97 protein-coding genes and 3 pseudogenes (2 of these 100 only partly in view) are annotated in these 114,043 nt (G+C 71.8%); 44 read left to right on the top strand and 56 right to left on the bottom strand.

Annotated elements, in window-relative coordinates; all coding sequences use genetic code 11:
- The 4 genes from ACIQOU_RS02485 to ACIQOU_RS02470 all read right to left on the bottom strand — a co-directional run.
- Nucleotides 1-560 carry the 5' portion of a phytanoyl-CoA dioxygenase family protein gene (locus tag ACIQOU_RS02485; RefSeq protein ID WP_401533183.1) on the bottom strand. It extends 343 nt beyond the left edge of the window, so the window shows 560 of its 903 coding nt (coding positions 1-560); the start codon lies at nt 558-560; its stop codon lies off the left edge, out of view.
- A 103-nt stretch (nt 561-663) separates the two neighbouring features.
- The gene (locus ACIQOU_RS02480; protein WP_401533181.1) at nt 664-2,550 is read right to left on the bottom strand and encodes a carbamoyltransferase C-terminal domain-containing protein; all 1,887 of its coding nucleotides are present in this window, start codon (nt 2,548-2,550) and stop codon (nt 664-666) included.
- 68 nt (nt 2,551-2,618) lie between these two features.
- Entirely contained in the window at nt 2,619-4,091 is a 1,473-nt protein-coding gene (locus ACIQOU_RS02475; protein WP_401533180.1) for a radical SAM protein, read from the bottom strand.
- A gap of 336 nt (nt 4,092-4,427) precedes the next feature.
- Complete coding sequence (locus tag ACIQOU_RS02470; protein WP_401533178.1) at nt 4,428-4,595, bottom strand: hypothetical protein; 168 nt, start codon at nt 4,593-4,595, stop codon at nt 4,428-4,430.
- Between the two features lie 416 nt (nt 4,596-5,011).
- Between ACIQOU_RS02470 and ACIQOU_RS02465 the strand changes: the two genes are divergently transcribed.
- On the top strand, nt 5,012-6,304 hold the full coding sequence (locus tag ACIQOU_RS02465) for a YhgE/Pip domain-containing protein (protein ID WP_401533176.1): 1,293 nt from the start codon (nt 5,012-5,014) through the stop codon (nt 6,302-6,304).
- Between the two features lie 44 nt (nt 6,305-6,348).
- On the opposite strand, the gene ACIQOU_RS02460 is transcribed toward ACIQOU_RS02465, so the two are convergent.
- Nucleotides 6,349-7,671: an MFS transporter gene (locus ACIQOU_RS02460; protein ID WP_401533175.1), complete on the bottom strand. Its 1,323-nt coding sequence runs from the start codon at nt 7,669-7,671 to the stop codon at nt 6,349-6,351.
- 99 nt (nt 7,672-7,770) lie between these two features.
- Nucleotides 7,771-9,171, bottom strand: a complete 1,401-nt coding sequence (locus ACIQOU_RS02455; RefSeq protein WP_401533174.1) for a M20 family metallopeptidase — start codon at nt 9,169-9,171, stop codon at nt 7,771-7,773.
- Nucleotides 9,172-9,309: 138 nt separating this feature from the next.
- On the opposite strand from ACIQOU_RS02455, the gene ACIQOU_RS02450 reads away from it, so the two are divergent.
- The 3 genes from ACIQOU_RS02450 to ACIQOU_RS02440 all read left to right on the top strand — a co-directional run bounded on the left by ACIQOU_RS02450 (nt 9,310) and on the right by ACIQOU_RS02440 (nt 13,111).
- Complete coding sequence (locus tag ACIQOU_RS02450; RefSeq protein ID WP_401533172.1) at nt 9,310-10,221, top strand: LysR family transcriptional regulator; 912 nt, start codon at nt 9,310-9,312, stop codon at nt 10,219-10,221.
- Nucleotides 10,222-10,380: 159 nt separating this feature from the next.
- Nucleotides 10,381-10,875: a polyketide cyclase gene (locus ACIQOU_RS02445; protein WP_401533170.1), complete on the top strand. Its 495-nt coding sequence runs from the start codon at nt 10,381-10,383 to the stop codon at nt 10,873-10,875.
- Between the two features lie 415 nt (nt 10,876-11,290).
- Nucleotides 11,291-13,111, top strand: coding sequence for an amidohydrolase (locus ACIQOU_RS02440; RefSeq protein WP_401533169.1), 1,821 nt, complete (start codon nt 11,291-11,293; stop codon nt 13,109-13,111).
- 261 nt (nt 13,112-13,372) lie between these two features.
- Here ACIQOU_RS02440 and ACIQOU_RS02435 read toward each other — a convergent pair whose 3' ends face one another.
- From ACIQOU_RS02435 to dhaK, 3 genes are read right to left on the bottom strand one after another with little or no spacing between them, the layout of a single operon-like run.
- Nucleotides 13,373-13,783 (bottom strand): PTS-dependent dihydroxyacetone kinase phosphotransferase subunit DhaM, encoded by a 411-nt coding sequence (locus ACIQOU_RS02435; RefSeq protein WP_401533168.1) that lies wholly within the window; start codon nt 13,781-13,783, stop codon nt 13,373-13,375.
- Nucleotides 13,776-14,384 (bottom strand): dihydroxyacetone kinase subunit DhaL, encoded by a 609-nt coding sequence (gene dhaL, locus ACIQOU_RS02430; RefSeq protein WP_401533167.1) that lies wholly within the window; start codon nt 14,382-14,384, stop codon nt 13,776-13,778. Before dhaL ends, ACIQOU_RS02435 begins: the two co-directional genes overlap by 8 nt.
- Before the next feature lie 49 nt (nt 14,385-14,433).
- Nucleotides 14,434-15,426: a dihydroxyacetone kinase subunit DhaK gene (gene dhaK, locus ACIQOU_RS02425; RefSeq protein WP_401533166.1), complete on the bottom strand. Its 993-nt coding sequence runs from the start codon at nt 15,424-15,426 to the stop codon at nt 14,434-14,436.
- A gap of 428 nt (nt 15,427-15,854) precedes the next feature.
- Between dhaK and ACIQOU_RS02420 the strand changes: the two genes are divergently transcribed.
- Entirely contained in the window at nt 15,855-16,952 is a 1,098-nt protein-coding gene (locus tag ACIQOU_RS02420) for a hypothetical protein (protein ID WP_401533165.1), read from the top strand.
- Nucleotides 16,953-17,078: 126 nt separating this feature from the next.
- On the opposite strand, the gene ACIQOU_RS02415 is transcribed toward ACIQOU_RS02420, so the two are convergent.
- The 4 genes from ACIQOU_RS02415 to ACIQOU_RS02400 all read right to left on the bottom strand — a co-directional run bounded on the left by ACIQOU_RS02415 (nt 17,079) and on the right by ACIQOU_RS02400 (nt 23,052).
- The gene (locus ACIQOU_RS02415; RefSeq protein ID WP_401533164.1) at nt 17,079-18,122 is read right to left on the bottom strand and encodes a hypothetical protein; all 1,044 of its coding nucleotides are present in this window, start codon (nt 18,120-18,122) and stop codon (nt 17,079-17,081) included.
- Nucleotides 18,123-18,153: 31 nt separating this feature from the next.
- On the bottom strand, nt 18,154-20,121 hold the full coding sequence (locus ACIQOU_RS02410; RefSeq protein WP_401533163.1) for a DNA/RNA non-specific endonuclease: 1,968 nt from the start codon (nt 20,119-20,121) through the stop codon (nt 18,154-18,156).
- Nucleotides 20,122-20,237: 116 nt separating this feature from the next.
- Nucleotides 20,238-22,454, bottom strand: coding sequence for a trypsin-like serine protease (locus tag ACIQOU_RS02405; RefSeq protein ID WP_401533162.1), 2,217 nt, complete (start codon nt 22,452-22,454; stop codon nt 20,238-20,240).
- A 55-nt stretch (nt 22,455-22,509) separates the two neighbouring features.
- Nucleotides 22,510-23,052: a hypothetical protein gene (locus ACIQOU_RS02400; protein WP_401533160.1), complete on the bottom strand. Its 543-nt coding sequence runs from the start codon at nt 23,050-23,052 to the stop codon at nt 22,510-22,512.
- A gap of 389 nt (nt 23,053-23,441) precedes the next feature.
- Between ACIQOU_RS02400 and ACIQOU_RS02395 the strand changes: the two genes are divergently transcribed.
- Nucleotides 23,442-26,810 (top strand): ALF repeat-containing protein, encoded by a 3,369-nt coding sequence (locus ACIQOU_RS02395; RefSeq protein WP_401533159.1) that lies wholly within the window; start codon nt 23,442-23,444, stop codon nt 26,808-26,810.
- 122 nt (nt 26,811-26,932) lie between these two features.
- Here the strand turns inward: ACIQOU_RS02395 and rph are convergent, their stop codons facing one another.
- Together rph and ACIQOU_RS02385 are read right to left on the bottom strand one after the other, a co-directional pair.
- A complete protein-coding gene (gene rph / locus ACIQOU_RS02390; protein ID WP_401533158.1) occupies nt 26,933-29,536 on the bottom strand; it encodes a rifamycin-inactivating phosphotransferase in 2,604 nt (867 codons plus the stop codon).
- 248 nt (nt 29,537-29,784) lie between these two features.
- Nucleotides 29,785-30,423, bottom strand: coding sequence for a TetR/AcrR family transcriptional regulator (locus tag ACIQOU_RS02385; protein ID WP_401533157.1), 639 nt, complete (start codon nt 30,421-30,423; stop codon nt 29,785-29,787).
- A gap of 162 nt (nt 30,424-30,585) precedes the next feature.
- On the opposite strand from ACIQOU_RS02385, the gene ACIQOU_RS02380 reads away from it, so the two are divergent.
- A complete protein-coding gene (locus tag ACIQOU_RS02380; RefSeq protein WP_401533155.1) occupies nt 30,586-31,347 on the top strand; it encodes an SDR family NAD(P)-dependent oxidoreductase in 762 nt (253 codons plus the stop codon).
- Nucleotides 31,348-31,467: 120 nt separating this feature from the next.
- Here ACIQOU_RS02380 and ACIQOU_RS02375 read toward each other — a convergent pair whose 3' ends face one another.
- Nucleotides 31,468-32,163, bottom strand: coding sequence for a glycoside hydrolase family 75 protein (locus tag ACIQOU_RS02375; RefSeq protein ID WP_401533153.1), 696 nt, complete (start codon nt 32,161-32,163; stop codon nt 31,468-31,470).
- A gap of 495 nt (nt 32,164-32,658) precedes the next feature.
- On the opposite strand from ACIQOU_RS02375, the gene ACIQOU_RS02370 reads away from it, so the two are divergent.
- Both ACIQOU_RS02370 and ACIQOU_RS02365 read left to right on the top strand, forming a co-directional pair.
- Nucleotides 32,659-33,636: a fibronectin type III domain-containing protein gene (locus ACIQOU_RS02370; RefSeq protein ID WP_401533151.1), complete on the top strand. Its 978-nt coding sequence runs from the start codon at nt 32,659-32,661 to the stop codon at nt 33,634-33,636.
- Nucleotides 33,637-33,810: 174 nt separating this feature from the next.
- Entirely contained in the window at nt 33,811-34,377 is a 567-nt protein-coding gene (locus tag ACIQOU_RS02365) for a hypothetical protein (RefSeq protein ID WP_401533150.1), read from the top strand.
- A gap of 166 nt (nt 34,378-34,543) precedes the next feature.
- On the opposite strand, the gene ACIQOU_RS02360 is transcribed toward ACIQOU_RS02365, so the two are convergent.
- The 4 genes from ACIQOU_RS02360 to ACIQOU_RS02345 all read right to left on the bottom strand — a co-directional run bounded on the left by ACIQOU_RS02360 (nt 34,544) and on the right by ACIQOU_RS02345 (nt 38,870).
- Nucleotides 34,544-35,167, bottom strand: coding sequence for a PadR family transcriptional regulator (locus ACIQOU_RS02360; RefSeq protein ID WP_401533149.1), 624 nt, complete (start codon nt 35,165-35,167; stop codon nt 34,544-34,546).
- Nucleotides 35,168-35,226: 59 nt separating this feature from the next.
- The gene (locus ACIQOU_RS02355) at nt 35,227-37,242 is read right to left on the bottom strand and encodes an FAD-dependent oxidoreductase (RefSeq protein ID WP_401533147.1); all 2,016 of its coding nucleotides are present in this window, start codon (nt 37,240-37,242) and stop codon (nt 35,227-35,229) included.
- 188 nt (nt 37,243-37,430) lie between these two features.
- A complete protein-coding gene (locus ACIQOU_RS02350; protein ID WP_401533146.1) occupies nt 37,431-37,799 on the bottom strand; it encodes a hypothetical protein in 369 nt (122 codons plus the stop codon).
- Nucleotides 37,800-37,994: 195 nt separating this feature from the next.
- Complete coding sequence (locus tag ACIQOU_RS02345) at nt 37,995-38,870, bottom strand: hypothetical protein (protein WP_401533145.1); 876 nt, start codon at nt 38,868-38,870, stop codon at nt 37,995-37,997.
- 275 nt (nt 38,871-39,145) lie between these two features.
- Here ACIQOU_RS02345 and ACIQOU_RS02340 point away from each other — a divergent pair, with 275 nt between their 5' ends.
- Nucleotides 39,146-41,356: a SpoIIE family protein phosphatase gene (locus tag ACIQOU_RS02340; protein WP_401533143.1), complete on the top strand. Its 2,211-nt coding sequence runs from the start codon at nt 39,146-39,148 to the stop codon at nt 41,354-41,356.
- Here ACIQOU_RS02340 and ACIQOU_RS02335 read toward each other — a convergent pair.
- A complete protein-coding gene (locus ACIQOU_RS02335) occupies nt 41,328-42,146 on the bottom strand; it encodes a putative protein N(5)-glutamine methyltransferase (RefSeq protein WP_401533142.1) in 819 nt (272 codons plus the stop codon). The genes ACIQOU_RS02340 and ACIQOU_RS02335 overlap by 29 nt on opposite strands.
- Nucleotides 42,147-42,387: 241 nt before the next feature.
- Between ACIQOU_RS02335 and ACIQOU_RS02330 the strand changes: the two genes are divergently transcribed.
- A complete protein-coding gene (locus tag ACIQOU_RS02330; RefSeq protein WP_401533140.1) occupies nt 42,388-42,858 on the top strand; it encodes a MarR family winged helix-turn-helix transcriptional regulator in 471 nt (156 codons plus the stop codon).
- On the opposite strand, the gene ACIQOU_RS02325 is transcribed toward ACIQOU_RS02330, so the two are convergent.
- Both ACIQOU_RS02325 and ACIQOU_RS02320 read right to left on the bottom strand, forming a co-directional pair.
- Nucleotides 42,855-43,583 (bottom strand): GNAT family N-acetyltransferase, encoded by a 729-nt coding sequence (locus ACIQOU_RS02325; protein ID WP_401533138.1) that lies wholly within the window; start codon nt 43,581-43,583, stop codon nt 42,855-42,857. The two genes, ACIQOU_RS02330 and ACIQOU_RS02325, sit on opposite strands and share 4 nt — an antisense overlap.
- Nucleotides 43,580-44,494 (bottom strand): NADP-dependent oxidoreductase, encoded by a 915-nt coding sequence (locus ACIQOU_RS02320; protein WP_401533136.1) that lies wholly within the window; start codon nt 44,492-44,494, stop codon nt 43,580-43,582. The genes ACIQOU_RS02325 and ACIQOU_RS02320 overlap by 4 nt, the downstream gene beginning before the upstream one ends.
- Before the next feature lie 233 nt (nt 44,495-44,727).
- Here ACIQOU_RS02320 and ACIQOU_RS02315 point away from each other — a divergent pair, with 233 nt between their 5' ends.
- The 3 genes from ACIQOU_RS02315 (at nt 44,728) to ACIQOU_RS02305 (ending at nt 47,748) form a co-directional block, all read left to right on the top strand.
- Nucleotides 44,728-45,381 (top strand): hypothetical protein, encoded by a 654-nt coding sequence (locus ACIQOU_RS02315; RefSeq protein ID WP_401533134.1) that lies wholly within the window; start codon nt 44,728-44,730, stop codon nt 45,379-45,381.
- 102 nt (nt 45,382-45,483) lie between these two features.
- A complete protein-coding gene (locus ACIQOU_RS02310) occupies nt 45,484-46,452 on the top strand; it encodes an acetylxylan esterase (RefSeq protein ID WP_401533132.1) in 969 nt (322 codons plus the stop codon).
- 129 nt (nt 46,453-46,581) lie between these two features.
- Nucleotides 46,582-47,748, top strand: coding sequence for a serine hydrolase domain-containing protein (locus tag ACIQOU_RS02305; protein ID WP_401533130.1), 1,167 nt, complete (start codon nt 46,582-46,584; stop codon nt 47,746-47,748).
- Between the two features lie 280 nt (nt 47,749-48,028).
- Here the strand turns inward: ACIQOU_RS02305 and ACIQOU_RS02300 are convergent, their stop codons facing one another.
- A complete protein-coding gene (locus ACIQOU_RS02300; protein ID WP_401533129.1) occupies nt 48,029-48,625 on the bottom strand; it encodes an SRPBCC family protein in 597 nt (198 codons plus the stop codon).
- 93 nt (nt 48,626-48,718) lie between these two features.
- Nucleotides 48,719-49,093 carry a winged helix-turn-helix transcriptional regulator gene (locus tag ACIQOU_RS02295; protein ID WP_401533128.1) on the bottom strand — a complete coding sequence of 125 codons (375 nt, stop codon included), beginning with the start codon at nt 49,091-49,093 and terminating at the stop codon, nt 48,719-48,721.
- Nucleotides 49,094-49,288: 195 nt separating this feature from the next.
- Here ACIQOU_RS02295 and ACIQOU_RS02290 point away from each other — a divergent pair, with 195 nt between their 5' ends.
- The 3 genes from ACIQOU_RS02290 to ACIQOU_RS02280 are packed head-to-tail and all read left to right on the top strand — an operon-like array spanning nt 49,289 to nt 52,201.
- A complete protein-coding gene (locus ACIQOU_RS02290) occupies nt 49,289-50,482 on the top strand; it encodes a glycoside hydrolase family 19 protein (protein ID WP_401533127.1) in 1,194 nt (397 codons plus the stop codon).
- A gap of 27 nt (nt 50,483-50,509) precedes the next feature.
- Nucleotides 50,510-51,277 carry an NPP1 family protein gene (locus ACIQOU_RS02285; protein WP_401533126.1) on the top strand — a complete coding sequence of 256 codons (768 nt, stop codon included), beginning with the start codon at nt 50,510-50,512 and terminating at the stop codon, nt 51,275-51,277.
- A 45-nt stretch (nt 51,278-51,322) separates the two neighbouring features.
- Nucleotides 51,323-52,201, top strand: coding sequence for a lectin (locus ACIQOU_RS02280; RefSeq protein WP_401533124.1), 879 nt, complete (start codon nt 51,323-51,325; stop codon nt 52,199-52,201).
- Nucleotides 52,202-52,279: 78 nt separating this feature from the next.
- On the opposite strand, the gene ACIQOU_RS02275 is transcribed toward ACIQOU_RS02280, so the two are convergent.
- Nucleotides 52,280-53,515 carry a cytochrome P450 gene (locus ACIQOU_RS02275; RefSeq protein ID WP_401533123.1) on the bottom strand — a complete coding sequence of 412 codons (1,236 nt, stop codon included), beginning with the start codon at nt 53,513-53,515 and terminating at the stop codon, nt 52,280-52,282.
- 246 nt (nt 53,516-53,761) lie between these two features.
- Between ACIQOU_RS02275 and ACIQOU_RS02270 the strand changes: the two genes are divergently transcribed.
- The 3 genes and pseudogenes from ACIQOU_RS02270 to ACIQOU_RS02260 all read left to right on the top strand — a co-directional run.
- Nucleotides 53,762-54,592, top strand: a complete 831-nt coding sequence (locus ACIQOU_RS02270) for a class I SAM-dependent methyltransferase (protein ID WP_401533122.1) — start codon at nt 53,762-53,764, stop codon at nt 54,590-54,592.
- Between the two features lie 288 nt (nt 54,593-54,880).
- Entirely contained in the window at nt 54,881-56,023 is a 1,143-nt protein-coding gene (gene rho, locus ACIQOU_RS02265) for a transcription termination factor Rho (protein WP_401533121.1), read from the top strand.
- A gap of 60 nt (nt 56,024-56,083) precedes the next feature.
- Nucleotides 56,084-56,944 (top strand): annotated as a pseudogene (locus ACIQOU_RS02260) (D-alanyl-D-alanine carboxypeptidase family protein); the annotation flags it as partial.
- 131 nt (nt 56,945-57,075) lie between these two features.
- On the opposite strand, the gene ACIQOU_RS02255 reads toward ACIQOU_RS02260, so the two are convergent.
- From ACIQOU_RS02255 to ACIQOU_RS02220, 8 genes are all read right to left on the bottom strand, one after another.
- Entirely contained in the window at nt 57,076-58,380 is a 1,305-nt protein-coding gene (locus ACIQOU_RS02255) for a glycosyltransferase 87 family protein (protein WP_401533120.1), read from the bottom strand.
- A complete protein-coding gene (mptB, locus tag ACIQOU_RS02250; RefSeq protein ID WP_401533617.1) occupies nt 58,377-59,771 on the bottom strand; it encodes a polyprenol phosphomannose-dependent alpha 1,6 mannosyltransferase MptB in 1,395 nt (464 codons plus the stop codon). Before mptB ends, ACIQOU_RS02255 begins: the two co-directional genes overlap by 4 nt.
- Nucleotides 59,772-59,871: 100 nt before the next feature.
- Complete coding sequence (locus tag ACIQOU_RS02245) at nt 59,872-60,804, bottom strand: glutaminase (protein ID WP_401533118.1); 933 nt, start codon at nt 60,802-60,804, stop codon at nt 59,872-59,874.
- Nucleotides 60,805-60,840: 36 nt separating this feature from the next.
- Nucleotides 60,841-62,250 (bottom strand): aspartate ammonia-lyase, encoded by a 1,410-nt coding sequence (gene aspA / locus ACIQOU_RS02240; RefSeq protein ID WP_401533117.1) that lies wholly within the window; start codon nt 62,248-62,250, stop codon nt 60,841-60,843.
- Between the two features lie 529 nt (nt 62,251-62,779).
- Nucleotides 62,780-63,799, bottom strand: coding sequence for an asparaginase (locus ACIQOU_RS02235; RefSeq protein WP_401533114.1), 1,020 nt, complete (start codon nt 63,797-63,799; stop codon nt 62,780-62,782).
- 28 nt (nt 63,800-63,827) lie between these two features.
- Complete coding sequence (locus tag ACIQOU_RS02230; protein ID WP_401533112.1) at nt 63,828-65,270, bottom strand: amino acid permease; 1,443 nt, start codon at nt 65,268-65,270, stop codon at nt 63,828-63,830.
- Nucleotides 65,267-65,944: a FadR/GntR family transcriptional regulator gene (locus tag ACIQOU_RS02225; RefSeq protein ID WP_401533615.1), complete on the bottom strand. Its 678-nt coding sequence runs from the start codon at nt 65,942-65,944 to the stop codon at nt 65,267-65,269. Before ACIQOU_RS02225 ends, ACIQOU_RS02230 begins: the two co-directional genes overlap by 4 nt.
- A gap of 240 nt (nt 65,945-66,184) precedes the next feature.
- Entirely contained in the window at nt 66,185-67,336 is a 1,152-nt protein-coding gene (locus ACIQOU_RS02220; RefSeq protein WP_401533111.1) for a serine hydrolase domain-containing protein, read from the bottom strand.
- 55 nt (nt 67,337-67,391) lie between these two features.
- Between ACIQOU_RS02220 and ACIQOU_RS02215 the strand changes: the two genes are divergently transcribed.
- On the top strand, nt 67,392-67,760 hold the full coding sequence (locus ACIQOU_RS02215) for a MerR family transcriptional regulator (protein ID WP_401533109.1): 369 nt from the start codon (nt 67,392-67,394) through the stop codon (nt 67,758-67,760).
- 96 nt (nt 67,761-67,856) lie between these two features.
- On the opposite strand, the pseudogene ACIQOU_RS02210 reads toward ACIQOU_RS02215, so the two are convergent.
- From ACIQOU_RS02210 to ACIQOU_RS02170, 9 genes and pseudogenes are all read right to left on the bottom strand, one after another.
- Nucleotides 67,857-68,425: pseudogene (locus tag ACIQOU_RS02210) on the bottom strand (site-specific integrase); the annotation flags it as partial.
- A gap of 149 nt (nt 68,426-68,574) precedes the next feature.
- Nucleotides 68,575-69,411, bottom strand: a complete 837-nt coding sequence (locus ACIQOU_RS02205; protein ID WP_401533108.1) for an undecaprenyl-diphosphate phosphatase — start codon at nt 69,409-69,411, stop codon at nt 68,575-68,577.
- Between the two features lie 82 nt (nt 69,412-69,493).
- Entirely contained in the window at nt 69,494-69,868 is a 375-nt protein-coding gene (gene crcB, locus ACIQOU_RS02200) for a fluoride efflux transporter CrcB (RefSeq protein WP_401533107.1), read from the bottom strand.
- Nucleotides 69,865-70,242 carry a DUF190 domain-containing protein gene (locus tag ACIQOU_RS02195; protein ID WP_401533106.1) on the bottom strand — a complete coding sequence of 126 codons (378 nt, stop codon included), beginning with the start codon at nt 70,240-70,242 and terminating at the stop codon, nt 69,865-69,867. The genes crcB (ACIQOU_RS02200) and ACIQOU_RS02195 overlap by 4 nt, the downstream gene beginning before the upstream one ends.
- On the bottom strand, nt 70,239-70,700 hold the full coding sequence (gene crcB / locus ACIQOU_RS02190) for a fluoride efflux transporter CrcB (protein WP_401533105.1): 462 nt from the start codon (nt 70,698-70,700) through the stop codon (nt 70,239-70,241). The genes ACIQOU_RS02195 and crcB (ACIQOU_RS02190) overlap by 4 nt, the downstream gene beginning before the upstream one ends.
- A gap of 167 nt (nt 70,701-70,867) precedes the next feature.
- Nucleotides 70,868-71,830 (bottom strand): SMP-30/gluconolactonase/LRE family protein, encoded by a 963-nt coding sequence (locus tag ACIQOU_RS02185; protein WP_401533104.1) that lies wholly within the window; start codon nt 71,828-71,830, stop codon nt 70,868-70,870.
- 50 nt (nt 71,831-71,880) lie between these two features.
- Nucleotides 71,881-72,168, bottom strand: a complete 288-nt coding sequence (locus ACIQOU_RS02180) for an ArsR family transcriptional regulator (RefSeq protein WP_401533103.1) — start codon at nt 72,166-72,168, stop codon at nt 71,881-71,883.
- A gap of 138 nt (nt 72,169-72,306) precedes the next feature.
- Entirely contained in the window at nt 72,307-73,866 is a 1,560-nt protein-coding gene (locus ACIQOU_RS02175) for a glycosyl hydrolase 53 family protein (protein WP_401533102.1), read from the bottom strand.
- A 176-nt stretch (nt 73,867-74,042) separates the two neighbouring features.
- Nucleotides 74,043-76,064 carry a beta-galactosidase gene (locus ACIQOU_RS02170; RefSeq protein WP_401533100.1) on the bottom strand — a complete coding sequence of 674 codons (2,022 nt, stop codon included), beginning with the start codon at nt 76,062-76,064 and terminating at the stop codon, nt 74,043-74,045.
- Between the two features lie 183 nt (nt 76,065-76,247).
- Between ACIQOU_RS02170 and ACIQOU_RS02165 the strand changes: the two genes are divergently transcribed.
- The 6 genes from ACIQOU_RS02165 (at nt 76,248) to ACIQOU_RS02140 (ending at nt 81,345) form a co-directional block, all read left to right on the top strand.
- Nucleotides 76,248-77,564: an ABC transporter substrate-binding protein gene (locus ACIQOU_RS02165; protein ID WP_401533098.1), complete on the top strand. Its 1,317-nt coding sequence runs from the start codon at nt 76,248-76,250 to the stop codon at nt 77,562-77,564.
- Nucleotides 77,561-78,484, top strand: a complete 924-nt coding sequence (locus ACIQOU_RS02160) for a carbohydrate ABC transporter permease (RefSeq protein ID WP_401533096.1) — start codon at nt 77,561-77,563, stop codon at nt 78,482-78,484. The genes ACIQOU_RS02165 and ACIQOU_RS02160 overlap by 4 nt, the downstream gene beginning before the upstream one ends.
- Entirely contained in the window at nt 78,481-79,386 is a 906-nt protein-coding gene (locus ACIQOU_RS02155; RefSeq protein WP_401533095.1) for a carbohydrate ABC transporter permease, read from the top strand. Before ACIQOU_RS02160 ends, ACIQOU_RS02155 begins: the two co-directional genes overlap by 4 nt.
- Nucleotides 79,383-80,414, top strand: coding sequence for a LacI family DNA-binding transcriptional regulator (locus tag ACIQOU_RS02150; RefSeq protein WP_401533094.1), 1,032 nt, complete (start codon nt 79,383-79,385; stop codon nt 80,412-80,414). Before ACIQOU_RS02155 ends, ACIQOU_RS02150 begins: the two co-directional genes overlap by 4 nt.
- Before the next feature lie 129 nt (nt 80,415-80,543).
- Nucleotides 80,544-80,894 carry a VOC family protein gene (locus ACIQOU_RS02145; RefSeq protein WP_401533093.1) on the top strand — a complete coding sequence of 117 codons (351 nt, stop codon included), beginning with the start codon at nt 80,544-80,546 and terminating at the stop codon, nt 80,892-80,894.
- A 55-nt stretch (nt 80,895-80,949) separates the two neighbouring features.
- The gene (locus ACIQOU_RS02140; RefSeq protein WP_401533092.1) at nt 80,950-81,345 is read left to right on the top strand and encodes a MarR family winged helix-turn-helix transcriptional regulator; all 396 of its coding nucleotides are present in this window, start codon (nt 80,950-80,952) and stop codon (nt 81,343-81,345) included.
- An 88-nt stretch (nt 81,346-81,433) separates the two neighbouring features.
- Here the strand turns inward: ACIQOU_RS02140 and ACIQOU_RS02135 are convergent, their stop codons facing one another.
- Nucleotides 81,434-81,823, bottom strand: coding sequence for an SseB family protein (locus ACIQOU_RS02135; protein ID WP_401533091.1), 390 nt, complete (start codon nt 81,821-81,823; stop codon nt 81,434-81,436).
- A gap of 292 nt (nt 81,824-82,115) precedes the next feature.
- Here ACIQOU_RS02135 and ACIQOU_RS02130 point away from each other — a divergent pair, with 292 nt between their 5' ends.
- From ACIQOU_RS02130 to ACIQOU_RS02120, 3 genes are all read left to right on the top strand, one after another.
- A complete protein-coding gene (locus tag ACIQOU_RS02130) occupies nt 82,116-82,313 on the top strand; it encodes a PLDc N-terminal domain-containing protein (protein ID WP_401533089.1) in 198 nt (65 codons plus the stop codon).
- A 147-nt stretch (nt 82,314-82,460) separates the two neighbouring features.
- Nucleotides 82,461-82,892 carry a hypothetical protein gene (locus tag ACIQOU_RS02125; protein WP_401533088.1) on the top strand — a complete coding sequence of 144 codons (432 nt, stop codon included), beginning with the start codon at nt 82,461-82,463 and terminating at the stop codon, nt 82,890-82,892.
- Nucleotides 82,893-83,081: 189 nt separating this feature from the next.
- Entirely contained in the window at nt 83,082-84,527 is a 1,446-nt protein-coding gene (locus ACIQOU_RS02120; RefSeq protein WP_401533087.1) for a glyceraldehyde-3-phosphate dehydrogenase, read from the top strand.
- Nucleotides 84,528-84,597: 70 nt separating this feature from the next.
- Here the strand turns inward: ACIQOU_RS02120 and ACIQOU_RS02115 are convergent, their stop codons facing one another.
- Entirely contained in the window at nt 84,598-86,430 is a 1,833-nt protein-coding gene (locus ACIQOU_RS02115) for an FAD-binding dehydrogenase (RefSeq protein ID WP_401533085.1), read from the bottom strand.
- A gap of 198 nt (nt 86,431-86,628) precedes the next feature.
- Here ACIQOU_RS02115 and ACIQOU_RS02110 point away from each other — a divergent pair, with 198 nt between their 5' ends.
- Entirely contained in the window at nt 86,629-87,810 is a 1,182-nt protein-coding gene (locus ACIQOU_RS02110; protein ID WP_401533084.1) for a helix-turn-helix domain-containing protein, read from the top strand.
- Here the strand turns inward: ACIQOU_RS02110 and ACIQOU_RS02105 are convergent.
- Both ACIQOU_RS02105 and ACIQOU_RS02100 read right to left on the bottom strand, forming a co-directional pair.
- Entirely contained in the window at nt 87,791-89,845 is a 2,055-nt protein-coding gene (locus tag ACIQOU_RS02105) for a discoidin domain-containing protein (RefSeq protein ID WP_401533082.1), read from the bottom strand. The genes ACIQOU_RS02110 and ACIQOU_RS02105 overlap by 20 nt on opposite strands.
- Before the next feature lie 809 nt (nt 89,846-90,654).
- Nucleotides 90,655-91,386 carry a hypothetical protein gene (locus ACIQOU_RS02100; RefSeq protein WP_401533080.1) on the bottom strand — a complete coding sequence of 244 codons (732 nt, stop codon included), beginning with the start codon at nt 91,384-91,386 and terminating at the stop codon, nt 90,655-90,657.
- 105 nt (nt 91,387-91,491) lie between these two features.
- On the opposite strand from ACIQOU_RS02100, the gene ACIQOU_RS02095 reads away from it, so the two are divergent.
- On the top strand, nt 91,492-92,160 hold the full coding sequence (locus ACIQOU_RS02095; RefSeq protein ID WP_401533077.1) for a hypothetical protein: 669 nt from the start codon (nt 91,492-91,494) through the stop codon (nt 92,158-92,160).
- A gap of 12 nt (nt 92,161-92,172) precedes the next feature.
- Here the strand turns inward: ACIQOU_RS02095 and ACIQOU_RS02090 are convergent, their stop codons facing one another.
- On the bottom strand, nt 92,173-92,796 hold the full coding sequence (locus ACIQOU_RS02090) for a TetR/AcrR family transcriptional regulator (RefSeq protein ID WP_401533076.1): 624 nt from the start codon (nt 92,794-92,796) through the stop codon (nt 92,173-92,175).
- A gap of 123 nt (nt 92,797-92,919) precedes the next feature.
- On the opposite strand from ACIQOU_RS02090, the gene ACIQOU_RS02085 reads away from it, so the two are divergent.
- Nucleotides 92,920-93,378, top strand: a complete 459-nt coding sequence (locus tag ACIQOU_RS02085; RefSeq protein WP_401533075.1) for a cupin domain-containing protein — start codon at nt 92,920-92,922, stop codon at nt 93,376-93,378.
- Between the two features lie 13 nt (nt 93,379-93,391).
- Here ACIQOU_RS02085 and ACIQOU_RS02080 read toward each other — a convergent pair whose 3' ends face one another.
- The 3 genes from ACIQOU_RS02080 to lnt all read right to left on the bottom strand — a co-directional run bounded on the left by ACIQOU_RS02080 (nt 93,392) and on the right by lnt (nt 96,709).
- Entirely contained in the window at nt 93,392-94,219 is an 828-nt protein-coding gene (locus tag ACIQOU_RS02080) for an alpha/beta fold hydrolase (RefSeq protein ID WP_401533073.1), read from the bottom strand.
- A 317-nt stretch (nt 94,220-94,536) separates the two neighbouring features.
- Nucleotides 94,537-95,016: an NUDIX hydrolase gene (locus tag ACIQOU_RS02075; protein ID WP_401533071.1), complete on the bottom strand. Its 480-nt coding sequence runs from the start codon at nt 95,014-95,016 to the stop codon at nt 94,537-94,539.
- Between the two features lie 85 nt (nt 95,017-95,101).
- Nucleotides 95,102-96,709, bottom strand: a complete 1,608-nt coding sequence (gene lnt / locus ACIQOU_RS02070) for an apolipoprotein N-acyltransferase (RefSeq protein ID WP_401533070.1) — start codon at nt 96,707-96,709, stop codon at nt 95,102-95,104.
- Nucleotides 96,710-97,004: 295 nt separating this feature from the next.
- Here lnt and ACIQOU_RS02065 point away from each other — a divergent pair, with 295 nt between their 5' ends.
- Entirely contained in the window at nt 97,005-98,003 is a 999-nt protein-coding gene (locus ACIQOU_RS02065; RefSeq protein WP_401533613.1) for an O-antigen ligase family protein, read from the top strand.
- A gap of 9 nt (nt 98,004-98,012) precedes the next feature.
- Here the strand turns inward: ACIQOU_RS02065 and ACIQOU_RS02060 are convergent, their stop codons facing one another.
- Entirely contained in the window at nt 98,013-98,558 is a 546-nt protein-coding gene (locus tag ACIQOU_RS02060; protein WP_401533068.1) for a hypothetical protein, read from the bottom strand.
- 125 nt (nt 98,559-98,683) lie between these two features.
- Nucleotides 98,684-99,469, bottom strand: coding sequence for a glutamate racemase (locus ACIQOU_RS02055; RefSeq protein WP_401533066.1), 786 nt, complete (start codon nt 99,467-99,469; stop codon nt 98,684-98,686).
- Between the two features lie 58 nt (nt 99,470-99,527).
- Between ACIQOU_RS02055 and ACIQOU_RS02050 the strand changes: the two genes are divergently transcribed.
- Nucleotides 99,528-100,709, top strand: coding sequence for a glycosyltransferase (locus tag ACIQOU_RS02050; protein WP_401533065.1), 1,182 nt, complete (start codon nt 99,528-99,530; stop codon nt 100,707-100,709).
- Nucleotides 100,710-100,719: 10 nt separating this feature from the next.
- Here ACIQOU_RS02050 and ACIQOU_RS02045 read toward each other — a convergent pair whose 3' ends face one another.
- Nucleotides 100,720-102,027 (bottom strand): TerD family protein, encoded by a 1,308-nt coding sequence (locus ACIQOU_RS02045; RefSeq protein ID WP_401533612.1) that lies wholly within the window; start codon nt 102,025-102,027, stop codon nt 100,720-100,722.
- Between the two features lie 296 nt (nt 102,028-102,323).
- Between ACIQOU_RS02045 and ACIQOU_RS02040 the strand changes: the two genes are divergently transcribed.
- The 4 genes from ACIQOU_RS02040 (at nt 102,324) to ACIQOU_RS02025 (ending at nt 106,985) form a co-directional block, all read left to right on the top strand.
- On the top strand, nt 102,324-102,761 hold the full coding sequence (locus tag ACIQOU_RS02040) for a DUF6643 family protein (RefSeq protein WP_401533064.1): 438 nt from the start codon (nt 102,324-102,326) through the stop codon (nt 102,759-102,761).
- 56 nt (nt 102,762-102,817) lie between these two features.
- On the top strand, nt 102,818-103,732 hold the full coding sequence (locus tag ACIQOU_RS02035) for an MOSC domain-containing protein (protein WP_401533063.1): 915 nt from the start codon (nt 102,818-102,820) through the stop codon (nt 103,730-103,732).
- Nucleotides 103,733-103,833: 101 nt separating this feature from the next.
- Nucleotides 103,834-104,439, top strand: a complete 606-nt coding sequence (locus ACIQOU_RS02030; protein ID WP_401533062.1) for a hypothetical protein — start codon at nt 103,834-103,836, stop codon at nt 104,437-104,439.
- A gap of 107 nt (nt 104,440-104,546) precedes the next feature.
- The gene (locus ACIQOU_RS02025; protein WP_401533061.1) at nt 104,547-106,985 is read left to right on the top strand and encodes a right-handed parallel beta-helix repeat-containing protein; all 2,439 of its coding nucleotides are present in this window, start codon (nt 104,547-104,549) and stop codon (nt 106,983-106,985) included.
- On the opposite strand, the gene ACIQOU_RS02020 is transcribed toward ACIQOU_RS02025, so the two are convergent.
- Entirely contained in the window at nt 106,955-109,300 is a 2,346-nt protein-coding gene (locus ACIQOU_RS02020) for a hypothetical protein (RefSeq protein WP_401533060.1), read from the bottom strand. The two genes, ACIQOU_RS02025 and ACIQOU_RS02020, sit on opposite strands and share 31 nt — an antisense overlap.
- 285 nt (nt 109,301-109,585) lie before the next feature.
- Here ACIQOU_RS02020 and ACIQOU_RS02015 point away from each other — a divergent pair, with 285 nt between their 5' ends.
- On the top strand, nt 109,586-110,404 hold the full coding sequence (locus ACIQOU_RS02015; RefSeq protein WP_401533059.1) for a DeoR/GlpR family DNA-binding transcription regulator: 819 nt from the start codon (nt 109,586-109,588) through the stop codon (nt 110,402-110,404).
- An 88-nt stretch (nt 110,405-110,492) separates the two neighbouring features.
- Nucleotides 110,493-110,950: pseudogene (locus ACIQOU_RS02010) on the top strand (SRPBCC family protein).
- Nucleotides 110,951-110,960: 10 nt separating this feature from the next.
- Here ACIQOU_RS02010 and ACIQOU_RS02005 read toward each other — a convergent pair.
- Nucleotides 110,961-112,085 carry a PLP-dependent cysteine synthase family protein gene (locus ACIQOU_RS02005; RefSeq protein ID WP_401533058.1) on the bottom strand — a complete coding sequence of 375 codons (1,125 nt, stop codon included), beginning with the start codon at nt 112,083-112,085 and terminating at the stop codon, nt 110,961-110,963.
- A gap of 320 nt (nt 112,086-112,405) precedes the next feature.
- Between ACIQOU_RS02005 and ACIQOU_RS02000 the strand changes: the two genes are divergently transcribed.
- From ACIQOU_RS02000 to ACIQOU_RS01990, 3 genes are all read left to right on the top strand, one after another.
- Nucleotides 112,406-112,729, top strand: a complete 324-nt coding sequence (locus ACIQOU_RS02000; protein ID WP_401533056.1) for a hypothetical protein — start codon at nt 112,406-112,408, stop codon at nt 112,727-112,729.
- Between the two features lie 236 nt (nt 112,730-112,965).
- Nucleotides 112,966-113,493 carry an ATP-binding protein gene (locus ACIQOU_RS01995; protein ID WP_401533055.1) on the top strand — a complete coding sequence of 176 codons (528 nt, stop codon included), beginning with the start codon at nt 112,966-112,968 and terminating at the stop codon, nt 113,491-113,493.
- 134 nt (nt 113,494-113,627) lie between these two features.
- Nucleotides 113,628-114,043, top strand: the 5' portion of a protein-coding gene (locus ACIQOU_RS01990; RefSeq protein WP_401533053.1) for a TetR/AcrR family transcriptional regulator. It continues 142 nt past the right edge of the window; only the first 416 of its 558 coding nucleotides appear in the window; the start codon lies at nt 113,628-113,630; its stop codon lies beyond the right edge, outside the window.

The raw sequence follows: 114,043 nt of genomic DNA, 5'->3' as shown, positions 1-114,043 counted from the left end.
TCCCGGTCGGCGGGCTGCCCGCTCACCCACTTCTCCCACTCGGCGAAGATCTCCGGCACGCACTGGAAGCCGCCGATCTCCTCGTCACCCTCCGTCAGCGACAGCACCGCCTGACAGCTCACGGGCAGCGGGTCGGCGGTGGTGTCGACGTCCCAGTGGATGAACCCGTCGAAGGCCCGCTCACCTCGGTTGGGCGGGTTGACGTTGGCGAAGTCGATGGTCACCCACAGCTCGTCGCGGTCCCAGATGTCGGCGAACGCCCCGTGCACGCGCGGTGTCTGGCGCACGTCCCACTGGGCCTGGTGGTTGTACATCTCGACCAGCCCGCTGTGGCCGGGCAGCCGGTCGTTGCCGGTGTGCGGCGAGGTCCAGGTCGTGGGGTCGTCGGGGCGCAGGTCGAGGAAGGAGCGCAGCCCGTCCGTGAGCGCGGCGACCGTCTCCGGCGCCACCGCCTGACGGACGATCACATGGCCTTGCTCGGTCCACCGGGCCCAGTCGGCGGGCGACAGGACGCGCAGCGGCCGGGTCTTGCGGAGGTCGCGCAGGGGGGTGGCGGGCACGTGCACTCTCCAGGGAACGACGCCGGTACGGGTCGGGGGTGACGGGTCGCGGGCGGTGGCGGGTCGCGGGCGGCAGCGCCGCGCGGGTCGGCGGTGGGCGCGGTCAGGGGACGATCAGGTGACGTCCGGGCAGTACCAGGGCGTCGAGTTCCGTCTCCGTGAGCAGGTCCAGGGCCTGGTCGAGGTGGTTGAGGAGGGGTCTGCCGCCCGCGTTGGCGCTGGTGTTGATGAGGACGGGCAGCCCGGTGCGGTCACCGACGGCGTGGCACAGCCGGTGCAGCAGGGGGTGGGTGTCCGGCCGTACCGTCTGGAGCCGGGCCGTGCCGTCGATGTGCCGGGCCTCAGCGAGCCGGTGGGCCTCCTCGGGGCGGACCCGCACCGCGAACAGCATGCTCTCGGTGTGGTCCAGGGGGCCGGTGAAGTAGCGGTCCGCGACCTCCTCGGGGCAGATCGGCGCGACCGGCCGGAACCATTCGCGGCCCTTGATGGTCTGGGAGACGTGCCGCCGGGCGCCGTCCCAGTGCGCCGACACCAGCAGCGAACGGTGTCCGAGCGCCCTCGGTCCCGTCTCCAGGCCGCCGTCCAGCCAGGCCACGCAGTGCCGCCCGGCCAGCAGGTCGGCGACCGCCCGCACCAGTTCGTCGTCGTCGGAGAGGCGGCGCGCGGACAGTCCGCGGGCGGAAAGTCGCTCGGTCAGGCCACCGCCCGGCCGTGTGCGCCCGCCGGTCGTCCGCTCCTCCAGCCCCTCCAACGGCCCTCCCGCGTACGCCAGTCGGGCCCATGGCGAGCGGCCTGCCAAGCCCGGGCGGTCGGCCGGCTCAGCGACGGCCAGGGCGGCGCCGAGCGCGATGCCCGAGTCGTCGCAGCAGGTCGGTACGGACACCCGGGTGAACTCTCCGGACTCGACGAGGGCGCTGTTCGCGGTGATGTTGAGCGCGCAGCCGCCCGCGTAACAGAGCGTGGAGTAGCTCGGGAAGCGCCGGCTGATGCCGGTCACGAGGCGGGTGAGGTCCCGCTCCACGGCGTGCTGGAGGGTGGCGGCGAGATCCCGGCAGACCCGGTCGTCGGGCGAGTTGCCCACCGGGGTGGTGCGGCCGTCGGGGCTGCGGATCTCGTCGGGGAACACGGACCCGAAGGAGTGGACCACGTCGTCGTCCGAGGAGTCGGCGAGGCCGGCGTCCAGATAGCCGCCGCTGACCGGGTCGTACTCCCACCAGGTGTCGGCGTAGCGCAGCGCCGATCCGGTCAGCCGGTCCTCGGCCACCTCCTCGTACAGGTCGGGCGAGGCGCGCCGGGTGGCCTGCGGGACCAGCATGGCGCGCAGCACCGGCAGCAGCGCGCCGTCCCGCTCGCCGGTCGCCGCGAGCCCGAGCAGTTTCCCGGTGTCGAACTGGCTGCCGTGCACCCGCCGCGCCAACGCCTCGTAGACCAGGCCGAAGCGTGGTCCGCCCCGGTTGGTGAACGACATCACCGGCGTGAGCCGGTCACCGTCCCCGAGGCAGACCATGCCGCACTCGGCGTAGTTGCCGGTTCCGTCGAGGGCCAGCACGAGGGCCTTGCGGGCGCCGGAGGTGTAGTAGGCGAGCGCGGCGTGCGCGTAGTGATGGCGAACGGCGACGAGGGTGACGTCCCCGAGCCCGTCGGCCAGCGGCCAGTCGACCGGTTTGATCACCCGGGTCACCGCGTCGGCGAGCCCGGTCCCGCCCCTCGCGGTCCAGCGGGCGTCGTCGTTGACCAGTTCGACCAGCGCCGGGGGCAGGACCTGGCAGACCGGCGTGTACCAGTCGGCGACGGCCACGCGGGTCACCGGGGTCACGGCCCGCTCCCGCAGCTCCGCCAGCCAGGCGGCCGCCGCCTGCGGGAAGTCGCCGTTGCCTCCGCAGACGTGGCGCAGCCGCAGTCGCCGTTCCGCCTCGATGATCCGGTAGCCGTCGGCGTCGGTCAGGGCGGCGCCGGCGTCGTGGCCGAAGTGCATACCGATCGTTGCCATGGAATCCGGTCACCCTTTCTCGGTCGGCTGGGGGCTCACCGCTGTGGTTCGCCGGGGTGTGCGTGGGCTCATGTCAGTGCGGTGAGGCTCTGGGTGTGGTGGCGTTCCAGGAGGCCCTGGACGACTTCGCGCATGTAGGCGCAGTAGCCGGGTGACATCTTCTGGATGGAGCCGTTCTCCTCCTCCAGGGCGCCCGCCGAGCCGCCCGAGCAGGTGCCTTGCAGCTCGCAGCCCTGGCAGCCGGGGCCGTTGGTGTAGGCGCGCATGCCGTAGTCCTGGTAGGCGGGGGAGGTGAAGATGCCGCGCCAGTCGTCGATGGTGCCGAGCGCGCGGGCGGTGGCCTTGCAGGCGAAGACGCTGCCGTTGGGTTCGATGGAGAGCTGTCGGCCGACCGCGGGGCAGGTCTTGTAGTCGGCCTGTGCGGCCCACTTGGCCTCGTCGATGATCATCTGGAAGGTCTGGTACCAGTAGCCGCTGAGCTGTACTCCGCGCTCGCGTCCGTAGTCGACCGCGGCAAGCAGCCGTTGGGCCACGGCGCGCGGGCTGTGCTGCTGGAAGAACTCGTTGGCCTGGAAGGAGACGATGACGTCGAGGGCGTCCAGGCCCGCTTCGGCGACGAAGTCGATCAGCGGGGTGCCCCACTTGTCCCAGGTGTACTGGGAGAGGACCGTGGTGATGCTGACCGGGACGCCCGCGGCCTTCATGTCGAGGATCGCCTTGCGGACCACCGGCCACGCGGTGCGCTGCTGCTGTCCGCCGCGGAACTCGTCGGTCTCCGGCACCAGGTAGTCGAGGGAGACGGTGGTGTCGACCTGGTGCTTGGCGAGCGCCGCGAGGAGTTCGTCGTCGATGCGGGAGCCGTTGCTCGTCAGGTCGTAGGAGAGGGTGACGCCGTTGTGGCGGTCGCCGAAGGTGCGCAGGACGTGCAGGATCGTGCCCCGGGCGAGGGTGGGTTCGCCGCCGAAGAAGGAGATGGTCAGGTGGCCGCCGCCGTTGGCCTTGCGCAGCGCGATGGCCTCTTCGATGGTCTTCTCGGCCACCTCGCGGGACATGTGCATGGACGGGTTGCGGCGGGTGTCCGAGCCGCGGTTCCAGTCGCCGGCGGCCAGGGTGGGGCCGGAGTCCTGCCGGGGCGCGGGGACGGAGCCCTCCTCGCGGGAGCGGCGCAGCTCCACGAGGACGGGGCCGGGTTTCACGGATTCGCCGGAGGTGTTGCGTTCCTCCACGCCGCCGTCGAAGTTGTAGGCGAAGCAGCCCTGGCAGGAGAAGTTGCAGGCGTTGGTCAGCACGAGCTGGATGGAGGAGTGGAACACCCCGGTGCTCAGGGCCTGCCCGCGGCTCTCCAGCAGCCCGTCGATCTCCTGGGCCTCGTCGTGTCCGGCCTCGACGAGGAACCGTGCCGCCACGAGGTCCCGCAGCGCGTCCTCGTCGAGCCGCTCGCGCAGCCGGTCCACGCCGATCCCGTGGGTGGCGTCCTTCAGGAGGTCGACGATCTCTTTGTCGATGAGCCGCGCATTCCCGTACAGGGAATGAAAGGCCATGGTGCGTTCGTCGCCCTCGAAGGAATGGAGGCGCCCTCCGAAAGACGTGAAATCCCGGTCGCCTGCGGTACGCAGGGTACGGACGTAACGCGAGGACTGGTACACCGAATTCTGCATGCTGAAGGCTTCTCCCTGCGTTCACGGCTTTCGGCTCGGTGCGTGGCGGCCCCGGTTCGCGGCCCGGCAGCGGAGTGCGGCGGGGCGCGGGGGCACGGCGTCGGCGGAGGGAATGGGGGGCGGGCGGCGGCTGGGGCGCGGACCGATCCCCCGGGGGTGCGGTCCGCGCGGCAGCCCGGGGTCCGGCCCGGCGGACGGCGCCCCGGTCGGCCTCGGCTCTCAGGCGGAGGCGGACTCTTTGCGCTGCTCAACGGGGGCGTCGTCGGCCTCCGTCTGCTGGCGGACGGGCGTGATGGTCGGCGCGTTGCCCTTGTCCGGCGAGACGAACGCGCAGGGCCGCGACGACGCGGTGACGGCGGGTCGGGCGACCTTCCTGACTTCGGCCATGGGGGCCTCCTGTAGGGGTGGGGATTCAACGCCTTCTACTGAACCAGAGGGGGAACAGTAGCCATAAGCCCCAATCTGGACAAGAGCGATTCAACGGGTCGCAGTATGATTAATTGGGTGGAATCGATCTTCCATTTCCGAGGGCAACCGGGCCCGTCTGCCGTTTTCCCGATATCCCCGCCCGATCGGAATTCCGGCCCTCCCGCACCTCCCGTCACAGGTGACTTTCGTATGAGTCGAAGCGGGACGAGTTCTCGCCATACTCGGGACATCGGCCGGGAACCACACCCGGGCCGACGCGCCGCTCCGACGGGACGGCCCGGCGTGCGGTGCCCCGGTCCCCGTGCTGACGTGGGGGGAGCGCGCCCGTCCGGCGTGCCGGTCAGCCCGGCCGAGCCCCGACCCGACGGAGGACCATGGCTTCCCCCAGCCCGGCCCCGGCCCCACCCGCCCAGGCCCGCGCGCTGACGCTGCTGCGGCGGCCGAGGCTGTGGCTGCTGCCGACGCTCCTCACCGCGGTGCTGGCCTTCCTGCTGTCGCTGCTCTACATGGGCGGCATCGTCAACCCGAACCGGCATCTGCACGGTCTGCCCATCGCCCTCGTCAACGGCGACCAGGGCCGACCGCCCGCCGGTCAGCAACAGAACCTCGGCACCCGGATCACCCGGGCCGTCACCTCCGGCTCCTCCGGCTCCTTCGACGACACCGCCGCATGGCGCCCGCTGACCCGCGCTCAGGCCCAGGCCCAGCTGGACAGCGGCAAGGTCTACGGCGCCCTGGTGATCCCCGCCGAATTCACCGACCGCGCCCTCGCCCTCACCACCACCCAGGCCACCGCCCGGCCGACCCTCACGGTCCTGACCAACCCCGGCAAGGGCAGCCTCGGCTCCAGCCTCGCGAGCCGGATCACCACGGCGACCGCCGAGCAGGCCTCACGGACCGTCGGCAGACAGCTCACCGCCGCCGCGGGCCCGGCCGCCGACCCCACCACGAAGCTGCTGCTCGCCGACCCGGTCCAGGTCGAGACGGCGGTCGGCCACCCGATCGGCGACAACAGCGGCATCGGCCTGACCGCCTTCTACTACGCCCTGCTGCTGGTCCTGGCCGGGTTCCTCGGCGGCAACGTCATCCACAACGGCGTCGACGGCGCCCTCGGCTACGCCGACGTCGAGATCGGCCCCCTGCACACGCGCCGCCCGACCGTCCCGGTCAACCGCACCCAGACCCTGATCCTCAAGATGGTGATGACCGCGGGGATCACCCTGCTCAGCTCGTCCCTGGTGATGCTGGCGTGCGTCGCGATCCTCCGCGTCGACGCCTCCCACCTGCCCCTGCTGTGGGTCTTCTCCTACTGCGCGACCCTCGCGGTGGGCCTCGGCGTGCAGGCCATCAACGCCGCGTTCGGCGGGATGGGCCAGCTGGTCGCGATGTTCGTGTTCATCGTCCTCGGCCTGCCCTCGTCCGGGACCACGGTCCCCCTCCAGGCGGTCCCCGGGTTCTACCGCTTCCTCTCCCACTTCGAGCCGATGCGTCAACTCGGCGACGGCGTCCGCGCCATCCTCTACTTCGACGCGCGCGGCGACGCCGGGCTCACCCGCTCCTGGATCATGGTCGCGGTCGGCTTCGCCGTCTCCCTCCTGTTCGGCTTCGCGATGACGGTCTACTACGACCGCAAGGGCCACAGACGCCTGACGCCGCAGCCGGATTGACGCCGGCCACGGCCTCGTCGCCGGCGCCCCCGCCCGGCGTGGCGTCAGCGGATGTGGTGGGTGCGCACCGCGGTGGTCAGGGCGGCGACGCTGAGGACGGCCGTGAACAGCAGGTAGTAGCCGGGGGACACCGGTGAACCGGTCGCCTGGATCAGGGCGGCGGCGATCGTCGGGGTGAAGCCGCCGAACAGCGCGACCGTCGTGTTGTAGCTCAAGGACAGACCGGTCGCCCGGGCCCGGGCCGGGAAGACGTCGGCCATCACCGACGGCAGCGTGCCGAAGTACACCGCCTTGAGCAGGGCGAGGACGGTGGTGCACAGCGCGAACGTCAGGAAGGACGGCGCGGCGTTGAGCCACAGGAAGAGCGGGACGACGCCCACGCCGATCAGCAGCACGGCCGGGATCATGAGACGCAGCCTGCCGTGCCGGTCCCCCAACAGGCCCACCAGCGGAGTGGCGAAGGTCAGGACGGCCCCGGCGATGAGCAGCGCGGTGAACGACAGCGAGGCGTCCAGGCCCAGTTGACCGATGCCGTAGGTCGGCAGGTACTGGAGCATGAAGTTCAGCGCCGTCGAGACGACCATCGCGCCACCGGCGATCAGCAGCCCGCCCCAGTGGTCACGGAAGACCGAGACGATCGGGGACGGCTTCGGCGCGGCCGACTCCAACTCCGCCGCCAGCGCGGGTGATTCGTCCATGTACCGGCGTACGAAATAGCCCACGGGACCGATCAGCAGGCCGAACGCGAACGGCACCCGCCAGCCCCACGACGTCATCTGGGCGTCGGACAGCAGGGCCGTGAGCACCGCCGCGAAGCCCGCCGCCATGAGCGTCGACAGGCCCTGGCTGGCGAACTGGAAGCTGCCGAGGAAACTCTTGCGCCGCTCGTCCTGCTCGACCAGGAAGGACGTCGCCGCCCCGAACTCGCCCCCGGCCGCGAACCCTTGGATCAGCCGCGCGATGACGATCCCCAGGGTCGAGGCGATCCCGAGGGTCGCGTAGCCGGGCATCACCGTGAGCAGCAGCGTGCCGAGCACCATCAGCCGGATCGACAACACCAGTGCTTTCTTGCGGCCGTTGCGGTCCGCGTACGCGCCGAGCAGCAGCCCGCCGAGCGGCCGGATCAGATACGTCACGCCGAACACGGCGTAGGCCTGCACCAGTTGGACACCGGGGTTGCCGCCGGGGAAGAACGTGCGGCCGATGTACGACGCCATCAGCGCGTACAGGGCCAGGTCGAAGAATTCGAGCGCGTTGCCGATCCCGGCCACCACGATGGCACGTCGTGCGGTGGGGCGGCTCGGTGCCGGGGTGGCGTCGGGATGGGTGGACTGGGGCTGAGTGGGCTGAGGGGAGGGAGCGGTCATCGTGGGTCCTTCCGGCGGGGCTGTCGGGGAGGGGATGCCGGACGGGTGCGGGTGCCAGGTACTGAACTCGGGTCTGCCGGTGGGCCGTTGAGGGTCCCGTTATCCGGAGACGGGGAGCGGGCGGCGGGCGGGCGGGTTGCCCAGCGCGTGGAACAGGCCGGCCGCCAGGACCAGGCCCTCACGGGCGATCGGCGCCAACAGGTGCTCGTCGGGGGCGTGTTGGAGGCAGCCGGGGTAGGAGTGCGGCAGCCAGAGCGTCGGCAGGCCGAGGACGTCGGTGAAGACGGCGTTGGGCAGGGAACCGCCGATGTTGGGCAGCACGGCGACCGGACCGTCAGCGATCTCCTCCAGCGCGGCCTGCGCCCAGGGCACCCACGGGTCGTCGAACGGCGTCCGGCTCGCGGCGTAGTTGCCGAGCGCCCGCACCTCCACCATCGGGTACCCGTGCTCGGCGAGGTGCCGGGTGACGGCGTCGACGACCGCGTCCGCGTCGGTGCCGACGACGTACCGCAGTTGCAGGGCCGCGCGGGCGCTGCCCGGGATCGCGTTGACCGGCCGGTCGGCGTCGGCGGCGCCGAGGGCGAGGACTTCGAGGGTGTTCCAGGCGTAGAGCCGTTCGGCGGCGGAGAGTCCCGGCTCGCCCCAGTTCGCGTCCGGCACCGGGTCGCCGGGCGAGTTCGCCACGGTGACGCCGGTGAGCGCCTCGCGGACCGCCGCCGGTATCTCGGGCGGCAGCAACTCCGGTACCCGGATGCGGCCGTGGCCGTCGACCAGGGTCGCGACGGCACCGGCGAGGGTGGTCGCGGGGTTGCGCAGCAGGCCGCCCCAGTTGCCGGAGTGGTAGGCGTCCGGCCGCAGATCGACGGCGAGTTGGAGTTGCAGGCCGCCGCGCGCCCCGAGGAACAGGGTGGGCGTGGCGGCGTCCAGGCGCGGCCCGTCGGAGCCGACGAACACATCCGCCCGCAGCACCTCCCGGTGGTTCGCGGCGAATTCGGTGAGGCCGGGCGAGCCGATCTCCTCACCGGACTCGAACAGGAAGGTCAGGTTGAAGCCCAACGAGCCCTGTTCGGCGAGGAGAAGGCGCAGCGCGGCGAGGTTGACCAGGTGCTGGCCCTTGTTGTCGGCGGCGCCGCGCCCGTACCAGCGGTCGCCGTCGGCGCTCAGCGTCCACGGGTCGCGGCCCTCGCTCCACCGGCCCGCCTGGCCCTCGACGACATCGGCGTGCCCGTAGCAGAGCACGGTCGGCAGGGCGGGTGACTCGACGCGGGTGCCGACCAGGAGGGGGCCGCCCGCCGGGTCGGGGTTGTCGTACCGGGTGACCTCGCAGCCGAGGTCGGCCAGGGCCGGGGTCAGGACCTCGTCGAGGTATGCCTCAATGGCAAGACGGCCCTCGGGGCGGGAACTCTCCGTGGCGTATCCGACCATGGTGGCCAGCTCGGTGAAGAAGGCGCCGGAGTCGACGAATTCCGCGGCTTTACGAGCGAGTTTCTCAGGGATCACAGGCAGATCTCTCCAGGCGGGACGGCGGCCGGGGCTGAGCTGACTGGCAGCGTAGGACGGTTTCCGGCGGGCGACCATTGCCGTTTGTGACGCGATGCGTTCTACTTTCGGCAACGCGACGTCTGACCATGGGGGACCATGCAACTCCTGCCGGTGAACCTCGCCTACTTCCTGGAGGTGGCCCGCACCGGATCGGTGACCGGGGCGGCCCACGCCCTGAACGTCGCGCCGTCGGCCATCAGCAGGCAGATCGCCAAGCTGGAGTCCGGGATCGGCGTCGCGCTGTTCACCCGGCATCCGCGCGGGATGACGCTGACCGGTGCCGGGTCCCGGCTGCTGGCCCACGCCCGCCGTACCGAGACCGAATCGGCCACGTTCCTGGAGGAGTTGAGGTCGGGGCGGGGGGCGGAGGCGCGGAGTGTGACGGTGGCCTGCTCGGAGGGGTTCGCGCGGCGGCTGGTGCCACGGGCGATCGCCGGTTTCCGGCGCGACCACCCCGACGTGGGGTTCCGGGTGGACGTGGTCGGACGCCAGGAGGCGACGCGTCGCGTGGTCGAGGGGCTCGCGGATGTCGCCGTCACCTACACGATGGGCCCGCAGCACGAGGTCCGCGTCGAGTGTGCGGTGGTGGTCCCGGTGGCCGCCCTGGTGCCCCTCGGTCACGAACTGGCCGGACGTGACCGCATCGGCCTCGCCGACCTGTGCGCCTATCCCCTCGCCCTGGCCTCGCCGGGCACCAGTCAACGTGAACTCTTCGACATCGGCGTCCAGTTGGAGTCGATCACCGTCCGTCCGGCGCTGGTCTGCGACGGGCTCGCCCCGCAGTACGCGTTCGTCCGCGCGGGCGGTGGCATCGCCCTCGTCGGGGACCTCGGTGACATCGGCCTCGACGCCGCGACCGAGGGCGTGACCTCGGTCCGCGTCGACCACCCGGTCTTCCGCCAGCGCGAGGCCCAGGTCCAGACCCCGGCGGGCCGCCGCCCGTCCTGGCCGGCCGAACGGTTCACCGAAATGCTGGTGACCTCGCTCCGCCGGGACCAGCCGACCTGACGCCCGGGGTGCGCGGGGGGGCACACCGGTCCGCGAGCGGACTCACCGCCCTTCACCCGTGCGAACCCCTGACCCGTCCGAGCCGTCGCCGCCTGAACCGCCAGGACAACCGGAGACTAGAATTCCGGCCTTACGCACGGCGAACCTGGAGAAGAGACCATGACAGCGCAGACGGTGGAACGACTTGAGGTGAGCCGTGAGATAGCGGCGTCACCGGCGCGGATCTTCGGTCTGCTGTGCAGCCCCGAGGGGCATGTGGCGATCGACAGTTCGGGCATGCTCCAGGCCGCCGACGGGGAGGCCGTGCGCCGGGCCGGTGACTCGTTCGTCGTGCACATGGACCGTGAGGCGCTGGGCGACCGGCCGATGGGCCGGTACGACGTCACGGTGGTCATCACCCGGTTCACGGCGGACTCGCTCATCGAATGGACCCCGGTCTCCCCGGACTTCAAGCCGGACATCGACCACCGCTACGGCTACCGCCTGGTCCCCACGGCGCACGGCACCCAGGTCACCTCGTACTACGACTGGAGCCAGATCCACGACCGCTACCGCGCCGCGAACATCTTCCCCCTCCTCCAGGAATCCTCCCTGCGCGCCACCCTCGGCATCCTCGCCAGAACGGTCGAGCGGACCGCGCCCTCTCTTCCCTGAGCGGGACTCCGCCCTGCGCGTCCACACCGTCCAGGCAGGACAGCGCGTCACCGACCGAGCCAGGCCACCGGTTCGCCGGTCCGGGGGGAACGAGCGTGAGCCGGACCGGCGCGAGCAGCGCGCGGTGAGGGGTCTCGCCGCCCGGCCGAAGGTCACGTTCGGCGTCGGCCGCTTCTCGCTCCCGCACGAGCCACCCCTCGTGCGGGCTCACTGACGCGCCTCGTGGTCCGGGAGCCTCCTCTATCACCACGGCCACCCGATCGAGGGGAGAACCCCCGAAAGGGCCCTGGTGATCGCGCTCGTTGCCTAGCGTGACCTGGTCCACGAGGCGCCGCCCGCGCACCGCGTCGGCGGACCTGCCGCGCACGTCCGACCGCGGCGCCCGGGGCGATGAAGGAACCGACGACACCGAGGAGTGATCTCGCTGAACGTTCAGCCGGAAGCACCGCACGCCGATGAGACGTCGACGACGGCCGCTCGTCCCGAGGCCGATCTGATCTTCCACGGCGGGGAGATCGTGACCGTCGCCGGGACCGAGACGGCGCCGGGGCCCGAAGCGGTGGCCGTGAAGGACGGCGTCATCGTGTACGTCGGTGATCTCGCCGGGGCCGAGGCCTGGGAGGGGCCCGGGACCCGCCGCCGGGACCTGCGGGGCCAGGCCCTGCTTCCGGGGTTCATCGACGCGCACGGGCACCTGGGCGGGATCGGGCTCCAGGCGACGATCGCGAACCTGCTGGCCGACCCCGACGGCGACGTGACCGACCTCGCGTCGCTGAAGGCGAAGCTCAGCGAGTGGGCCGAGTCGGACGTCGGCAAGCAGGCGAAGTGGATCGTCGGGTTCGGGTACGACGACGCGATGCTCGCCGAGGGACGGCATCCCACCCGCGAGGATCTGGACCAGGTGTCCACGAACCGTCCGGTCCTGGCCATCCACCAGTCCTACCACCTGGGCGCGGTGAACTCCGAGGGCCTCAGACTCCTGGGGTTCGACAGCACGTTCCAAGACCCGGAGGGCGGCGTCATCCGACGCAGGCCCAGGACGCCCGAGGAACCGTTCAAGCTGCCGTTCGGTGAGCCGGACGGGGTGCTGGAGGAGACCGCGTTCGAACCCGCCTCCAAGGCCGCCACCGAGGGGCTGCCCCTGTCCGCCTCGGCCGGTCTGTTCATGAAGGGCGTGGCCAGCGCCGCCCGGTTCGGCTTCACCACGGTCCAGGAAGGCGGCGTGACCCTGGCGAACCTGAAGCTGCTGCGGCAACTGGCGCCGCTCAAGCCGTTCAAGGTCGACGTGGTCGCCTATGTGCGTGCCGACGAGGCCACCGCGGCCGTGGCCGACGACCCCACCCGTGACCCCGTCGGGGTCGACACGCGCTACCGGTTCGGGGTGCGGGCCGCGGGCGTGAAGATGTATCTGGACGGTTCCCCGCAGGGCCGCACGGCCTGGCTCACCGAGCCCTACACCACCCCGCCGGAGGGCAAGCCCGCGGACTACCGCGGCTACCGGCGCATCAAGGACGACGAGGCCGTCCAGCAGGTCGGCACGGCCTACCGGCGTGGCTGGCAGGTGCTGGCGCACGTCAACGGCGACGCGTCGATCGACCAGTACATCCAGGCCGTCGAGACCGCCGTCGAGGCGTGCGGCCCCGGCGACCGGCGGACCGTCGCGGTCCACGCGCAGACCGCCCGCGCGGACCAGCTCGACCGTTTCAAGGACCTGGGCATCATCCCGTCGTTCTTCCCCCTGCACACCTTCTACTGGGGCGACTGGTACCGGCACACCGTGCTGGGGCCGGAGCGCGCCGCCCACATCTCCCCCGCCAAGTGGGCCCTGGACCGGGGCATGATCTACACCGCCCACCACGACGCCCCCGTGGCCCTGCCCAACTCGATCATGATCCTGTCCAGTCAGGTCACCCGCCGCACCCGCACCGACGGCATCGTCCTGGGCGCCGGTCAGTGTGTGAGCGCGCTGGACGCCGTCAGGTCGATCACCCTCAACGCGGCCCACCAGTACGGCGAGCAGGACAGCAAGGGCAGCATCGAGGTCGGCAAGCTCGCCGACCTCGTCGTCCTCACCGGCAATCCGCTGACCGTCGATCCCGACGAGATCAAGGACATCCGCGTCGCGGAGACGTTCAAGCGGGGTGAGTCCATCCACCCCGTCCACGCGACCACGCAGGAGGACGCCGAGCCCGGACCGGCCGTGCCCGCCGACTACCCCTGGCATTGCAGCTGTTGAGCGAGGACTGACGCGCTCACCCTCACCGGCGTCAGCACACAGACGCCCGGGCGGCGGGCAACTCCCGTCGGCCGACGTCGCGTTCGGGCCCGCCGGTCCGCCGACGTCGGCCAATTCCCTCCAGGTGGACGGCTCCTGGTGATGTTCACCGGCGGTCTCGTCGTCAACGCGGCGTCCGGTCAGAGCCGTTGGCCGGGTCCGGCCGGACTTCGTGCGCGTCCACCCGTGGACGGGGCTCCTGTCTGACGGACGTGGGCGCGGTCAGACCTTGCGGTAGGTGTAGGCCTCCGCTGCCGCCGCCTCGACGGCGTCCAGGTCGGCGCCGGTGCCCGCCGTGACGACGGCCGCGACCGCACCCTCGACGAACGGGGCGTCCACCAGGCGGGTGCCGTCGGGGAGTTCGTCGCCCTCGGCGAGCAGCGCCTTCACCGTGAGCACGGCGCTTCCGAGGTCGGTGAGGATCGCGACCCCGGCCCCGCGGTCGACGCCGGCCGCGGCCGCCGCGATCAGCTCCGAGCTGGTGCCGAGCCCGCCGCCCTCGGTGCCGCCCGCCGCCGCCAACGGCACCTCCGTCGCACCGCCCGCGAGCCCCCGCGCCAGGTCGGCCACGGACGCGGCGACCTCGGCGCTGTGCGACACCAGCACGATCCCGACCAGCTTCCCGTCACTCACCGGCCGCCTCCGCGACGTCGGCGAGTGCCGCGATCAGCAGCGCGGACGAGGTGGCACCGGGGTCCTGGTGCCCGATGCTGCGCGCCCCCAGATAACTGGCCCGGCCCTTGCGTGCCTGCAACGGCGTCGTCGCCACCGCCCCCTGCCCGGCCGCCGTCCGCGCCGCCGCGAACCCGGCACCGAGCGCGTCGACGGCGGGCACCAGGGCGTCGATCATCGTCTTGTCGCCGGGGGCCGCGCCGCCCAGGGTCCGCACCGCGTCCACCCCGGTGCGCAGCGCCGACGCCAACTCCGCCTCGCTCACCTCACCGGCGTCCCCGAGCGCCTTGCCGGTGCGCCGCAACAGGGTCCCGTACAACGGCCCCGACGCGCCCCCGACGGTCGAGATCAACTGGCGTCCGGCGAGCGTGAGCACCCCGCCGGGCGTGTCCGGTGCCTCCTTCTCCAGGGTCGCCGTGACGGCGGCGAAACCCCGGCGCAGATTGCTGCCGTGGTCGGCGTCCCCGATCGGGGAGTCGAGTTCGGTGAGCCGGTCCGCCTCCCGCTCCACGGACGCGGCGGTCGCCGTCATCCAACGGCGGAAGAAATCGGCGTCGAGCACTGGATCTCCTTGCGTGGTAGGTACGGTGCGCTGCCCGGCGCGGGCCGGGTCATACGCCCCAGCGCAGCCCCGCGGTCTTCACCGGCGCGTCCCACAGGCGCAGGAGTTCGCCGTCGACCTGACACAGGGTGACGGAGGCGCCCGCCATGTCGAGGGAGGTGACGTAGTTGCCGACGAGGGTGCGGGCGACGGGCACGCCGCGTGCGGTGAGGACCCGCTGCACCTCGGCGTTGAAGCCGTACAGCTCCAGGAGCGGGGTCGCGCCCATGCCGTTGACCAGCACCAGCACCGGGTTGCGCGGGGTCATGTCGTCCAGGATGGCGTCGACCGCGAACTCGGCGATCTCGCCCGACGTCATCATGGCCCGCCGTTCCCGGCCGGGCTCGCCGTGGATGCCGACACCCAACTCCAGCTCGCCGTCCGGCAGTTCGAAGGTGGGGCTGCCCTTGGCGGGCGTGGAGCAGGCGGCGAGTGCGACGCCGAAGCTGCGGGAGTTCTCGTTCACCTGCCGGCCGATCGCCTCGACCCGGTCCAGCGGCTGCCCCTCCTCGGCGGCGGCACCGGCGATCTTCTCCACGAACAGGGTCGCCCCGGTACCGCGCCGTCCTGCCGTGTACAGGCTGTCGGTGACCGCCACGTCGTCGTTGACCAGCACCTTGGCGACCTGGATGCCCTCTTCGTCGGCCAGCTCGGCGGCCATGTCGAAGTTGAGGACGTCGCCCGTGTAGTTCTTGACGATGAACAGCACACCGGCGCCGCTGTCCACGGCCGCCGCGGCCCGCACCATCTGGTCCGGCACCGGGGACGTGAACACCTCGCCTGGGCAGGCGGCGGAGAGCATGCCGGGTCCCACGAATCCCCCGTGCAACGGCTCGTGCCCCGACCCGCCGCCGGACACCAGGGCGACCTTCCCGGCCACCGGCGCGTCCCGCCGCACGATCACCCGGTTCTCGACATCGACGATCAGCTCGGGATGCGCCGCCGCCATCCCCCGCAGCGCATCCGCCACCACGGTCTCCGGAACGTTGATCAGCATTCTCACGGCTATCTCCTAGCGAGGTGTCTTTGCAGGTGCGGGCGGGTGTGTTCGGTTACGGACAGCGACGATCCAGGGCGCCGGGAAGCGGGTTCCGGCGGCTCTGATGCTGACTCACTCCTGACGTCGACGACAAGGCGTCGGACCTACGGCTCGGATGGCTACAGACTCCTCCTCGCAGTATCGGACGCGGACCGGGCCCAGGTCATCTGCGCAGACGCCAAAGGGTGGGCCCACGGACCGCGTCCGGCCCGACAGACACCCTCCTGTCCATGACCGGCGCCGCCGCGCAGCCGTCCCCGACCGGTCGACCGGCACCGTTCCCCTCTGTTCCCTCTGCCGTCTTTCGGGGAGCCTTGCTGAGCTGTGTGATGATGCACCGAAGATGACCGGCCCTGGGGAGGGACCGGGTCGGGGAGAAGGGCGGGGCCGTCGTGGGCACGAGCGAGGGGTCCATATCGGACGAGGAGTGGGAGCGCTTCCTTCGTGAAGCCGAGGCGGGCGGCACGGGGGCGCCCGAGGAACCGTCGGCGCGGTCCCGGATGGTGGCTCGGCGGCTGCGGGAGCAGACGGAACGGCCGGAGCCGTGGCGGAGTCGGCAACCGGCCCGGCGGCACAGAGGCAAGGGCTGGTACGCGATCGGTCTGCTGGCCGCGGTCGCCTTGGCGCTCGTGGCGCTGGCCCCGGGGCGGGTGGTCGGATGGTTGGGAGGCGGAGGCGGCGAGGACACGCCCCTCGCCGTGGAGTCGAACGACCCGACTCGACCGCCGCCGACGGAGGCGGCAGCCCAACGTCCCACCGTGGAGCAGCCGTTCAGGGGGTCGCCCGCGGCGCAGTGGGGTGACGGGGCGGCTGCGATCGGCCTGCCTGCGGCACGGGCGACCGGCTGGATGAGCAAGGGGCAGGTCGGGCGGGCGCTGGAGCAGACGCGGGAGTTCCTCGCCGCCTCCAGCCTGGACCCTGGTGTGCTGCGCGGGGACCGTCCGAAGAAGGCCATCGCGTTGATCAATCCTCATCAGCAGGACGTCCAGGACTACCTGGCGACCGCGTTCCGCGCGCCCAGCCGGGAGAACGATCCGCTGCTGCTGTTCAGCCGGTTCGAGAAGGCGAAGGTCCGGCTCGTCGGGGACGTGGTCAAGACACGGGGGCGGATCACGTACCGCGAAGGTGAGCGCGGTGCCGTCGAGATGACCACCGACGTCACCTACGTGTATCCGGTCGTCCGCGCTGCGGCCGGTAGCGACGAGGTCGCGCGCACGATCGTGCGCCGCGAGACCGTCATGAGCTGGGACGACCCGGCCAAGGTCGTCATCGAGCCGGGTACGTTCTCCCTCGTCTCCTACAAGGTGGACACCACCAACGGCGGCTGCGACACCTTCACCGGCTATCTCACCCCCGAGTTCAGCGCGGAGCGCGCGGCTTCGGGCTCGAGGGACGGCCCCGAAGTCGACCCGTACGACCGGAGCACGTCCATGGAGACACGCATGCGCGAGGCCGACGGTGCGGGGTGCGGGACTGCCACCCGGTCGTGAGCGGCGGTCACAGGCATCAGAACGGCATGGTCGGCGCCGTTCCACCCCACTGGGCACCGTCCGCTTCGACCGCCTCGACGACACGGCGGTCTGGCCGGCACCCCGCTGCCCCGGCGGGCCAGGCGCTCACTGGATCAGCTCGATGTGCGGATGGTCCGGCGACACCGGGCAGATGTGGAGTTGCAGGTCGTAGCCCCGGGCGATGTCGATCATGGTGAAGTTCGCCGGCGGGGTGCCGGGGAGGAGCGGCCTGGGGTCGGTCTGCTCTTCTTCGGGGGCCCAGCTGTCGCTGCCGGCGTTCCATTCTGTGGTGGCGATGGTCAGCAACGGGTCCGCCTCGGTGCCGCATTCGGGGCAGATCCGGGGTACGGGGTCGGTGAGGCCCCAGCGGGTCCAGCCGCCGACCTTCCAACCGGGGGCGTGGGACAGCTTGTTCCGGTAGAACGTCTCCGGCGCGGCCTCGTAGGAGTTGTCCACTCCTGGTCCGGCCGCCTGCCACCTGCTCCAGTCCCGCAGTTGCTGCTGGAGTTCCGTGCTCAACTCCATGAAGTGGGGGTATTCGGTGACCTGTTCCGGTGCGAGCAGGCACGGCTCCGGCAGATAGCCGCGGGACTGGATCGCGGGCGGTTCGGGTGGTGCGTCGAGTATGTCGGTGACGGAGGCGGCGGACCGCCAGAACAGCGCGGCCCTGGGGTCTGCGGGGTGGTTGAAGGGGCACCACAGGACCTGGAGCAGATCGGCCCCGGACTGCCCGGGCGGGCGCAACAGGGGGATGTCGCGGACGTACAGCTGGGCCACGGGCAGCATGGCGATCGGGCCTTCCGGCCATGGGCGACCGGCCTTGATCTGCTTCTCGGTGGCCAGTTCCTCGGGCGTGGCCGCGGGGGCGTGAGGATCGCTGCGCCGCCGGTCGGCCGCTGCCGCCCGGTTGCGGCGCAGCAGGCGCAGGTCGTCCGGTGAGACAACCGGTCGGCGGCTCGGTACGTGGGGCCCGTCGCAGTGCGGCCACGGCTGGTCGGCGGGCCACAGGAGCGGCCCGCCGACAGAGCTGTCGTGCGGCGACGGCGATCCGGGGCGTGGGTGCAGCCGGGTCGCCGGGCGTGCCAGGGGGGCCAGTTGAGGGAAGATCGCGGTGACGTCCAACGGCCGCGGTGGGGTGGTGAAACTCATTCCGGCTCCCGGTGGCACGAACAGGGTGGGATCAGTTGCCGAGGTTGAACAGCCCGGTGTTTCCACGGGTGTTGGGGATGTAGACGTCGGGGAAGAGCTGCTCCGCCGTTCCGTCCTCCCGCTCGACGGTGGCGCTCATCGTAACGCCCACGGGAATCGTGCTGGTGGCGTCCAGGTAGGTGGGCGTCACCTGATAGAGGATCGCGTCGTCCTCTCCGAACGACTGCGCTGCCACCTCGTCCCGGATCTCTTCCTCGTAGTCCCACATGCTTCCCGCGCCGGTGTTCATCCCCACCTGCCAGCAGGGGACGAGGTTCTGCGAGATCCTCCCGCCCAGGACATTGGCGATCAGGTGGCACCGGGAGAGTCCGGTGGTGTCAAGGTTGTTCGCCTGGGCGAACAGCTGCGCGTCCTGCCAGCCGGTGATGTCGCCCCCGGCGTCACTTCCCGGTCCTGGTGTCTTCCCCAGGCAGGCCTGGGCCGTGGTTGCCCTGACCCCGGCCGGAGCCGGCGGGTTGGTGGTCTTGTTGACGTGGGCGACCGGTTCGGTGGTGTTCAGAATCCATCCGTTGCCGGCCGGGCGTGCCCCCTCCGGCGAAACGCCCAGACAGGCGGCGTGCGTACCGTCGATCGACGCGGTGAGCCCCAGCTTGAACGGGTCCTCGTCGATGACCCGCTGGCTCGTGAAGCCCTCCGAGAGCTGGCCGTCGGCGAACTCCTTGTCGGCGAGCGCGACATGGGCCCGCACACAGGGCCGGGCGGGGTCCAGTTCCGAACCGCCTCCCAGCTCGAAGATGATCCACCCGCCGCTGCCCTGATGGGGGATGACCTCGGCGCACCGGGCTCCGTCCGTTCCTCCCTCCCGGGTCTGCGCGAAGGGGAACTGAGCACAGGTGTCGGTCGGAATGAGGTCTGTCGCGTCCGTGAACGGTTTCGACGACCCGCTTCCACAGGTGCTGCTCGTGCGGTCGGCCACGCCGCTCTTCGCCCGGGTCAGGAGCGTGTCACGTCCCCAGTGGTCGACGAGGTTGCGCTGGGCCCACAGATAGGCCGCCACCGCACCGCCCTGGTCCGAGCCCTGCGTGCTCATCGGCACGACGGCCGTGACCGAGGGGATGACGCAGCCCGGCGACGCCGTGGCATCGGACGCGACGTCGCGGACGGCGTCGTCGCAGCGGATCTTCTCGGGGTTGTCCCACGAGGCGTTCGGGTCGACGGCTGTGGCGCCCGGAGAGGTCACGTACAGCTTGTACGAGGTGGTGAAGTCCACGCTGGTGCCCGGGGCGGGGGCCGAGGAGTAGGCGACGGTGCCGCTGAGGGACTGGCCCAGGGTCAGGTCACCGCCGTACCAGGGCGCGGAAGTGGTCGTCGTGCAGCCGGTTCCGCAGGAGGCCCGGAACTTGGCGTTGAGGGCGGTGACATCGCCGCTCGCGCCGGTCATCGCCACCGTGACCCGCTCGCTCCACGTCCTGCCGCTCGCGGGCAGGGTCGCGCTGGTCGAGATCTCCAGCGTGCCGCGTCCGAGTTCGGTGCCGTTGGTGTTCCGCAGGATGTAGACGACGTTCACCCCGGTCACGCAGTACCCGAAGCGCTCGTAGGAGTAGCCGCCGGGGCTGGTGATGTCGCAGCTGCCGGTGTCGGCGGCGGTGACCGCGGCGAGGCTCTGCTGTGGTGTCGCGGTGCGCTGGGCCGGGGCGGGGCTCGTCCGCACACATGCCTCGGCGGCGCCCGCCCGGCGTTCCTTCGAGCCCGCCCGGGTGGGCTCGCACTGTTCCCCGGACGTCGCCAGGACAGCGCTGGTCCTGGTCGGGGGCGTGCTCGTCGGCGCATCCGCCGTATCGATTCTGCCCACCTGTCGTGGCTGCCCTTCCGCCGCCTGCGCGGGGCTCACACCGGTCGAGGTGAGCCCCAGCGTCGCCACGGTCAGCAGGGCCAGTGCGGCCGGTCCGACGCGTATGCGTCCGGGCCGTTCAGGTCGTCTCGCATGCGTGATCGTCATGCTTCTCCTCTTGGCAGGGGGACCGGCCGACTGCCGTTCTCTCAGGCGGACGTGACCGGTTACGACGGCGGCACCACCCCGGCGGGGAGCGCCGGGGTGGTGCCGGGGGGGGGCGGCTAGCGCGCCGCGTAGCCGAAGGTGTCGCCCGCGGCCGGGAGGCCGCCCGCGCCGGGCTGGTACGTCGTGACCGCGGCGACCGTGCCGCCGGCGGTGACGTTGGACAGCGGCAGGGCGTGGAGGGTGCCGTAGGCCGACGGGCCGTTGGGCATGCCGACGTACAGGCTGGTGCCGGTGTAGTGCAGGGTGGCGCCGAGCTTCTGGCCCGCGCCCGGGGTGCCGGGGATGCCGTCGCCGTCGCCGGCCTCCAGCCAGCGGTCGTTCGCGCCGGGGGCGCCGAGGAGGGAGAAGGTGGTGATGGCGCCCGCGCTCGTGGTGGTGCCGACGGCCTCGTCGGGGATGCCGACGGCGAGCTTGAGGGTGGCGGTGGTGCTGACGGCTCCCGGCGCGGTGTTGACCGCGGTCACGGTCTGGCCGAAGTGGTCACCGGGCTCGGAGGAGCCGACGACGTCGTCGTCGGCGGTGCCGGACTGGTAGGAGTTGAGCTGGCTGTAGGTGCCGGCCGCGGTGATCTGGAAGGTCAGTACGTTGCCGGTCTCGGCCTTGGAGGCGCCGTTGATGGGCAGGGCCTCGCCCGGTGAGCCGACCGCGAGGATCGACTCGGTGGCCGCGGCCGCCCCGGACGCGCGGTAGGGCACCAGCGCCACCGACGTGCCGAACCCGTCGCCCGTCTCGGCGCCGCCGGAGACGGTGTCGAGGTCCTGGTCGAGAGCGAAGCGCGGGGTGGGATGGCTCTCGGAGTTGAGGGTGTTGGGGTCGAGGACGGTGAGGTTGCCCGCGTCGGCGTGGGTGCCGACGGTCTCGTTCGGAGCGGCGATGACGAGGTGGTTGGAGTCGGCCGCGACCGCGGCGCCGAACCTGTCGTTCGCCTCGATGGAGTCCGGCACGCCGAGGCTGTCCTGGTGGATGGAGACGTTGCTGGTGCCGTGGACGTAGAGGGCCATGCCCGCGGCGGCGAACCCGCTGAGGCCCTCGCCGGGGCTGCCGATCAGCAGGAACGGCTCGCCGGAGTGGGTGACGTCGGCCGCGAGGGAGGCGCCGAAGCGGTCGCCGGTCTCGGCACTGGAGGCACCGAGCGAGCCGGTGCCCGCGCCCTGCTGGTAGTTGGTGTCCTTCACGGTGCCGGTGCCGAGGCCGCCGGTCGCGCCGTGCAGGACGTCGACCATCCCGGCGTCGGTGGCGGTGCCCAGGCTCTCGCCCGGGGTGCCGACGACCAGGTCGGTGCAGCCGTCCGCGTCGTAGTCGACCGTGGCGAGGCTCTCGCCGAACTCGTCGCCGGCCTCGGAGCTGCCGTTGACCCAGTCCAGGTCCTGGGTGATCTCCGCGGTGCCCTTGCCGCCGCCGTACACGATGCGCACCAGACCCGCGCCGGCGCCGCCGCCCACGGTGGCGCCCGGGTCGGAGATCGCGATGTCCTGGACGCCGTCGCAGTTGAAGTCGGTGGCGCGGGCGGCGTTGGTGGTGGTGCTCACCCAGGAGGCGATGTCGTCGACGCGGGTGGTGATGCCGCCGGTGCTGGTCACGGTGGTGTCGATGCCGTAGCAGCCGCCCTGGTAGGACCGGCTGGCGAGGGCGGCCAGTTGGGCGGTGCCGTTCGTCACCCGGACCAGCGGGCCGCCGGTGTCGCCCATGCAGGCGGCCGTGCCGCTGGTGCCGGTGACGGCGGCGGTGGTGGCGGCGGCGGAATCCACGGTGAAGGTGCCGGTGTGCAGGTTCAGCGGTGCCCATTCGCTCGCGGTGCGGCCGTAGCCGGCGAGGGTGAGGGTCTCGCCCGCGGTGGGCGCGGTGGTGGCCGGTGAGATCGGGGCGACGCCCGTGACCGGGCGGTCGAGGCGGGCCAGGACCGCGTCGCGGTCGGTGCGCGGGACCAGTTCGACGATCTCGCGGGCCGCGCCGGAGGTGCCGGTCAGGTCGGAGCGGCCGACGACGGCGGTGGTCTTCGTGGTCGGCTTGCCCGCGGGCACGCTCAGGCTGGTGGCCGGGTCGGCGGCGAAGCAACTGGCCGCTGTCAGCAGCCAGTCGGGGGCCACCAGGACGCCGGAGCAGCCGCGGTCGTGGTCGCCGAGGGTGATCTGCGCGGTGTAGGCGTAGGTGGTGTCGGCGGCGGCGACCGCGGGGCCGGTGACGGCGGTGGCGGGGGCGGCCGCGAGCGCGGTGGCGCCGAGGGTCAGGGCGGCGGCCAGTGCGGCGAGGCGCACGGGTCTGGCATAGGTCATGAGGTCGGTTCCCTGTGAGGTGGTGGCGGATCGGGCGGAAGGGCTCGGCAGGGCGCTACTTGGAGGTCCGAAGCTCCAGGAGCGTCCACTCACGGGCCTGCTCGTCCGTGCTCTCACCCACGGGGGTCCAGGCGTTCTTGTCGATGTCGTACGTCGTCTGCTCGGTGCCGACCGTCAGATCCGCCTCGGTGGCGTAGTCGTTGCCCCGGATGAGGTAGACCGAGGGGATCTCCAGGGTCAGCCGTCCCGAGTTGCCCTTGACGTCGAAACAGATCTTGCTCATGTCCCGTGCCTGGACCTCCAGTTGGCCCGTGCCGGTCGCGCAGTCGGCGAGCGTGATGTGACCGTCGCCCCGCTTCAGCAGGATGTGCTTCTCCGCGAGGATCTTGTCCGCCTGTGGATAGGCGAAGTCCTCGACCGCGTAGCCCGGCGCCTCGTCGGCCACGGTCGTGGCCGGGCCGGTGTCGGCGCGGGAGTCGTCGGAGAGACCGACCGTGAGGGCGGTCCACGCGAGGGCGCCGAGCGCCGCCGCTCCCAGAGTGCGGGCCAGGAATCTCTTGCGCAGCGGCTGTGCCGGACGTGTGGTGAAAGGCTTCATCACTTTCCTAAACTCGTTGCTTCCGAATCGATTTCAGTAACGCGCCTGAAGGCAGGCGTGAAGGAAATAGACAAAGCCACGAGTGCTTGCACATCACTTTCCCCCGCCTAGATGCCACCTCGCTTCCCCGGGTTTGTCCACTCCTTCAACACCCCGAAAACGGACGACAGTTGGGGCTTTCACGTGATGCTCGTCACATCCCGGGAGGGTTGTACGACTTCCATAACGAAGGGGCAAAGAAAGCTTTCGATGCCCGGTACCGGCCTTTTTCTCAATTCCCGACGGCACATTGATTGCTCTGCGAACCTGCGTTTGTATGGTCACGTCATCGCGCAGGCAACGCGTTCGCCCCGCCGGGGGCCGCACAGAAACCACGGGGGAAAATCCACATGCAGACGATCTTCTGGAGCCGCAGACGCGTGCTCGGCTCGCTCGCCGCCGTGACGGCGCTCGCCGCCGCACCCCTGACGTGGGCCCCCGTGGCCCGAGCGGCCGACGCGGCGACGACGGCCGATCCGCTCGCCCTGCCGAACACCGAGCGGGCGAAGGTGGTCAAGGCCTGGATGACGGGCGGCAGGGCCACCAAGGCGGCGGCGGCCGACGCCCTCTTCGGCACCGACACCGACGTCACCACGTTCCTCGGGCAGACGTTGGCGACGGTGACGATGGAGGACAACCGCGTCGCCATCGCCAGCTACCTCGCCCGCTCCGGCAAGGGCCTGCGCCGCGAGGCCGTCGCCGCTCTCGACAACGGCGACAGCGCCATCGCCGCCTTCCTCCAGGGCGGATACGAGTCGGCGCTCCTGGAAGACCTCCAGGTCGCCACCGCCATCCTCTCGGCCACCGGCGGAAAGGCCGTTCAGCGCGAGGCGTCCGGCGCCCTGAACACGGGCACCCGGTCGGCGCTGGAGGCCTTCCTGACGGCGGGCCAGTACACCGCCCGTCTGGAGGACTCGCAGGTCCAGGTCGCCGCCATGCTGGTCAACGCCGGTCCCGAGGTGCGGACGTACGCCAACCGTGCCCTGAACGGCACCGCGACGGACATCCAGTGGTTCCTCGACACCGGCCAGCACATCGCACGTGCCCGCGACCAGGAGTCGGCGACCATCGAGGAACTCGTCGCCGTCGTCGACCGGGAGGGCAAGCGCGCCCAGGCCGAGACCGACCTGGCCGTCGAGGCGTCCGAGCGGGCCGTGGCCGCCGCGGCCGCGGCGAAGAAGGCGGCGGAGACGGCCGCCGCCGAGGCCGAGGCGGCGAAGGACGACGTACAGAAGTCCGCCGCCGCGGCCCGCAAGGCGGCCGGCGCGGCCACGGGCGCGGCGAACGCCGCCCGTATCGCCATCAACGCCTCCAACGCGGCCGTGAACGCCTCCCGCCGGGCCTCCTGGGCGGCGACCGCCGCGTCCCAGGCCGCGTCGGTCGCCGGAGGGGCCGCGTCCCGTGCCTACAACGCGGCCATCGCCGCCTCCAAGGACGCGAGCAAGACCGGGGCCGCCAAGGACGCGGCGGTCGCGGCCCGCAACTCCGCCGCCAAGGCCCGCACCGCGGCCAAGGCCGCCGACTACGCGCGGGCCGCCTGCGCGCAGTCCGTCACCGCCAGCGCCTCGGCCGCCTCGGCGGCCCGCAACTCCGCGGCCGCCGCCACCGCCGCCGCGCAGGCCGCGGCCGCCTCCGGGGTCGCCCAGTCGCAGGCCGCCGAGGCCAAGCGCCAGGCCGCCATCGCCACCACGGCCGCCAACCGGGCCACCAACGCCGCCTCCACCGCGCAGGCTCTCTCCAACACGGCGGCCTCGGCCGCGGCAGCCGCGCGGGACGCCGCCAACTCCGCCGCCACCCACGCCGAGAAGGCTGCCGAGGCCGTCGACGAGGCGGTGGCGAACGCGGGCAAGGCCATCGACTTCGCGAACAAGTCCACCGCCCACGCCGCAGAGGCCGTCAAGGCCGCCGACGTCGCCACCCAGGCGGTCACGGACGCCATCGCCGTCGCCAAGGCGGCACGGGACGCGGAACTCGCGCGCCTGGAGCAGGAGCGGCTCCAGGGGGTGGACGAGGCCCGGCTGCTGGCCGAGATCGAGGCGGCGGAACTGGCCGAGTACGCGGACAAGCGGGATCAGCAGGCGCAGACCGATCAGGCGACCAAGGACCTGATCAGCCGGGCCGAGAAGGCCCTGTTCACGGACGGCGACCTGGCGCTCGCCGGCACCCTGGGCCGCAAGGCCGCCACCGCGCTGCTCGACGCCAAGGGCGCCTGGACGCGGGAGGCCGCCCAGTTCGCGCTGTCCGGCAGCGACGACGACGTGTACTCCTGGATCGACCTCGACCGGGGCGTCGCCCAGGGCCAGGACGACCGGGAGACCGTCCTCTACATCGCCCAGGTGTCCAACCCCGCCATCGCCAAGGCGGCACAGGCCGCGCTGGAGAGCACCAGTTCCACGGCGGTGGGCGACTTCCTCACCTCCGGGGTGATCAAGGCCTCGCAGGACGACAACCGGGTGCAGATCGGCCGGATCATCGACCAGAACCCCGGCAAGGCCGTCACCGAGGCGGCCAACGAGGCGCTGGACAAGAACACTCCGGAGGCGTTGCAGGACTTCTTCGACCGCGCCTACCCGGAGGCGGTACGGGAGGACGACGCGGTCGAGACCGCGACCTCGGTGGCGAACGGAGGCGAGTACACCCAGGCCTACGGGGACGTCGCCCTGGAGGGGCCGACGTGGATGCGCCGGAACTTCGTCCAGGTCGTGCAGTACTCCTCGGCCCAGCTCGACCACGACTCCGCCACCCATGTCGCGGCGATCCAGGGGGCGATCGCCGCCGCGGCCAAGACCGCCTACACGGCGCAGCAGACCGCGGCGCAGGCGTCGCAGGTGGCGGCGACCGCCCGCGAAGCCGCCACGGAGGCCCAGGACTGGGCGGACAAGGCCATCGCCGCGGGGACGAAGGCCGACCAGTACTCCGACCAGGCCCGGCAGAACGCCGACGCCGCCGACCAGTCGGCCGCGGACGCGCAGGTCTCGGCGAACAAGGCCTCGGCCGCCGCGACGACGGCACGCACCGCCTCCCGCTCGGCCAACTACGCGGCGAACACGGCGGTCGACTCGGCCCGTTCCGCTTTGGCCTCCTCCTACAGCGCCCAGGCGTCCGCGGCTGACGCCCGCCAGTCCGCGCTCGACGCGGGCCAGGACGCGACCGCGGCGGCCGCCGCGGCGAACCAGGCACGCGCCATCGTCGTCCAGAAGCGCCAGGTGGAGGCCCGTGAGGCCGCCCGCGAGGCCGCCGAGAAGGCGCAGGAGGACCGGAACAACGGCCACGATCCGGCCGACAACGAGTCCAACGACGACGTCAACCAGAACGGCAGCGGCGCCGGCAACGACGCGTGGTACTCGGACGCCGGCTGGTGGGCCGACGCCCTCAACTACGTCAGCATCGGCGCGGGGTTCCTCTCCGCCGGCCTCGGGCTCGCCAGCCTCGTCTTTCCCCCGTTCGCCGTGGTGGGGGTCCCGGCCGCGGCGATCTTCGGCGTCATCTCCATGGGGGCCGGCGCGCTGAGCACCCTGTTCACCGGCATCGAATACGGCTTCACCAGCAGCGAGTTCATGTGGTCCGCGGCCGGCACCGCGCTGAGCCTGGTCACCTACGGCCAGTCCAGGTGGATCACCCCGGTCGCCAAGCGGGTGGCTCCCGCGGTGAAGCAGATCGCCGAGGACGGCAAGGAGCTCGTCTCCTCGATCACCAGCGGTCTGTCGTCGATGTTCTGACCACCGTCCCGTGGTCCCGGGACAGCAGGACGGCCGTTCCGCACGCTCCGAGAGGTCGGGCAACACCGCGTGCGGGAACGGCCGTTGGTGAGGAATCTCGCCGATTCGGGGGGTCTCTCGGGTCAGGGCAGGATCTCGATGTGGCCCTCGGTTCCGTGGACGCGGATGCGCTGACCGTCGCGGATCAGCCGGGTGGCCCGGTCCACGCCCACCACGGCAGGCAGGCCGTACTCCCGGGCGATCACCGCGCCGTGCGTCATCAGACCGCCCACCTCCGTCACCAGGCCCGCGATGCCGACGAACAGCGGCGACCAACTGGGATCGGTGAACGTCGTGACCAGGATGTCGCCCGCTTCGAGGTCGGCGTCGGCCAGGTCGAGGACGACGCGGGCCCGGCCCTCGACAATCCCGGCGGACACCGGGACGCCGACCAGGGCGCCGTCCGGCACGTCGTCGCGCCGGTACGCCCCGGTGACGGCCTCACCGTCGGAGGTGAGCACCCGGGGCGGGGTGAGCGCGTGGTACGACCGGAACTCCTCCTTGCGCCGCCGGATGAGCTGGTCGTCCACCTGGTGCGAGCGCACGACGTCGTGAAGTTCCTGGAACGTGAGGTAGAAGGCGTCCTCCGGCTCGGTGAGCACGCCGGCCCGCACGAGGCGCCCGGCCTCGTCCAACAGGGCCTGTCGGTAGTGGAAGTAGCGGCTGACGATGTCGTACTTCGGGTACTCCCGGTAGCCGATGAAGGTCCTGACCCGGTCGATCATCCGCTGGGCCTCGTCGGCCTTCAGCTCCCCGTCCGGCAGGGCGCGCAGGCGGGACAGCACGTCCTGTTCCTTCTCCCGCGCCGTCTGCCGCCCTTGTTCGAAACGGCGCTGCGCGGCGCCCGGCGTGAAGTTCCTGACGTTGTCGAGGATCGCGGGCACGAGCGTGGCGGGGCGCTCGCGCCACCGTGGCCTGGTGATGTCGATCTCGCCGACGCAGCGCATGCCGTACCGGTCGAGGTACGCCTCCAGGGCGTCGCGCGCCTCCGTCCCGCCCGGGAGTTTCGCCAGCTCGTCCAGGAAATCGTCGTTCTCGACGCCCTGGAGGAACGCCACCACCTCCGGCCACGGGCGGATCACGTCGGCGACGTCGAGCAGTGCGAGGCCCATCTCCGAGGTGACGTTGCCGGGGGCGGAGAGGGTGAGCGTGTCGGCCGCGTTCTTCTCGCCCAGCCACTCCCCCAGGGTGTCGTTGAGCCACCAGGTGGCCTCCATGCCCGCCATGATCGCCTGGAGGCTCAGCGGATCGCTGAGAACGCGTCTGTGTTCCTCGAAGGCCTCGTACAGGAAGTCGAACAGCGCCGGTCCGGTCTTGGTGCGGATGTCGCGTTCCAGGGCGGCGACGGACAGCCGGCTGCGCTCGATCAGTTCGGTGACGAGGGCCGGGTCGGTCTCGATCGGGGCGGACGCGGGCGCAGCGGCGGTCGGCGGCGCGGCGGGGCTCGCGTCCGGGAGCGACGGGACGACGTCGCCGCGGTCGAGGACGGTTTCCAGGGCGTCCCTGATGAGTGGATCGCCCCGGCCCATGACGTCCAGGAGAGCGGCGCGGCCGGCGGGCGAGGCCAGGCGCCGGGTGACGTCGACGAAGAGCCTCCCGCCCGCCTGGTGCATCGGCGCCATGGCCGTCAGCCGCCACAGGGAGAGCCCCAGGGGTTTCATGGGGTCGGTCATCATCTGCCCGTGGCCGACGGACACGTAGACGTGGTTCTCCCGGTCGCCGCGCTCGGGGACGGGGAACAGCGTCGTGATCGGCCGACTCTGAACGATCTGGAAGTCGTCGTCGGCCAGGCACCATTCGATGTCCTGCGGGCTGCCGAAGTGCGCCTCGATCCGCCGCCCGAGTCGCACCAGCCGTACGACCTGCTCATCCGTCAGCGCGGGCTGCTCCTGTAGCCGTGGGTCGACGGCCACGTCCCGCGTGCCGCCGGTCGGCAGGGCGTCGACGGCACGCTGCTTCGCGGCGATCCTCCTGGCGACGACCTCGTCGTGCCGGACCTTGAAGACGTCCGGGTCGACCAGGCCGGAGACCAGAGCCTCCCCGAGGCCGAACCCGGCGTCCACGGTGGAGACCGTCCGGTTGCCCGTGACGGGGTCGGCCGTGAACAGGACACCGGCCGCGTGCGGGAAGACCATCCGCTGCACGACCACGGCCATGTGGACCGCGCGGTGGTCGACGCCGTTGCGCCGACGGTAGGTCACGGCCCGTTCGGTGAACAGCGAGGCCCAGCACCGGCTGACGTGCCGGAGGACCGCCGTCGGCCCCACGACGTTCAGGTAGGTGTCCTGCTGACCGGCGAAGGAGGCCGTCGGCAGGTCCTCCGCCGTCGCACTGGACCGGACGGCGCAGGCGGCCTCCTCACCGAGCCGGGCGAGGGCACGGGTGATCTCCGCCGCCAGATCGTCCGGAACGGCGGTCTCCTCGATGGTCCGACGCATCCGCGCGCTCAGTGTCCGGACCGCCTCCCGGTCGTCCGGGTCCACGCGCGCCAACCGATCGAGCTGATCGTCGAACGACGGCGCCCCCGCCACGATCCGCCGGAACGCGTCCGTCGTCACACAGAAGCCGCCCGGCACCCGGATGCCGTCGATCCGCGCCAGCCCGCCCAGGTGCGCGCCCTTGCCGCCGACGACCGCGACCTGGTCCTCGTCGACCTCTTGAAGATCCCTCACGTACCGCTCAGTCACCGCATCCCCCTGCATCGACACCACCACACGCTCGCCATGCCCTCGTTTTTGCAGGTCATGGCATCGGCCGATGATTCTGCCCCGCCCCCCGGGCCTTGCGGCAAGCCCCCCAGCGCGCTATACGTTGAGAGTGGCAGGGAGACTTCTCTCCTTGCCTTTGTCGTTGGCCGCTTTCTTCGGCCGCTGTCTTCGGCTGCCGCACGCATGTCCCAAGAGGTCTGGCCCGGCTGCCGTGAGGTTCGGGTGGCTCAGGTCAGGCCCTCGGTGGCGGTGGTGAGGGCCACGCGCAGGATGCGGGACAGTTCGGCCTCCGCTGCCGTGCGGTCGGGTCCCGCGTCCCCGCTGTGCCAGGCGTAGTGCTCGACCCCGGCACGCAGGGCCGCGTTGAACATCGCCGCCTGGATCGTGGAGCGGAGGTCGTCGGCGGGCAGCCCGGCGCGTTCGGCGAGGGCGCGGGCGAACGCCGGTTCGGCCTCGTCGTGGGTCTGGAGCCAGATCGCGCGCAGGCCTGGTTCGGTGCGGGTGAGCCGGACCAGCGCGCCGACGGTGGTGCGGTCGGGGCCGGAGGCGATCCGGATGTCGGTCGGCAGGTCCGCCCGCAGGATCTCGTCCAGGGACTCCCCCGGCCGCCACCGTCGCAGCCGGTCGGCGAGCAGATCGATCCCGGCCGTGAACAACGGCCGTACGCACGCCTCCTTGCTGGGGAAGTAGCGCCAGACGGTGCGGGCGGAGATGCCGACCGCGTGCCCGATCTGCTCGCCGGTGGTCGCCGTGACGCCCTGGGCGACGAACAGGTCGACCGCCGCCCGGGCGATCTCCAACCGGATCTCGGCCTTGCGCTCCTCGGTCAGGGGCGGTCGTCCGGTGCGTCCGCCGACTGCGGTCATGTGGTCCTCCGCCTCAGATGATCCCTCTCCCCCGAATTCTCCACCATCTCTTTATGTCACTCACAGACATTAAGTCGTAAGGTGGTGACACCTGGACGCTCGACCAGCCGCAGACAGGCGGCTGGTCGAGCGTTCTCACCCCCACGGAAACAGGAGCACCACATGGCCGGCGGAGTCGACGGACGCAGCGTGATCGTCACCGGAGCGGGCTCGGGCATCGGGCGGGCGAGCGCCCTCGCCTTCGCGGCCCAGGGCGACCGGGTCGTGATCGCCGACATCAACGCCGACGGGGCCGACGCCGTCGTCAAGGAGATCGAGCAGGCGGGCGGCACTGCGGTGGCCGTGACCGGCGACCTCAGCGAACAGGCCGTGGTCGACGAGGTGACGCGCACGGCCGTGGACCGCTTCGGCGGGGTCGACGTGCTGGTGAACAACGCCGGGATCATGGACGGAATGACGGCGCTCGCGGACGTCAGCGACACCGAGTGGGAGCGGGTCATCCGGGTCAACCTCACCGCGCCGTTCCTGCTCACCCGCGCGGTGCTGCCGCACATGCTGGCGGCGGGCAAGGGCGCGATCGTGAGCACCGCCTCCGAGGCCGGCCTGCGGGGCAGCGCGGCGGGCGCCGCCTACACGGCCTCGAAGCACGGGGTGGTCGGGCTGACCAAGAACCTCGCGGTGATGTACCGCAAGTCCGGCATACGCGCCAACGCCATCGCGCCGGGCGGCACGCTCACCGGCATCGTCGTGGACGCCGACAAGGAAGCGCACGGCCCGACCACGATCGCCCCGCACTTCGTCAACGTCGGCCGGCTCGCGCAGCCCGAGGACCAGGCCGCGGCCATCGTGTTCCTCGCCTCGGACGCCGCCGTCAACATCAACGGCGCGATCCTGCCCGTCGACGACGGCTGGGCGGCGGTCTAGCCCATCCCCCGGGAGCGGCGTCGGCCACTCGGCACGGCCCACCGCCGCTCCCGCCACCGGGGTCACTGAGGTCACCGAGGTCACTGAGGTCACCGGCATCCCCGATGCCGCCGGGGCCTCTCAGGTGCCGTTGGCGAACATCCGCGCGAGGCGTTGGCCGGTGGCGACGGTCGCGGCGTGGTCCTCGATGGGCTTGATCTGCGAGCCGCGGAAGACGATGTAGGTCACGCCGTCCGGGACGCCGCCGCCGTTCGGGTCGGCGGTGATGCCGAGGCTCCGGGCGGTGGCGTAGGAGGCCTCGCCGATGAGGCCGGGCGGGCCGGTGTCGCCGACCACCGCGTATCCGACCCGGTCCCGGTAGACGACGGCGGCGACGGACCCGCCGCGCACCCCGTGCTCCCGGTGGTTCCAGATCTTGCTGGCGCCGGGCACCACGATGTACGGGAGGTGTTCGGCGCTCAGATAGCGGCCGTCGGACTGCTGGTAGGCGGTGGCCTCGTCGAAGAGCGGGTCGGTGCGGGCGTTGCAGCGGGGGGTGGGCCGTCCGTCGCAGTCGATGTCCAGGTCCGCCTTCCAGAAGACGGCGTCCCGGGTGCCGCACACCGGGATGTTCGCGGGCGTCTCCTCGTCGGCGCGGTAGCGGCCCCGGGAGACCTGGACACAGTCACGTGTCCTCGCCAGCAGGTCGGCGGCCCGGACGGCGCTCTCGCGCCACACCACCGGTTCCTGGCCGACGCGGTGTCCGGCGGTGGGCGAGGTGGTGGGGGCGATGAGCACGGCACCTGCCGCGACCAGCGTCAGCGACTGGAGACGCATGATGAGGAACCTTCTCCCTGGAGGCATCTGACGGACACTCAGCCCAATCTGACCCTCCCCGGGAGGCTCGGCCACCGTGAGGGGGCCGGACGGTGCACGGCACCCTCGACACACGGGGCCCTCGGCACACGAGGCTCTCGGCGCAAGGGCCCTCGGCACACCGGGCCCTCGACGCACAGCCCCGTCGGCACGCGGGGCTCCGGTCGGCGCGAGCAGGGGCCGGGGAGCTGAGCCCGCGTCGGCTCCGGCCACCCGGCCGCCCGCGTCACGGCACGGGCTCAGCGACGACAGCCGCCCGCGCCAGCGGCATGAACTCCCTTGCCCTCAAGGAGAGTTCGGCCGCGAGAAACTCCAGCATACGTAACCCGGGCGCATGCTCACGCACGACCCCGACCGCGACCTGACCGACACCTGCCCCCTTGCCGCGACCCCGCCGAGCCGCCATATTGGTCCGGACCAACTCCGTCAGGCAGTGCGGTCCGGGGAGGCAGCGCCATGCGTCGCGGCACCGTTCTTCTGCGCCGGGCTCTCGCCCTCGGTGCCGTCATGGCCCTGGCCGCGTCCTGCGCCGGGGGCGGCGGGGACGACGGCGGACGGCTCCCCGGGGCGCCGGTGGGCGTGACCGCCGAGGCGGGCAGTTCCACCAGCGTGCACGTCATGTGGAACGCCGTCGCGGCGCGGCCCGCCGTCCGCGCGTACGAGGTGTACCGGGGTGGCCGGAAGGTGGCGGAGGTGGCCGGGACCTCGCGCATGGTGGACGTCGTCCGGCTCGCCCCGGCGACCGCGTACACCTTCACCGTGCGGGCCCGCGACGGCGCGGGTCGGCTCGGTCCGGGCAGCCGCGCGGTGCGGGCGACGACCCCGGCCGCCTTCGCCGCCGACACCACCGCGCCCTCCCGGCCGGGCACCACCCGGGCCCGTGCGGTCGGCGGCCGGGCCGTCCAGCTGTCCTGGTCCCCGGCCACGGACGACCGGGCCATCGTCTCGTACGACATCCACCAGGGCACCTCGAAGATCCACAGTGTGGGCGGGGACCAGACGGCGACCGTCGTCACCGGGCTGCGTCCCGGCACCGCCTACGCCTTCACCGTCCGGGCCCGCGACGCCGCCGACAACGTCTCGCCGCCCGGCACCCCCGTCCGCCTCACCACCCCCGGCACCGACAGCGGACGCGCCACCGCGCCCGCCGACTTCCGGGCCGCGACCCACCGCGCCGACGGGGCCTTCTACCTGGACCTCTCCTGGACCCCGCCCCGCGCGGACGGGGTGATCACGGAGTATCAGATCCGGCTCGACGACGAGACGGCCACCTCGCTGGTGTTCGGCGGTGACCCGCCGCGCGACCGGGCGAGCCACAGTTTCTCCGTGGGGAACCGGGCCGGGGTGACCCATCGGGTCCGGTTGCGGGCCAGGCTGCCCGACGGGACCTGGGGCGGCTACTCGGCCCGGCGGACGGTGGTGACCGGCGCATGAGCGGGCCGCTGGAGGCCGTTTGGCCCGGACGACGGAATCCGTCACCTGCCCGGCGGCGGTCCGGGTGCGGCGCGGCCCCGGGGAACGTTGGCTGCCCCTGAGACAGCACGGGCGATTCCCGATCCCAGGCGGCGCAAGGGGTTCCGCCGACCGTGCGGTCGGAGGATCGATCCCATGCGCTCTGTCCACACTCTGCCGCGCCCGGCCGCCCTGACGGCGGCCCTCGCGCTCGCGCTCCCGCTCGCCCTGACCGCCGGGACGGCCCGGGCCGCGGGCGCGGGGATCTCCGTGAGCACGAACGGTTCCACGGTGTCGGTGACCACGACGGTGTGCTCCGGGACCAGCAGCAACGGCAGTTGGGGCACGGCCGCGCTGCTCACCAGCAGCCAGACGAGCGCCCGGCAGGGTCGGCAGGTGGCACTGGTGGGGACCGCCGCCCTCCAGTCCGCGGCCTGGCAGAGCGTCAGCCCGGGCACGTACACGGTGCTGGTCGACTGTGCGAACGGCAGCCGCGCGGGGTCCCAGACGGTGATCGTGTCGGCCGCCACCTCCCCGTCCATCTCCGCCACCACCCGGGCCACGGCGACGACCACACCCACACGCGGTGTCCTGGGCGGTCTCGGCGGCACCGTGCAGGACTACGGGCCTCTCACGCTGGGCGCGGGCAGCGCCCTGGTCGGCACCGGGGTGATCGGCGCGGCCTGGTTCCTGCGCCGCCGCACCAAGCCGCACCGCTTCTGACCCGGGCGCCCTCCGACGCAGGTCTCTCGACGCCGGACCACCCCTGTTCCCCGCCCCTGCCCCAAGCCGCCCGTGCTCCACGCCGCCTCTGCTCCACGCCGCCCGTGCCCCGCGCCGCCCCTGCTCCACGCCGCCTCTGCTCCACGCCCCCGGCGCACTGCACGGCTCATGGCGTCCCGGAGTCGTCCAGTCCCGTCCGTTCAACCAGTTCCGTCAGTTCCGGCGGTTCCGGTGCTTCCGGTGCTTCCGGTGCTTCCGTCAGGTCCTCGAACTCGGTCAGGGCGTGGGTGAGCCATTGGGTCCAGAAGGTTTCCAGGTCGATGCCGGCGCGCAGGACGAGGTGCTGGAGGCGGTCCTGCGGGGTGTTCCTGCCGGGCGGGAAGTCGCGTCGTTCGATCTCCTCGTAGGCGGCCAACTGGCCCTGGTGCAGGTCGAGATGGCGGCGCAGGTCGGATGCGATACCGGCGCCGCCCACCACGGCCGCCGCGCGCAGCCGCAGGAAGAGGGGGTCGCGGTAGGCCTTGGGATCCTGGGGCGCGGCGGTCCAGCGGGCCAGTTCGGCGCGGCCGGCGGGGAGCACCTCATAGCTCTTCTTCTGTCCCCGGGCCGGCTGCTCGGTCGGCAGGGCGCGGATGTGTCCGGCGGACTCCAGTTTTCCCAGCTCGCGGTAGATCTGCTGGTGGGTGGCCGACCAGAAGTATCCGATCGACCGGTCGAACCTGCGGGTCAGTTCAAGACCCGACGACGGCTTCTCCAGCAAGGCGGTGAGGATGGCGTGCGGGAGTGACATGGGCTCATCCTAGGGACGGTCGATCACCTGGGGACCGTCCCTCTTGCGGGCACGGTGGGTCACAGGGCCGCCGCGACCTCGGTGCCCTGCTTGATGGCGCGCTTGGCGTCGAGTTCGGCGGCCACGTCGGCGCCGCCGATCAGATGGGCGGAGCGGCCGACGGCGATCAGGTCGTCGTAGAGGCCACGGCGTGGTTCCTGACCGGTGCACAGGACGACCGTGTCGACCGGCAGGACGGTGCTCTCCTCACCGACGGTGAGGTGGAGTCCGGCGTCGTCGACGCGGTCGTAGCGGACGCCCGGGATCATGGTGACGCCTCGGTGCCTCAGCTCGGCACGGTGTATCCAGCCGGTGGTCCTGCCGAGACCGGCGCCGACCTTGGTGGGTTTGCGCTGGAGGAGGTGGACGGTGCGCGGGGACGCGGGGCGTTCGGGGGCGGTGAGGCCACCGGGGGTGCGATGGTCCATGTCGACGCCCCAGTGCCGGAAGTAGGTCGCCGGGTCCGCGCTCGCCTGGTCGCCGCCGTCGGTGAGGAACGCGGCGACGTCGAAGCCGATGCCCCCGGCGCCGAGGACGGCGACCCGGGCTCCGACGGGAGCGCCGTCGCGCAGCACGTCGAGGTAGCCGAGGACGCTGGGGTGGTCGATGCCGGGGATGTCCGGGGTGCGCGGGGTGACGCCGGTGGCGATGACGACCTCGTCGAACTCGGCGACGTCGCAGGCCTGGACGGTGGTGTTCAGGCGTATCTCCACGCCGTGCGCGGCGAGTTGGTGACGGAAGTAGCGCAGGGTCTCGTCGAACTCCTGCTTGCCGGGAACCCGGCGGGCGACGTTGAGCTGGCCGCCGATCTCGCTCGCGGCGTCGAACAGGGTGACGTGGTGGCCGCGTTGGGCTGCGGTGGTCGCGCAGGCGAGGCCGGCCGGTCCGGCGCCGACCACGGCGACGCGGGTCCGCAGACGGGTCGGGGAGAGGACCAACTCGGTCTCGTGGCAGGCGCGCGGGTTGACCAGGCAGGAGGTGATCTTCCCGCTGAACGTGTGGTCCAGGCAGGCCTGGTTGCAGCCGATGCAGGTGTTGATGGCCTCCGGCGTCCCGGCCACCGCCTTGGCGACGAAGTCGGGGTCGGCGAGCATCGGGCGGGCCATGGACACCATGTCCGCGCAGCCGTCGGCGAGCAACTCCTCGGCGAGTTCGGGGGTGTTGATGCGGTTGGTGGTGATGAGCGGGACGGACACCTCGCCCATCAGGCGCCGGGTGACCCAGGTGTACGCGCCGCGCGGCACGGAGGTCGCGATGGTGGGGATGCGGGCCTCGTGCCAGCCGATGCCGGTGTTGATGAGGGTGGCCCCGGCGCTCTCCACGGCGCGGGCGAGGGTGATCACCTCGTCCAGGGTCGAGCCGCCCGGCACCAGGTCCAGCATGGAGAGCCGGTAGACGACGATGAAGTCCTCGCCGACCGCCTCGCGGACCCGGCGCACGATCTCGACGGGGAAGCGCATGCGGTTCTCGTAGCTGCCGCCCCAGCGGTCGGTGCGGTGGTTGGTCGGCGCCGCGATGAACTCGTTGATCAGGTAGCCCTCGGAGCCCATGATCTCGACGCCGTCGTATCCGGCCCGGCGGGCGAGGCGGGCGGTGCGGACGTAGTCGTCGATGGTCCGCTCGATCTCGGCGTCGGTGAGTGCGCGCGGCGGGTAGGGGCTGATGGGGGCCTGGAGCGGGCTCGGCGCGACCAGGTCCCGGTGGTAGGCGTACCGGCCGAAGTGCAGGATCTGGAGGGCGATCCGGCCGCCCTCGCGGTGCACGGCGTCGGTGATGACGGTGTGCCGGTCGGCCTCGGCGTCGGTGGTGAGGGTGGCGCCGCCCTCGTAGGGGCGCCCGGCGTCGTTGGGCGCGATGCCGCCGGTGACGATGAGGCCCACTCCCCCGCGCGCCCGGGCCGCGTAGAAGGCGGCCATCCGCTCGAACCCGCCCTCGGCCTCCTCCAGACCGACGTGCATGGAGCCCATGAGGACGCGGTTGGGCAGGGTGGTGAAGCCCAGGTCGAGCGGGCTCAGCAGGTGGGGGTAGTGGCTCATCGGCGGGTCTCCGTGCGGGGTCGTGCCCTCGGTGCGGAGGCTCCCGGCATGGCGGACCCCCTGGTGGACGACTCCTTTGTAGAGGACCCCGGCCTCATTGTGCAACTAGTTGCACAAGAACGAGGTGTACGCCACCGCCCGCCGAGCACGCCCCGCGCAGGGACGGCCGGCCGGACCCGGCGGCGGACCTACAGGCTCTCCAGCCTCAGATGCACGTCCCGTTCCTGGTCGCCCGAGGCGCCGGTCAGGTCCTGGACGGAGAACACGGAGTCCAGGGTTTTCCGGAACCGTTCCACGGCCCAGTAGCCGCCCTGCACATCGGCCGTGACCGGCCCGTCGAGATGCGCGACGCCGAGCACGGGGTGCGACTCGGCGACGTCGAAGGTGCCGAGCCAGATCATCGGGCGGGTCTTGTGGAGCTGCTCGGGAATGTCCTCGGCGCACCGGTCCGACGCGAAACACGCGCACAGGGCGTCGAAGACGGCCCGGGCGTCCTCCCGGGTGCAGTCGCTGAGGGAGACGGAGACGGATTCCGCGTGCGTCTGCTCGTGTTCCATGGCGGTCGCTCCTCTTCGTCGCTGGTTCGCGGGTGCGCGGACCCACCAAGCCGTGTCGCCGCGAGATCGCGGCCCACCGGCCGGGTGCCCGACGCGCCGCGTCCCACACTCAAGACAAGCACCGCGCGGCGGGCACCGCAGGAGAAGCGCCGGGCGGGGAGGCGCCGCCGGTCGCGTCGGCGCCTCCCCGGCCGGTCAGCCCTTGGTGAAGCGGTACGTCTTGCTGTCCGTGAGCACGCAGATGCCCGGCGAGACGACGATGACCCGCAGGGTGCCGGTGCGCCGGTCGTAGTCGATGCCCTCCGCCTCGAACGTGCCTGAGCAGCCGCTGCGCAACGGCAGCTGACGCAGGGCGGTGACATGGCCGGAAACGTTCGATGTGCCGTTCGGCGCGGCCGACAGGTCGACCTGGAGCAGCGGCTTGGTGATGCCGAAGAGGCTGCCCTCGGGGTCGTCGGAGGAGCACAGGAGGGTGGTCGCGCCGGAGAAGTCGCAGCCCTGGACGTCCCGGACGGGGTGATCGAGCGTGACGGTGCTGACCTGCGGAAGGTTGGCCGAGGGCGAGGTGGCGGCGTTGACGCCGGGGGTCGGGAAGACCAGGAAGCGGGTCATGGTGCCGTACTCGCCGGACAGCATCCACTGGCCGTCGGGCGAGATCGCGACCCACGAGTTGTTGAGGGCCTCGCCGGGGCTGAGCGTGTGGACGTACTCCGACCAGCCGCCGCCGGGCCCCTGCACCCGGTACATCTTCGTGGTGCCCGAGTCGCGCTGGTACGGCTCGATGTAGTGGCCGTCGGAGGAGGCGTCGGGGTCGCCGATGTGGTTCCAGCCCCGGCTGGAGAGGTCGACGGGGATGGTGCCGATGCCGGTGTAGCGGTTGGGGCTGTTCGCCGGGGTCTCGACGGAGGCCAGGCCCTGGCTCTCGGTGAGCGGGTCGGCGCGGTCGGAGCCGACCTCGTTCCAGGTGTCGGCGGCCGACGCGGGCGGGGCGGCGGACAGCACCGCGGCCGTGGTGAGGGCGAGCAGGGCGGTGAGGGTCGCGTGACAACGTTGCCGGGCGCGCGGGGCCATGGTGGCTCCTCCGTGGGGGGGGGTGGGGCGAAGGCGTACTCGGCGGACAGTCTGGCGGGCCCAGGTGGGCATGTACAGACCAATATCGAAACGGCGGCTGTCCGGACGTCGACACCGAGGGCGGCGTTGGTCGTCGCTTCACCGGACAGATCCGGCCACGGTGAGAGATGGTGGAGGTGAGCGTCGGGGCCGTCACCGGGACGGCCGCGCGCGGCGGTACTGGGGAGTCGGCACGGGGGACGTCGTGCCGGACGACGGCGAAGGCGGTGCGTGCGATGGATGCACCCGGGTTTCCGGTGGCGGAGAACACCAAGAAGACCAAGACCACCGAGACCACCAAGACCACGGCGGACACGGGGGACACCACGGACACGGCGGACACGGCGGACACGGGGAACGTCGACAACCCCGGCCGCTCCGCGGACGCTGAGGGCGTCGAGAGCCCCGCGGACGAGGCGGCGCTCCGGCCGGGCGGGCTGCTCGATGTGCTCGGCGTGGCCTCGGTGGTGCTGGACGCCCGGGGTCAGATCGTGCTGTGGAGCCCACGGGCCGAGGAGTTGTTCGGGTACTCGGCGGCGGAGGCGCTCGGCCGGTTCGCGGCCCGGCTGATGGTCCACGAACGCCATCTGGACCAGGTCGTGAAGCTGTTCACGGACGTCATGGTCGACGGCGAGAGCTGGGCCGGTGCCTTCCCGATCCGGCACAAGGACGGCGGCACCCGGCTGGTGGAGTTCCGCAACATGCGCCTCCTCGACGACCGGGGCGACGCCTACGCCCTCGGCCTGTGCGCCGACCACGGGACGGTCCGGCAGCTGGAGCGGGACGTGGCGCTGTCGACGCGGATGATCGCGCAGTCCCCGGTCGGGCTCGCCATCCTCGACACCGAGCTGCGGTACGTGTCCGTGAACCCGGCGCTTGAGCGGCTCAACGGGGTGCCCGCCGAACAGCATCTGGGCCGTACGCCGGGCGACGTGCTGCCGGGGGTGGACGTCGGCCTGGTCGAGTCGGCGGCCCGCCGGGTCCTGGAGACGGGCCGCCCGCTGATCGACCAGCAGGTCACCGGCGTCGCCCCGGCCGACGCGGACGAGGAGCGGGCCTGGTCGGTGTCCCTGTACCGCCTGGAGGACGCGACCGGGCGGGTGCTGGGGGTGGCCGGGGCGGTGGCGGACATCACCGAGCAGCACCGGGCGGGCATCGAGGCGGAGGCGGCCAGGCGGCGGCTCGCGCTGATCGCGGACGCCTCGGCCCGGATCGGCACCACCCTCGAACTGGACCGTACGGCCGACGAGTTGGCGGACGTCGCGGTGCCGGAGCTGGCGGACGTGGCGGCGGTGGACCTGCTGGAGGCGGTCGTCGAGGGCCGGCGCAGCAGCCTGGGCCCCGAGGAACCGGCGGTGTTCCGGGCGCTGGCCGTGCGGGCGCCGCACGCGCCGGAGGCGTCGCGGGCGGCCGGTCCGCCGGGGCAGGTGGCCCGGTACGGTCCCGAGCGCCTGGTCACCCGGTGTGTGCGCACCGGTGAGGCGGTCCTGGTCGCGGAGGTCACCCCGGCCGACCTGGCCCGCATCGCGCGCTCCCCCGAGGCCGCCGAGCTGCTGGCCCGCGCGGGCGTCCACTCCTACCTCTGCGTCCCCCTGATCGCGCGCGGCGAGGTGCTGGGCGCCCTCGGGCTGAAACGGACGTCGCATCCGGTGCCGTTCGACGAGGACGATCTGCTGCTGGCGCGGGAGTTGGCGGCGCGGGCGGCCGTGCAGATCGACAACGCCCGCTGGTACCAGAACGCCCGGGACACCGCCCTCACCCTCCAGCGCAGTCTGCTGCCCCGGCATCCGCCGGTGACCGGGGGTCTTGAGGTGTCGTCCCGGTACCAGCCGGCGGGCGGCACGAGCGAGGTCGGCGGGGACTGGTTCGATGTGATCCCGCTGGACGGGGGCAAGACGGCGCTGGTGGTGGGCGATGTGATGGGCAGCGGCATCAGCGCGGCCGCGACGATGGGCCGGCTGCGGACCGCGACGCACACACTGGCCGCCCTGGACCTCGATCCGGCGCGGCTCCTGGAGTACCTCGACCGGGGCACCGACGACCTGGACCAGTCGATCGCGACCTGTGTGTACGCCGTCCACGATCCGGTGGCGCGGCAGTGCCGGATCGCGAACGCCGGGCATCTGCCGCCGGTGCGGCTGCGTCCGGGACGGCCGCCCGAGCTGCTCGACCTGCCGACCGGGGTGCCGCTCGGGGTGGGCGGGGTGGCGTTCTCCACGATCACGGTCGAGCTGGCGCCGGGTGACCGGATCGTGTTCTACACCGATGGTCTGGTGGAGACCCGCCGGGACCCGCTCGACGCGCGCCTGGACGCGCTGCTGGCCCTGCTCGACGGTCCCGACGGGCCGTTGGAGGACGTCTGCGATCTGCTGCTGCGCACGCTGCACGCGCCGGACACCTCCGACGATGTGGCGCTGCTCATCGCCCGGGTGCTGCCGCCGCTGTGACGCCGAGGACGACGGTGGCGCCGCGTGCGTCGTCGGTGGCGAGGTGGGCGGTGAGTCCGGCGCGGGTGAAGGCGGCGAGGGCGGCGTCGGACTGCCGCTCGCTGGTCTCCACCAGCAGGCAGCCGCCCGGGGCGAGCCAGCGGGGTGCCTCGGCGGCGACCCGGCGCAGCACGTCGAGGCCGTCGGTGCCGCCGTCCAGGGCGACGAGCGGTTCGTGGTCGCGGGCCTCGGCGGGGAGCAGACCGACCTCGCCGGTGGGGACGTAGGGCACGTTGGCGGCGAGGATGTCGACGCGGCCGCGCACCTGGGCGGGGAGCGCCTCGAAGAGGTCGCCGGTGTGGACGTGCCCGGTGGCCGGGACGTTGCGGCGGGCGCAGCGGACGGCGGCCGGGTCGATGTCGGCGGCGTGCAGTTCGACGGCGCCCAGGGCTGCGGCGAGGGCGGCTCCGAGGGCGCCGGAGCCGCAGCACAGGTCCACGACGACCGAGGCGCCCGGCGCGTGCGCGAGGGCCTGTTCGACGAGGAACTCGGTGCGGCGGCGGGGGACGAAGACGCCGGGTTCGACGGCGATCCGCAGGCCGGCGAACTCGGCCCAGCCGACGACGAGTTCGAGGGGGTGACCGGCGACGCGGCGGGCCACGAGGTCGGCCAGCCGGTCCGGGGTGCGGGCGGCGGCGAGGATCAGACGGGCCTCGTCCTCGGCGAAGACGCAGCCGGCGGCGCGCAGCGCGGCGACGACCCGGTCGGCGGTGAGCGGGGTGGCGAGGGTGGCGGGATCGAGTGGAGGCATGGAGAGCCGAGAGCCTTTCGGGAGCCGAAGGGCGCTCTCCCGGTCACCGGCAGCGGTGTTCCACGGGGACCGGAGGTGAGAGCACCCGACCTGACTGAGCGGTAATGGGTCTCACCTCCTCGGTGGTCGACGGCCGGGACGTTCCTCGGCCGGACGCGGTCACGGTACCCCAACGGCCCACGCCTCGGCGATCGGTGACCCACGGTTGTACTCTGCAACCAGGCGAGCGAGGGAGGTCGCGGTGGACGCGGACGATGCCGTGGAGGTCATCCAGCGGGAGATGACGGCGTTCGCCCGGCGGGCCCGTGCCTCGGCGGGGCGGATGCATCCCGAGCTGTCGCTCGTGTCGTACACGCTGCTGGGGCATCTGGAGGAGAGCGGCGGCTGCCGGGCCACCGACCTGGCGGCGCACTACGCGCTGGACAAGTCCACGGTGAGCCGCCAGGTGACGGCGCTGGAGCGGGCCTCTCTGGTGGAACGGCGCCAGGACGCCGAGGATCACCGGGTGCTGCTCGTCCAGCTCACGGACGCCGGGCGGCAGATCCTGGCCCAGGTCACCGAGAGCCGTCGGGCCGCCTTCCGGGAGCGGCTCGCGCGCTGGGAGCCCGAGGACCTGGAACGGTTCGCCGGATACCTGGTGCGGTACAACGCCGTTCCCGAAGCCCTGGCCTCCCCCGACGACCGGGGCTCGGACCCTGCTGAGGTGCGCTAGCCGACCGGTACCGCTTCTCTGGCCTCGTGCAGGTGCTCGGGGGCGCGGGCCGCGAGGAACGCCGTGGTGCGGCGCAGCCGGAAGCCGAGCTTCTCGTAGAGGCGGATGGCGTTCGTGTTGTCCGCGCCGGTGTGCAGGAACGGGGTCTCGCCGCGTTCCCTGATGCCGTGCGCGACGGCCAGGATGAGCCGCCGGGCCAGGCCCTCGCCGCGGAACGCCGGGTCGGTGCAGACCGCGCTGATCTCCGTCCAGCCCGGCGGACGCAGCCGTTCCCCGGCCATGGCGGCAAGGACGCCGTCGCGGCGGATGCCCAGGTAGGTGCCGAGTTCGATGGTGCGCGGGAGGAAGGGGCCCGGCCGGGTGCGGGCGACCAGGTCGAGGATCTCCGGCACGTCGGCGGGGCCGAGCCGGACCGCCTCGGGTTCGGGTGCGGCGTCGAGCCCGTCGTCGACGAACTGGACGCCGTCCATGTGCCAGAGGATCTCCCAGTCGTCCGGCATCACCCGCCCGTGGAAGCCCAGCAACGGGACCTCGGCGCCGGGTCCGGTGAGGGCGGCGACGTCGGCCCAGTCACGCGCGTCCATGTCCTCGGGGAGCGCGATCCACGGGGTGACGTCGACCGGGTAGCGCAGGATGCGCCGGTGCCGTTCGGCGAAGTGGGCGTGCAGGCCGGTCAGGGCGGCGAGGGCGGGGTTGTCGAGGGGGTGCGGGGGCGTGTCGCTCATCCGGCGATCTCCAGCACGATCTTGCCGCGGGCGTGGCCCTCCTCGACGGTGCGCAGCGCCTCGCCCGCCTGCTCCAGCGGGAAGGTCCGGGTGACGTGCGGGTCGAGGGCACCGCGGGCGACGAGGTCGGCGACGGCGGCCAGGCCCTCGTTGGTGCGGGTGCGCAGGACGCGGGCGCCGCCCAGCTTCTCGACCTCCTCGGGCGGGGCGCCGGCCGTGATCAGCCGGGTCCGGTCGGTGAGCAGGGTCGCGGCCTCGGCGAGGACATCGCCGCCGACCAGGTCGTACACGCCGTCGACGGGGCCGGGCACGCGGGCGGTCCATTCGGGTCCGGAGGGGACGTGTGCGGCGCCGAGGGACTCCAGGAGTTCCTTCTTGGCGGGGCTCGCGACGCCCACCACGCGCAGTCCGAGGGCCCGCGCGATCTGTACGACGGCCACGCCGACGCCGCCGCCCGCGCCGGTGACCAGCAGGGTCTGCCCGGCCTTGAGGTCGAGTTGCCCGACCCCGTCGTAGGCGGTGACGGCGGCGACCGGGAGGGTCGCGGCGTCGGTGAAGGTGACGGCGTCGGGCTTGCGGGCGATCAGGTCGGTCGACAGCAGCGCGTACTGGGCGTACCCGCCCTCCAGCGGGCGGCCGAACACCGCGTCCCCCGGGACGAAGCCGTCGACGCCGGGGCCGGTCCGCTCGACGACGCCGGAGACCTCGTTGCCGAAGACGGCCGGGAAGGCGCGGTCGGCGCTCTCTCCCGGGCGCCGGTAGCCGGTGCGCTGCTTCCAGTCGACGGGGTTCACCCCGGCGGCCCGCACCGCGATCAGCACCTGACCGGGTCCGGGGACGGGCTTGTCCACGTCGATGAGCGCCTCGGTCTCCGGTCCCCCGTAGCGCGTGAACACGTATGCCTTGGGCATGGCTCCCACTCTCCTTCGCTGCCGAGCCCGGACCGGTGGTACGGGTACCGGTCCGGCCATCAGACGAAAAGGGGCAGCGGGGCGCGACTATTCCCCGGTACCGGAAGTCTTCATACATCCTTGACGATCGCGGCCGGGTACCGCCTGACGTGCGCGGACACCGGCCGGGGGGACGGCGGCGGGCGGCGCGCCGGGCGGCCTCGCGGTGGCCGGGCCACTCGCACACCGGGGTGGTGTGGAGAGACAATGAGGAGCGGACACGGTACGACCCCTCCGACATCGTTCAGGGCGAGGAGGTCGGCATGCGGACCCGGGTGCGCGGCTGGCGCTGGCGGCACAATCCGCTGCGGCGCCACTGCGACATCGTCGAGGCGTGGACGGCTCTGCTGGTCGCGATCCTGCTCTGTGTGGGCGCTCCGCTCGCGGGCGTCCTGGCGGGCTGGTGGGCGCACGACTACGCCCGTACGGTCGCGGCCGCCCAGCGTGCCCCGCTGCACGAGGTCCGCGCCCAGGTCCTCACCACGGACCCGACGCCGCTGCCGGACGGGGAGAACGGGCAGGGGCACGTCTACCGGGCCACGGTCCGCTGGACGGACCCGCACACCGGCCGGCACACGGCGGCGGCGACCCTCCCGACCGAGGCCCGCAAGGGTTCCGACGTCGACGTGTGGCTCGACGCCCGGGACCGGCCGGTGCTCCCGCCGCCGGGCTCGACGGCGATCTGGCAGCACACCCTCACCGTGGGTGTCTGCGCGGCCGGCAGCACGGCCGGCCTGGTCCTGTTCGGGAACGCCGTCGTGCGTCGGACCGCCACCCGGCACCGGATGAACGAGTGGGAGCGGGAGTGGGAGCGGACCGAGCCAAAGTGGACGCACCGGCGGGCGTGAGGGGGCCAACAAATCTCTGGCCAGTGGTCGGACCGCCGCCGTACGGTGTGATCATCCGCACTGTCCGTCCTGTCTGCGTCTCTTCACCAAGGCGGTCCTTCCATGGCCCTGTTCGACCTGCCCCTCGATGAACTCCGCGCGTACCGCAGCGAGTCCGTCGAGCCCGACGACTTCGACGCGTTCTGGTCGACGACCCTTCAGGAGACCCGCGCGCACGATCTGGACGCCCGTTTCGAGCCGGTCGACACCGGGCTGACGACGGTGGACGTGTTCGACGTGACGTTCAACGGCTTCGGCGGGCAGCCGGTGAAGGGCTGGCTGACGGTGCCCGCGCGGGCCGAGGGGCCGGTGCCGCTGGTCGTGGAGTTCATCGGGTACGGCGGTGGACGCGGGCTGCCGCACGAGCGGCTGCTGTGGGCGTCGACGGGCCGGGCGCACTTCGTGATGGACACCCGGGGTCAGGGCAGCGCGTGGGGCGGGGGCGGCGCCACCGCCGACCCGGTGGGCGCGGGGCCCGCGTACCCCGGGTTCATGACGCGGGGTCTGGACGCGCCGGAGAACTACTACTACCGCCGGGTGTTCGCGGACGCCGTGCGCGCGGTGGAGGCGGCCCGTTCGCACCCGGCGACCGACGCGTCCCGCACCGTGGTGCTCGGTGCCAGCCAGGGCGGCGGCATCACGATCGCCGTCGGCGCGCTGGTCCCGGACCTGGTGGCGGTCGCCCCGGACGTGCCGTTCCTGTGCGACTTCCCGCGCGCCGCCCGTCTGACGGACCGTCACCCGTACCGGGAGATCGGCCTGTTCCTCAAGACGCACCGGGGCCGTAGCGAGGACGCGCTGCGCACCCTCTCCTACTTCGACAGCGTCCACTTCGCCGCTCGCGGCAGCGCCCCGGCGCTCTTCTCGACGGCGCTGGAGGACCAGACCTGCCCGCCCTCGACGGTCTTCGCGGTCTTCAACTCCTGGGCGCACGAGGACAAGTCGATCGAGGTCTACGACTTCAACGACCACGAGGGCGGCGGCCCCTACCACGACGCGGCGAAGGTGACCTGGCTGCGCGCGTACGCCTGATCCCTCAACAGGCCCTGGGCCAGGGCTGGTTGACTGATCTTGCCCCCTGCCCGTCCGGGCGGTCCGTAGGGTCGTCGGGCACCCGGGCCGCGGTCGCGGTCCGGGCCCGTACGGACGATGGAGGTTGCCATGGCGGAGCGCGAGCCGGTGGTGCACGGTCACTGTGACGAGCAGTTCGCGGGTGTGCGGGCGGCGTTCGAGGAGAACGTCCGGGACCGGGACGAACTCGGCGCCGCCGTCACCGTGACCGTCGGCGGCCGGAGCGTCGTGGACCTGTGGGGCGGCTGGGCGGACGCGGCCCGCACCCGCCCCTGGGAGCGGGACACCGTGGTCAACGTGTGGTCGACGACCAAGGGCCCGGTCGCGCTCTGCGCCCACCTGCTGGCCGATCGCGGGCTGCTCGACCTCGACGCGCCGGTGGCCCGGTACTGGCCCGAGTTCGCGGCGGCGGGCAAGGAACACATCCCGGTACGGCAGTTGCTCTCGCACCGGGCGGGTCTCTCCGGGCCGCGCGCACCGCACTCCCTCGACGACCTCTACGACTGGGACGTCACCACCGAGCGGCTCGCGGCGATGGAACCCTGGTGGGAGCCCGGCACGATCTCCGGCTATCACGCGGTGACCTACGGCTTCCTGGTCGGCGAGGTGATCCGGCGGATCACGGGCCTGCGTCCGGCCGCGTTCCTCGCGCAGGAGGTGACCGGGCCGCTGGGCATCGACTTCACCATCGGCCTGGCCGAGAAGGAGGCCGGGCGGGTGGCCGAGCTGGTGAGCCCGCCGGCCCCCTCCGACAGTGAACAGGCGGCGATCTTCAGCCAGTTGACGCTGCCCGCCCTCGCGGCGGTGGCGAATCCGCCGGTGGGTGCGGCCGAGGCGAACAGCGATGCGTGGCGGGCCGCCGAGATCCCGGCGGCAAACGGTCACGGCACCGCGCGGGCGATCGCCGCGCTGTACGGCGTCTTCGCCGGGCGCGGGGTCCTCGACGGCCACCGGGTGCTGTCCGCCGAGGCCGCCGAGCGGGCCAGGGAGTCGCAGGGCAGCTGCCGCGACCTGGTCCTCGGCGCCGGGCTCGGACACGACACGGAGGCGGGGCTCGGCCTGTGGCTGAGCGGCCCGTACGGCTCCTACGGCCCCAACCCGCGGGCCTTCGGCCACGACGGCTTCGGCGGCTCCTGCGGTCTCGCGGACCCGGAGGCCGAGGTCGCCCTCGGCTACGTCATGAACCGTATGGGCCCGCACATCTGCGACGACCCGAGGAAGATGGCGTTGGTCGCGGCGGTGTACGAGGCGCTGTAAGCGCGCGCCGGGACACCCTCGCGGGAGGACCGGCGGCAGCCGGGAGAACGGCCCAACAGGCGCCGTTCCGCCGGGAGTTCACGTCCCCGGCGGCTCGCGTGCGGGGGCTGCCGTCGGCACGCCGGCCGAACCCGGCGAGCGGGCGCGGCCGGACCGTGAACCCGGCGCCCGTGCCACGGCACAGCCGACGGACGTCGGAGCGCGGACGCGCGGCGCCGCCGGGGTGGCGCGGGGCGCGGTCGGGACGGCGGGTGCCCAACGCCCTTGGTTCGTAGGCGAGTCACGGGTGTCCCAACGCCCTTGATTCGTAGGCGAGTCGGACGCGCGCCGGGGAGCCCCGCTCCGCGCGTGCGTCGGCCGCGTCCGGCCAGGCCCGCTCCGCGCGGGACTTGATGTGGTCGAGGGTGGTGGTCATGCGCCGCTCGAACTCCCGCAGCCGGACCTGGACGATCTCCTGTTCCCTCTCCGGCATCCGCTCGACGGCCTCCCTCAGCCTGGAGCGGCCGGGGCCGAGCCGCACCCACTCGGACAGTCCGGTGCCGCCGCCCTCGGGGCTGAGCCGGAAGCGCCAGCACGCGATGGGCTCGGTCACCTCACCCACCGCCCAGCCGAAGACCCGGCCGGGGTCGCACTCGACGACGCTCGACGTGGTGGTCCAGGAGCCGACGCGCTCGTGGTGGTTGTGGCCGAGGAAGCGGGCGCCGGGGGCCGGTCCGGTGGCGCCGTCGAGCCACTCGACGGACTGGAGTTCGTCGCTCGTCTCCGGCATCAGCGTGATGTCGCAGACCAACGGCCACACCCGCGCGGGCGGGGCGTCGATCCAGGTCCGCACCTCGACCGTCGGATGGTCCGCGAACCGTGCGCCCGTCCCCTCCACCGCGGTCAGCCTCCTCGCCCTCAAGCGGGTCCGACCTCAAAAGTTTCGCCATAGGACTCACCCTGTCAAGGGAGCGCGCCCGGCCCGACGCGGTCAGTCCGCGGCGAACCGGCGCCGCACCTCGGGGCGTTCGCGCAGCTCCTCGGGGAAGCCCGGCTCCATCCGCATCGAGGTGTCGTCGGCCCGCAGCGGCCGCCGGCAGGACGCGCACACCACCTCGGGGCCGGTGTCGTGGCCGCAGGGGGCGTGCCGGAAGACGATCGGGGCGCCCTCCTCCCCCGCGAGCCACCCATCGCCCCACCCGGCCAGCGCGGCGAGCACGCCGAAGAAGTCCCGGCCCTTCTCCGTCAACACGTACTCGTGGCGCGGGGGTTCGTCCTGGTAGGGCCGCCGGTGCGGGCGATCGAGCAGGGCCAGTTCGAGAAGGACGTGCGTCTCATCCGTCCACGATGGCCAGTTGCGTGACAAGACCCGGCTGGTGAAGGGCGCTAGAACCGTTCGGGCGTCAATACCGTTGTGCTCCTTGAGTGTTGACGCTCACGGCCGGTGAACGACAGGGCCCGGCCCCGTCGACCAGGGATGGATTCCCGTACCCGTACCGCTCAACCGCCTGCATCCGCACGCCTGTTGAAACCCCCCACCCCTCAAGGAGTGACGTCAGTGATGTCCACCCCTCGCTCCGGATGGTTCCGGTCCAGACGCTTCGCCGTCGCCGCCGGGCTCACCGCAGCGCTCGCCGCCCTCGTGGCGACCCTGCTCACCATGCCGCTGAACGCCTCCCTCGCGAGCGCGGACGGCAGCCAGATCACCGGGCTCGCCGGCAAGTGCGTCGACGTCGCCGAGGCGAACAACGCCAACGGCACCCCCGTACAGCTCTACGACTGCAACGGAACGCCCGCCCAGCAGTGGACGATCGGCACCGACGGCACCATCCGCGCGCTCGGCAAGTGCCTGGACGTCGTCGACTTTGGCACCGGTGACGGGTCCGCCGTTCAGCTGTGGGACTGCGCCGGCAGCGCCAACCAGCAGTGGGTGGTCAGCTCCGCGAACGACATCGTGAACCCGGCCGCCAACAAGTGTCTGGACGTGCGGGACAACAACACCGCCAACAGCACCCGGCTACAGATCTGGACGTGCGCCGGCACCGCCAACCAGAAGTGGACCGCACCGGCCGCCGGTGGCGGCGGGGACGGCGGAAACGGCGGAACGGGCGGCGGCAACGGCGGGGGCACCCCGTCCGGCTTCGTGGTGAGCGAGGACCAGTTCAACCAGATGTTCCCGGGCCGCAACCCGTTCTACACGTACAGCGGGCTGACCACCGCGCTCGCCGCCTACCCCGGTTTCGCGACCACGGGCAGTGACACGGTGAAGCGGCAGGAGGCCGCGGCCTTCCTCGCCAACGTCAGCCACGAGACCGGCGGTCTCGTCCATGTGGTCGAGCAGAACACCGCCAACTACCCGAGCTACTGCGACACGTCGCAGTCCTACGGCTGCCCCGCGGGCAACGACAAGTACTACGGTCGCGGCGTTGTCCAGCTCAGCTGGAACTTCAACTACAAGGCGGCGGGCGACGCCCTCGGCATCGACCTCCTCCACAACCCCGACCTGGTGCAGAACGACGCGTCCATCGCCTGGGCGACCGGTCTGTGGTACTGGAACTCGCAGTCGGGCCCCGGCACGATGACCCCGCACGACGCCATGGTCAACAGCGCCGGTTTCGGCCAGACGATCCGTTCGATCAACGGCGCCCTGGAGTGCGACGGGCACAACCCGGCCCAGGTCCAGAACCGTGTCGACTCCTACCAGCACTTCGCGCAGATCCTCGGCGTCGACCCGGGCGCCAACGTCGCCTGCTGACGGCGGGCACGGCAACAAGGAGCGGACATGCGGACGTTGAAGTCCCTCACCCGGGTCGCCCTCGGGGCGGCCGGCGCGCTGGCGCTCGTCGTGGCGGTGCCGACCGGCGCCCACGCCAGCGTGCTGCAAGCGCTGCCGCAGAACGCCGACAGCCTGGAGCAGACGTTCTCCCCGGCCTACGACTACGACAAGGACGGCTGCTACACCACGGCCGCGATCGGCGCCGACGGCACCCTCAACCCGGGGCTCAAGCTCGGCGGCGACGTCAACGGCAACTGCCACGACCCGGGCCAGCTCGCGGGCGCCAACACCTACTCCCGCGAGAAGTGCAACAACGGCTGGTGTGCGGTGATGTACGCCAGCTACTTCGAGAAGGACCAGGCCACCCTGGGTCCGGCCGCGATCGGGCACACCCATGACTGGGAGCACGTCGTGGTGTGGGTGCGCGACAACGACGTGCAGTACGTGTCGGTGTCGCAGCACAGCGGATACCAGGTGGCGGCGCGCTCGGCGGTGCGGTTCGACGGCACCCATCCCAAGGTCGTCTACCACAAGGACGGCGCGTCGACGCACTGCTTCCGGTTCGCCAGTGCGAATGACGAACCGCCGGAGAACGCGACCGGCGCCTGGTTCTACCCGCCGCTCGTCGGCTGGAACGGCTATCCGGACGGGCTCCGCGACCGACTCATGAACGCGGACTTCGGCAGCGCCACCCTCAAGATCAGAGACGTCGACTTCGCGAACTGGCTCGACCGCGCGATGCCGTCCGGCATCTCGTTCGACCCCCACGCCTGACCGGCCGCCGCGCCCTTCCGTCCCCGTACGGGAGGGCGCGGCGCCTTGATCAGAAGGGATGTGTTCCTCACCATGGCCCTCCCCCGCACTCTCTCCGTGGCGTTGCCCGGCGGCATCGCCCTCACCGCCGCGCTCGCCCTCACCGCGAGCCACTTCACCGCGTCGCCCCCGACGACCCCCACCGCGGCCGTCGCCGGTACGGTGACCGGCCTCGACGGCAGATGTCTGGACGTCGCCGGTGCAAACCCCGCAGACGGCACGGCCGTTCAGCTCTACGACTGCAACGGAACCGCCGCCCAGCAGTGGACCGTCGGCACCGACGGCACCCTTCGCGCGCTCGGCAAGTGCCTGGACGTGACGGACTTCTCGGTCGCCGACGGTGCCAAGGCGCAGCTGTGGACGTGCGCGGGCACCCCCAACCAGCAGTGGACGGTGACCGCCGCCCAGGACATCGTCAACCCGGCCGCCGACAAGTGCCTGGACGTGACCGACAACGCGTCGGTGAACGGCGCCCGCGTGCAGCTGTGGACCTGTGGCGGCACCGCCAACCAGAAGTGGACCGCGCCCGCGAGCGGCGACGACGACAGCGGCGAGCAGAGCGCCGACACCTGCTGGGCGACCCACTACGGGGCGCAGCCCGCCGGTGCCCTGACCGCGAGCGGCGAGCTGTACGACAACAACGCGGACACGGCGGCCACCTCGCTGAGCCGTCAGCCCCAACTCCCGTTCGGCACACGGGTGCAGGTCACCAATGTCGCCAACGGCCGTTCCCTGGTGGTGCGGATCAACGACCGGGGCACCTTCGCGCAGACCCCGCAGGAGCCCAAGTGCCTTGACCTGACGGACGGGGCGTTCGACCGGCTCGGCGGTGCCCTCGACCCGGACGCGGGGCACATCGTGGTCACGCAGCAGATCCTCAACTGACGTACCCGTGCAGGGCCTTGGCGCCGCCTCGGCCCTGCGCACCTCACGACGCCGACCCGGCGTAGGGCCGGGAAAGGGTCAGCCGCGCAGGCGTACCGGGAGTTCCCGCACGCCGTTGCTGACGAAGCTCGGCTGGCGCGGGAGTTCGGCCTCGGGCACGGCCAGGTCGAGGTCGGGGAAGCGGGTGAACAGCCGTTCCAGGGCGATCGTCGCCTCGACGCGGGCGAGCGGGGCGCCCAGGCAGTAGTGGGCGCCGTGCCCGAGGGAGAGATGCCGGACGGCGTCGGGGCGGCTGCGGCGGGTGACGTCGAAGCGGTCGGCGTCAAGACCGTGCGCGGCGGGGTCCCGCCCGGCGGCCGTGTACCCGGCCAGCACCGGGGTCCCGGCGGGGATGACGGTCCCGCCGACGGCCAGGTCCCGCGCGGGATAGCGGAACGGGAAGTAGCTGACCGGCGCGTCCCAGCGCAGTGTCTCCTCGACGACGTCGCCCCAGTCGGCGTCCCCGGCGCGCACCCGCGCGAGTTGGTCGCGGTGGCCGCACAGGGCGCGGACGGCGTTGGCGATCAGGTTCAGTGTGGTCTCATGCCCGGCGACGACCATCAGCAGGAGCGTGCCGATCAGCTCGGCGTGGCTGAGCCGGTCGCCGTCCTCGTCGCGGGCGGCGATGAGGGCGCTGGTGAGGTCGGGGCCGGGCGCCTCGGCCTTGGCGGCGGCGAACTCGGCGAGGACGGCGGCCAGTTCACCGTTGGCGTCGATGACCTGCTCGGGGCTGAGGTCGGTGGCGACGATCTGGTCGGTCAAGTGGTGCAGCCGGTCGCGGCGTTCGGGTTCCACGCCGAGCAACTCGCCGATGACGCCCATCGGCAGTGGCAGCGCGACATGCCGTCGCAGATCGGCGACTCCGCCCCCGTCCTCAGCGGCCCGCTCCAGGTCGTCGAGGAGCGTGTCCGTCAACTCGCTTATGCGCGGCCGGAGTTCCTCGACCCTGGGGGTGGTGAACGCCCGGCTGACCAGGGTCCGCAGCCGCCGGTGGTCGGCGCCGTCGGCGGTCGTCATGCCCGGCACGGTCGCGAAGGTCGCGAGCGGCCAGTCAGGGGGAACGCGTCCGTCCCGCAGAGCGGTGAAGTGCGCCGCGCTCTTGGCGACTTCGGGGTGGGTGAGGAACTCCTTGAGCGCCTCGTGCCCGAGGACGGCCATCCCCTCGACGCCGCCCGGCAGTTCGATCGGCGCGAGGGGGCCCTCGGCGAGCAGGCGGGCGTTGGCCGCGTGGGGGCAGCCGCCGGCCGGGTCGAGTCGGTGGAAGGCGGTGGTCATGGGCGCTCCCGACGGCCGCGCGGGGTACGGACTCAGCCGATCGTAGAGCGGCCGGGCCACGCGGGGAGACGATTCCCCGCCAACTCCCGTCCGGATCAAGCCGGACGGCAGTTCAGGGGCCCGGCCCCGCCGGTAGGGGCTCCGGGTCGCGTCACCTCGCGTGCGGATCAGGCCCGTCGTGGCCGGGGCGCACTCGTTGGGGTGATCCTGCCCCCGTTGCGGGCCGGTGCGGGGTTGGATGGGGTGATGACGACCGACGAGCACGCGCGGCTGATGCGGGCCAACGAGGCGAACTGGGACGCCCGTACCCCCGTTCACCTCGCCAGCGACTTCTACGGCCTCGACCAGGACCTCGATCCGGCGCGCTGGTTCGGGGCGTTCGAGTGGGCCGACCTCGGTGAGCTGGCCGGGCGTGAGGTGCTCCATCTCCAGTGCCACCTGGGCACCGAGACGCTCGCCTTCGCCCAACGGGGCGCCCGCGCCGTCGGCCTGGACTTCTCGGCGGCGTCGGTGGCGGCCGCGCGGGACATCGCCGCCCGCGCGTCGCTCGACGTGGAGTATGTGCGGGCCAATGTGTACTACGCCGTCGAGGCGCTGGGCGGGCGGGAGTTCGACGTCGTCTACACCGGCAAGGGCGCGCTGTGCTATCTGCCGGATCTGGAGCGTTGGGCCGGGATCGTGGGGCGGTTGCTGCGTCCGGGCGGGCGCCTCTACGTCGTCGAGTTCCATCCGCTGCTGAACGCGCTCGGCCCGAAAGCCGGTCCGGGTGAGGGCCCTGAGCTGCTGCTGCGTCACGACTGTCTGGGGGCCGGCGGGACCGCCGTCCACCGGGACGGCACGCATACGTACACCGATGGTCCGGCCGTCGCGGGCGCCACGGACAGTTACGAGTGGGCGCATGGAATCAGCGAGGTGGTGAACGCGTTGACCGGGGCGGGACTCACCATCCGGCGGCTCACCGAGAGCGACGAGCTGCCATGGCCCCGCTGGTCGCGGATGGAACGCACGGAATCCGGCTGGTGGCGGCTGCCCGAGCCGCGCATCCCGCTGCTGTACGGGCTGCTCGCCTCCCGCTGAGCCTTCCCAGGCCGATCAGACTGTGTTACGGTCACTCCAGCACTTGTGTACGCCCCGGTCAGGGGCGCCGGTGCTGGTTCACCTTCTGCGTGTTCTTCCCGCCGCACCGCCCGCCGTTTCCCGGCCCGCGCACCGGCTCTCCCGCACCACCTCGTGGCCGGTACGGCTCTGTCGTACCCCGAGGCGCTGCTTCTCCGCCGCCGAAGGCGTGTGTGACGCCTTCCTCCCGCGGCCCTCCCCTTCCTTCCGCATGTCCCCTGCCATCCGTCCGTGAAAGGACCGATCCCCATGACCACCACACTCGAACACCCCCCGGTACAGCAGGAATCCACCCCCCAGATCGTCGCCGGTGTCCTGGACATCGACGCGGCCGGGAAGGGCCACCTGCGCGCCCCCGACTGCCTCCCCACCCCCGCCGACCTGGCCGTCTCCCCCGCGCTGATCCGTCGTCACGGACTGCGCAAGGGCGACCTCGTCGAAGGGGTGCGCGGCGACCGGCGCACCCTGACCGACGTCGTCCGCGTCGGTGGGCGCACGCCCGCCGAACTGCGCACCCGTCCCGCCTTCCACGACCTCACCCCGCTCCACCCCCGGCAGCGGCTGCGTCTCGAACACCCGGCGTCCGGCCTGGCGGGACGCGTCACCGACCTGATCGCCCCGGTCGGCAAGGGACAGCGCGGGCTGATCGTGGCACCGCCCAAGACCGGCAAGACCGTGCTGCTCCAGCAGATCGCCGCCGCCGTCGCCGGCAACCACCCCGAATGCCGGCTGATGGTCGTGCTGCTCGACGAACGCCCCGAGGAAGTCACCGAGATGCGGCGCTCGGTGCGCGGCGAGGTGTACGCGTCGACGTTCGACCGGGCCGCCAAGCAGCACATCGCCCTCGCCGAGCTGGTCATCGAGCGGGCCAAGCGGCTCGTCGAGGCCGGTGAGGACGTCGTCATCCTCCTCGACTCGCTGACCCGGCTGTGCCGGGCGCACAACAACGCGGCGCACTCCGGCGGCCGTACCCTCAGCGGCGGTGTCGACGCGAGCGCGCTGATCGGGCCCAAGCGGTTCTTCGGCGCCGCGCGGCTCGCCGAGGAGGGCGGCTCGCTCACCATCCTGGCCACCGCGCTGGTGGAGACCGGCTCCCGGGCCGACGACTTCTACTTCGAGGAGCTGAAGAGCACCGGCAACATGGAGCTGCGGCTCAGCCGCGAACTCGCCTCCCGCCGGGTCTTCCCCGCCGTCGACATCACCCCGTCGGGCACCCGCCGCGAGGAGCTGCTGCTGACCCTGGCCGAGGCGACGGCCGTACGCGGACTGCGCCGCGCGCTCCAGACCCGCGACGGGCAGGCCCACCTGGAGACCCTCCTGGAACGCCTGCGGAACACCCCCGACAACGCGACCTTCCTGCGCCGCGTCCAGCCGACGCTGCCCACGAACTGATCGCGGCACCGGCCGCTCTGTGCGGCATCCGGGTGCTCGCCCGCCGCGTCCCGGCCGGGGATGCGCCCGAAAGGGCGGGTCCATTCCTACGTTTGCGGTATGACTATCGGATTCTCCTCTCGGACGGCGGCGACCTGCGCGCTCTGTGTGAGCGGCCTGCTGGCGTTCACGCCGGTCATCGCGTCCGCCCGCACCGGCCCCGACACGCCCCCGGCACGGGCGGCGACACCGGGACCCGCGCTGCTGTACCGCGACGGCACCCAGGTCAGACCGCGCCGGGGCGCTCCCGAGGTGCCGGACGTGTCCGCGCTGTCCTGGCTGGTGGCCGACGCCCGCACCGGTGAGGTGCTGGCCGCGCACGAGGCGCACCGCAAGCTGCCGCCGGCCTCCACCCTCAAAACGCTGTTCGCGCTCACCGTGCTCCCGGTGCTGCCCGGCGGGCTGCGGCACGAGGTCACCGAGGAGGAGCTGGCGGACGTCGGCCCCGGCAGCAGCCTGGTCGGCGTCTCCGAGGGACACAGTTACCAGGTGGCGGACCTGTGGCGGGGGGTCTTCCTGAACTCCGGGAACGACGCCGTGCACGTCCTGGCCGCGCTCAACGGCGGCTGGCACACCACCGCCGTCCAGATGGGGGCCAAGGCCCAGGCCCTGGGCGCCCGCGACACCCACGTCGTCTCGCCGGACGGGTACGACACCGAGGGCCAGGTCTCCTCCGCGTACGACCTCGCCGTGTTCGGGCGGGCGGGGCTGCGCAACCCGGACTTCGCCCGGTACTGCGCCACGGTCGACGCCCGGTTCCCCGGCGACGGCTGGTCCTACCAGATCGAGAACACCAACCGGCTGCTGACCGGCGAGGACGGGGTCGCGCCCTATCCGGGGCTGATCGGGATCAAGAACGGCTACACCAGCAACGCGGGCAACACGCTGGTCGCCGCCGCGCGGCACGGCGGGCGCACCCTCGTCGTCACCGTGCTGAACCCCCAGGCGGGCGGCGCCCTCGCGGTCTATGAGGAGGCGCGTGAGCTGCTCGACTGGGGGTTCGACGCGGCCGGTCAGGTCGATCCGGTCGGCTCGCTGGACGCGTTCCGGCCGGTGCCGAAGTCCCGTCCCGACGCCGCGCCGGTGGCCACCACGGCCGTGCCGGAGGCCGGTTCGGACTGGCCGGGGACGGGGGCGGTCTCGGTGGCGGCGGTGCTGGGGGCGTGCGCGGTGGCGGTGGGGCTGCGGGTGGCCGGCCGTCGTCCGGCGGGGAAGTGACCGACCGGCAGCCACAGCAGTAGCCCGAGGGTGACCCAGGTGTAGGCGTTGCTCCCGAGGAAACCGGCGATGCCGGACGCGCCGTCGAACCACAGCCACACCACGCTGGTGCACAGCACGGCGTACAGGACGCCCGCCGCCCTGAGCCGTCCGGCGCGCACCAGCACGGCGAACGACGGCAGCAGCCAGACCAGGTGATGCACCCAGGTGATCGGGCTGACCAGGCAGGCGGTCAGCCCGGTGAGCGCGAACGCGGCCGGCCAGTCGCCCACCGCCGACGCGCGCCGCACCCGCCACGCCCAGACGCCCAGGACCAGCAGCACCGCCAGCGCCCACCCCGCGCGGTCGGTGCTGCCGAGGCGGGCCAGGATGCCCTGCACGGACTGGTTGGAGACGTAGTCGAGGCGGCCGATCCGGCTGGTGTCCCACAGCGCCTCGGTCCAGTAGAAGCGTGAGGCGCCCGGCGCGATCAGGAAGGCCAGCGCGGTGGCGGCCGCCGTCACGCCGGTCGCGACGGCGGCGGCCCGCGGGCGGCGGGCCAGCAGCAGCATCCCGATGAACACGGCCGGGGTCAGCTTCACGGCCGCCGCGAGGCCGATCCCGACACCGGCCCAGCGCTCCCGCCCGGTGCGCAGCAGCCACCCGTCGACCAGCACCAGGGCCAGCATCAGGACGTTGACCTGGCCGAAGCTGAGGGTGTCGCGCAACGGTTCGAACAGCGCCAGCACACAGGCGCCGAGGACACCCCCGTACCAGCCGAGGCGTCGCCAGCCGCCGTCGGTCAGGAGGTGGACGACCAGGGCCAGGGCGGCCAGGTTGAGGAGCAGGGTGAGGACGATCGCGGTGCGCAGCCCGACCAGCGCCAACGGCAGCATGCCGACGGCGGCGAACGGCGGGTAGGTGAAGCCGTACGTCGTGCCGGGCACCCGGTAGTCGTAGATCCGGCCGCCGTGGTGGACCCAGGAGTTGACGGCGCCGTAGTAGACGCGCAGGTCGAACCAGCCGCGCAGCAGCGGCACGGTCGCGGTGAAGAGGGTGACGGCGACGACCGCGGCGAGGGCCAGCAGCAGCCGTCCCCGGCGCGTGCGGGGACCTCTCACGCGGTGCCTCCCAGGGCGGGCGCCTGCGCGGTCTGGTGGGCCTGCCACAGCACGACCACGGCCAGCGTGCCGCCGGAGAGGGCCAGCACCAGTTGCCCGCTGTCGGCGGGGCCGCCGCTGGGCAGGGTGGCCAGCGCGAGGACCCCGCTGACGGCGGCCACCCGGTGGCGTACCGAGGCGGTGGGGGCCGCGGCGGCGATCAGGAACAGTCCCCACAGCGCGTACCAGGGGCGGATCGCCGGGCCGAAGGCGGCGACGGCGGCGAGGCTCAGGCCGAGCGCGTACACAGGCCGGGGCCGCAGCCGCCACCAGATGCCCGCGATCAGGACCGCCGTCAGGGCGAGCCCGAACAGATGCCAGGCGGGCACGGCGAGGGGTGCGAGGCCGCTGCCGAGGTGTTCCAGGAGGGCGCCGGTGGCGCGGCCGAGGAGGCTGGTGAGCGCCCAGTTCTGCGGGGAGACGGGCGTGTCGAGGGCGCCGATCCAGCCGTACCCGGTGCCCGCGACGGCGGTGGCGGCGACCGTGGTGACGGCGGTCGCGGCGACGGTCGTCGCGGTGGCCCGCACGGGATCGCGGCCCGCCCGGATCTGGAGGACGACGACCGCGACGAGCCCGAGCGCGGCGGGCGCCTTGACCAGCGCGGCGAGGGTGACGAGCACGGCGCCCAGGACCGGCCACCGGCCCAGCGCGGCGACCAGGCCGACACCGAGCAGGCCCAGCATGATGGCGTCGTTGTGGGCGCCCGCGACCAGGTGGAGCAGGACGAGCGGGTTGAGGGCGCCGAGCCACAGGGCGGCGGCCGGGTCGGCGCCGTTGTGCCGGGCGAGCCGGGGCAGCGCGGCGGCCATCAGGGCGACGCCGACCAGCGCTACCAGCCTCATCCCGACGAGCCCGGCGGGCAGTTCGCCCCGGGTCAGCCCGGCGAGGCCGTGGGCGAGGGCGAGGAAGACCGGCCCGTAGGGGGCGCCGGTGTGCCGCCACAGCGGGGCGACCTCGTCGGCGAGCGGCCCGCCGAGCCGGGCGGGTCCCTGCGCGTACACGTCCATGTGGGCGTCGACCATGGCGCCCTGGGCGAGGTAGCTGTACACGTCCCGGCTGAACAGCGGCGGGGCCAGCAGCAGGGGCGCGGCCCACACGGCGAGGACCAGCAGCAGGGCGCGCGGGGTGGGCGGCCGGGACCCGCGCACCAGCCTCCCGAGCAGCACCCAGGCCGCGATCAGCAGGACGACGCCGAAGTAGACGCCGACCAGGCCGAGGCAGACGCGCACGTTCGCGGGGGCGAGCAGTTCGCGCACGGGCAGGGCGCCGGCCGTCTCACCGCCCAGCGCGAGGCAGGCGGTGCCGGCCAGGCCCAGCATCTGACAGCGGCGGAGATCGACGGGGAGAGCCAACACCTCGCCACCGTGTCAACGCCGGGTGGCCGGGAGGCGACGCGGCACCCTCCGGGCGGGGGCCTGCGTGTGACCGGCGTGTGATCCCGCGCGGCGCCGGTCAGAACACCGAGAGACCGGTCAGCGTGGTGAAGCGGTCCAGGGCCGCCACGCCCGCCACCGAGTTGCCGCGTTCGTCGAGTCCGGGGCTCCACACACACAGCGTGCACCGGCCGGGGACGACGGCGATGATCCCGCCGCCGACGCCGCTCTTGCCGGGCAGTCCGACCCGGTAGGCGAACTCACCGGCCGCGTCATAGGTGCCGCAGGTCAGCATCACGGCGTTGACCTGCTTGGCCTGGCTGCGGGTGAGGAGGCGGGTGCCGTCGGCGCGGACGCCGTGCCGGGCCAGGAAGCCGGTGGCGAGGGCGAGCTCGGCGCAGGAGGCGCGGACCGAGCACTGCCGGAAGTACTGGTCGAGGAGGACCGGGACCGGGTTGTCGATGTTGCCGTAGGAGGCCATGAAGTGGCCCAGGGCGGCGTTGCGGTCGCCGTGCGCGGCCTCGGAGGCGGCGACTTCGGGATCGAAGCCGAGGTCCGGGTTGCCGCTCTCGGTGCGCAGGAAGGTGAGCAGCGCGCCGGCCGCGTCTCCGGTGCCGGTCTGGAGGCGGTCGGTGACGACGAGGGCGCCCGCGTTGATGAACGGGTTGCGCGGGATGCCGTTCTCGTACTCCAGCTGTATCAGCGAGTTGAACGGGTCGCCCGAGGGTTCGCGGCCGACGTGCCTCCAGAGGGTGTCGCCCTCGCGGGCCAGGTCGAGGGCGAGGGTGAAGACCTTGGTGACGGACTGGGTGGAGAACGGTTCCTGCCAGTCCCCGACGCCGTACACGGTGCCGTCCAGTTCGGCGACCGCCATGCCGAAGCTGCGGGGGTCGCGGGCCGCGAGCGCCGGGATGTAGTCGGCGGGCCGACCCTGGCCGGGGGTCCGTGCGATCTCCTCGGCTATCCGCGCGAGGACCGGCTCGAAGGTCAGCGGGGGTGTCACGATCTCCATTGTGCCTCCGTGCCGGTCCACGTGCGTGTGCGCAGGTCAGACGGTGGTCGCGCCGGTGCCGGCCACCACCTCGGGGCGCAGCAGCTCGCGGAGCCGGTCGGCGGGCAACAGGCCCTTCTCCAGGACGAGTTCGGCGACGCCCCGGCCGGTGACGAGGGCTTCCTTGGCGATGTCGGTGGCCGCCGTGTACCCGATGTAGGGGTTGAGGGCGGTGACCAGGCCGATGGAGTTCTCGACGCTGGCGCGCAGGGCCTCGGTGTTGGCGGTGATGCCGTCGACGCAGCGCTCGGCGAGGGTCAGGCAGGCGCTGCGCAGATGGGTGAGGCTCTCCGAGAGGGAGTGCAGGATGATCGGCTCGAACGCGTTCAGCTGGAGCTGTCCGGCCTCGGCGGCCATCGTGATGGTGACGTCGTTGCCGATCACCTCGAAGGCGACCTGGTTGACGACCTCGGGGATGACCGGGTTGACCTTGCCGGGCATGATGCTCGAACCGGCCTGCACCGGCGGCAGGTTGATCTCCCCGAGCCCGGCGCGCGGCCCGGAGGAGAGCAGCCGCAGGTCGTTGCAGCTCTTGGAGAGCTTGACGGCGATCCGCTTGAGCACGCCGGACATCTGGACGAACGCCCCGCAGTCCTGGGTGGCTTCGACCAGGTTGGCGGCGGTGACCAGGGGCAGCCCGGTGATCTCGGAGAGGTGCCTGCGGGCGGCCTCGGCGTATCCGGCGGGGGCGTTGAGTCCGGTGCCGATGGCCGTGGCCCCGAGGTTGATCTCATGGATCAACGTGACTGCCTCGTCAAGACGGCTGCGGTCCTCGTCAATCATGACGGCATAGGCGGAGAACTCTTGACCCAACGTCATGGGCACCGCGTCCTGCAACTGTGTACGGCCCATCTTGAGCACCTCGCGGAACTCGACGGCCTTGCGGGCGAACGCGTCCTGCAAGACAGCCATCGCCCGGAGCAGCCCCTGCACCGCGAACACCGTCGCTATCTTGACGGCGGTCGGGTAGACGTCGTTGGTGGACTGACCGAGGTTGACGTCCTCATTGGGGTGCAGGAACCCGTACTGGCCTTTCTCGTGCCCCAGCAGCTCCAACGCCCGGTTGGCGACGACCTCGTTGGCGTTCATGTTGGTGGAGGTGCCGGCGCCGCCCTGGATGACGTCGACGACGAACTGGTCGTGCAGCTTGCCGTCCCGGATCTCCCGGCAGGCGGCGACGATGGCGGCGGCCTTGCGCGGCTCCAGCAGCCCCAGCTCCTCGTTGGCGAGGGCGGCGGCCTCCTTGACGGCGGCCAGGGCATCGATCAGATGCGGGTAGGCGGAGATCGACGTCCCGGTGATCGGAAAGTTCTCCGTGGCGCGCAGGGTGTGCACCCCCCAGTACGCGTCCCCAGGAACATCCCGGTCCCCCAACAGATCATGCTCACGCCGACTGACCACACTCATGACAAACGTCCCCTCTTCCCAACAACAACTACAACCACCCCGCCCAAGGCAGGATTTTCTGTCCACCTACGACCACAGCACCCAGGGCCCAGCTGGATCGACGCCCACCGCCACGCCCTAAAGGAGCACGGGACACAGCTCGATCGACGCCCACCGCCACGCCCTAAAGGAGCACGGGACACAGCTCGATCGACGCCCACCGCCACGCCCTGACGGAGCACGGGACGCAGCTCGATCGACGCCCACCGTCACGCCCTGACGGAGCACGGGACGCAGCTCGATCGACGCCCACCGTCACGCCCTGACGGAGGGCGGGACGCAGCTGGATCGACAGCCACCACCACCCCCTGACGGAGCACGGGGCACAGCTAGATCGACGGTCACCACCACGCCCTAAAGGGGCGCGGGGAACTGCGCGACCAGCCACGACGGACCGTCAGCCCCAGGCCGCCAGACGCCCCACGGCGAGTGGACACCAACGCCCCCGCCGCGCCGCCCGCCGCGAACGAACCAGCGCCGTCACCCACGTTCACGCCCCGCGCGCGGCTTCCGCCCCACGATCCAACGCCCGCACGGGCAAAACCGCCCCCACCGGCACACCCCCACCGAACAGCGGCTCACCCGCAAACGCCCCGAGCGCACCGGCATCAACCCCCACCCACGTCAACGCCGCAGCAGCAACCGGCACCCGCGCCCGATTCGCCCCGTCGGATATCTTCACGGCGACGGCCCGCCCGTCCGGCAACGAGGCGACCTCGACCCCCTCGAACCCGTCCTTGGCCAGCAGCCCAGGCACCGCCCGCATCAACGCGGCGACGTCCCGCCCCGCCCCGGACGCCATCTCCGCGTGCTCCCGCATCGCGTCGGCGACCCGCGCCTCGGGCGTACCGGGCACGGCGGCGGTGACCCGGGCGGCGGCGCGCGCGAGCCCGTGCAGGGAGACCGAGAAGAGCGGGGCCCCGCAACCGTCGACGGTGACACGCGCGATGTGCTGCCCGGTGAGGTCCTCGACGATCTCGGCGATCGCCTGCTGGAGAGGGTGGCCGGGGTCGAGATAGTCGTCGAGGGACCAGCCGTTGAGCTTGCAGGTGTAGAGCATCGCGGCGTGCTTGCCGGAACAGTTCTGCGCGAGCCGGGAGGGCTCACGCCCCTCGCGCAGCCAGCTCTCCCGGACGGACTCGCCGTAGGGCAGGTCGGGGACGTTGCGCAGATGGTCCTCGGTGAGACCGGCGAGTTCGAGGATCTGCCGGGCGCCGGCGAGGTGGCGTTCCTCGCCGGAGTGGCTGGCCGCGGTGAGGGAGAGCAGCTCGCCGTCGAGCGGGAGCCCGGCGCGGACCAGGGCGACCGCCTGGATCGGCTTGAGCGCCGAGCGTGGATAGAAGGCGGCCTCGATGTCGCCGATCTGGAGGCGGACCTGTCCGTCGGCGTCGAGGACGACGACGGAACCGTAGTGGATGCCCTCGACGACCCCGTCGCGGATGAGGTGGGCGACGGGGGCGTGGAGGGGCTCGCGGATCAGGGGTGCGTCCGCGACGGAACTGCTGTACATCACTGCCTCTCGGGGAACGGCGCGTGGGTCACGCGTCGGTTCCGGTGGTGGACGTGCGTGCGGTACGGCCGCGGATGCCGAACCATCCGGCGACCAGGGCGGCGACGATCAGCGGCAGGCAGAGCACGGTGGTGCGCCCGGCGCCTCCGTCGGCGTACATGAGGACCAGGACGGAGGCGAGGAAGGCCAGCGTCACGATCTCGGTCCAGGGGGAGCCCGGGAGGCGGTAGCCGGGGCGGGTCAGCTCGCCGCGCTGGGTCTTCCGCCAGAAGAACAGGTGGCAGATCATGATCATGCCCCAGGTGGAGAGGATGCCGATCGCGGCGAAGTTGAGCACGATCTCGAACGCGTCGGCGGGGACCACGAAGTTGAGGCCGACGCCGAGGACGCAGATGCCGCTGGTGAGCAGGATGCCGCCGTAGGGCACCTGGCTGCGGCTCATCTTCGCCGTGAACCTGGGGGCGGAGCCGCTCATCGCCATGGAGCGCAGGATGCGGCCGGTGGAGTAGAGGCCGGAGTTGAGGGACGACATGGCCGCGGTGAGCACGACGAGGTTCATCACGCCGCCCGCCGCCGGGATGCCGATGTTGGAGAGCACCGTCACGAACGGGCTCTGACCGGCCGTGTACTTGTTCCAGGGCAGCAGCATCGACAGCAGGACGACCGAGCCGACGTAGAAGAGGCCCACGCGCCACATGATCGAGTTGATCGCCTTCGGCATGATCTTCTCGGGGTTCTCGGTCTCACCGGCGGTGACGCCGACGAGTTCCACGGAGGCGTAGGCGAAGACGACGCCCTGGATGATCAGCAGCATGGGCAGCAGACCGTTGGGGAAGATGCCGCCGTGGTCGGTGATCAGCGACGGGCCGGGGGTGGTGCCGTCGACGGGGTGCTGGGTGACCAGCAGGAAGATGCCGATACACATGAAGATCACCAGGGCGCTGACCTTGATGATCGCGAACCAGAACTCCAGCTCGCCGAAGATCTTGACCGAGATCAAGTTGACGGTCAACACGACCGCGAGGGCGATCAATGCGATCAACCATTGAGGGATGTCGGAGAACATGCCCCAGTAGTGGGTGTACGTCGCGACGGCCGTGATGTCGGCGATGCCGGTGGTGGCCCAGTTCAGGAAGTACATCCAGCCCGCGGTGTAGGCGCCCTTCTCACCGAGGAACTCACGGGCGTACGACACGAACGCGCCCGACGAGGGCCGGTAGAGCACCAGTTCACCGAGGGCCCGCACCACGAGGAAGGCGAAGATGCCGCAGACCGCGTAGGCGATGAAGAGGGAGGGGCCCGCCTCCGCGAGCCGGCCGCCGGCGCCGAGGAAGAGTCCGGTGCCGATGGCGCCGCCGATCGCGATCATGTTGACGTGCCGCGACGTGAGGGACTTGCTGTACCCCGCGTCACCCGCGTCCACATGGGCGGCGGGTTGACGCGTCTCCTCCTGGATGTGCTGCTCGCTCACGCGTCTCTTCCGCCTTCCGGGCTCAGGTCCGTGCGCACGGGGCGCACGATGTCGGTGAGGGTCGTCTCGACCCGGTCGAGATGGTGGGCCATGGCGGCCACCGCGTCGGGCTCACAACCGTCGACCAGGGCCTCGACGATCGCCTGGTGCTCGCGGTTGGACTGCTCGCGTCGGCCGCCGAGTTCGTTGAGGAACGCGGACTGGCGGGCCAGCGCGTCCCGGATCTCCTCGATGACCCGGCGGAACACCGGGTTCTGGGCGGCCTCGGCGATGGCGAGGTGGAAGAGCGTGTCGAGGGCGACCCACGAGGTGGTGTCGGTCTCCCGGTCCATGCGCTCCAGCAGATGCGCGAGGTGATCGAGGTTCTCGGGACTGCGGCGCAGGGCCGCGTAGCCCGCGACGGGGATCTCGACGTGCCGGCGTACCTCCAGGAGGTCGCTGGCCGCGTAGTCGCCGAAGGTGGGGTCCTCGACGGTGTGGGCGACCACGAAGGTGCCCTTGCCCGTCTTGGAGACGGTCAGGCCCATCGTCTGGAGGGCGCGCAGGGCCTCGCGCAGCACGGGCCTGCTGACTTCGAGGCTCCGGCACAGCTCGGCCTCGGAGGGGAGCTTGTCCCCCACCGCGTACGTGCCGTTTTCGATGGCGGCGCGCAGATACCCGAGGACCGCTTCCATGGCGCTGATGCGCCGAGGGCCCTGACTGGCTGTCTGGCTGTCTGACAGGTTCACGGGAGTGATCCTGCGGGTGACCGGCCAGAACTGTCAAGACATGTCGCGACGGCGTGGTGATCAGCGGCGTCGTGACGACCGGGCCGCCCCGGTCCAGCAGCGGCACCGACGCGACCTTGATGATCGTGGTCATCGGTGTTTCCTTTTTCTCCGTGGTGCGTGCTCGCAACGCCGTCGGTGGGCTGGTCAGGAGCGGTTGCTGTCACGGAGGGCCTGGTAGATGGCGGTGGTGTAGGCCGCGGCCCGCTGTGAGCCGAGGATGTCGACCCCCATGTTGTTCATGACGTAGCTGATCGTCATGCGCCGGTCGAGGTCCATGATCGCCATCGAGCCGCCCCAGCCGCCCCAGAAGGCGATGCGGCCGTCAGGTATCCAGGGCAGGGTGCGCCGGTCGGGCAGCGCGTATCCGATGCCCCATCGCAGATGCAGTCCGTTGACGAGGTCCGCACCGTTGGACTGCTCATTGAAGATGAGTCCGACGGTGTCGGGCTTGAGGAGCTGACCGTGCGCCGAAGCGCCTGCACGGGTGAGGGGGGCGAGGATCTCGGCGATCGCCAGAGCGTTCCCGTGTCCGTTGGCCGCGCCGAGGTCGGCTGCGCGCCAGGCTGGGGTGTTGGCCGCGCCGGCGTCGAATGAGGGACCGGTGAAGGTCCGGTAGGCGGCGGTGTCGTGATCGAGTGTCGAGGGATCGAAGTCGACTGTCGGTGCGATGACGTCGGCGACTCGTTCGACGTCGCCGCCGCGCAGCCCGATCTGGAAGTCGGCGCCGCTCGGCTGGACGATGTGCTGGTGCACGAAGTCGCGCAGCGACTGGCCGGTCAGGCGGTGGACCAGCTCGCCCATCAGATGGCCGTAGTTGAGGACGTGATAGCCGGAAGCCGTGCCGGGCTCCCACCACGGCTTTTGAGAAGCCATCCGGGCGGCCGCCGCGCGCACGTCGTACAGATCCTCAAGCCGCGCGGGGTGGTCCAGGCCGGACACGCCCGAGGTGTGTGACAGCAGATGCCGCACCTCGACATCCTGCTTGCCGTTCGCGGCGAACTCGGGCCAATAGCGGGCAACTGGCGCACAGACGTCCAGCTCGCCGGCGTCGACCAGCAGCAGGGCGGCAAGGCTGGTCACAGTCTTTGTGATCGACCACACGTTGGTGATCGTGTCGCGTCGCCAGGGCTGCGTGCGTGCCGCATCGCGGTGGCCGCCCCACAGGTCCACCACCGGTTGGCCATCGACATCGACGACCAGCGACAGGCCCACCTCGGCGCCGCTGCGCAGCTGGCCCTCCACGGCGTCGCGGACGGGTTCGAACGATGGGCCGACGGTTCCGTTCAGTTCGGTCATGCCGACATCGTCAAACCTTGACGCTGGTGTCAAGGTCAATCGGTAGGGTGCTGATATGCGTATTGGCGAGCTGGCCGCCCAAGCAGGTGCCTCTCCGCGACAGGTGCGGTTCTACGAGGCAAAGGGCTTGATCACCTCGACCCGTGGACCCAACAACTATCGCGACTACAGCGAAGCGACCCTGGGCCGCGTCCAGCAGATCCGCGAACTGCTGAACGCCGGCCTGTCGACGCACGCAATCCGCGGAATCCTGCCCTGTCTGGAATCTCCGCGCGATCCGATCGTCTTTGAAGGCGTCACATCGGAGACGGTGGCGGCACTCGAACGCGAACGTGACAGGCTGACCGAACGCATCGACATCCTGGCCCGCAACCGTGACGCGATCGCTGACTACCTCACCGAACTCCGAGGGCGCGCGAACTGATCCGCCGCGAACTGATGACCCACGTTTGTCTGTCGGTGATCACGCCGAATGGATCTGTCAACGTTCTGGTCGCGGGCTCCCGCTGACCGCCCCAGGTCACCGTCTGCTGTCGCCGGGCGCGAGCAGGCTGGTCACCTCGGCGACGGCATCCGGAGAGGGCTTGAAAGAGCGGCGGACGTTCCCCGGCCTTCCGATGCCTCGACTTCGCCGTCAACATCAGCAGCGCCGCACCCTGCTCGCCGAGACGGGTCGGACCGGAATGCCGCCACTCGTGCAGATCCCGACCCGTGCCCGGCCCGCGCCCAGCGGTGTGTTCGTCCAGCAGCATGCGGGCCTGGCCGTACGACGGCCGGACCAGCCCGGTGTCCGGGCACAGCCCGCGCGGGGCGAGCACCTTGCCGGGGCCGGGGCGGCGGCGTCCTTCGCCTTCACCGGCGCCCGCCGGCCCGGCGGATCGAGGTCCTCGATGTTCGCCCCGAGGATCTCCCCCGACCGCGCGCGGGTCTCGTAAAGCATCCGCCACAGCGTCTTCTCCCGCAGCGGGACCTCCCGGGCGGGGCGATCAGCCGGTCGACCATCACCTTCGGCCGGGTCGGGGTCTCGGGGCCCGGCGACGTCATCCGCTTCACCCGGGCCGGCACCATCGGGCCGTCGTAGCCGTGGTCGTCGCCGGCCGCGCACACGGTCAGGGCCTTGCCGGACCGGAACTGGACGACGGCCGGAGAACGGTCCTGGGGCGCCCCGGCACCTCGGCCGGGGAACGGTCCCCGGCCGGTCGATCCGCCGGTGTGGGCCCCGTCGGCCCGCCGCCCGGTCAGGTGCCGATCGCGCCCATGGACAGGAGACCGAGCAGCAGTACGCCGACGATGATCCGGTAGATGACGAAGGCGTTGAACGAGTGCTTGGCGACGTACTTGAGCAGCCAGGCGATGGAGCCGTACGCCACCACGAACGAGACCAGCGTGCCGACGGCCAGCGGCGCCGCGCCCACGCCCGTCCCCAGCGCGTCCTTCAGTTCGTACAGTCCGGCGCCGGTGAGGGCGGGGATGCCGAGGAAGAAGGAGAGGCGGGTGGCGGCGACCCGGTCCAGGTCGAGGATGAGGGCCGTGGACATGGTGGCGCCGGAGCGGGAGAAGCCGGGGAAGAGCAGGGCGAGGATCTGGGAGCAGCCGACCAGCATGGCGTCCTTGAAGCCGGTGTCGTCCTCCCCGCGCTTGTGCCGGCCCATCTGGTCGGCCGCCCACATGACGCCGCTGCCGACGATCAGCGAGCCCGCGACCACCCACAGCGAGGCGAGCGGCCCCTCGATCAGCGGCTTGGCGGCGAGGCCCACGATCACGATCGGAACGGTCGCGGCGATCACCCACCAGGCGAACTTGTAGTCGTGGTGGTACCGCTCCTCCTTGTGCACCAGACCGCGCCCCCATGCCGAGACGATCCGCACGATGTCCTTGAAGAAGTACACGAGCACGGCGGCGATCGCGCCGACCTGGATGACGGCCGAGAACCCGACCACCGCGTGGTCGTCGACGGGGATGCCCATCAGCCCCTCGGTGATCTTCAGATGGCCGGTCGAGGAGACGGGCAGGAACTCGGTCACCCCCTCGACGGCTCCGAGGACGACGGCCTGACCGACGTTGATGACGCTCATGGAATCCAGTTCTGACGAGGCGGCGGGCGACACGGTGGAACAGCGGTGCACAGTCTTACTACGCCAGGACGAGAACGACCGCTTACCCCCACGCCGCGTGCGCCAGCGACACCCCCACAAATGCCGCGCCGAGCCCCGCCGTGACGCTGCCGACGACATTGGCGGCGGCGTACAGCCCGGCGCCCGTCTCGGTGAGCCGCAGGGTCTCGTAGGAGAAGGTCGAGTATGTCGTCAGGGCACCGCACAGGCCGGTGCCGATGAGCAGTTGGAGGTGGGAGCCCGCCGCTCCCGCACGCACCGCTCCGGTCAGCAGACCGAGGACGAGACAGCCGCTGACGTTGACGGCGAAGGTGCCCCAGGGGAACACGGAGTCGTGCCGCGACTGCACGGTGCGGTCGGTCAGATAGCGCAGCGGGGCACCGACGACGGCGCCCGCGACGACCAGCAGCCAGTTCACAACGACTTCTTACCCTTCGTGTCCGGTGTTCCCGTGTCGCGGTGGCCGACGTGCCGGACGACCTCGCACGCGTCGAGGGTGACCAGGCCCCCGTCGACGAGTGCGTCGAGCTGCGGCAGGAAGGCGCGGACGCGTTCCTCGGTGTCGACGACGACGATCGCGACCGGCAGATCCTCGCTCAGCGACAGCAGCCGTGAGGTGTGGATCAGGGAAGAGGCGCCGAACCCCTCGACGCCGCGGAAGACGCTGGCCCCGGCGAGTCCGGCCGCGTGCGCGCGGTGCACGATCTCCGTGTAGAGGGGCTTGCGGTGCCAGGTGTCGTTCTCGCCGATGTAGACGGTCAGGCGCAGTGCGGGCCCGGTCAGGCTCGTCATGGCTGCCTCCATTTCAGGGCGCGGCGCGCCAGGGTCACCCCGAGCCACACCGCCGCGAGGGCCGCGCAGAGGGTCGCGGCGAGGTAGGCGAGCCCCGTGCCGGGGTGCCCGGAGTCGACCAGCCGCTGGATGTCGACGGCGTAGGTCGAGAAGGTGGTGAACCCGCCGAGGACACCGGTGCCGAAGAAGGGCCGCACCAGCCGGTGGGCGGCCCGGACGTCGGTGATGACGACCATGAACACGCCGATGACGGCGCAGCCGACGACGTTGGTCCAGAAGGTTCCCCACGGGAATCCGCCGGTCGCGGCGGGCCAGCGCAGGGCGACCGCGTAGCGGGCCGAGGCGCCGATGGCCCCGCCGAGGGCGACCACCGCGAGGACGGGTATCTGGGCCCGTCGCGCGGCCCGCCGGGCCGCGTCGGACGGGCTGCGGAGGCTCTCGGCCCGCGGTGGTGTCATGACGTGCGTCTCCTACTCGCCGGGCCCCGGGCGTCCGGGCGCCGCTGCGTCGCAAGGAGGGACCGCCCGCGGCACCGGTGCCGCGGTTCGGGTACGGCGGGCCCCGCCGCCGCGCCGCGAGGGTGATCGCGGGCGGCTCTCAGCCTAAACCCGGGGCCCGGCCCCGGTCACCTCGGCATCGGCGCCTCGCAGACCGCGACCCCGCGCTCCCACACGCTGCCGAGGACCAGGTGGCCGCCGGTCTCGCAGACGCTGGTGACCATCCGGAAGCCGGAGTGGCGGCGGGCGAGATGGTGGACGACGGCGCCGGTGTCGTCGACGGCGAGGACGCCGACGGTTCCGGTGGGCCGGAAGGGGGCGCGCACGGCGAGGCGTCCGGCGGCGGCACGGACGGCGGGCGCGGTGCGGTGCAGCAGGTCGAGGGGGGCGATGCGGGAGCCCGCCAGGGAGACCCAGATCGGGGTGTCGGGTCCGGCCCGCCAGAGGTTGTCGGGCATGCCGGGGAGGTTCTCGACGAAGGGTTCGCCTCGGCCCGCGTCGGGGCCGGTGAGCCAGTAGCGGGTGAGCCGGCAGGCCCCGGTCTCCGCGACGACGAGGAACGCCTCATCGGCGCTGACGGCGAGCCCGTTGGCGAACTGGAGCCCCTCCAGCAGGACTTCGGGCCGCTCGCTGCCCGGCGCGAGGCGCAACAGGCGGCCCGTCCCGGTGTGTTCGACGACGTCGCCGATCCACTGGTCGAGCGAGTAGCGGCGGCTGGAGACGGTGAAGCAGACGCTGCCGTCGGAGAGGGCGACCGCGTTGCTACAGAACCGCAGCCGCTCCCCCTCGACCGAGTCGGCGAGGATGCGGACGACGCCGTTGGTCAGGTCGACGCGCAGCAGGCCGAGTTGGGCGTCGCACACCAACAGGCGGCCGTCCGGGAGGAGTTCGAGGCCGAGGGGCCGTCCGCCGGTCTCCGCGACGACCTCGACGCGGGCGTTCTCGTCGACGCTGAGGCCCTCCACGCGCAGGATGCGGCCGTCCTCGACGCCGGTGAGGACCCGGCCGTGGTCGTCGGCGACGACGTCCTCCGGGCCGCGTCCGCCGATGTCGACGTACTTGCGGGGTATGAGGGCAGCGGGGTCCGTCATGAGGGTGTGCCCTTCGGGGTGTGCCAGCGTCTGTCGTCCCACGGGTCCGGCTACCAGCCCTTCTCGAACATGCGGGCCACCTCGGCGATGCGCAGGTCGTCCCGCCGGTAATAGGTGCGGCTGCCGAGCGTGCGGGTGCGCAGCAGCCCGAGGTCGGCGAGGAGAGCGAGGTGGGTGTCGGCGACCGCGACCGGCACGCCGAGTTTCGCGGCGACGGCGTCCGACGCGACCCCGTCCTCGGTGAGGTCGCCGTCCGGCTGGGGCGGGAAGTGGGCGGCGGGTTCCCGCAGCCACTCCAGGACACGCCGTCGTCGCTCGCTGACGGGAGTCCTGAACATCGCGCCCCCTTGCCGTGTCTTTGTCCCTCCAGTCTCCTGTACCCCGTGTCAGCCTGTCCGGCACTCCGCGGGTCCGGTGCCGGGGCGAGGGCCCGGCACCGGGGAACTCCCCGGGGCCGGGCCCTCGCTGAGCGGGGGTCAGCGGTGGCTGAACCACGCCATCGACGGCAGGGCACGGTCGTCGTAGCCGAACAGGGCCTGGTTCTCCCAGGCGTTGCCGGAGGAGGCGTCGGCCGGGTCCCAGCCGTTGCCGTTGACCGCGGTCCAGGTCGCCTCCCAGTAGAAGACGCCCAGGCCACGGCCGTTCGGCACGGCTTCGACGATGCTTGCCACGGCGTTCATCCACGCCAACTGGCCCGCGCTGGTGGCCGGGTAGCCGGCGACGAGTTCGCTGGGGATGTCGATCTGGTTTTCGAGCGAGTCGTCGCTGTCGAGGCGGAACGGGTAGGCCGTCTCGGCGATGTAGACGGGCTTGCCGTAGCGCGCGGCGGTGTCGTCCAGGGTGGCCTGGGCGGCAGCGAGCGAACCGTGCCAGTACCCGTAGTACGACAGGCCGATGACGTCGTAGTTGACGCCGTTGGCCTTGGCGCTGTCGAACCACCAGCGGACGGTGGCGTCGTCACCGGCGTCGGCCAGGTGGAGGGCGACCTGGGTGCTGGAGGAGACCGCCTTGACCGCGCTGTAGCCCGAGTTGAGCAGGCCGGCCAGCTGTGGCCAGTTGTCGGTGGAGCCGTCGGACCAGAGCATGCCGCCGTTGATCTCGTTGCCGACCTGGACCATGTCGGCGGTGGTGCCCTGCGCCTTCAGCGCGTTGAGCACGTCGTAGGTGTGGTTGTAGACGTCGGTCTTGAGCTGGCTGTACGCGTGCGAGGCCCAGGCGGCGGGCTTGGTCTGCTTGCCCGGGTCGGCCCAGGTGTCGGAGTAGTGGAAGTCGACCAGCAGCTTCATGCCGGCGGCCTTGACGCGCTTGGCGACGGCCAGGACGTGCGCCTTGTCGTTGAAGCCGTCGGCCGGGTTGACCCACACCTTGAGGCGGGCGTAGTTCATGCCGGCGTTCTTGAGGATGGTGATCGCGTCGCCGTTGGTGCCGGTGCTGGTCTTGTAGACACCGCCCTTGGCCTCGCTCTTGGCGAGGGAGGAGATGTCGGAACCCTTGATCGACAGTCCAGTCGATCCAGATGCGAAGGTCAGGTCGTCAACATTGATCCAGTTGCCCGCGTTCGCGTCACTGTTGATGCTGACTGTGCACTGACTGTTCGTCACATTGATCGACGTGACGATACGGACCCAACTGCTGGTCGAGACCGGCAGGTCGGTGCGCTGGTCCGCGCTGCCGCAGTTCTTCAACGCTATGTACGCGGCGTTCTGGCCACCGCTGGAGCGGACCCAGGCGGTGAGCGTGTAGGTCCCGTTGGTCAGGCCCGACAGGTACTGGTACGTCTCCACCTTGTAGGCGGCCGCCGCGTAGTGGGAGAGGCGGTAACTCCCGGCGTGGCCGCCGGACTCGGAGTAGGAGGCGGCGGTGTCGCCGTACTCGGGCCAGCCGGCCGGTGCGGCCACGGCCGCGCCGTCGGACTCGAATCCGCCGTTGGTGAGGGTGCTGGCCGCCGAGGCGGTCTGGGCGGGCAGGGAGAGGAGGGAGAGCCCGGCCAGGAGCGGCAGCAGCAGGGCCCTGAGAGCACGTCTGGGATAGAACATCGTTGTTCGTCGTCCCTTCGAACAGGAGGAGGAGGGGACCTCCCATCGGGACGGACCCGTTGGGGCACGTCCCCTCCACTGGGGAGTGTCCTTCCGGCGGGATCGCTCCCGCCGGAAGGAGACCCCTCCACCCGCGGTACGCGGCTCGCGGCTCGCGCGGGCGGAGGGGAGTCCGGTCAGCCGTCGAGTCGTACGACCCGTACGGCCGAGGCCGGGACCGCGAGGCGGCCCGCGGCGCGTTCGCCGGTCAGCAGTTCGGTGCCGGGGGTCTCCAGCAGCACCTTGGCGTCGGCGGCGGTGTGGTTGATCACGAACAGGAAGGTCCCCGACTCGCCGCTGCGGCGCACCACTTCGACGTCCCGGGGCAGGTCGGCGCGCGGGGTGAGGCGGGCGTCCTCGGCCACCGCCCCGATCAGCGCGTCCAGGCCGTCGGCGCCCAGGCGGGTGGAGACGTACCAGGCGGTGCCCTCGCCGAGGCGGTGCCGGGTGACGGCGGGGTGGCCCGCGGTGAGCCCGTCGGCGTAGGTCCAGACGGTCTCGGCGCCGTGCGGGACCACGAACTCGGTCCATACGTCGGCGTCCAGTTCGGAGCCGTCGGGGCCGTCGACGCGTACCGACTCGCCGGCCAGCAGCGGGGCGAACTCCTCGACGGTCAGGCCGAGTACGTCGCGCAGGGCGCCCGGGTAGGGGCCGTCGTGGACGGCGTCGTGCTCGTCGACGATGCCGGAGAAGTAGGAGACGACGAGGGTGCCGCCGTTCTCCACGTAGGTGCGGAGGTTGGCGCCGGCGGCCTCGGTCATCAGGTACAGCGCGGGCACGACGACCAGGGGGTGGCGTGACAGGTCGGCTTCCGGGTGGGCGAAGTCGACGGTGAGGTGGCGGTCGTAGAGGGCCTCGTAGAAGGCGTCGGCGCGTTCGCGCGGGTCGTGGTCCTCGCTGGGGCGCCACTGGAGGTTCTGTGCCCACCAGGACTGCCAGTCCCACAGGACGGCGACGTCGGCCTCGGTGCGGGTGCCCCTGATCGGGGCCAACGCGTCGAGTGCGGCGCCGAGTTCGACGACCTCGCGCCAGACGCGGGTGTCGGTGCCGCCGTGCGGGAGCATCGCGGAGTGGAACTTCTCGGCGCCGCGCCGGGACTGGCGCCACTGGAAGAACATCGCGCCCTCGGAGCCGCGGGCCACGTGGGCGAGGGAGTTGCGGGCCATCTGGCCGGGGGCCTTGGCGGGGTTGCGGGGCTGCCAGTTGACGCCCGAGGTGGAGTGCTCCAGGAGCAGCCAGGGGGCGCCGCCCGCCACCGAGCGGGTGAGGTCGGCGGCCATCGCGAGGTTGACGTGGGTGCGGCGGCCGTCGGTGATGAGGTAGTGGTCGTTGGTGACGAGGTCGACCTCGCGGCCCCAGGCCCAGTAGTCGACGGAGTCGCACTGGCTGAGGGCGGTCATGAAGTTGGTCGTGACGGGGATGCCGGGCGCGAGGGCGTGCAGGATGTCCCGCTCGGCGCGGAAGTTCTCCCGCATGGTGGCGTCGGCGAAGCGCTTGTAGTCGAGGGCCTGGCCGGGGTTGCCGACGGTGGGGGCGGTGCGCGGCGGGTTGATCTGGTCGAGAGCGGCGTAGCGCTGGCCCCAGAAGGCGGTGCCCCAGGCCTCGTTGACGGCGTCGACGGTGGTGTACTCGGCGGCCAGCCAGCGGCGGAAGTGGGCGGCGCAGGAGTCGCAGTAGCAGGCCGAGACGGGGACGCCGTACTCGTTGTGGACGTGCCACAGGGCGAGGGCGGGGTGGGCGCCGTAGCGCTCGGCGAGGCGGGTGGTGATGTCCGCGGCGGCGGCCCGGTAGTCGGCGTTGCTGTGGCAGATGGCGCCGCGCGAGCCGAACTCGTGGCGGACGCCGTCGGCCGTCACCGGCAGCGCGTCGGGGTGGGCGCGGTAGAACCAGGCGGGCGGGGCGACGGTCGGAGTGCCGAGGTCGACGCGGATGCCGTGTGCGTGCAGGAGGTCGAGCAGCCGGTCGAGCCAGCCGAAGTCGTGTTCCCCGGGCGCGGGTTCGAGCAGGGCCCAGGAGAAGATGCCGACGCTCACCATCGTGACGCCGGCCTCGCGCATCAGCCGGACGTCCTCGGCCCAGACGGATTCCGGCCACTGCTCCGGGTTGTAGTCCCCACCGAAGGCGAGCCGGGTGAGGCCCTTGGGGGTGGTCTCCGGCATGGATTTCTCCCGAGTTATCGATCATTTGGGAACGTGCACACACAACAACGGCGGTGCGAGCCCAACATAACCGCACAGCAACAACCATTGACAAGTGTCCGGGATGTTTCTCTACTGTGAACGCTCACAGAAGCATGGCAGGCCTCCGCAGCAGGCGCAGGCCCCAGGTCAGGGGAGAAATCCATGCCCATCACGAAGCACAGTCGCCTCGTGGCCAGTACCGTCGCGGTCGCCCTCGGCGCCACCGCTCTCGCCGCCTGCGGCTCGGGCGACGACAGCAAGGCCGCGTCGGGTCCGGTCTCGCTCACGTACTGGACCTGGACGCCCGGCATGGACAAGGTGGTGGACCTGTGGAACAAGGGTCCGGGCAAGAAGGACCAGATCACGGTCACGGTCAAGAAGCAGGCGTCCGGCGACACCCTGGTCACCAAGATCCTCACCGCGCACAAGGCGAAGAAGGCGCCGGACCTGGTGCAGGCCGAGTACCAGGCGCTGCCGACGCTGGTCAGCAATGACGCGCTCGCCGACATATCCAAGGAAGTCGGCGACGCCAAGGGCAAGTTCGCCTCCGGTGTCTGGCAGCAGACGACGCTGGGCACGGACGCCGTCTACGCGGTGCCGCAGGACATCGGGCCGATGATGTTCTACTACCGCGAGGACCTCTTCAAGAAGTACGGCCTCACGGTCCCCACCACCTGGGAGCAGTTCGCCGAGACCGCCCGCGCGCTGAAGAAGAAGGCCCCGGACACCGACCTCACCACGTTCTCCGCCAACGACTCCGGTCTCTTCGCGGGCCTCGCCCAGCAGGCCGGCGCCAAGTGGTGGACGACCTCGGGCGAGAAGTGGAAGGTCGGCATCGACGACGCGGCGACCCGGAAGGTCGCGACGTTCTGGGGCGACCTGGTCAAGGACGGCTCCATCGACAACCAGCCCATGTACACCCCGGCCTGGAACAAGGCGATCGACACCGGCAAGCAGATCGCGTGGGTGAGCGCCGTGTGGGCGCCGGGCACGCTGACCACCGCCGCGCCCGACACCGAGGGCAAGTGGGCCATGGCCCCGCTCCCCCAGTGGTCCGACAGCCAGGACGTCACCGGCAGTTGGGGCGGCTCCTCCACCGCCGTCACCACGGACTCCGCGCACCAGGCGGCCGCCGCCAAGTTCGCCGCATGGCTGAACACCGACGGGGACGCCCTCAACGCCCTCGCCAAGGACAGCGGCATCTACCCCGCCTCGACCTCCGCGCAGCTGTCCGGCGCCTTCACCACGCCGCCGGCCTACTTCTCCAACCAGCCGGACTTCTACACCAAGGCCGCCGAGATCGCGAAGACCACGGCACCGGCCGCCTGGGGCCCCAACGTGAACGTCGCCTACACCTCCTTCAAGGACGCCTTCGGCGCCGCTGCCAAGAACAAGTCGGACTTCGCCGCCGCCCTGAAGACGATGCAGGACGCGACGGTCACCGACATGAAGAAGCAGGGCTTCGGAGTCTCCGAGTGACCACCGCACGCCGCAGGTCGTACGGGGTCAAGGGGGCCCCGTACGCCTTCCTCGTCCCCGCCACCGTCCTCTTCGCACTGTTCTTCGCGCTGCCCATCGGGTACGCGGTCTGGCTCAGCTTCCACAAGGTCCACGTCTCCGGCCTCGGCCTCGGCTCGGGTGCGCGGGAGGAGGTCTGGGCCGGACTTGAGAACTACACCGACGCCCTCACCGACAGCGAGCTGATCGACGGCGCGCTGCGGGTACTGGGCTACGGCTGCATCGTCGTTCCGATGATGCTCGGCCTGGCGCTGCTGTTCGCGTTGATGCTCGACTCCGAGAAGGTGCGTCTCACCTCGTTCACCCGGCTCGCGATCTTCCTGCCGTACGCCGTTCCCGGGGTGGTGGCCGCGCTGCTGTGGGGCTTCCTGTACCTGCCGGACGTGAGCCCCTTCTTTTACGTGTTGCAGAAGCTGGGGCTGCCGCAGCCGGACCTGCTGGACGGCGGCCCGCTCTATCTCGCCCTGTCGAACATCGCGGTCTGGGGCGGCACCGGCTTCAACATGATCGTCATCTATACGTCGCTCAAGGCCATCCCGGTCGAGGTGTACGAGGCGGCCCGGCTGGACGGTGCCACGCCGTTGCAGATCGCGGTGCGGATCAAGATCCCGATGGTGGCGCCGTCGTTGGTGCTCACCTTCTTCTTCTCGATCATCGCCACGCTCCAGGTCTTCAACGAGCCGACCACCCTCAAACCCCTCACCAACTCCGTGTCCACGACGTGGAGTCCGCTGATGAAGGTGTACCAGGACGCCTTCGGCAACGGGGACATCTACCAGGCGGCGGCCGAGGCGACGATCATCGCGCTGGCCACGCTGGTCCTGTCGTTCGGCTTCCTGCGAGCCGCGAACCGCCGCAACAAGCAGGAGGCCGCCCGATGAGTTCCCTCGCCGTCCGCAAGGCCGCGCCGGCGGCGGGCACCACGCCCGGCACGGCTCAGGGGCCGCCGCTGCGCCGCCGGATCGCGCTGGTCCCGACGGTCGCGCTGCTGCTCGGCGCGGTCTACACGCTGCTGCCGGTCGCCTGGGTGGTGATCGCGTCCACCAAGTCGGGCAGCGAGCTGTTCTCCACGTTCACCTTCCTGCCGGGCTCCGGCTTCGTCGACAACGTCAAGGACCTGAACGCCTACCGCGACGGCCTCTACTGGACGTGGATGGGCAACTCCGCCCTCTACTCCCTCGTCGGCGCCCTGCTGTCCACGGTGGTGTCGGCGTTCAGCGGCTACGCGCTCGCGACGTACCGCTTCCGGGGGCGCGAGACGATGTTCAACGTGCTCCTCGCGGGCGTGCTGATGCCGCCGATCATCCTCGCCATCCCGCAGTACCTGCTGCTGGCGAAGGCGGATATGACGGACTCCTATCTGTCCGTGCTGCTCCCGCAGATCCTCTCCCCGTACGGCGTCTACCTGTCCCGCATCTACGCGTCGGCGGCCGTGCCCACCGACGTGGTGGAGGCGGGGCGGATGGACGGGGCGGGCGAGTGGCGGATCTTCACGCGGGTCGCGCTGCCGATGATGGTGCCCGGCATGGTGACGGTGTTCCTGTTCCAGTTCGTCGCCGTCTGGAACAACTTCCTGCTGCCGTACATCATGCTCAGCGACGACGAGCGGTTCCCGATCACGCTCGGCCTGTACACGCTCCTCGAACAGGGCGCCAACACCCCGGCCCTGTACACCCTGGTGATCACGGGCGCCTTCCTCGCGGTGCTCCCGCTGGTCGCGCTCTTCCTGGTCATCCAGCGGTTCTGGTCGCTCGATCTGCTCTCCGGAGCCGTAAAGTCATGACCATGAGCAACCCCGGGGGCCGCCGCCGTCCACCGACGATCCACGACGTGGCCCGTGAGGCGGGCGTGTCGCGGGGCACCGTCTCCCGGGTCCTCAACGGCGGCCACTACGTCAGCCCGGCCGCCCAGGAGGCGGTCAACGCCGCGATCCGCAGGACGGGTTACGTCGTGAACCGGCATGCCAGGTCGCTGATCACCGGGCGTTCGGACTCGGTCGGTTTTCTGCTGACGGAGCCCCAGGAGCGGTTCTTCGAGGACCCCAACTTCAATGTCCTGCTGCGGGGTTGCACCCAGGCGCTGGCCGCGCACGACATCCCGCTGCTGCTGATGCTGGCGGGCACCGAGGACGAACGGCGGCGCATCACGCGGTACATCACGGCCGGGCACGTCGACGGGGTGCTGCTGGTCTCCAGCCACTCGGGCGACCCGGTCGCGGAGGAACTGCGCGCGGCGGGCGTCCCGTTGGTGGCCTGCGGCAAGCCGATCGGGCTGCGTTCCAAGGTGAGTTACGTGGCGGCCGACGACCGGGACGGCGCCCGTGACATGGTGCGCCATCTGCTGTCCCGGGGCCGCCGCCGGATCGGCGTGGTCACCGGACCGCTGGACACGCCGGGCGGTGTGGAGCGCCTCGCGGGGTATCAAGAGGTGCTCGCCGAGGCGGGGTTGGCGTACGACGAGCGTCTCGTGGTGTCCGGCGACTACAGCCGGGCCAGCGGTGAGGCGGGCGCCGAACTGCTGCTGGCGCGGGCCCCGGAGCTGGACGCGGTGTTCGTGGCGTCCGATCTGATGGCGCAGGGCGTGCTGCTGGCCCTGGAGCGGGCCGGTCGGCGCGTCCCCGATGACATCGCTGTCGGCGGGTTCGACGACTCCCCCGCCGCCCTCGCCGCCCGCCCGGAACTCACCACCATCCGCCAGCCGTGGGACCGCGTCAGCGCCGAGATGGTCCGCGTCCTGCTGGCCCAGATCGGCGGCGAGGACCCGGCGGCGGTGATCCTGCCGACGGAGCTGGTGGAGCGCGCGTCGACGTGAGCGCGGGCGCCGTGTGTGTGGGGGGGGGACGCGACCGGTCAGGATCGAAGAAGCCGTCCGCCGTCGCCCGCTCTAGCGTGGAGGGCATCGGCGGAACCCCGTCGGTGACCTCGTCGCAAGGAGCCCGCCATGACCGCAGGAGTCAGGACGATCATCTATCCCGTCAAGGACGTCGATGGGGCGAAGGCGCTGTTCAGGGCGCTGCTGGGGACCGATCCGTATGTGGACGAGCCGTACTACGTCGGTTTCAAGGACGCCGGGCAGGACATCGGCCTCGACCCGGGCGGCCACGCGCAGGGGCTGACCGGGCCGGTGCCCTACTGGCACGTCGACGACATCCGGGGCCGGCTCGCGGCGCTGGTGGCGGCGGGCGCGCGGGTCCAGCAGGAGGTGCGGGAGGTCGGGGGCGGCCGGCTCATCGCCTCCGTCAGGGACGCGGACGGCAATCTCGTCGGGCTGGTCGAGGACACCGGGGCGTGAATCCCGGGTTACTTGCACAGTCATAGAACGGTCGGCGCGGTGTTACCGTGCGGGTATGGCAGCCAAGACGCCCGGGGCCCGGTTCGAGGACAGATGGCGGGACATCCTGTCCGTGCACGCCCGCACGATGTGCGAGATCGACCGTGCCCTGCATCCGCACGGCCTGGGCGCGAGCGACTTCGAGGTGCTCGACCTGCTGATCGCCGAGGCGCCCGGGAAGGGCGACCAGTGCCGGGTGCAGAACCTCGTCGGACGCGTCCACCTCAGCCAGAGCGCCCTGTCCCGGCTGATCGGCCGGCTGGAGAAGGACGGTCTGGTGGAACGCTCGGTCTGTGTGGAGGACCGCCGGGGCGTCTGGGTCGCCCTCACCGAGAGGGGTCGCGCCCTGCACACCGAGGCGCTGCCCCTGCAACGCGCGGCGCTGGCCCGCACGTTGGGCGAGGACGCCTGAACGACGGTTCAGCTCGCGCACCCCGAAAAGGGCCCGGCCGCCGCGCTCTCACGCGGTCGGCCGGGCCCTTTCGTCGTGACAACGCGCCCTAGGTGCGGGCCAGCAGGGTGCGCACGCCTTCCGAGGTGAGGGTGAGCGGGTGCGCGGAGCCGAGGTCGATGCTGAGGGCGAGTTCCTCGCTCGGCCACTGCGAGGCGAGAGCGGCCAGCGGCACCAGCCGGTAGCGCGAGACCGACGGCAGCACGCCGGCCATCTCGCCCTCGGACGTGAAGACGGGGACGACCGGGTCGCCGCCGGGCTGCTCCAGGACGGGCAGCGCCACGACGGCCGGGTCGGCGGTCGCCTCCGGGTTGGCGTCGTCGGGCACCGGCACGAGCACGTCGCTCTTGGCGAGCGTGTCCAGGGCGGCGGTGTCCTCGGTGTCGGCGGCGAGCGCGTCCAGTGCCTGCCGGGCCGGTGTGCCGATGTGGTCGTTCATGGGTGTCTCCCTGCCGGATCGCGTGACACGGCGCTCGAAACGCCCTGGGCCTGCTGACCCAAGGCACGGTCCAGCGTCGCGTACCCGATCCGTGGGCGGGCATTCATGCGCGGGCGGCCCGCCGGGAACGGGGGCGCCGGTGCGCGGTTTGAACCCGCTGCCCCCTCGCCGTTCCGTCCTGGCCCGCGTGAACCGTTCGGCGTCCTCGTCCGATCAACAGGGTGAGCAGGCAAGATCCCGGTGCCGCACCCGCGCCGGGAGTCATCGGAAGGAACCGAAAACAGTGGACATCGTGTCGTCATCCGCCCTCTTCGCCTTGTACGCGGCGGTAGTTGTCCTGTGCGTGTACGCGTTCGTCGACTGTGTCAGGACGCCCGGCGCCCGGGTGCGTCATCTGCCCAAGGTGGTGTGGCTGGTGGTGCTGATCGCGGCTCCGGTGCTGGGCGGGATCGCCTGGGTGAACCTCGGCAAGCGGGCGGCGCACAGCTAGCCGGCCGACGTTCGCGTCCTGGTGTGGTTCCCGGGCTGTGATCATGGCCCTGAGCTGGGCGGACGGGCGACAACGGGCGGGATGAGCGGAGCGCCGTTACCGTCATATCTGGCAACATTTCGCCCTCCCGTTCGAGAGGTATGTGTCATGACTGCATCTGCGAAGACCCGCCGCCTGCGGATGGCCGCGATAGGCACCGCGTGCGCGGCGGCGCTGCTGGCCGGCGGAGCGGGGGCCTCCGTCGCGAGCGCAGCCGATCAGCCCGCGGCGGCCGCAGCCCCGACCGCGTCCGCCATGGCGCCGAAGGCCAAGGCGAGCATCACCGTCACCGCCGACAAGCACACCGTCAAGGCCAAGGACAGCGTCATGCTCTCCGGCATGACCAAGGGCCTCCGCAACGGGACCAAGCTCCAGGTGCAGCACTGGAACAAGGGGAAGTGGACGTCCCTGCACTCCAGCACGGTGGTCAAGAAGGACAAGTACAGCGTCAAGGTGAAGCTCAACGACAAGGGCGTCGCGAAGCTGCGGGTCGTGCACGGCGACACCCACTCGCGGCCCACCATGGTCACGGTGAACTGACCACCGCCGCCCGGCACTTCCGTCCCGCCACCCGCCCCGCACAGGGGACGCGGGTGGCGGGACGAGTCGTTTCACGGGCCTCTCCGCCCGGCGAGGCGGCTGATATCGGCCGCCGCATCCGCCCCCCGTATCCGGACCCGAACAGCGCGTGTCTATCATATGAGCGCCGCCTAGCTCGAAAGATGGACTGTGACTGTCAACGACGACTCGTTCACCCACTGGAAGACCCGCGAGGAGATCGCGGAGTCGATGATCCCGATCATCGGGAAGCTGCACCGCGAGCGGGACGTCACCGTCCTGCTGCACAGCCGCTCCTTGGTGAACAAGTCGGTGGTCAGCATCCTCAAGACGCACCGGTTCGCCCGGCAGATCGCCGGGGTGGAGCTGTCGATCACCGAGACCCTGCCGTTCCTGCGGGCGCTCACCACGCTCGACCTCGGCCCCTCCCAGATCGACCTCGCGATCCTCGCCGAGACGTACCGCACCGACGACCGGGGCCTGTCGGTGGAGGAGTTCACCGCCGAGGCCGTCGCCGGCGCGACCGGCGTCCACAAGCGGGAGCGCGGGGCGGGCCGGGACGTCGTCCTGTACGGCTTCGGCCGGATCGGCCGCCTGGTCGCCCGCCTGCTGATCGAGAAGTCGGGCTCGGGCAACGGGCTGCGGCTGCGCGCGATCGTGGTGCGCGGCGGCGGCGACCAGGACATCGTCAAGCGCGCCTCGCTGCTGCGCCGGGACTCCATCCACGGCCAGTTCCCGGGCACGATCACCGTGGACGAGGAGAGCAGCACGATCTTCGCCAACGGCAACGCGATCAAGGTGATCTACGCGAACGACCCGTCGGAGATCGACTACACCGCGTACGGCATCAAGGACGCCATCCTCATCGACAACACCGGCACATGGCGTGACCGCGAGGGCCTGTCCCAGCATCTGCGCCCCGGTGTCGACAAGGTGGTGCTGACCGCGCCCGGCAAGGGTGACGTCCCGAACATCGTGCATGGCGTCAACCACCACACAATCAAGCCGGACGACCAGATCCTGTCCTGCGCCTCCTGCACCACCAACGCGATCGTGCCGCCGCTGAAGGCGATGGACGACGAGTACGGCGTGCTGCGCGGGCACGTGGAGACGGTCCACTCGTTCACCAACGACCAGAACCTGCTGGACAATTACCACAAGTCCGAGCGCCGGGGCCGGTCCGCGCCGCTCAACATGGTGATCACCGAGACGGGCGCCGCCTCCGCCGTCACCAAGGCGCTGCCCGACCTCACGGCGCGCATCACCGGCAGCTCGATCCGGGTGCCGGTGCCGGACGTGTCGATCGCGATCCTCAACCTCCAACTGGCCCGGGAGACCTCCCGCGAGGAGGTGCTCGACCATCTGCGTGAGGTGTCGCTGACGTCCCCGCTCAAGCGCCAGATCGACTTCACCACGGCGCCCGACGCGGTCTCCAGCGACTTCATCGGCTCGCGCCACGCGTCGATCGTCGACGCCGGTGCCACCAAGGTCGAGGGCGACAACGCGATCCTCTACCTCTGGTACGACAACGAGTTCGGCTACTCCTGCCAGGTCATCCGGGTCGTCCAGCATGTCTCGGGCGTCGAGTACCCGACGTTCCCGGCCCCCGCGGTCTGACCGAACCAGCCCTGGAGACAGGGTAGTTGAGGCGTGCCGGAGCCGGGGGACGCTCCGGCACGCCGCGCTGTCAGGTCGCCGTCGCCGCGGCCGCCGCGCGTCCCGCCTGCCGCCCGGAGAAGAGGCAGCCGCCCAGGAAGGTGCCCTCCAGCGAGCGGTAGCCGTGGACTCCGCCGCCGCCGAAGCCGGCGACCTCTCCGGCCGCGTACAGACCGGGTATCGGGGCGCCCGTCGTGCCCAGGACGCGGCCCGAGAGGTCGGTCTGGAGGCCGCCGAGGGTCTTGCGGGTGAGGATGTTCAGCCGCACGGCGATCAGCGGGCCCGCCGAGGGGTCCAGAATCTTGTGCGCCGACGCCGTCCGGCTGAGGGAGTCACCGATGTAGGTCAGCGCGTTGCGGATGCCCATCACCTGGACGTCCTTGGTGTACGGGTTGTCGATCTCGCGGTCCCGCGCCTCGATCTGCCGCTTCAGGTCGGCGAGTTGGATCAGATGGTCGCCGGTGAGCCTGTTCATGCCGGTGACCAGGTCGGTGAGGCTGGTGGCGACCACGAAGTCGGCGCCGTTCTTCTTGAACTTCTCGATGGGTTCCGGGGTCTGCCAGATCCGGGAGAGCAGCTGCCAGACGTCCTTGTTGGTCAGGTCGGGGTTCTGTTCGGAGCCGGAGAGCGCGAACTCCTTGGCAAGGATCTTCTGCGTGGTGACGAACCACGAGTAGTCGTGGCCGGACGCGGTGATCGAGCCCAGCGTGTGCAGGGTGTCGTAGCCCGGGATGTCGGGGGTGCCGAAACGCCTGCCGGTGGCGTCGAACCACATCGAGGACGGACCCGGCAGGATGCGGATGCCGTGGTTGGGCCAGATCGGGGCGTAGTTGCGCAGCCCCTCGGTGTAGTGCCACATGCGGTCGGGGTTGACGATCCGGCCGCCGGCCTGCTCGGTGATGCCGAGCATCCGGCCGTCGACGTGCGCGGGCACGCCGGTCACCATGGTCTTCGGCGGAGAGCCGAGGCGGGCCGGCCAGTTCTGCCGGACCAGGTCCTGGTTGGCGCCGATGCCGCCGGAGGTGACGATCACGACGGGGGCGCGGAGTTCGAACGCGCCGACGACGGTGCGGGAGCTGGGGGTGCCGCGCGGGGCGTCGCTCGGCTCCAGGACCGCGCCGCGCACGCCGGTCACCGCTCCCCCGGTCGTCACCAGGCCGTCCACCCGGTGCCGGAACCTGAAGGCGACCTTGCCCGCGTCGACGGCGGCCCGCACCTTCTTCTCGAAGGGTTCGACGACGGCCGGTCCGGTGCCCCAGGTGACATGGAAGCGCGGCACCGAGTTGCCGTGCCCGTCCGCGAGCCCGCCGCCGCGCTCGGCCCAGCCGACGATCGGGAACCACTGCACGCCGAGCCCCGAGAGCCACGACCGCTTCTCGCCGGACGCGAAGTCCACATAGGACTCGGCCCACTGGTAGGCCCAGTGGTCCTGCCCGGTCGGATCGCCCACGCCCCGGTCGAAACCGGCGGTGCCCAGCCAGTCCTGCCAGGCCAGATCGTGGGAGTCCTTGACGCCCATCAGCCGCTGCTCATCGGAGTCGACGAGGAAGAGTCCGCCGAACGACCAGAACGCCTGCCCGCCGAGCGACGCCTCGGGCTCCTGGTCGAGCAGCAGCACCCTGCGCCCCGCGGCCGCGAGTTCGGCCGTCGCGACCAGACCGGCCAGACCATGGCCGACGACGATGGCGTCCGCGTCCTGCGCCTCGGCGGCGAACGCCGGGAACGCCTGCGCGGCCAGTGCGGCTCCGGCGAGGACGCCACCGGCCACGGTGAGCGCGTGCCTGCGGGTGACCCCGGTCGCGGGGTCGGACTGCTCCGGGCTCTGCGGGTGGTCCCTGTGCGTTGTGTGCGCCGCGTGTTCCATGGGCTGCCTTCCGGTGCGGGAGGGGCAGGAGACACCGGCACGTCGAGGCGGTGCACAGGGTGGTCCTGCGAGAAACGCGCTGTTACCGTCGGTAGCCCACAGGAAACCAGGTCGGGTGCCGACGCGATAGTGGGCGAGCGTCAACGCGGCCACCGCTTCGTCGTGTCCCGGCCACAGCGCTCGGGCGGAAGAGGGGACATGACCGTCCTGAAGGGACCCGAGCCGGTCGCCGAGATCCTGCGGAGCATGGCGGGCGACCCGCAGGTGTGCGGCGAACTGGTCCGCGCGGCCCGCACCCGCTCCCCCGAACTCTCCCGGATCACCGAGCCGGAGACCTTCTCGCACGTGCTGGCCATGGTCACCGCCGCCGCCCCCTGGTTCGCCGCGCTCGACCGGGCCGAGGCGATCGACGAACAGGACTTCGGGGCCGCCCTGTTGCTCGGCGCCGACCGCGCGGTGCAGGGCGTCCCGATGACCGCCGTTCTGCGGGGCGTGCAGGCGGCGACCACCCGGGCGGCCGAGATCGTCGTGGACCGCTGCCGGTCGGCCGGTGTCTCCGACCGCCTGCTCCTGTCGCTGATGCTGCGCCTCAAGGAGTACGGCGACGCCCTGGAACGGCAGGTGGTCAACGGCTATCGGGCCGCGGAGCAACAGGCGCCCCGCCAACTGGGCGAGCTGCGGGCCGAGTTGATCCGCCGCCTGTTCCTGGACGGGGACGCCCCGTCGGACCGGGAGCTGGCCCGGGCCGGAATCCGCCCGAACGACGACGGACTCCTCCACTGTTTCGCCGCGAGCCCGGCCCACCCGGGTACCGCGTTCACCCCGCGCCCGTTCACGACGGTGCTCGCCGGACACCTGGCGGGCGTGTGCGCGCGTCCGCCGGAGCCGGTCGGCCTCGACGCGGATGTCCTGGTCGTGGTGTCACCGGCGGTTCCGCTCGGCGAGCTGCGGGCGCTGTACCGGCTGTGCGCGCACACGGTGGACCTCGGACGCGGTCGGGGGCTGCGCGGCCGGTACGAACTCACCGACTCCGCGGCCGAGTTGGCGTTGGCGCACCAACCTTTGCTCGGCGCGCAGTTGAGCCGACGTCTGCTCGGCCCCCTCGATCAAGGCGACGCCTTTCACCGCCAACTCGCCCTGACCGCGCTGACGTTCCTCGATCAGGGCCGCCGCCTCGACCGGACCGCGTCGGCGCTGTTCACCCATCCCCACACCGTCCGCTACCGGCTCGGCAGGCTCCAGGACATCACCGGCGGCTCGCTCACCGACCTGCCCTGCGACGGCCGTTCCCGGCTGTTGTCCACCCTTCAGTGGTGGTGGGCGCTGACCGACTGGCTGCGCCCACCGGGAACGGCACGGGTCAGGAGCTGTGGACGGTGACCTCGTACAGCGAGTAGCCCCATTCGGTGCCGCGGTGGAGGCCGTGGACGCGGACGTAGCGGGCCGGGGTGCCGGTGAAGCGGGCGGTGTCGAGGCCGCCGTCGCCGGCCGTGGTGGACCAGGCGGTCGTCCAGTTCACGCCGTCGGTGGAGAGTTCGACGCGGTACTCCTTGCCGTAGGCGCGTTCCCAGTCGAGGGTCACCCGGCCGACGCGGTGGGTGGCGCCGAGGTCGACCTGCCACCACTGGTCGTCGCTCCAGTCGCTGGCCCAGCGGGTGGCACGGTCGCCGTCGACGGCCCGGTCCGGCTGGTAGCTGGTGACGGGGTTGGACTCCGACGAACTGGCCTGTGCCGGTCGCCCGCCCGCGAGGTCGGCGGATGCCTGGTGCTGTTCGGTCGCGCCCCAGGTGGAGAGGTAGGACTCGGCGCCGCGGAAGAGGTCGTCGACCACGTCCTCGCCGCCGACCTTCCGGATGTCCTCGATCCAGTCGGGGATCATGCCGACGTGGGCGGCGCCGTCGGTGTTGATGTCGAAGGAGCGTTCACCGGTGGTCTGCCGGTCGATGACGGAGCCGCCGTCGACGCTCCTGAACGGGTAGGTGACCTTGTCGGTGGTGTCCGCGCCGCGCGGGGCGGGGTGGTCGCCGATGCCGTTGAAGTCGGTGCCGAAGCCGTATCCGACGTCGTACGTGTCGCGCAGGGCCTTGGTGCGGGCGGCCTCGGCGACGAACTCCTTGGAGCCGTACATGTATTGGGCGGCGAACCCGCCGAGGGCGTAGACGCGTTCGGTCCAGTCGAGGTCCATCCAGCTGTGCGAGGAGAGCACGCCGGGGTAGGAGGCGGACTCGAAGATGTCGAGCGCCTGACCGACGGCCTTGACGCCCATGTGGTCGATCTCCAGCATCATCTTGCGCTGCATCATGCCGCGTACGGCGTAGGCGCCGAGGTCGGTGAGGCCGCGTGCGTTGCAGCGCGCGTCGCTGTCGTAGGCGGGCACGTCGACGCCGTCGGGCAGGTCGTCCTCTGCGGCGGAGGCGGCGGTGCCGATGGGGTTGTCGTGCTGGGGCCCCGTGCACTGCTCGGTCTTCCAGAAGGTGCCCGTGGACAGGAACTGTCCGACGTTGATGGCGGTGCCGAGGCCGCCCTCGTCGAAGCGGACGCCGCACAGCGCGTTGTCGAACTTGTGGCACAGGAACATGCTGCGCACGCCGAGCGCGTACAGCTCGTCAAGTCCCTTGTCGATATCGGCTTTGCTGCACTGCGCGACGTCGAGGACCTGCTTGCAGCCGAACGGCTCACTGGTCTCGACGCCGAGCACGACCGCCAACTTCCCCTGCTGGACGACCTGTCGGGCCTGCGCGCTGTCGGTGACGATCCGGAACCAGCCCTTGCCGGTGCCGCCGTACATCGCGTCGATGTAGTCCTGGAGCGCGTAACTCAGCTTCGCCTGGAGCCGGATCGACGTCATCTCGTCACAACTGCGGGCCTTGAACGGGTAGATGGAGCAGATCGTCCCGTTGGTGACGAGGTCGTTGACTAGCACCCGCTGACCGCCGCGCCAGGCGCGCTCCACCCAGGCGTAGTAATTGGCCTGGTGGGTCATGGAGTTGTAGGCCGGCCAGTCCTTGAAGGTGGGCCAGCCGGTCGGGTCGTGCTTCCCGTCGCCGCCGTGCGTGATGTAGTCGAAGAGCGCGAGGCTGCCGTCCGGGTAGTGCTCGGGGCAGTCCTTGAGCGCGTCGGCCACGCCGGCCGTCGAGAACACCTTGCCGCAGATCAGCCGACCGCCGAAGGCCTCGTTGGAGAAGAGGTGGTCGTGGGCGTCGATGAACCCCCGTACGTCTCCCTGGGAGTTGGTGCCGGTGAAGGGTTCGCCGGTGACGCCGGGCTGCGCGTCGGGGGTGGGCCGGGCGACCGGGTCCCACCAGTCCGCTCCGGCCGCCGAGCTGGGCGTGGGTCCGAGACCGACGGTCAGCAGGAGAAGGAGCAGCGACACGAGCGTGACGTGTCTGATCCGCCGGTAAGGGCGTCGAGCCATGGTCAGTCCCCACGTCCATGTTGTCTTGTCAATGAGTGGTGCAAGTTACCGGTGAGGATCACCAAGGGGAAAGTTCACGTCAAGGCTTGCCGAACAGTTGGCTTGATCGACTCGCCTGCCCGGCGGGTGACTTGGTGCGCGCAGGCGGCGCGGCGCGGGTACGGCCGACGGGTCCGTGGGGGCTTCCGGGGGCGTGAACAGCGAGGAAGTGCAGTGGAGTTGCGGAACGTCAGAGCGGACGCCGTCGCTCTCGACGCCTCTGTGCGGAGGCGCTGCGATCCGGTGATGATGGCCGATCTCGGTGGCCCGCTGCCGCGCGCGGGGATGGCCGACAAGCTGCGCCGAGACGCCCTGGAGGCCGAGGCGGACACCCGGCACGGGCGCAACAGGCCGGCGTGTCAAAGGCGTTGGTCTTGCGGGCAGGGGGAGGCCCCGGGAGCGGTATCCGGCTCCCGGGGCCCTTGTGTGCCACCCAATTGCGCACACCGGCGGCGTTGAAGACCGTGGATCATTCTGAGGTCGACGCGTTCTACCTTTGAACTACCGCGCCATGGAGAGGCACAGAAGGGACTTGAACCCCTATTCGTCGACGGTCGTCCACGGCCGGGCGATCCGGTGTTCGGTGGCGAATGCTGAGACTTGAGCGAGAATCTGAGATTCAGGGGTGCGCCTCTTCCTCTTGGGCCACCCCGGCGTATGCGCCGGAGGAGGGACTTGAACCCCCACCTGCCACCCTGGTCAGCTTCGACTTCAGTGTCAGCTTGCGCTCATCGCGCCACCCCCCGCTCTCGCGAGGGGCGATCTGGGGGCTACCGGAACAGGTAGCCGAACACCGCGTCACCCACCCGTCGGTCGGTGACCTCGGTGCCGTTGGCCTCCTCGCGGGCGTACTTGACGGCCTGCTGGAGCCGTTCGACCCGGTCGAGCAGTTCGTGGACCCGGCGGGCGGGCAGCGCGCCGGAGAACTTGACGGTGGTCCAGTACCCCACCGGCACGTCCTCGTAGTACACCTCGACCTGGGCCGGGTGCTTCTCGGTGGCCTCGGCCTTCACGTGGTTGCGGGGCACCTTCTTGGTGCGGATGGTCCGTACGGACTCCGTCTTCCAGGCGTCCGTCGACGGGTCGAGCGCCCACGACTCGGAGGCGTCGAGCACCGGCAGCTTGCGCACGAACGTGTGCAGGTCGGCGAGTTGCTTCTCCAGGAACAGGAGGTAGGGCACGGGAACGTCGGGGAGGAGCACGGTGCCGTCGACCACCACGTCGGCCGCGGCGGTGCGGTTGGCCCAGTCCTTGGTCGCCGTCACGTCGAAGAGCCGGGTGAGTGTGGCAGCAGTGGAGCGCAGCACGTCCTCCGCCATGACCTGAACGCGCGTGGATTCCGGGGGTAGTTGCTCGCCCTCCTCGTCCTTCGGCTGATAGGTGCGGGAGATCCCGGCGAGCAACGCGGGCTTCTGCACATCGTGGTGAGCCTGCGTCAGCTCCTGGAGGGACTTCGACTTGACGCCTTTTTCGACGGCGATGATCTGATTGAGCTTGGGCACGCGAGGAAGCTACCAACGCCGGAACCGGCATGTCATCCGCATTTACCGCTGATCCGACTGACGCCCTCGGGGCGGGAGATCACCCGCCGTCCCTACGCTGTCCCGGTGACCGAACCGGACCCCACCCCCACCCCCGTCTCCGCTCCCGTCGCCGCCCCCGTCGCCGTCTCGGGCGGCGTTGACTTCACGCTCCTCCTGCATGCCTACGGCACCGCCGTGGACACCCCGGGCCAACTCCGCGCGCTGGTCTCCGACGTGCCACGGGACCGTAGCGCCGCGATCGCCCACCTCAACTCCGCGATCCTGCACCAGGGCACGCCGTGGACCGCGACCGGCCCGGTGGCCGCGCAGGTCAGCGCCCTGGTCCGGCGGGACGCCCTCACGGACCCCGGGACGCTGGTCGACGCGCTGGCCTTCCTGTCCGACGTCGCGGAAGCGGTCGGTCACTTCCCGGACGACCTGGAGGAGTTGGCCCACCCGGCAGGACGGGACGTCGACGCCGAGGTGGCGGCCCTGCTGACCGGGAGCGACGACGCCGAGGAGGGCTACGAACTCCTCCACGAGGACGAGCAACTCGCCGACGCCCTGATGGCTCGCGCGGTACTGAGCTGCCGCGCCGCCCTCCCCACCCTCACGGCAGCCGCCGTTCACGCCCGGAACCATCCGGACGACCGAGTGCGCAGGGCCGCCACGGCGACGGCCGCCCTGGCCCGGAGCGCGGAGCAGGCACTGCGCGCCCGGGGACCGGTGGTTGGGACCGGTTCCGTCGACTAAGCCACGGTCGCCTCAACTCCCCGTGCCGACAGCCGACTCGGTGTCCCGCAGTGCGGCGCGGGTGAGGGTCGTCGCGGTGTGGACGATGCTGGCGATCGCGTCCTCGGAACCGAGCCCGTGCAGATCGGTGAGGCCGAAGAGCGCCTCGGCGCTGACGACGATCGCGAGGTCACGCTTGAGCTGGTCCAGCGTGGCGGGGTCGACGGAGAGGCTCTCGGCCGAGGGCGCCAGCGCGTGGTCTATCAACCCGAAGCGCAACCCCGGCCGGGCGGCCGCCTCGGCGGGCCGGACCACGGTCGCCGCGATCATGGCGCGCACCACGCCCTGCCGGGCCAGGACGTGACGGAGCAGGAACTCGGTCGCGGTCGCGACACGCTCCACCGGGTCGGCGGAGTCGGCCACCGGCTGGAGCGCCTCGGCGGCGGTGGGCAGCTGCCCGACGATGGCCTCGCGCAACAGGCTGACCAGGTCCGGGAAGTAACGGTAGGCGGTGGCCTCGGAGACCAGGGCCGCCTTGGCGACCTCCGGCATGGTCACCTCCTGGCCGGTCCGGCTCAGCTCGGCCGCGGCCTGCACGATCGCGGTGCGGGTGCGCAGCTTCTGGTTGGCACGGCCCGTCGTGCTCTGCGGTTCCATCGATCCACCTTTCCTCGCCCGCACTGCGTGAGCGGGTCGACTCCCGTCACGAGAGGTTACTTGCACAACGAGAAGCAAGCGCCCTACCTTTATAAGAGAATACTCTCACGAAGGGGTCCCCTCATGAACGATGTCTCGGTCGTCGGTCCGGACGGCGGCGAGGTGATCGAGCTGGGCCCGGCCCGGATTCGCATCCTGGAGGACGGCGGCACGACCGCACACCGCCTCGGGATCGGCGAGATCACCCTCGCCCCGCACAGCGCGGGCCCGCCGCAGCACCGGCACGCCGAGCACGACGAGGGGTTCTATGTCGTCTCCGGCACCGCCAGGTTCACCGTCGGGCAGACCGAGTACGACGCCCCGCGCGGCACGCTGGTGATGGTGCCGCCCGGCGCCCCGCACACTTTCGCCAACCCCGGCGACGAGCCGTTGGTCATGGTCAACACCTTCACCCCGGATCTGTATGTGCGGTACTTCAAGGATCTGCGGGACACCCTCGCCGAGGGCCAGGAGATGAGCGAAGAGACCACCGCCGAGGTGATGAGCCGCTACGCCACGACCCCGGCCACCGACTTCGCCTGACGCGACCGTCCGGTCAGGCGGCGAGGTCCGGCTTGACGACCTTGTCGACGAAGTCGCCGATGGCGCTGAGGGTCTGCCCGAGCTGCTCGATCTGCGGGAAGTGACCGGCGTCGGAGACGGGCACGAAGCGGCCGTTGGTGAAGGCGTCGGCGTAGCCGCGGCCGTAGGTGGCGTTGGCGATGCCGTCCTCCTCGCCCCAGGCGACCAGCACCGGGACGGTGATGCGGTGCAGTCGGCCGCGGAGCTTGGGGTCGTAGGTGAAACCGGCGCCGCCGTAGACGGACAGCGTCTGCTGGTTGGCCGCGGCGGCGGCGCGCTGCTGGTCGGTGAACGAGGAGAAGTCGGGGCGGAACGCCGCGTTGGCGAACGACAGCTTGGCGACCGCCGTGGGCGGCAGGGTGCGGGGGTCTATGACCTTGTTGGCCTGCATGTTGGCGTGGATGCCGACGGCGTTGAGGAGGGTGAGGGCGCCGATGCGGCCCTTGGTGTCCCGCAGGGCCATCTCGGAGGCGATCCAGCCGCCGATCGAGTTGCCGATCACCATCACGTCGGTCAGATCCAGGGTGTCCAGCAGGTCGAGGTAGGCCTCGGCCAGATCGGCGACGGTGTCGCACCACTCGGGGCGGGGCGTGCCGTCGAAGCCGGGGTGGGTCGGGGCGAGGGCGAAGACGTGCTCCGACAGCGCGGTGGCCAGACCGGTCATGGTGCGGGGACCGGCCCCACCGTGCAGGAGGAGGACGCAGCCGCCCTCGCTGTTCTCCCCGTACTCGTCGACGGTGACGGACAGGCCCTGCGGGAGGTCGATGGTGCGGGTGGTGGAGACCGGGGTCGGAGCGTTCATGGTGGCAATCCTTTTCGCGAGAGCTGACTCTCATGAATATAGGCGACTCGCACCCATCATGCAAGTGAACTCTCATAACGGATGTCGGCGCTCGCAAAATCCGGTCCGCGGGCATGCGTCAGCACGCAGGGGCAGTGGGGTGAACGACCGGAGCCGCAGGCCGTGTCAGCAGGCCGCAGCCCTGTCCGATCGGCGCTCTCGGCCGTGAGAAGTGCCGGCCCGAGACGTCCCCGGAGCCGAAAAAAAGGGGGCTGAGCGGGTCGGGATGCGACCCTGCTCAGCCCCCTCCCATCTGCTCGGGGTCTAGCGCACGCGACTCACTCGGCGCTCGCCGGCTCGAACCACGTGGGTTCGTCGGTCAGGGCCTGCTTGATCCGGAAGTGGTGGTACTCCGTGAGGTCCGGCAGATCGTCGAGGGCGAACCAGCCGACGGCCAGGGACTCGTCGTCGTTGACCCGGGCCTCGCCGGAGAGGGCACGGCAGCGGAAGCAGAGGTCCATGAACTGGCACTCGTCGCCGTTGGGGTAGGTGACCGAGCGGGCGGAGCGGACGGCCACCATCCGCTCGACGGCGACGCGTACTCCGGTCTCCTCCTCGATCTCGCGCGCGATGGCCGCCGCGGGCTGCTCGCCCGGGTCCGGGATGCCGGAGATGAGCGCCCACCGGTGATTGTCGGCGCGCTGACCGAGCAGGACCCGGCCCTCGTCGTCGAAGACAACGGCGCTCACCCCGGGCAGCCACAGCAACTGATGGCCCGCCGAGGCCCGGATCTCGCGGATGAAGTCAGGAGTAGCCATGGCCCGACCCTAACCGCGCGGAACCTCGCCGGCCGGGGAAAACGGCAGCGTACGCGGGGCATCCAGCGCGCCCCCTGCACATCGGCTACGCGTTGCCGGCCCGCCGCCCCCGCACACCGGCCGTGATCGCCCAGCCGAGGCCGCCCGCGGCGACCAGCACCAACGCGATCTCCGGCAGGATGCCGAGCCGGGTGGCGGGCGTCTCCGAGGAGCGCAGCGGCACCTTCTGGACCAGGTGGGCGGCGACGAACATGCCGGTCTTCTGGGTGATCCTGCCGTCCGGCATGATGATCGCGCTGACCCCGCTGGTGACCGGCACGGTGACGGTCCTGCTGTGCTCGACCGCGCGGACCCGGGACATGGCGAGCTGCTGGTAGGTCATCTCGCTGCGGTCGAAGGTCGCGTTGTTGCTCGGCACCGAGATCAGCTGCGCGCCGTCGGTCACCTCGGAGCGCACGGCCCAGTCGAACGCGGCCTCGTAACAGGTGACCAGACCGACCTTGGCGCCGGCCATGGAGAACACGCCGGGCTTGGTGCCCCGGCTGAAGTCCTGGCGGACCATCGACGTCCAGTTGCTGTTGATGGCACCGACGAGGGACCGCAGCGGCAGGTACTCGCCGAACGGCTGGATCTGCCGTTTGTCGTAGGTGTCGACGGGGCCCTTCTTCGGGTCCCAGAGGATCTGCTCGTTGAACAGCTTGCCGTCGCGTTCGACGACGCCGCCGACCGAGATGGGCACGCCGATCGCGTCGGCCGCCTCGTCGATGACCGCGCGCGCGTCGGCGTTGGCGAACGGGTCGACGTCGGAGGAGTTCTCCGGCCAGAGCACGAAGTCGGGCTTGGCGACCTTGCCCGCCTTGACCTCGGCGGCCAGACGTTCCGTCTCGCGCGCGTGGTAGTCGAGAACGGCACGGCGCTGGGCGTTGAACTCCAGCCCGGCACGCGGCACGTTGCCCTGGATGACCGCGACCCTCACGCTGCCGTCCTCGGCCTTGTCGCTCACCAGCGTCCGGGCGGCCAGCGCGCCCACCACCGGGACGAGCACGCTCGCCAGGGCCACGATCGCGGCCGACCGGCGCACGGTCCGGGTACGGCGGCCCGCCACCGCCAGCCGGACGACCTCACCGAGGCCGAAGCCGCACAGCACGACGCCGAAGCCGAGCACCGGAGTGCCGCCGACCGCGGCGAGCGGCAGGAAGATCCCGTCGGCCTGGCCGAAGGCCACCTTGCCCCAGGGGAAGCCGTTGAACGGCACACGCGCGCGTGCCGCCTCCCCCGCGATCCACACCGCCGCCGCCCACAGCGGCCACCCGGGAAGCCTCGACACCACGGCGATGCCCGCACCGGTCAGCGCGACGAAGACCGCCTCCAGCAGGACCAGCGCGATCCACGGGCCCGGGCCGACCTCCACGCCGGTCCACACCAGCAGCGGCAGCAGGAAGCCGAGGCCGAAGAGGTAGCCGAGGCCGAGGCCCGCCTTCCAGCCTCGGCCGCGCAGCAGCAGGCCGAAGCAGGCGAAGGCCGGTACGGCGAGCCACCACAGGGGGCGGGGCGGGAAGCTGACGTAGAGCAGCACTCCGAGGAGTGCGGCGCTGAGAGCCGGGAGAAGTCGCTTCAGGCGCGCCACCCACGAGGCGGGCGCGACCTGCGGCAACTGCTCCGACTCGTCCTCGGGGGGTGCGGTGACGGTCACCCGGGGAGTGTACGGCGGCTGACCTCGGCGCTCACAGCGTGGGCGGGAGGGCACCGTGTGACATGGGACGCCTCGTGCGGCCCTCCTTCGTGAGGGGTTCTGCCCAACTCATCCACAAAACGTCCCTCAGCCGTTACGGTGGCCGAAGCCTCGCTCGCCCGGTCGCCGTTCACCGGTTTCCGGGACCGCAGCGGGTCGGGGGCAGGGGGACGGGGTGGGTGTCACAGGGGTGGCGTCCGACGGTGGTCCTGGGGAGGACACCGAAAGGCGAAACGTTTCTGATGCGGTCGGTGTGGTGGTTCTCGGTGCCTGTGCCGCCTGGTCGCTGATCACGGCGGGCGCGCGGGACGGGCGTCCGGAGGGGGTGCTGCTGGCGGTCCTCGCGGTGACGGCCGGGTATGCGGCGGGCCGGATCGGCGGGGCGCTGCTGCCGGTCGCCGCGCCCTCGGCCGCGGCGCTGGCCGGGCTGGTGCTGACGGTCGCCGTTCCGGGGCTGGGGCCGCAGTTCACCGCTCCGCTGGGCCATGTCGGTGTGACGGCCGCTCTGCTGGCCCTCGGTACGGGTGCCGCGTGCGCTGCCGCGTGGTCCGCGCAACGACCGGCGGCGCGCCTCCTGCTGGGCGCCCTGGCCGTCGTGATCACGGGGACGGCGGCGGTGGTCGGCTCGATCGCCGGGTTCGTGGCCTGCGCGGGCGTGCTGCTGTGTTCCCTCGCCGCCGGGCGGCTGCCGGGGCGGGGCGCCGGGATCGTCGCCCTGGGGGTGACCGTGGCCATGGTGACCGGCCTGATCTGGGCGCTCGCCGGGAACGTGCTGCCCGAAGGACCGGCCGACGCGCTGACCGGGCAGCTGACGGAGCACCGTGTCCGGCTCTGGCGGGATGCCCTGAGCCTGGCCCGCGACCACGCGGCGCTGGGCGTCGGCCCCGGACGCTTCGGTGACCTGGGCATGACGGTGACGGGGACTCCGGTGCCGGACGGCAAGCCGCACTCGGCGCCGCTGCAACTCGCCGCGGAACAGGGGATCGTCGGCGTGGTCCTGCTGGGGGCGGGCCTGTGCTGGATACTGCACGCCCTGTGGCGTTCGCCGCGTGCCACGCCGGTCGTGCTCACCGCGGGCGCGGCCCTGGCCTCGGTGGCGGCGATCGCCGCGTTCGGCACCGCGCTGAGCTTCACCGCCGTGGCGGTCGGCGCCGGTCTCCTCGCGGGTGTGGCCACGGCGCATCCGCTCATGGAAGAGGAGCGGCCGGTGCGAAGGGCGGACGTACGCGCGCGTGGTGAACGTCTGACGCCGTGAGCCGTCGGCTCAGAGCACCGTGCCGGATGTGGCCGGGCGCAGCCGGTCCTTGATGACGCGGACGGCGGACTCGGCGTCGTCCACCGTGATGGTGAACGTATGCCCGTCCCACAGCCGCAGGACCACGCCCTCGCCCCTGCGGACGACGACGGCGGTGCCCTTCTCGGGGCGCCAGCGGTAGCCCCAGCCGCCCCACTGGCGCGGGGTGACGAGCGCGACGAACTCGGCGCCCGCGACATGCGCGAGGGGGATGCGGCGGCGCGGCACGCCGATGTGGCCGCAGCGCACCTCCACGCAGTCCTTGTCGAGTCTCAGGTCGACGTGGACGAAGGCCAGGGTGCCGAAGAGGATCAGGAGCCCGGCCGCGATGCAGCCGACGACGGACATGGCGAGCGGGGCGATGCCGGACGTCCACGCGGAGTCGACGGCCAGTTCGACGCCGAGCGCCAGGAACGCCACGCCGCCGACCGCGAGCAGCCACTGGGCGCGGTTGGTCGCGCGTCCGGTCCAGACATCCGGGTGCGGGGCGTTCTCGGCGTGGGGGTGCTCCCTCATGCCTACGAGGTTACTCAGGTTTCGCCACGCGGGTACGGGGTCGCGGAGCGTGACTGGGCCGACCGGGCGGCCGTGGCAGCACGACGTGCGCCGCCACGGCCGACGTCACCTTCTTGTGGCCTTCGTCACCGGGCGGGCGTGACCGACTGGAGCAGCCGGCCTTCCTCGTACGCCAGGGCGGCCGGGGGAAGCGCTCCCTGGCGGCCGCTCAGCAGCACCGTCAGGGAACCGGTCGTCTGGGCGCCGTTGGCGGGCTGCACGGAGAGGCGGCGCAGGGCCTGGGCGGCGACGGCGCCAGCGGAACCGTGCAGTACCAGCGGCGGGCGGCCGGGGCGCTGGACGGCGTTGCGGATGCGCTCGGCGACGAGTTCGTAATGGGTGCAGCCCAGGACGACGGTCGTTACATCGTCCGGGGTCAGCGCGGCCGCGGCGGTGACGGCGGCCTCGACGGCGGCCTGGTCCGCGTACTCCACGGCCTCGGCCAGTCCATGACAGGGCACCTCGGTGACCCGTACGCCCCCGGCGTGCTCGGCGATGAGGTTGCGCTGATAGGGGCTGCCGGTGGTGGCCGGGGTGGCCCAGATCGCGAGGGGGCCGCCGCCCGCCGCGGCCGGCTTGATCGCCGGGACGGTGCCGATGACCGGCAGGGTGGGTTCGAGGCGGGCGCGCAGGGTGGGCAGCGCGTGCACGGAGGCGGTGTTGCAGCCGACGATCAGCGCGTCGGGCCGGTGTGCGGCGGCGGCCTGGGCGACGGCGAGGGCGCGCCGGGTGAGGTCCTCGGGCGTTCTCGGGCCCCAGGGCATGCCGTCGGGGTCGAGGGAGAGGACGAGATCTGCGTCGGGCCGCAGACGCCGAACCGCGGCAGTCGCCGCCAGCAGACCGATTCCGGAGTCCATGAGCGCGATCTTCACTCGGCCACGATAGACGATGAGCCCATGACGGCCCGTCGGGTGGGGCAGACTGCCCGGAGTGAGCGCCTTCGTGTGGATCGCCGCCCTGTCCCTCGCCGCCTGGCTGTGGCTGCTGCTGTGTCAGGGCCTCTTCTGGCGCACGGATGTCAGGCTGCCGCCCCGCGAGGAACCGGCTGACTGGCCGTCGGTCGCTGTGGTCGTCCCCGCGCGCGACGAGGCGGCCGTGCTGCCCGCGAGCCTGCCGTCGCTGCTCGCCCAGGACTACCCGGGGCGGGCCGAGGTCTTCCTCGTCGACGACGCCAGTACGGACGGCACCGGCGAACTGGCCCGCGTGCTGTCCCTGGAGAACGGCGGACTCCCCCTGACCGTCGGCTCCCCCGGTGAACCGCCCGCCGGGTGGACCGGCAAGCTGTGGGCCGTGCGGCACGGCATCGGCCTGGCACGCGCGCGTGGGCCCGAGTTCCTGCTGCTGACCGACGCGGACATCGCGCACGCCCCGGACAGTCTGCGCACGCTGGTCGCGGCGGCCCGCACCGGCGGCTACGACGTCGTCTCGCAGATGGCGCGGCTGCGGGTGGAGAGCCGGTGGGAGCGGCTGGTGGTGCCGGCCTTCGTCTACTTCTTCGCGCAGCTGTATCCGTTCCGCCGGATCGGCCTCAAGGGCGGGCGCACGGCCGCGGCCGCGGGGGGCTGTGTCCTGCTGCGGGCCGAGACCGCCGAGCGGGCGCGCATCCCGGACGCCATCCGGCACGCCGTCATCGACGACGTGGCGCTCGCCCGCGCGGTCAAGGGCGGCGGCGGCCACATCTGGCTCGGCCTCGCGGAACGGGTGGACAGCGTGCGGCCGTATCCGCGGCTGCACGACCTGTGGCGCATGGTGTCGCGCAGTGCCTACGCGCAACTGCGCCATCAGCCGCTGCTGTTGGCGGGGACGGTCGCGGGTCTCGCGCTGGTCTATCTGGTGCCGCCGGTGGCGTTGGTGGTGGGGCTGATCGCACGGAACGCGGCGGTCGCGGGGCTCGGCGGGCTCGCCTGGCTGGTGATGGCGGGGACGTATCTGCCGATGCTGCGGTACTACGGGCAGCCGTCGCGGTCGGCTCCGCTGCTGCCGTTCACCGCGTTCCTCTATCTCCTGATGACGGTCGACTCGGCGGTGCGGCACTACCGGGGGCGCGGTGCGGCGTGGAAGGGCCGCACCTACGCGCGCCCGGACGCGGTCGTGGACGAACGGCCGCTGTGACGGGGGACGGTCACTTGCGGCCGGGGGTCCAGTTCATGCCCCAGCCGTAGGCGCGGTCCACGGTCCGTTGCGGGCTCACCCCGCGTTCGGGCACCAGGTAGCGGGCCTCGCGCTGGACCACGAGGTCGTTGCCGGTGTTGGTGATCAGGGCCAGGGCGCACACCGTGGAGGGGACCGTGCACTCGTCGAGGGAGAAGTCGATCGCCGCGCCGTACTGCGGTTGCAGCGTGACCGTGGCGTGCAGGTCGGCGAAGGAACGCGCGCCTTCATAGATGGTGACGAAGACGAGGACGCGCCGGAAGTCCCGGGTGTGATCGAGGTTGACGGTGAGGTTCTCGCCGCTCTCGACGGCGCCCGTGCGGTCGTCGCCGTCGAGGTGGAGGTACGGCGGGCGGTGCAGGGCGCCGAAGGCGTTGCCGAGGGCCTGGACCACGCCCTTGCTGCCGTCGGTGAGTTCGTAGAGGGCGCACAGGTCGAGGTCGAGGTCCGCGTGGGCGGCGACGGCCCGGCCGCGCTTGCTGCCCCACCCCGAGAACTGCTTGCGCGTCTGCCAGTTGAGGTTCACCCGCATCGCGCCCGAGGTGCCGCCCTGCTTGGCCAGCGAGACCGCCGGGGCCGCCTTGGTGAGCGTGATCTTGCTCAGCCGGACCGGCGCGGGGGGCGCGGGCGGCGGCGTCACCGGAGGGGCGGCCGGAGGCGGCGGGGCCATCGGTGCGGGCGGGGTCACGGGGCCTGCGGGGGCCGGCGGCGCTTGTCGTGCGGGCGCGGTCTGTTGGGGTTCGTCCACCGTGATACCGAAGTCGGTGGCGAGGCCTTCCAGACCGCTGCCGTAGCCCTGCCCGACCGCGCGGAATTTCCAGGCGCCTTGACGGCGGTAGAACTCACCGAGCAAGAAAGCGGTTTCGACACTCGCCCCGGTGCTGTCGAAACGGGCGACGACACTCCCCTGGGCCGTTTCACGCACCTCGATATAAAGGCCCGGCACCTGGCCGAACGTTCCGCCGTCGGCGGAGGCCACGAGGACGATCGTCTCGATGGCGGGCTCCACGCGCGCGAGATCGACGAGCAGGGTGTCGGTGACGATGCCGCCGCTGTCCTTTTTGCCCTCGTGTTTGCCCTCGTGTTTGCCCTCGTGCCGGACGGCGCCTGATGGATGCACCGGTTGGTTGTAGAAGACGAAGTCCCCGTCGGAACGCACCTTTCCGCCCACCAGCAGCAGGGCCGAGGCGTCCGCGTCGGGCACGCCGGGCCCGGACCGCCGGCCCACCTCGACGCGCAGTGCCGTCGTCGGCACCGGCGTGTTCGATCCCTTCGGCATTGACATGTTCGCCCCCATCACGTGTCACCGCACCGGGCGGTGTCCCGGCGGCAGTTCGGCCTCTTACTCGCCCAACCTATTCTCCCCGACAGCGAAGTCCCATGAGAGGCACAGGAAGATCCCCGGAGAGATCCTGTAAACCTCAAGGAACTCAGGCTTTACACGATCCGAACGCAGGTCGCCGCCCCTTTTTGGCAAGTTCGCTCGCATTGGGGATACACGACTCCGGCCGACACGGAAAACAACCCTCTAATCGGTCTCCCCAACCAGCACATCGTGGGCTTAACTTATGTGCCATGACCTCCCCCCGCTCCACTTATGGCGGCGGCTACTACTCCGCCTCCTTCCCGGACACTCCGATCTACGACCGGCTCGTGGCCGAGCGGGGCACCCCGCAGATCGCTCCGATCCGGGTCCCCGCGGCCTACGACATCCCGAGCAGTCATCTGCCCGCGCTGCCGCCGGCACTGCCCGCACTCCCGGCGGGTCCGTCCCAGCCCATGTACGGCTACCCGCAGGCCGCCCAGCCCGCCCCGCTCCAGCAGGCGCCCGCCGCGTACATCCCCCCGCAGACCATGGCGCCGCGCGGATACCCAGGTCAGCAGCAACCCCAGCGCCCGATGGCCCCCGGCTCCGGCTACGAGGCGATGCGGCCCGCCGCGCAGGCTCCCCGGCCCGCCCCGGTCCAGTACCAGGACCCGTACAACAATCAGCAGCAGTACCGCGGTTACTGAGCCGCCCGCGCACGTCCTGACCCTTGATTGTCAGTGCCGCCTGGCACGATGACGTCATGGGGAACGCACGGTTGGAGTCGATCCACGTCCACCCGGTCAAGGCGTTCCGGGGCCTCGCGCCCCGGCAGGCCGAGGTGGAGCCCTGGGGGCTGGCCGGAGACCGCCGCTGGGCGCTGATCGACGACAGGGGAAAGGTCGTCACACAACGTCAGCAGCCGTGCCTCGCACGGGCCGCCGCCGCGCTGTTGCCCGGCGGCGGCGTTCGGCTGTCCGCATCCGGTCTGCCCGCGCTCGACGTGCCGGTGCCGCGCCCGACCGGCACGGTCCCGGTGGACATCTTCGGCGACGCGGTGCGGGGCGTCCCCGCCGAGGACCCCGCCGCGCACACCTGGGTCAGCACCCTGCTCGGCGCCGACGTCCGCCTGGTGCACATGGACGACCCCGCCACCCGTCGGCCCGTGGACCCCGTCTACGCGCGGCCGGGCGAGACGGTCTCCTTCGCGGACGGCTACCCCCTGCTGCTGACCACCACCGCCTCCCTCGACGCCCTCAACTCCCTGATCGCGCAGGGCGATCACCCGGACGAGGGCCCCCTGCCGATGAACCGGTTCCGGCCGAACGTGGTCGTCGACGGCACCACCGCCTGGGCCGAGGACGACTGGACGCGGGTCGCGATCGGCGAGGTCGTCTTCCGGGTCGCCACGATGTGCGGGCGGTGCGTAGTGACCACCACCGACCAGGAGAGCGCGGCGCGCGGCAAGGAGCCGTTGCGGACGCTGGGACGGCATCGCCGGTTCGGCGCCAAGCTGGTCTTCGGGCAGAATCTGGTGCCGCTGACCTGCGGCACCATCCGGGTCGGGGACCCGGTGACCGTCCTCGAAGCGGGTTCCGGGGCGGACCCGGGCGGAGATCCGGACCGGAGCGCGGGGGCGGGAACCGGCTTCGGGGGGCCGCGCGTTCAGAAGGTGTGAGGGAGCCCGGCCCTGGTGATTTCGCTCTCTCTTTGTCAGGGCCGTGGCATGCGGGGCTCCGGGACGGGTTATCACGGAGCGGGAAGGAAGGGGGTGGGACGGTGCGAGCGATACGAGGACTGTGGCGCTGGCGGCGCAACCCGCTGCGCCGGTCGACCGACCTGGCCGAGAGCAGGCTCGCGCTGGCGGCGCTGCTGCTGATGGTGGTCGTCACGCCCTTGATCGGCACGGCCGTCGGCCATCTCGCCCAGGACTCCCTGCACCGTACGGTCCGGGAGCAGCACAGAGCGCGGCACCTGGTGACGGCCACCGTGGTGCGCAAGCTGTCCCGTTCGCCGCTGGACACCGACCCCGACACGTCGTCCTCGCGCGATCTGCGCAGCCGTGTGATCGCCGACTGGACCGCTCCGGACGGCACGTTCCAGCACGGGCCGACCCTCTCCGACCTCAAGTCCCCGCATCGCGGCGACCGGTTCGCGATGTGGACGGACGCGCACGGCCGCACAGTGGCGCGCCCGCTGGACTCGGCGACGGCGTCGACGCACGCCGTGCTCGCCGGGGTCGGCGCGGCGCTGCTCACCGCGGGCGTGGTGGAGGTGGCCAGGCGACTGCTGGTGTGGCGCATGGTCCGCCGCAGATACGTCAGTTGGGACCAGGCGTGGGAGCAGGCCGGTCCGGACTGGGGCAGGACCGGCACCGGCAGCTGACCGCCTTTCGGCTCTGGTCAACCCACCACCCGCGCGCACGCTACGGTGGACCGGCCGACGCTTTCGGCATCGACCCGCGTACGACGAGGTGGGGGCAGAACAACACCATGGCACAGGGCACGGTCCAGGTGACGCACACCGGTACATCGCGGTGGCGGCGCCGCACGGGTGAGTACGCGTCGCTCGCCGCCGCCCTGGAGGCCGCGGCCGACGGTGACGTGCTCACCGTCGCTCCCGGCACCTACCGGGAGAACCTCGTCATCGAGCGGGCGGTGACGCTGCGCGGCCCCGAGGGCGCCCCCGGTTCCGTCCGGATCGCGCCGCTGGACGGCGTGCCGTTGACCGTGCGCGCCTCGGCGGTGGTCCAGGACCTGCATGTGGAGGGCCAGGACTCGGCCGCGCCCGCGCTGCTCGTCGAGGAGGGCACGCCGGAGCTGACGGACGTCCGGATCGTCACCCGCTCCGCCGCCGGCATCGAGGTGCGCGGCGGGGCCCGGCCGACCGTGCGGCGCTGCACCGTCGACAACCCGGCCGGGGTCGGGATCGCCGTACTGGACGGTGGCGGTGGGGTGTTCGAGGAGTGCGAGGTCGTCGCGGCCGGGCAGTCCGGGGTCGCGGTGCGCGGGGGTGCCCATCCCCGGCTCGACCGCTGCCGTATCCACCACACGTCGGGCGCGGGGCTGACGGCGACCGGGGAGAACTCCTCGCTGGAGGCGGTGGGGTGTGAGATCTACGAGGTGCGGGGCAGCGGTGTGCAGATCACCGCGCGTGCCACCGCGCACCTCACAGACTGCGATGTGCACCGCACCACGGCGGACGGTGTCACGCTGGACACCGACGCGGTGCTGACCCTGGCCGACTGCCGCATCCATGACATCCCGGAGAACGCGGTGGATCTGCGGTCCCGTTCGGTGCTGACGCTGACCCGCACCACGGTCCGGCAGTTCGGGCGCAACGGGCTGTCCGTATGGGACCCGGGCACGCGCGTGGACGCCAACCAGTGCGAGATCTTCGACAGCACCGGCGACTATCCGGCAGTGTGGGTCAGTGACGGCGCCACCGCCGTGCTGGACTCCTGCCGGGTGCACGACGTGCCGGACGCCCTGTTCGTCCTCGACCGGGGTTCACGGGCGGACGTCGTCGACAGCGACCTCTCCCAGGTGCGCAACACGGCGGTGTCGGTGAGCGACGGCGCCACCGCGCAGCTCGACGACTGCCGTATCCGGGACGCGGCGACGGGCGCCTGGTTCCGCGACCACGGCAGCGGCGGCACGCTCAACAACTGCACCCTGGACGGCACCCAGACCGGCGTGATCGTCACCAAGGGCGCCGATCCGACCATCGAGCGGTGCACGGTCGACTCACCGGCCGAGGCGGGCTTCTATGTGTCGGCGGGCGGGCGCGGGACGTTTCTGCACTGCCGGGTGACGGGCAGCGGCGGCTACGGCTTCCATGTGCTCGACGGCTGCCGGACGACGTTGCGCAAGTGCCGTACGGAGCGGTGTTCGCGCGGCGGGTACGAGTTCGCGGACCTCGGCCCGGACACGGCGCCCGGCACCGGTCCTGAGATAGAGGAGTGCACCAGCGACGAGAGCGGCGGCGTCCGCCCACCCTCGGCGGCGCCGGAGCCGGTCGTGCAGACCGCCGTCCAGTCCCCCGGGCTGCTCGGCGCGATCCCCGGTCAGCGCGTCGCGGAGCAGCCGATGCCCGCCGCCGAGGACCCGGCGCCGTCGGCCCGCGAGTCCAAGGACGTGCTGGGTGAGCTGGACGCGCTGATCGGTCTGGACAGCGTCAAGCGCGAGGTGCGGGCGCTCACCGACATGATCGAGGTGGGCCGGCGCCGTCAGAAGGCGGGGCTGAAGGCGGCCTCGGTCAAGCGGCATCTGGTCTTCACGGGCTCCCCCGGCACCGGCAAGACGACGGTGGCCCGGCTGTACGGCGAGATCCTGCACTCGCTGGACGTGCTGGAGAAGGGGCATCTCGTGGAGGTGTCCCGGGTCGATCTGGTGGGTGAGCACATCGGCTCGACGGCGATCCGTACCCAGGAGGCGTTCGACCGGGCGCGCGGCGGGGTGCTGTTCATCGACGAGGCGTACGCGCTCTCGCCCGAGGACTCCGGCCGGGACTTCGGCAAGGAGGCCATCGACACGCTGGTGAAGCTGATGGAGGACCATCGGGACGCGGTCGTGGTGATCGTCGCCGGGTACACGGCCGAGATGGAACGGTTCCTTTCGGTCAACCCCGGTGTGGCGTCCCGGTTCTCACGGACCATCACCTTCAGCGACTACGGGCCCGAGGAGCTGCTGAGGATCGTGGAGCAGCAGGCCGAGGAGCACGAGTACAGCCTGGCGGCCAGTGCGTCCCCGGCGCTGCTGACGTACTTCGCGGACCTGCCCAAGGGTCCGGCGTTCGGCAACGGCCGTACCGCGCGGCAGACCTTCGAGGCGATGGTGGAGCGGCACGCGAGCCGGGTCGCCCAGCTCCCGGAGCCGAGCACCGACGATCTGACGCTGCTCTACGCGGAGGATCTGCCCGGGTCGGCCTGAGTCGGCGCCGGTCGCCTGGCCGGTGTCGCCGGGCGGGGTCCTGGCAGGCCGGGGGTGAGCCGGGCGAGCAGCGCGGCGCGTTCCTCGGCGAACGCGGGGTCCGCCTGGTAGTCGGAGTGGCCGAGGATCGGTGCCGGGAGCGGGTGCGCCGCGGTGCGGCCGTAGGCGAGGGGGTCCTTCAGGGGCGGCCGGTCGACCTCGGGTCCGCAGTCGCCGGGCAGGGCGACGGGGCCGCCGATGGGGTCGGTGAGGCGGTAGAGGTTGCGCCAGCAGGCGACGTCCTGGTGCAGGGCGCTGAGCGCGTCGGGCCCGAAGTGGGCCGGGAACCAGCGGCCGTAGAGGCGTTCCAGCGGGGAGCCGTAGGTGAGCAGGGCGATCCGGCTGCGGACGGACGGGGTCAGCTGCCAGGCCGCGGCGGCGGCGAGCACGCTGCCCTGGGAGTGCCCGGAGAGCACCAGGCGGCCGCCGGTGGCACGGGTCCAGGTCGCCATCCGCCAGGTCAGGTCGGGAACGGCGCGTTCCGCGTAGCAGGGCGGGGCGAAGGGGTGGGCGGCGCGCGGCCAGAAGGTGCCGACGTCCCACAGGATGCCGATGGTGCGGCGGGCTGCGGGGTCCTTGTAGGCGCGTCGGCCCCAGGTGACGAACAGGACGAAGCCGAAGCCGATCAGCCAGGACCCGAGCGCCTGGGAGGTCTCGGCGGCGCCGTGCACGACGGCGTAGGCGGGGCGGGCGGCGTCGTCGGGGGTCCGGTCGGTGGTGAACGCGCCGACGAGGGCCACCGCGCCGAGGAACAGGGTGGTGCCGGAGGTGACGGCGACCAGGAGCGGGGCGCGGTCGGTGAGGGTGGCCATCGCGCGCACGGTGGCGATCCGGCGGGTGCGGGCGGCGTCCGTCGGTTCGCCGGGGTGGTCGAGTTCGACGGTGGCGAGTTCGGCGCGGCGCAGTCTCCAGGCGCGTCGGCCGAGGTGGGCGCAGAGCACCAGCACGACGACGATGAGGGCGGGGATGACGGACGCCTGCCAGGTCAGCAGGACGGGTGGCCCGGGGATGGAGGTGCCGGTGCCGTCCAGCCAGTCGGAGACCCGCTGGGCGACGCCGCCGGACATCACGCCGCCGAGGGCGCAGGAGAGCATCGCGACGGCGGGTCCGGCCAGGCCCCGCATGGCGGCGCGGCGGTCGGGCCGGGTGGCGTGCAGGACGCGGGCGACGACGGCGAGGGCGACGACGAGAGCGCCCTGACCGAGGGCGAGGGTGCCGAAGGCGGCGTCGCCGGGGAGCCGTCCGGCGGACTGCCAGCCGGGGCGTTCCCACCCGGCGTGGACGGCGGCGAGGGCCAGCAGGGCGAGGGCGCCGAGCGGGAGGCGTCGGACCAGGTGCTCGTCGAGGCGTTGGTCGAGGCGGTTCTCGCTGCGGCCCCGGCGGCACACCACCCACACCACGACGACGGCGGTGGCGAACAGGGCCACGACCAGGAGCTGGCCCAGCGTGTCGAGGGCCGCCGAGCCGCCCGGGGCGCGGTCGAAGCGGGCGGTGGACGCGGTGAGCGCGGCGGCGACGGTGAGCAGCCCGGCCGCGGTGTGGGCGGCGCGCAGCCGGGCGACCAGTCGGCGCCCGTACCAGAAGCCGGGGCGGTCGAGGCCGGCGCGGTCGGTGTCCTCGTCGGTCTCGGGGTCGTGGGTGAGAGGGCGCGCCGACTCGTAGGCGCTCCAGGTGCGCCGGGAGAGGTACCAGAGCAGGCAGGTGAGCGCGGTGGGGACCAGGGCGGCCAGGACGAGGCGGCGCCCCGGCCGGCTCCACCAGCCGTGGTGCGAGGCGTCGGGTGACATGAAGCCCAGCCAGGTGTGCCGCTGGGCGCAGCCGTGGGTGCCCGCGCACTGCCAGGCGGCGAGGTCGAGGGCGACCTCGCAGGCGGCGGCGACCAGCAGCACCGTCAGGGTCAGCCCGGTGAGCCGCACGAGCAGCCCGTAGCAGCGCACGGTGCGGCGGCGGCCGTGGGTCGCGGGGCGCATCCAGTGGGCGAGGTTGACGACCATGAACGGCAGCAGGAGCAGCCACAGGGCGCGGGCGCTGTTGCCGGAGGTGAGGTTGCACCAGACGTAGGCCTCGGGAACGGGGTCGCCGCGTCGGGCCTCGGGGCTGTCGTCGGGGCGGGTCTCGGCGTCGACGTCGTCGGCGCGGCGGAAGACGGCGGCCGTGTCGTCGCCGGTGATCCGTACCGTGCGCGGGTCGTCGAGCATCTCCTGGGGTGTCGTGCCGCCCACTCCGTGGACCAGGAGTTCCAGGGCGGCGCCGGTGTGTTCCGTGGCCCGTTCCACTGTGGTGTCTCCCCCGTGGTGTGCCGTCTCCGGTGTCCGTGCGGGCCCAGGATGTCCGCCGGGGGGCGTGCCCACACCACTCGTCACGGAATCTCCCCGATCCGGGTGACAAGCGAGCAACGGGTGAGACGTGGGTGTCCGGTGGGCATCGGGTGGTGGGGGCACGGCCGTGCCGTCCCGTGCGAGGATGGGGCGTCCGCGCACCGGGACCGGGAGGAACGTCCTTGTCACAGCGGGTGCGCCGGGCGTGTCGGACGGCTTGAGGCGAAAGGAACCGGAGCGTACGTGAGTGAGAATCAGAACCTCCTCGCGGAGCAGCGGCGGACCCTGATCCTGGACGAGGTCCGGCGCCGGGGCGGGGTGCGGGTCAACGAGTTGACGCGCAAGCTCGGTGTGTCGGACATGACCGTGCGCCGCGATCTGGACGCGCTGGCCCGGCAGGGTGTGCTGGAGAAGGTGCACGGCGGTGCCGTTCCGCTGGTGGAGGCGAGCACCCACGAGCCCGGTTTTGAAGCGAAGTCGGGGCTCGAACTGTCGGCCAAGGAGGACATCGCGCGGGCGGCGGCCCAGTTGGTGGCGCCGGGGAGCGCGATCGCGCTGTCGGGCGGGACGACGACGTTCGCGCTGGCGCACCAGTTGCTGGACGTCGCGGATCTCACCGTCGTCACGAACTCGGTGCGGGTGGCGGATGTGTTCCACGCGGCGCAGCGGGTCTCGGGGCCCCGGCCGGGTGCGGCGACGGTGGTGCTGACCGGCGGGGTGCGCACTCCGTCCGACTCCCTGGTGGGTCCGGTGGCCGATCAGGCGATCGGGGCGCTCCACTTCGATGTGCTGTTCCTCGGTGTGCACGGCATATCGGTCGAGGCCGGTCTGTCGACGCCGAACCTCGCGGAGGCGGAGACCAATCGGCGTCTGGTGCAGTCGGCGCGCCGGGTCGTGGTGGTCGCCGATCACACCAAGTGGGGTGTGGTGGGCCTGAGTTCGTTCGCGACGCTGGACCAGGTCGACACGTTGGTGACGGACTCCGGACTGCCGGACGAGGCCCGTGCGGAGATCTCGGAGCAGTTGCGCACCCTGGTGGTGGCGGGCGAACCGGAGCGCTGAGCCCGCGAGGCACGGACAGTTGACGGGCCGTCAGCCAGCGTGCCACGGTCTGCCCAACTGCACTTCTCAGCCAAGGGAGTTGTGGTCCATGTCCCGTCAACTGCGGCCGGTCGGTCCTGACTTCGTCGAGAGCGCACCCGTCCGGCTGGTGTACGAACGGGAGGTCTCGGCAAGCCCCGAGGCCGTCTTCCACGCGCTCGCCGAGGACGTGCCCGGCTGGCCCGAGTGGTTCTCCGCGGTGACGCTGGCCCGGACCTCCGACGACGGCGGGCGCCGTGAGATCCGGCTGCGGGTCGGCGCCCGGTTCGAGGAGACGGTGCTGACCGCGAGGGCGTCGGAGGTGTACGCGTACCGCGTCGACACGGCCAACGTGCCGGGGCTGTGGGCGCTGGCGGAGGAGTGGCGGCTCACCCCGGCCGGTACGGGTACGCGGGTGCGGTGGACGGGAACGCGCCGTTCCGGCTGGTCGTCAGGGCGGCGCGGGGTGGGCTCGGGCGGGCCTTCCGCCAGGCGGCGGTGGCCCTGGACCGGCGGCTCGCGCGGTGAGCGGACCGGGTCAGCAGGGCCAGACGCCGGTCTCCAGGAGCGAGGCGATCGCCGTCGCGTACGGGGCGATGTCCAGACCCTGGCGGGCCAGCCAGTCGTCCGAGTAGTACTTGTCCAGATAGCGGTCGCCCGGATCGCACAGCAGCGTCACCACGCTGCCCTGCCGTCCCTCGGCCACCATCTCCGCGACGATCTTCAGCGCGCCCCACAGCCCGGTGCCGGTGGAGCCGCCCGCCTTGCGGCCGATGGCCTGTTCCAGCGCGCGGACGGCGGCGACGCTCGCGGCGTCGGGCACCTTCATCATCCGGTCGATGGCGCCGGGCACGAAGCTCGGTTCCATGCGGGGGCGGCCGATGCCCTCGATCCGGGAACCGCGCTCGCAGGTGACGTCCGGGTCGCCGGTGGTCCAGCCCTGGTAGAAGCAGGAGTTCTCGGGGTCGGCGACACAGACCCGGGTGTCGCGCAAGGTGTAGTGGACATAGCGGGCCAGCGTGGCGGAGGTGCCACCGGTGCCTGCCGTGGCGACGATCCACGCGGGCTCCGGGTACCGCTCCAACTCCAGCTGGCGGAAGATCGATTCGGCGATGTTGTTGTTGCCGCGCCAGTCCGTGGCGCGTTCCGCGTAGGTGAACTGGTCCATGTAGTGGCCCCCGCTCTCCACCGCGAGGCGGGCCGACTCCTCGTACAACCGGCGTGAATCGTCCACGTAATGGCATCGGCCGCCGTGGAACTCGATCAGGCGGACCTTCTCGGCGCTGGTCGTGCGGGGCATGACCGCGATGAACGGCACGCCGATCAGCTTGGCGAAGTACGCCTCCGACACCGCTGTCGAACCGCTGGACGCCTCGATCACCGGGCGGTCCGGTCTGATCCAGCCATTGCACAGGCCGTAGAGGAAGAGGGAGCGGGCGAGCCGGTGTTTGAGGCTGCCGGTGGGGTGGGTCGACTCGTCCTTCAGATACAGGTCGATGCCCCAGCGCTCGGGGAGCGGGAAGCGCAGCAGGTGGGTGTCGGCGGACCGGTTGGCGTCGGCCTGCACCTTGCGGACGGCTTCTTTCAGCCAGTCCCGATAGGCGCGGTCGCTGCGGTCCACGTCGAGGGTCACGGCGGGCCCGGGCTGTCGGGTGGTGCTCACGGCGGGGCTCCTTACAGTGGCGGCCGACGGCGTTCCACGCGGCCGACACCTCGATCATAAACACCTTGCTCACGCTTCTCACCTGCATAAACACAGCTTTGGGGCGCTCAAAGGCAGACCTGGGGCAGTACCGCGCCCGACGGTGGGGCGCAGGGGCGCGAGTGCTCCGGGCTGCCGGTGTGCGCCGGTTGCGCGCACTGGTGCTCGCCTCCGGGCGGGGGCAGACTGCACCATGGGGACGGCACACGGGATCACCCAAGGAGCCGGAGCCCGCCCGCACGGGCCGGCCCGGACCTCAAGCGCATGAGGGGGCGGACAGCATGGCTGACCCGGAGTTCACGGCGATGGGCGTGCGGATAGAACAGCGGCTGCGGTCGCTCACCCGGGCCGGGCAGGTCCGGATCAACGACGGCAGGCTGGAGTTGCTCACCAGTTACGGCAGCGAGATCGACAGCGCGCCGGTGCAGGCCGTGCGGGCGTCGAAGCCCTGGTTCGCGCCGGACGACCGGGCGCTCGCGGACCTCAACGGCAAGCGGTACCTGCTGACCCTGGGCGATCACGACCCCGCCCCCGGTCAGCCCGGGCCGCCCGCCGCTCACCGGTTCATCGAGGCCATACGGAAGGCGTCGGGGCGCGGCGGCTGATCGGCGCGCACTCTGGTCGCGGTCGGGGCGGGTGAACGCGAGTTGCGCAAGCCCGCCCCCTGCGTCACGCTGGTCTCACGTAACTCTGGGTCTACCGGCGATCACGCTGCGAACCAGCCCGCCGGGCACGACAGCAGGCGGCCGTTGACGAAGGCTCCTGCTGGATTCGTACTCCGTGTACGTCCGGATCTCTGAAGTCGTTCTTCCGGACCGCATCAAGTCGGGGAGTCGCAGCCGTGAGTCACCCAAGCAAGCACTGCGCAGTGGAGCTTCAGGCCCTGCCGCCGCGGATCGGACAGGTCCGCAGAATCGTATCGGCACAGTTGCGTTACTGGCATCTCGATGCCCTCATCGACCATGCCGCGCTCGGCGTCACCGAGTTGCTGACCAACGTCCACCGGCACGCGGCGCCCGACAAGACGTGCACCGTGGAGATCGAGCTGCTGCTCGACCGGCTCACCGTCTCGGTGCACGACCACGATCCGCGGCTGCCCGAGGTGCGGGACGTGGACCCGTTCGCGACCTGTGGGCGCGGGCTCGCCCTGGTGGCCGCGGTGAGCGAGAGCTGGGGCGTGCGCGCGAAGGGCGAGGCGGGCAAGTCCGTCTGGTTCACGCTGCCGACCGCTCCCCCGCCGGTACTGGCACCCGCGCGACCGCTGCGACGGCTCTCCGAGAAGCCGGTCCACCGGTTCCCGGAGATCGAGCACGCGCTCGACGGCCGCAGGGCGCCGACCGCCCCCGCCCGTTCGACCGTCCCCGGCTGACCAGCCGTTCCCGATCGACGCGACGGGCGTGCGGCCGAGCCGCGCGCCCGTGGACCGGACCCTGTGACGTGCTCCGCGACGGACTCGCCCATGACGTTTCGACGTCTGTACCTACCAGTAGGTACAGTGGCTCCATGAGCACCTCGGAGCGACTGATCGAGTCCACCCGCGAGCTGTTGTGGGAGCGCGGATACGTGGGGACCAGCCCGAAGGCGATCCTGGAGCGATCGGGCGCCGGGCAGGGCAGTATGTACCACCATTTCAAGGGAAAGCAGGACCTCGCCCTGGCGGCGATCGGGCGGACCGCGGACGCGTTCATGGCCGGCGCCGAGGCGGTGCTCGACGGGCCGGGGACACCGTTCGAGCGCATCGAGGCGTATCTGCGGCGCCAGCGGGACGTGCTGCGCGGCTGCCCGGTCGGGCGGCTGACGATGGACCCGGACATCGTGGCGGACGACGCGTTGCGCGCGCCGGTGGACGCGTCGCTCGACCGGGTCCGGGAGCGGATCGCCGGGATCGTCGAGGAGGGCAAGGAGCAGGGGCAGTTCGC

The organism is Streptomyces sp. NPDC091279, assembly GCF_044757465.1.
Classification (GTDB): Bacteria; Actinomycetota; Actinomycetes; order Streptomycetales; family Streptomycetaceae; genus Streptomyces.
The sequence above is the reverse complement of the archived record's forward strand: the minus strand, read 5'-3'. Positions and strand labels throughout refer to the sequence as shown.

Excerpts from the sequence above, each read along its gene's own strand:
- ACIQOU_RS02480 (WP_401533181.1), bottom strand. The coding sequence starts at position 2,550 with ATGGCAACGATCGGTATGCACTTCGGCCACGACGCCGGCGCCGCCCTG.
- ACIQOU_RS02475 (WP_401533180.1), bottom strand. The coding sequence starts at position 4,091 with ATGGCCTTTCATTCCCTGTACGGGAATGCGCGGCTCATCGACAAAGAG.
- ACIQOU_RS02470 (WP_401533178.1), bottom strand. The coding sequence starts at position 4,595 with ATGGCCGAAGTCAGGAAGGTCGCCCGACCCGCCGTCACCGCGTCGTCG.
- ACIQOU_RS02465 (WP_401533176.1), top strand. The coding sequence starts at position 5,012 with ATGGCTTCCCCCAGCCCGGCCCCGGCCCCACCCGCCCAGGCCCGCGCG.
- ACIQOU_RS02460 (WP_401533175.1), bottom strand. The coding sequence starts at position 7,671 with ATGACCGCTCCCTCCCCTCAGCCCACTCAGCCCCAGTCCACCCATCCC.
- ACIQOU_RS02450 (WP_401533172.1), top strand. The coding sequence starts at position 9,310 with ATGCAACTCCTGCCGGTGAACCTCGCCTACTTCCTGGAGGTGGCCCGC.
- ACIQOU_RS02445 (WP_401533170.1), top strand. The coding sequence starts at position 10,381 with ATGACAGCGCAGACGGTGGAACGACTTGAGGTGAGCCGTGAGATAGCG.
- ACIQOU_RS02415 (WP_401533164.1), bottom strand. The coding sequence starts at position 18,122 with ATGAGTTTCACCACCCCACCGCGGCCGTTGGACGTCACCGCGATCTTC.
- ACIQOU_RS02410 (WP_401533163.1), bottom strand. The coding sequence starts at position 20,121 with ATGACGATCACGCATGCGAGACGACCTGAACGGCCCGGACGCATACGC.
- ACIQOU_RS02405 (WP_401533162.1), bottom strand. The coding sequence starts at position 22,454 with ATGACCTATGCCAGACCCGTGCGCCTCGCCGCACTGGCCGCCGCCCTG.
- ACIQOU_RS02400 (WP_401533160.1), bottom strand. The coding sequence starts at position 23,052 with ATGAAGCCTTTCACCACACGTCCGGCACAGCCGCTGCGCAAGAGATTC.
- ACIQOU_RS02395 (WP_401533159.1), top strand. The coding sequence starts at position 23,442 with ATGCAGACGATCTTCTGGAGCCGCAGACGCGTGCTCGGCTCGCTCGCC.
- ACIQOU_RS02385 (WP_401533157.1), bottom strand. The coding sequence starts at position 30,423 with ATGACCGCAGTCGGCGGACGCACCGGACGACCGCCCCTGACCGAGGAG.
- ACIQOU_RS02380 (WP_401533155.1), top strand. The coding sequence starts at position 30,586 with ATGGCCGGCGGAGTCGACGGACGCAGCGTGATCGTCACCGGAGCGGGC.
- ACIQOU_RS02375 (WP_401533153.1), bottom strand. The coding sequence starts at position 32,163 with ATGCGTCTCCAGTCGCTGACGCTGGTCGCGGCAGGTGCCGTGCTCATC.
- ACIQOU_RS02370 (WP_401533151.1), top strand. The coding sequence starts at position 32,659 with ATGCGTCGCGGCACCGTTCTTCTGCGCCGGGCTCTCGCCCTCGGTGCC.
- ACIQOU_RS02365 (WP_401533150.1), top strand. The coding sequence starts at position 33,811 with ATGCGCTCTGTCCACACTCTGCCGCGCCCGGCCGCCCTGACGGCGGCC.
- ACIQOU_RS02360 (WP_401533149.1), bottom strand. The coding sequence starts at position 35,167 with ATGTCACTCCCGCACGCCATCCTCACCGCCTTGCTGGAGAAGCCGTCG.
- ACIQOU_RS02355 (WP_401533147.1), bottom strand. The coding sequence starts at position 37,242 with ATGAGCCACTACCCCCACCTGCTGAGCCCGCTCGACCTGGGCTTCACC.
- ACIQOU_RS02350 (WP_401533146.1), bottom strand. The coding sequence starts at position 37,799 with ATGGAACACGAGCAGACGCACGCGGAATCCGTCTCCGTCTCCCTCAGC.
- ACIQOU_RS02345 (WP_401533145.1), bottom strand. The coding sequence starts at position 38,870 with ATGGCCCCGCGCGCCCGGCAACGTTGTCACGCGACCCTCACCGCCCTG.
- ACIQOU_RS02340 (WP_401533143.1), top strand. The coding sequence starts at position 39,146 with ATGGATGCACCCGGGTTTCCGGTGGCGGAGAACACCAAGAAGACCAAG.
- ACIQOU_RS02335 (WP_401533142.1), bottom strand. The coding sequence starts at position 42,146 with ATGCCTCCACTCGATCCCGCCACCCTCGCCACCCCGCTCACCGCCGAC.
- ACIQOU_RS02325 (WP_401533138.1), bottom strand. The coding sequence starts at position 43,583 with ATGAGCGACACGCCCCCGCACCCCCTCGACAACCCCGCCCTCGCCGCC.
- ACIQOU_RS02320 (WP_401533136.1), bottom strand. The coding sequence starts at position 44,494 with ATGCCCAAGGCATACGTGTTCACGCGCTACGGGGGACCGGAGACCGAG.
- ACIQOU_RS02310 (WP_401533132.1), top strand. The coding sequence starts at position 45,484 with ATGGCCCTGTTCGACCTGCCCCTCGATGAACTCCGCGCGTACCGCAGC.
- ACIQOU_RS02305 (WP_401533130.1), top strand. The coding sequence starts at position 46,582 with ATGGCGGAGCGCGAGCCGGTGGTGCACGGTCACTGTGACGAGCAGTTC.
- ACIQOU_RS02290 (WP_401533127.1), top strand. The coding sequence starts at position 49,289 with ATGTCCACCCCTCGCTCCGGATGGTTCCGGTCCAGACGCTTCGCCGTC.
- ACIQOU_RS02285 (WP_401533126.1), top strand. The coding sequence starts at position 50,510 with ATGCGGACGTTGAAGTCCCTCACCCGGGTCGCCCTCGGGGCGGCCGGC.
- ACIQOU_RS02275 (WP_401533123.1), bottom strand. The coding sequence starts at position 53,515 with ATGACCACCGCCTTCCACCGACTCGACCCGGCCGGCGGCTGCCCCCAC.
- ACIQOU_RS02270 (WP_401533122.1), top strand. The coding sequence starts at position 53,762 with ATGACGACCGACGAGCACGCGCGGCTGATGCGGGCCAACGAGGCGAAC.
- rho (WP_401533121.1), top strand. The coding sequence starts at position 54,881 with ATGACCACCACACTCGAACACCCCCCGGTACAGCAGGAATCCACCCCC.
- ACIQOU_RS02245 (WP_401533118.1), bottom strand. The coding sequence starts at position 60,804 with ATGGAGATCGTGACACCCCCGCTGACCTTCGAGCCGGTCCTCGCGCGG.
- aspA (WP_401533117.1), bottom strand. The coding sequence starts at position 62,250 with ATGAGTGTGGTCAGTCGGCGTGAGCATGATCTGTTGGGGGACCGGGAT.
- ACIQOU_RS02235 (WP_401533114.1), bottom strand. The coding sequence starts at position 63,799 with ATGTACAGCAGTTCCGTCGCGGACGCACCCCTGATCCGCGAGCCCCTC.
- ACIQOU_RS02225 (WP_401533615.1), bottom strand. The coding sequence starts at position 65,944 with ATGGAAGCGGTCCTCGGGTATCTGCGCGCCGCCATCGAAAACGGCACG.
- ACIQOU_RS02220 (WP_401533111.1), bottom strand. The coding sequence starts at position 67,336 with ATGACCGAACTGAACGGAACCGTCGGCCCATCGTTCGAACCCGTCCGC.
- ACIQOU_RS02215 (WP_401533109.1), top strand. The coding sequence starts at position 67,392 with ATGCGTATTGGCGAGCTGGCCGCCCAAGCAGGTGCCTCTCCGCGACAG.
- ACIQOU_RS02205 (WP_401533108.1), bottom strand. The coding sequence starts at position 69,411 with ATGAGCGTCATCAACGTCGGTCAGGCCGTCGTCCTCGGAGCCGTCGAG.
- ACIQOU_RS02195 (WP_401533106.1), bottom strand. The coding sequence starts at position 70,242 with ATGACGAGCCTGACCGGGCCCGCACTGCGCCTGACCGTCTACATCGGC.
- crcB (WP_401533105.1), bottom strand. The coding sequence starts at position 70,700 with ATGACACCACCGCGGGCCGAGAGCCTCCGCAGCCCGTCCGACGCGGCC.
- ACIQOU_RS02185 (WP_401533104.1), bottom strand. The coding sequence starts at position 71,830 with ATGACGGACCCCGCTGCCCTCATACCCCGCAAGTACGTCGACATCGGC.
- ACIQOU_RS02180 (WP_401533103.1), bottom strand. The coding sequence starts at position 72,168 with ATGTTCAGGACTCCCGTCAGCGAGCGACGACGGCGTGTCCTGGAGTGG.
- ACIQOU_RS02175 (WP_401533102.1), bottom strand. The coding sequence starts at position 73,866 with ATGTTCTATCCCAGACGTGCTCTCAGGGCCCTGCTGCTGCCGCTCCTG.
- ACIQOU_RS02170 (WP_401533100.1), bottom strand. The coding sequence starts at position 76,064 with ATGCCGGAGACCACCCCCAAGGGCCTCACCCGGCTCGCCTTCGGTGGG.
- ACIQOU_RS02165 (WP_401533098.1), top strand. The coding sequence starts at position 76,248 with ATGCCCATCACGAAGCACAGTCGCCTCGTGGCCAGTACCGTCGCGGTC.
- ACIQOU_RS02155 (WP_401533095.1), top strand. The coding sequence starts at position 78,481 with ATGAGTTCCCTCGCCGTCCGCAAGGCCGCGCCGGCGGCGGGCACCACG.
- ACIQOU_RS02150 (WP_401533094.1), top strand. The coding sequence starts at position 79,383 with ATGACCATGAGCAACCCCGGGGGCCGCCGCCGTCCACCGACGATCCAC.
- ACIQOU_RS02145 (WP_401533093.1), top strand. The coding sequence starts at position 80,544 with ATGACCGCAGGAGTCAGGACGATCATCTATCCCGTCAAGGACGTCGAT.
- ACIQOU_RS02140 (WP_401533092.1), top strand. The coding sequence starts at position 80,950 with ATGGCAGCCAAGACGCCCGGGGCCCGGTTCGAGGACAGATGGCGGGAC.
- ACIQOU_RS02135 (WP_401533091.1), bottom strand. The coding sequence starts at position 81,823 with ATGAACGACCACATCGGCACACCGGCCCGGCAGGCACTGGACGCGCTC.
- ACIQOU_RS02125 (WP_401533088.1), top strand. The coding sequence starts at position 82,461 with ATGACTGCATCTGCGAAGACCCGCCGCCTGCGGATGGCCGCGATAGGC.
- ACIQOU_RS02115 (WP_401533085.1), bottom strand. The coding sequence starts at position 86,430 with ATGGAACACGCGGCGCACACAACGCACAGGGACCACCCGCAGAGCCCG.
- ACIQOU_RS02110 (WP_401533084.1), top strand. The coding sequence starts at position 86,629 with ATGACCGTCCTGAAGGGACCCGAGCCGGTCGCCGAGATCCTGCGGAGC.
- ACIQOU_RS02105 (WP_401533082.1), bottom strand. The coding sequence starts at position 89,845 with ATGGCTCGACGCCCTTACCGGCGGATCAGACACGTCACGCTCGTGTCG.
- ACIQOU_RS02090 (WP_401533076.1), bottom strand. The coding sequence starts at position 92,796 with ATGGAACCGCAGAGCACGACGGGCCGTGCCAACCAGAAGCTGCGCACC.
- ACIQOU_RS02085 (WP_401533075.1), top strand. The coding sequence starts at position 92,920 with ATGAACGATGTCTCGGTCGTCGGTCCGGACGGCGGCGAGGTGATCGAG.
- ACIQOU_RS02080 (WP_401533073.1), bottom strand. The coding sequence starts at position 94,219 with ATGAACGCTCCGACCCCGGTCTCCACCACCCGCACCATCGACCTCCCG.
- ACIQOU_RS02075 (WP_401533071.1), bottom strand. The coding sequence starts at position 95,016 with ATGGCTACTCCTGACTTCATCCGCGAGATCCGGGCCTCGGCGGGCCAT.
- ACIQOU_RS02060 (WP_401533068.1), bottom strand. The coding sequence starts at position 98,558 with ATGAGGGAGCACCCCCACGCCGAGAACGCCCCGCACCCGGATGTCTGG.
- ACIQOU_RS02045 (WP_401533612.1), bottom strand. The coding sequence starts at position 102,027 with ATGCCGAAGGGATCGAACACGCCGGTGCCGACGACGGCACTGCGCGTC.
- ACIQOU_RS02040 (WP_401533064.1), top strand. The coding sequence starts at position 102,324 with ATGACCTCCCCCCGCTCCACTTATGGCGGCGGCTACTACTCCGCCTCC.
- ACIQOU_RS02035 (WP_401533063.1), top strand. The coding sequence starts at position 102,818 with ATGGGGAACGCACGGTTGGAGTCGATCCACGTCCACCCGGTCAAGGCG.
- ACIQOU_RS02025 (WP_401533061.1), top strand. The coding sequence starts at position 104,547 with ATGGCACAGGGCACGGTCCAGGTGACGCACACCGGTACATCGCGGTGG.
- ACIQOU_RS02000 (WP_401533056.1), top strand. The coding sequence starts at position 112,406 with ATGGCTGACCCGGAGTTCACGGCGATGGGCGTGCGGATAGAACAGCGG.